Source organism: Paraburkholderia dinghuensis (assembly GCF_003837865.1).
GTDB classification, from domain to species: Bacteria; Pseudomonadota; Gammaproteobacteria; order Burkholderiales; family Burkholderiaceae; genus Paraburkholderia; species Paraburkholderia dinghuensis.
Window position 1 is genome coordinate 1 of the sequence record NZ_RQIS01000023.1, and the last position, 82,241, is coordinate 82,241.

At 62.4% G+C, this 82,241-nt stretch carries 75 protein-coding genes and 3 pseudogenes; 37 read left to right on the forward strand and 41 right to left on the reverse strand.

Going from position 1 to position 82,241, the window contains the following annotated elements; all coding sequences use genetic code 11:
* Positions 1–75: 75 nt before the first annotated feature.
* Both D1Y85_RS27240 and D1Y85_RS23660 read right to left on the reverse strand, forming a co-directional pair.
* Positions 76–243 (reverse strand): hypothetical protein, encoded by a 168-nt coding sequence (locus D1Y85_RS27240; RefSeq protein ID WP_185219106.1) that lies wholly within the window; start codon positions 241–243, stop codon positions 76–78.
* A gap of 764 nt (positions 244–1,007) precedes the next feature.
* On the reverse strand, positions 1,008–1,883 hold the full coding sequence (locus D1Y85_RS23660) for a LysR family transcriptional regulator (RefSeq protein ID WP_124153511.1): 876 nt from the start codon (positions 1,881–1,883) through the stop codon (positions 1,008–1,010).
* 189 nt (positions 1,884–2,072) lie between these two features.
* Between D1Y85_RS23660 and D1Y85_RS23665 the strand changes: the two genes are divergently transcribed.
* Both D1Y85_RS23665 and trhP read left to right on the forward strand, forming a co-directional pair.
* The gene (locus tag D1Y85_RS23665) at positions 2,073–3,146 is read left to right on the forward strand and encodes an alkene reductase (RefSeq protein WP_124153512.1); all 1,074 of its coding nucleotides are present in this window, start codon (positions 2,073–2,075) and stop codon (positions 3,144–3,146) included.
* Between the two features lie 278 nt (positions 3,147–3,424).
* Entirely contained in the window at positions 3,425–4,723 is a 1,299-nt protein-coding gene (gene trhP, locus D1Y85_RS23670; protein ID WP_124153513.1) for a prephenate-dependent tRNA uridine(34) hydroxylase TrhP, read from the forward strand.
* 318 nt (positions 4,724–5,041) lie between these two features.
* On the opposite strand, the pseudogene D1Y85_RS23675 reads toward trhP, so the two are convergent.
* Positions 5,042–5,467 (reverse strand): annotated as a pseudogene (locus D1Y85_RS23675) (site-specific integrase); the annotation flags it as partial.
* Positions 5,468–5,723: 256 nt separating this feature from the next.
* Positions 5,724–7,187 (reverse strand): carbohydrate porin, encoded by a 1,464-nt coding sequence (locus D1Y85_RS23680; RefSeq protein WP_124153573.1) that lies wholly within the window; start codon positions 7,185–7,187, stop codon positions 5,724–5,726.
* A 1,562-nt stretch (positions 7,188–8,749) separates the two neighbouring features.
* Here D1Y85_RS23680 and D1Y85_RS27245 point away from each other — a divergent pair.
* The 3 genes from D1Y85_RS27245 (at position 8,750) to D1Y85_RS23695 (ending at position 11,899) form a co-directional block, all read left to right on the forward strand.
* A complete protein-coding gene (locus D1Y85_RS27245) occupies positions 8,750–8,899 on the forward strand; it encodes a hypothetical protein (RefSeq protein WP_185219107.1) in 150 nt (49 codons plus the stop codon).
* Positions 8,900–9,013: 114 nt separating this feature from the next.
* Positions 9,014–10,675 (forward strand): Nramp family divalent metal transporter, encoded by a 1,662-nt coding sequence (locus tag D1Y85_RS23690; protein WP_124153515.1) that lies wholly within the window; start codon positions 9,014–9,016, stop codon positions 10,673–10,675.
* A 276-nt stretch (positions 10,676–10,951) separates the two neighbouring features.
* Positions 10,952–11,899, forward strand: coding sequence for a cation diffusion facilitator family transporter (locus D1Y85_RS23695; RefSeq protein WP_185219108.1), 948 nt, complete (start codon positions 10,952–10,954; stop codon positions 11,897–11,899).
* 294 nt (positions 11,900–12,193) lie between these two features.
* On the opposite strand, the gene D1Y85_RS23700 is transcribed toward D1Y85_RS23695, so the two are convergent.
* The 4 genes from D1Y85_RS23700 to D1Y85_RS23715 all read right to left on the reverse strand — a co-directional run bounded on the left by D1Y85_RS23700 (position 12,194) and on the right by D1Y85_RS23715 (position 14,323).
* Positions 12,194–12,394: a DUF1289 domain-containing protein gene (locus D1Y85_RS23700; RefSeq protein ID WP_124153516.1), complete on the reverse strand. Its 201-nt coding sequence runs from the start codon at positions 12,392–12,394 to the stop codon at positions 12,194–12,196.
* Between the two features lie 3 nt (positions 12,395–12,397).
* Positions 12,398–13,681, reverse strand: coding sequence for a CDF family Co(II)/Ni(II) efflux transporter DmeF (gene dmeF / locus D1Y85_RS23705; protein WP_124153517.1), 1,284 nt, complete (start codon positions 13,679–13,681; stop codon positions 12,398–12,400).
* Positions 13,682–13,690: 9 nt separating this feature from the next.
* The gene (locus D1Y85_RS23710) at positions 13,691–13,963 is read right to left on the reverse strand and encodes a metal/formaldehyde-sensitive transcriptional repressor (protein ID WP_124153518.1); all 273 of its coding nucleotides are present in this window, start codon (positions 13,961–13,963) and stop codon (positions 13,691–13,693) included.
* Between the two features lie 150 nt (positions 13,964–14,113).
* Complete coding sequence (locus tag D1Y85_RS23715; protein WP_124153519.1) at positions 14,114–14,323, reverse strand: hypothetical protein; 210 nt, start codon at positions 14,321–14,323, stop codon at positions 14,114–14,116.
* Between the two features lie 776 nt (positions 14,324–15,099).
* On the opposite strand from D1Y85_RS23715, the gene D1Y85_RS23720 reads away from it, so the two are divergent.
* The 3 genes from D1Y85_RS23720 to D1Y85_RS23730 are packed head-to-tail and all read left to right on the forward strand — an operon-like array spanning position 15,100 to position 17,836.
* Positions 15,100–15,984: an ABC transporter ATP-binding protein gene (locus tag D1Y85_RS23720; RefSeq protein ID WP_342773485.1), complete on the forward strand. Its 885-nt coding sequence runs from the start codon at positions 15,100–15,102 to the stop codon at positions 15,982–15,984.
* Entirely contained in the window at positions 15,981–16,772 is a 792-nt protein-coding gene (locus tag D1Y85_RS23725; RefSeq protein ID WP_124153520.1) for an ABC transporter permease, read from the forward strand. The genes D1Y85_RS23720 and D1Y85_RS23725 overlap by 4 nt, the downstream gene beginning before the upstream one ends.
* The gene (locus D1Y85_RS23730) at positions 16,769–17,836 is read left to right on the forward strand and encodes an ABC transporter substrate-binding protein (RefSeq protein ID WP_221410334.1); all 1,068 of its coding nucleotides are present in this window, start codon (positions 16,769–16,771) and stop codon (positions 17,834–17,836) included. Before D1Y85_RS23725 ends, D1Y85_RS23730 begins: the two co-directional genes overlap by 4 nt.
* Before the next feature lie 297 nt (positions 17,837–18,133).
* Here the strand turns inward: D1Y85_RS23730 and D1Y85_RS23735 are convergent, their stop codons facing one another.
* Positions 18,134–18,823 carry a potassium channel family protein gene (locus D1Y85_RS23735; RefSeq protein WP_124153521.1) on the reverse strand — a complete coding sequence of 230 codons (690 nt, stop codon included), beginning with the start codon at positions 18,821–18,823 and terminating at the stop codon, positions 18,134–18,136.
* 482 nt (positions 18,824–19,305) lie between these two features.
* Here D1Y85_RS23735 and D1Y85_RS23740 point away from each other — a divergent pair, with 482 nt between their 5' ends.
* Positions 19,306–21,225 (forward strand): putative Ig domain-containing protein, encoded by a 1,920-nt coding sequence (locus tag D1Y85_RS23740; RefSeq protein ID WP_124153522.1) that lies wholly within the window; start codon positions 19,306–19,308, stop codon positions 21,223–21,225.
* A gap of 233 nt (positions 21,226–21,458) precedes the next feature.
* Here the strand turns inward: D1Y85_RS23740 and D1Y85_RS23745 are convergent, their stop codons facing one another.
* Entirely contained in the window at positions 21,459–22,721 is a 1,263-nt protein-coding gene (locus D1Y85_RS23745) for an EAL and HDOD domain-containing protein (RefSeq protein WP_185219109.1), read from the reverse strand.
* On the opposite strand from D1Y85_RS23745, the gene D1Y85_RS27250 reads away from it, so the two are divergent.
* On the forward strand, positions 22,696–22,881 hold the full coding sequence (locus tag D1Y85_RS27250; protein ID WP_185219110.1) for a hypothetical protein: 186 nt from the start codon (positions 22,696–22,698) through the stop codon (positions 22,879–22,881). The two genes, D1Y85_RS23745 and D1Y85_RS27250, sit on opposite strands and share 26 nt — an antisense overlap.
* Positions 22,882–23,318: 437 nt before the next feature.
* Here the strand turns inward: D1Y85_RS27250 and D1Y85_RS23750 are convergent, their stop codons facing one another.
* The 4 genes from D1Y85_RS23750 to D1Y85_RS23765 all read right to left on the reverse strand — a co-directional run bounded on the left by D1Y85_RS23750 (position 23,319) and on the right by D1Y85_RS23765 (position 28,148).
* Positions 23,319–25,028, reverse strand: coding sequence for a lactate permease LctP family transporter (locus D1Y85_RS23750; protein WP_124153524.1), 1,710 nt, complete (start codon positions 25,026–25,028; stop codon positions 23,319–23,321).
* 113 nt (positions 25,029–25,141) lie between these two features.
* Positions 25,142–26,620: a LutB/LldF family L-lactate oxidation iron-sulfur protein gene (locus tag D1Y85_RS23755; RefSeq protein ID WP_124153525.1), complete on the reverse strand. Its 1,479-nt coding sequence runs from the start codon at positions 26,618–26,620 to the stop codon at positions 25,142–25,144.
* Positions 26,617–27,360 carry a LutC/YkgG family protein gene (locus D1Y85_RS23760; RefSeq protein ID WP_124153577.1) on the reverse strand — a complete coding sequence of 248 codons (744 nt, stop codon included), beginning with the start codon at positions 27,358–27,360 and terminating at the stop codon, positions 26,617–26,619. Before D1Y85_RS23760 ends, D1Y85_RS23755 begins: the two co-directional genes overlap by 4 nt.
* A gap of 2 nt (positions 27,361–27,362) precedes the next feature.
* Complete coding sequence (locus D1Y85_RS23765) at positions 27,363–28,148, reverse strand: (Fe-S)-binding protein (protein WP_124153526.1); 786 nt, start codon at positions 28,146–28,148, stop codon at positions 27,363–27,365.
* A 187-nt stretch (positions 28,149–28,335) separates the two neighbouring features.
* Here D1Y85_RS23765 and D1Y85_RS23770 point away from each other — a divergent pair.
* The 3 genes and pseudogenes from D1Y85_RS23770 to ppk2 form a co-directional block, all read left to right on the forward strand.
* Positions 28,336–28,998, forward strand: a pseudogene (locus tag D1Y85_RS23770) (FCD domain-containing protein); the annotation flags it as partial.
* A gap of 306 nt (positions 28,999–29,304) precedes the next feature.
* Complete coding sequence (locus D1Y85_RS23775; protein ID WP_124153527.1) at positions 29,305–29,685, forward strand: VOC family protein; 381 nt, start codon at positions 29,305–29,307, stop codon at positions 29,683–29,685.
* A 133-nt stretch (positions 29,686–29,818) separates the two neighbouring features.
* Positions 29,819–30,739, forward strand: coding sequence for a polyphosphate kinase 2 (gene ppk2, locus D1Y85_RS23780; RefSeq protein WP_124153528.1), 921 nt, complete (start codon positions 29,819–29,821; stop codon positions 30,737–30,739).
* Between the two features lie 98 nt (positions 30,740–30,837).
* Here the strand turns inward: ppk2 and D1Y85_RS23785 are convergent, their stop codons facing one another.
* Positions 30,838–32,427, reverse strand: coding sequence for an inorganic phosphate transporter (locus tag D1Y85_RS23785; protein WP_124153529.1), 1,590 nt, complete (start codon positions 32,425–32,427; stop codon positions 30,838–30,840).
* Between the two features lie 285 nt (positions 32,428–32,712).
* On the opposite strand from D1Y85_RS23785, the gene D1Y85_RS23790 reads away from it, so the two are divergent.
* A complete protein-coding gene (locus tag D1Y85_RS23790) occupies positions 32,713–34,353 on the forward strand; it encodes a sensor domain-containing diguanylate cyclase (protein WP_246025034.1) in 1,641 nt (546 codons plus the stop codon).
* A 71-nt stretch (positions 34,354–34,424) separates the two neighbouring features.
* Here D1Y85_RS23790 and D1Y85_RS23795 read toward each other — a convergent pair whose 3' ends face one another.
* Positions 34,425–34,829 (reverse strand): helix-turn-helix domain-containing protein, encoded by a 405-nt coding sequence (locus tag D1Y85_RS23795; RefSeq protein ID WP_124153530.1) that lies wholly within the window; start codon positions 34,827–34,829, stop codon positions 34,425–34,427.
* A 902-nt stretch (positions 34,830–35,731) separates the two neighbouring features.
* Positions 35,732–35,920, reverse strand: a complete 189-nt coding sequence (locus tag D1Y85_RS23800; protein WP_246025035.1) for a DUF2964 family protein — start codon at positions 35,918–35,920, stop codon at positions 35,732–35,734.
* 683 nt (positions 35,921–36,603) lie between these two features.
* Between D1Y85_RS23800 and D1Y85_RS23805 the strand changes: the two genes are divergently transcribed.
* Positions 36,604–37,650, forward strand: a complete 1,047-nt coding sequence (locus D1Y85_RS23805; protein ID WP_124153532.1) for a zinc-dependent alcohol dehydrogenase family protein — start codon at positions 36,604–36,606, stop codon at positions 37,648–37,650.
* 29 nt (positions 37,651–37,679) lie between these two features.
* On the opposite strand, the gene D1Y85_RS23810 is transcribed toward D1Y85_RS23805, so the two are convergent.
* Complete coding sequence (locus D1Y85_RS23810; protein ID WP_124153533.1) at positions 37,680–38,273, reverse strand: IMPACT family protein; 594 nt, start codon at positions 38,271–38,273, stop codon at positions 37,680–37,682.
* A gap of 908 nt (positions 38,274–39,181) precedes the next feature.
* Here D1Y85_RS23810 and D1Y85_RS23815 point away from each other — a divergent pair.
* Positions 39,182–39,598, forward strand: coding sequence for an RcnB family protein (locus D1Y85_RS23815; RefSeq protein ID WP_124153534.1), 417 nt, complete (start codon positions 39,182–39,184; stop codon positions 39,596–39,598).
* 477 nt (positions 39,599–40,075) lie between these two features.
* Here D1Y85_RS23815 and D1Y85_RS23820 read toward each other — a convergent pair whose 3' ends face one another.
* Positions 40,076–40,393 (reverse strand): hypothetical protein, encoded by a 318-nt coding sequence (locus D1Y85_RS23820; RefSeq protein WP_124153535.1) that lies wholly within the window; start codon positions 40,391–40,393, stop codon positions 40,076–40,078.
* Positions 40,394–40,706: 313 nt separating this feature from the next.
* Entirely contained in the window at positions 40,707–42,374 is a 1,668-nt protein-coding gene (locus D1Y85_RS23825) for an acyl-CoA synthetase (RefSeq protein WP_124153536.1), read from the reverse strand.
* Positions 42,375–42,495: 121 nt separating this feature from the next.
* Between D1Y85_RS23825 and D1Y85_RS23830 the strand changes: the two genes are divergently transcribed.
* The gene (locus tag D1Y85_RS23830) at positions 42,496–43,293 is read left to right on the forward strand and encodes a Crp/Fnr family transcriptional regulator (protein WP_185219112.1); all 798 of its coding nucleotides are present in this window, start codon (positions 42,496–42,498) and stop codon (positions 43,291–43,293) included.
* A gap of 91 nt (positions 43,294–43,384) precedes the next feature.
* Here D1Y85_RS23830 and D1Y85_RS23835 read toward each other — a convergent pair whose 3' ends face one another.
* From D1Y85_RS23835 to D1Y85_RS23855, 6 genes and pseudogenes are all read right to left on the reverse strand, one after another.
* Positions 43,385–44,008, reverse strand: coding sequence for a LysE family transporter (locus D1Y85_RS23835; RefSeq protein ID WP_124153537.1), 624 nt, complete (start codon positions 44,006–44,008; stop codon positions 43,385–43,387).
* Positions 44,009–44,378: 370 nt separating this feature from the next.
* Positions 44,379–45,926: a methyl-accepting chemotaxis protein gene (locus D1Y85_RS23840; protein WP_124153581.1), complete on the reverse strand. Its 1,548-nt coding sequence runs from the start codon at positions 45,924–45,926 to the stop codon at positions 44,379–44,381.
* 459 nt (positions 45,927–46,385) lie between these two features.
* Positions 46,386–46,538, reverse strand: a complete 153-nt coding sequence (locus tag D1Y85_RS27255; protein WP_185219113.1) for a hypothetical protein — start codon at positions 46,536–46,538, stop codon at positions 46,386–46,388.
* Positions 46,539–47,038: 500 nt separating this feature from the next.
* Positions 47,039–47,626 (reverse strand): nucleotidyltransferase family protein, encoded by a 588-nt coding sequence (locus D1Y85_RS23845; protein ID WP_124153538.1) that lies wholly within the window; start codon positions 47,624–47,626, stop codon positions 47,039–47,041.
* 126 nt (positions 47,627–47,752) lie between these two features.
* A pseudogene (locus D1Y85_RS23850) lies at positions 47,753–48,019 on the reverse strand (xanthine dehydrogenase family protein molybdopterin-binding subunit); the annotation flags it as partial.
* Between the two features lie 307 nt (positions 48,020–48,326).
* On the reverse strand, positions 48,327–49,619 hold the full coding sequence (locus tag D1Y85_RS23855; protein WP_124153539.1) for an aspartate carbamoyltransferase: 1,293 nt from the start codon (positions 49,617–49,619) through the stop codon (positions 48,327–48,329).
* A 297-nt stretch (positions 49,620–49,916) separates the two neighbouring features.
* Between D1Y85_RS23855 and D1Y85_RS23860 the strand changes: the two genes are divergently transcribed.
* The 4 genes from D1Y85_RS23860 (at position 49,917) to dapA (ending at position 52,861) form a co-directional block, all read left to right on the forward strand.
* Complete coding sequence (locus D1Y85_RS23860) at positions 49,917–50,861, forward strand: M23 family metallopeptidase (RefSeq protein ID WP_246025036.1); 945 nt, start codon at positions 49,917–49,919, stop codon at positions 50,859–50,861.
* Positions 50,854–51,210, forward strand: a complete 357-nt coding sequence (locus D1Y85_RS23865; protein WP_124153540.1) for a hypothetical protein — start codon at positions 50,854–50,856, stop codon at positions 51,208–51,210. The genes D1Y85_RS23860 and D1Y85_RS23865 overlap by 8 nt, the downstream gene beginning before the upstream one ends.
* Before the next feature lie 59 nt (positions 51,211–51,269).
* Positions 51,270–51,704, forward strand: coding sequence for a bactofilin family protein (locus tag D1Y85_RS23870; RefSeq protein ID WP_124153541.1), 435 nt, complete (start codon positions 51,270–51,272; stop codon positions 51,702–51,704).
* Positions 51,705–52,006: 302 nt separating this feature from the next.
* Positions 52,007–52,861, forward strand: a complete 855-nt coding sequence (gene dapA / locus D1Y85_RS23875; RefSeq protein ID WP_124153542.1) for a 4-hydroxy-tetrahydrodipicolinate synthase — start codon at positions 52,007–52,009, stop codon at positions 52,859–52,861.
* Between the two features lie 23 nt (positions 52,862–52,884).
* Here the strand turns inward: dapA and D1Y85_RS23880 are convergent, their stop codons facing one another.
* The 4 genes from D1Y85_RS23880 to D1Y85_RS23895 all read right to left on the reverse strand — a co-directional run bounded on the left by D1Y85_RS23880 (position 52,885) and on the right by D1Y85_RS23895 (position 55,414).
* Positions 52,885–53,220: a DUF2866 domain-containing protein gene (locus D1Y85_RS23880; protein ID WP_124153543.1), complete on the reverse strand. Its 336-nt coding sequence runs from the start codon at positions 53,218–53,220 to the stop codon at positions 52,885–52,887.
* A gap of 254 nt (positions 53,221–53,474) precedes the next feature.
* Entirely contained in the window at positions 53,475–53,672 is a 198-nt protein-coding gene (locus D1Y85_RS23885; protein WP_124153544.1) for a DUF3562 domain-containing protein, read from the reverse strand.
* Between the two features lie 284 nt (positions 53,673–53,956).
* A complete protein-coding gene (locus D1Y85_RS23890) occupies positions 53,957–55,018 on the reverse strand; it encodes an alkene reductase (protein WP_124153545.1) in 1,062 nt (353 codons plus the stop codon).
* Positions 55,019–55,087: 69 nt separating this feature from the next.
* Positions 55,088–55,414 carry an ArsR/SmtB family transcription factor gene (locus D1Y85_RS23895; protein ID WP_124153546.1) on the reverse strand — a complete coding sequence of 109 codons (327 nt, stop codon included), beginning with the start codon at positions 55,412–55,414 and terminating at the stop codon, positions 55,088–55,090.
* 127 nt (positions 55,415–55,541) lie between these two features.
* Between D1Y85_RS23895 and D1Y85_RS23900 the strand changes: the two genes are divergently transcribed.
* Positions 55,542–55,742: a DUF2905 domain-containing protein gene (locus tag D1Y85_RS23900; protein ID WP_124153547.1), complete on the forward strand. Its 201-nt coding sequence runs from the start codon at positions 55,542–55,544 to the stop codon at positions 55,740–55,742.
* A gap of 165 nt (positions 55,743–55,907) precedes the next feature.
* Here the strand turns inward: D1Y85_RS23900 and D1Y85_RS23905 are convergent, their stop codons facing one another.
* A complete protein-coding gene (locus tag D1Y85_RS23905; protein WP_124153548.1) occupies positions 55,908–56,276 on the reverse strand; it encodes a hypothetical protein in 369 nt (122 codons plus the stop codon).
* A gap of 512 nt (positions 56,277–56,788) precedes the next feature.
* On the opposite strand from D1Y85_RS23905, the gene D1Y85_RS23910 reads away from it, so the two are divergent.
* On the forward strand, positions 56,789–57,373 hold the full coding sequence (locus D1Y85_RS23910; RefSeq protein ID WP_124153549.1) for an H-NS histone family protein: 585 nt from the start codon (positions 56,789–56,791) through the stop codon (positions 57,371–57,373).
* Positions 57,374–57,983: 610 nt separating this feature from the next.
* Here D1Y85_RS23910 and D1Y85_RS23915 read toward each other — a convergent pair.
* From D1Y85_RS23915 to D1Y85_RS23930, 4 genes are all read right to left on the reverse strand, one after another.
* Entirely contained in the window at positions 57,984–58,412 is a 429-nt protein-coding gene (locus tag D1Y85_RS23915; protein WP_124153550.1) for an ExbD/TolR family protein, read from the reverse strand.
* Positions 58,403–59,158 (reverse strand): MotA/TolQ/ExbB proton channel family protein, encoded by a 756-nt coding sequence (locus D1Y85_RS23920; protein ID WP_124153551.1) that lies wholly within the window; start codon positions 59,156–59,158, stop codon positions 58,403–58,405. The genes D1Y85_RS23915 and D1Y85_RS23920 overlap by 10 nt, the downstream gene beginning before the upstream one ends.
* 49 nt (positions 59,159–59,207) lie before the next feature.
* Entirely contained in the window at positions 59,208–59,894 is a 687-nt protein-coding gene (locus D1Y85_RS23925) for an energy transducer TonB (protein ID WP_185219114.1), read from the reverse strand.
* 296 nt (positions 59,895–60,190) lie between these two features.
* Positions 60,191–62,506, reverse strand: coding sequence for a TonB-dependent receptor (locus D1Y85_RS23930; RefSeq protein ID WP_124153553.1), 2,316 nt, complete (start codon positions 62,504–62,506; stop codon positions 60,191–60,193).
* A gap of 897 nt (positions 62,507–63,403) precedes the next feature.
* Between D1Y85_RS23930 and D1Y85_RS23935 the strand changes: the two genes are divergently transcribed.
* From D1Y85_RS23935 to D1Y85_RS23945, 3 genes are all read left to right on the forward strand, one after another.
* The gene (locus tag D1Y85_RS23935) at positions 63,404–64,459 is read left to right on the forward strand and encodes a porin (RefSeq protein ID WP_124153554.1); all 1,056 of its coding nucleotides are present in this window, start codon (positions 63,404–63,406) and stop codon (positions 64,457–64,459) included.
* A 288-nt stretch (positions 64,460–64,747) separates the two neighbouring features.
* Positions 64,748–65,062, forward strand: coding sequence for a hypothetical protein (locus D1Y85_RS27340; protein ID WP_221410335.1), 315 nt, complete (start codon positions 64,748–64,750; stop codon positions 65,060–65,062).
* Between the two features lie 253 nt (positions 65,063–65,315).
* The gene (locus tag D1Y85_RS23945) at positions 65,316–65,975 is read left to right on the forward strand and encodes a glutathione S-transferase family protein (protein WP_124153556.1); all 660 of its coding nucleotides are present in this window, start codon (positions 65,316–65,318) and stop codon (positions 65,973–65,975) included.
* A 141-nt stretch (positions 65,976–66,116) separates the two neighbouring features.
* Here D1Y85_RS23945 and D1Y85_RS23950 read toward each other — a convergent pair whose 3' ends face one another.
* Complete coding sequence (locus tag D1Y85_RS23950) at positions 66,117–66,350, reverse strand: hypothetical protein (protein WP_124153557.1); 234 nt, start codon at positions 66,348–66,350, stop codon at positions 66,117–66,119.
* A 44-nt stretch (positions 66,351–66,394) separates the two neighbouring features.
* Positions 66,395–66,859: an Lrp/AsnC family transcriptional regulator gene (locus tag D1Y85_RS23955; RefSeq protein ID WP_124153558.1), complete on the reverse strand. Its 465-nt coding sequence runs from the start codon at positions 66,857–66,859 to the stop codon at positions 66,395–66,397.
* A gap of 137 nt (positions 66,860–66,996) precedes the next feature.
* Between D1Y85_RS23955 and D1Y85_RS23960 the strand changes: the two genes are divergently transcribed.
* Positions 66,997–67,623 carry a LysE family translocator gene (locus D1Y85_RS23960; RefSeq protein WP_124153559.1) on the forward strand — a complete coding sequence of 209 codons (627 nt, stop codon included), beginning with the start codon at positions 66,997–66,999 and terminating at the stop codon, positions 67,621–67,623.
* A gap of 105 nt (positions 67,624–67,728) precedes the next feature.
* On the opposite strand, the gene D1Y85_RS23965 is transcribed toward D1Y85_RS23960, so the two are convergent.
* The gene (locus D1Y85_RS23965) at positions 67,729–68,235 is read right to left on the reverse strand and encodes a DUF1993 domain-containing protein (protein ID WP_124153560.1); all 507 of its coding nucleotides are present in this window, start codon (positions 68,233–68,235) and stop codon (positions 67,729–67,731) included.
* A 437-nt stretch (positions 68,236–68,672) separates the two neighbouring features.
* On the opposite strand from D1Y85_RS23965, the gene D1Y85_RS23970 reads away from it, so the two are divergent.
* Together D1Y85_RS23970 and D1Y85_RS23975 are read left to right on the forward strand one after the other, a co-directional pair.
* Positions 68,673–69,251 carry a hypothetical protein gene (locus D1Y85_RS23970; protein ID WP_124153561.1) on the forward strand — a complete coding sequence of 193 codons (579 nt, stop codon included), beginning with the start codon at positions 68,673–68,675 and terminating at the stop codon, positions 69,249–69,251.
* Positions 69,252–69,518: 267 nt separating this feature from the next.
* Positions 69,519–69,788 (forward strand): RNA-binding protein, encoded by a 270-nt coding sequence (locus D1Y85_RS23975; protein WP_124153562.1) that lies wholly within the window; start codon positions 69,519–69,521, stop codon positions 69,786–69,788.
* A gap of 15 nt (positions 69,789–69,803) precedes the next feature.
* On the opposite strand, the gene nadE is transcribed toward D1Y85_RS23975, so the two are convergent.
* Entirely contained in the window at positions 69,804–70,667 is an 864-nt protein-coding gene (gene nadE, locus D1Y85_RS23980; protein WP_124153563.1) for an ammonia-dependent NAD(+) synthetase, read from the reverse strand.
* A gap of 177 nt (positions 70,668–70,844) precedes the next feature.
* On the opposite strand from nadE, the gene D1Y85_RS23985 reads away from it, so the two are divergent.
* Entirely contained in the window at positions 70,845–72,005 is a 1,161-nt protein-coding gene (locus D1Y85_RS23985; protein WP_246025038.1) for a L,D-transpeptidase, read from the forward strand.
* Between the two features lie 34 nt (positions 72,006–72,039).
* On the opposite strand, the gene D1Y85_RS23990 is transcribed toward D1Y85_RS23985, so the two are convergent.
* Positions 72,040–72,951 (reverse strand): DMT family transporter, encoded by a 912-nt coding sequence (locus D1Y85_RS23990; RefSeq protein WP_124153564.1) that lies wholly within the window; start codon positions 72,949–72,951, stop codon positions 72,040–72,042.
* A 139-nt stretch (positions 72,952–73,090) separates the two neighbouring features.
* Positions 73,091–74,650, reverse strand: coding sequence for an ABC1 kinase family protein (locus tag D1Y85_RS23995; RefSeq protein ID WP_124153565.1), 1,560 nt, complete (start codon positions 74,648–74,650; stop codon positions 73,091–73,093).
* A 221-nt stretch (positions 74,651–74,871) separates the two neighbouring features.
* Between D1Y85_RS23995 and D1Y85_RS24000 the strand changes: the two genes are divergently transcribed.
* From D1Y85_RS24000 to D1Y85_RS24030, 7 genes are all read left to right on the forward strand, one after another.
* A complete protein-coding gene (locus D1Y85_RS24000; RefSeq protein ID WP_124153566.1) occupies positions 74,872–75,627 on the forward strand; it encodes a DeoR/GlpR family DNA-binding transcription regulator in 756 nt (251 codons plus the stop codon).
* A 466-nt stretch (positions 75,628–76,093) separates the two neighbouring features.
* Positions 76,094–77,179: a 2-aminoethylphosphonate ABC transporter substrate-binding protein gene (phnS, locus tag D1Y85_RS24005; RefSeq protein ID WP_124153567.1), complete on the forward strand. Its 1,086-nt coding sequence runs from the start codon at positions 76,094–76,096 to the stop codon at positions 77,177–77,179.
* Between the two features lie 203 nt (positions 77,180–77,382).
* On the forward strand, positions 77,383–78,489 hold the full coding sequence (gene phnT / locus D1Y85_RS24010) for a 2-aminoethylphosphonate ABC transport system ATP-binding subunit PhnT (protein ID WP_124153568.1): 1,107 nt from the start codon (positions 77,383–77,385) through the stop codon (positions 78,487–78,489).
* On the forward strand, positions 78,467–79,384 hold the full coding sequence (locus D1Y85_RS24015) for a 2-aminoethylphosphonate ABC transporter permease subunit (RefSeq protein WP_124153569.1): 918 nt from the start codon (positions 78,467–78,469) through the stop codon (positions 79,382–79,384). Before phnT ends, D1Y85_RS24015 begins: the two co-directional genes overlap by 23 nt.
* Positions 79,374–80,237 (forward strand): 2-aminoethylphosphonate ABC transport system, membrane component PhnV, encoded by an 864-nt coding sequence (phnV, locus tag D1Y85_RS24020; RefSeq protein ID WP_124153570.1) that lies wholly within the window; start codon positions 79,374–79,376, stop codon positions 80,235–80,237. The genes D1Y85_RS24015 and phnV overlap by 11 nt, the downstream gene beginning before the upstream one ends.
* 82 nt (positions 80,238–80,319) lie before the next feature.
* Positions 80,320–80,925 carry a GntR family transcriptional regulator gene (locus D1Y85_RS24025; protein WP_246025039.1) on the forward strand — a complete coding sequence of 202 codons (606 nt, stop codon included), beginning with the start codon at positions 80,320–80,322 and terminating at the stop codon, positions 80,923–80,925.
* Positions 80,926–81,013: 88 nt separating this feature from the next.
* Complete coding sequence (locus tag D1Y85_RS24030; RefSeq protein WP_124153572.1) at positions 81,014–81,568, forward strand: phosphonate degradation HD-domain oxygenase; 555 nt, start codon at positions 81,014–81,016, stop codon at positions 81,566–81,568.
* Positions 81,569–82,241: the final 673 nt, after the last annotated feature.

The following is an 82,241-nucleotide window of genomic DNA, read 5'->3' on the forward strand; positions in this document are numbered from 1 at the left end:
GATCAATTCAAACTCACCGTAAAAAAACTCGACCGGTCTGGCCGTCCATGGCTCGCGCGGCGGAAAACAGCGTTTTCACATAGGCTGGACCCGGAAGAGACGCTTGAGCCGCTTGATACCGGACACTCGAAAATCGGCATGAACGTCGCGGTCGTATGCGGTGTCGTTTTCATGCTCGGTTTCCACACGATCGAGACCGGAGATCACATAGCTTCCAACGTTAAGACTCGAAAGAGGGTGCATGCTCCGCTCCTTCGGAAAATTAGTCGACCCTCAACGACAGAATTCGTTTGCCATAAGAACTAGTATGAATAGATAGATAACCAGACCAGCCATGAAAACGTAGAGAATCTTGGCTGGTATTGCCGGTGGACCCACTCTTGAGGGGCGTTTGAAAATATTGAAATACTGAACAATCGTTGTTATCAATGAGGCAGCTACGACGAACGGGAATGCGATACTCACCAGTACCTTTATGGGATGAGGCATTGGAATTTGTATAGGAAAATTGCTGCATCCAGCAAAAAAAACACCAATGAAGAGTATTGCGGTTAAAACAAGAAAGATGAAGAATTTTGTCTTTGTATGCATGATCATCCAAACGTGAATTTTTCCGCTAAATTTCGCTGAAAGTTGTCCCCCTTCTACGCGACAATATTTGATTGAGATTTTGCGGCGCCTGTCAACCAACCAGTGTGTCGGAGGAGTCCGTTCTTTGCAAGTTGTCCTCAGATACTGAAGTTGTTGGTCACTATAGTCCGATTGTTTACGATCTGAGTCCCAACGCGGAATGGCCGAAACTGGCTGTGGATTCAACCGGTCGATGCAACACACTAGAACCTGCGTGAGCAGCGGAGGTGTTGCATCGACCGGTTGAATCCACAGCCGACTGTTGCCCGACATTGCGAACCGTCATCGACCCGGAGCGGCCTATCCGTAACTAATGGTCCGATTGTCGTTTCCTGTAACGGATCGCTTGTACGAGGCCGAAGTCAACGTTCTCCGCTCTACCGCGCCAGGCGTTGCTGCAGGAATTCGATAAAGCGCTGTGTTTTCGCGGGCAGCAGCCTGGTTTCCGTGATCGCGTAAATTGGCACGGCCGCGCCGTGCCAATCCGGGAGAACACGGCGCAACGTCCCGCTGGCGAGATCCTCTGCGACGACTTCCTGCGGCATCAGAACGATGCCCTGATCCAGTAACGCGAGACGTCGAATCATACCGACGCTGTTGAGCGCAAATCGTCCACGCACGGGCACCGTAGTAGTCCGCTTTCCATCATGCAAAGTCCATGCGGCGGCCTTCAGGATCGCCAGGCATTCGTGCCGCGCGAGATCGCCGGGCTTGTCAGGTTCCCCCGATCGTTTGAGATACCCGGGCGACGCGTACAGGTATGGGGTCAGCGAGGCCAGCGTGCGCGCTATCAACTGCGAGTTTTCGGACTCGCCTATGCGGATCGCAACGTCGTAGGGCTCACTGACAAGATCGATCCGCCGCGGCGTGAGGTCGAAGTCGAAGCTGATACCCGGATACAGTTCAGCGAACTCCACGACTAGCGGCGCGAGGTACGTCACAGCGAAATCGACGGGCAGCGATACGCGCAGTATCCCACTGGGCTGCGCGAGCATTTCGCCAAGCTGCTCGTGGGCGAGGCGTGCCTCGTCGACAATGCGCTTGCACCGCTCAAAGTAAATCAGACCGGCCTCGGTTAACTCGATCTTGCGGGTCGTGCGATGCAGCAGGCGCAGCCCGATGGTTTTCTCCAGTGCGCTGATTCGCCTCGACACCGTCGAATTCGGTATGCCCATCGCTTGCCCGGCGTTGCGAAAGCCCCTGGCTTTGACGACCTCCACGAACAAGGCCATGTCATTGAGGTAGTCATCCATCCGCATTGCTCCATTTATGCAGCAATGATATCCGAAAGACCATCTTTATCTTCCGGGTGAAGCAGACGATGATGCGTCCATCGCAACTTCAGGCTGCCGCTGACGCGCTCCTGGGCACGGAAGTGTCCTTCATGGCTTCGTCGTGCAGCGGCGCCTGGTCCTGGTTCCACTTCATTCGAGGATCCCATCGTGAGCAAACTATTCGATTCCGTTCGTGTCGGCCGCTACACTCTGCGCAACCGCCTGGTCATGGCGCCGATGACCAGGTCGCGTGCCAGGTTCGACGGCACGCCGGGCGAGCTGGCCGTTGAGTATTACGGGCAGCGCGCCAGCGTCGGCCTGATTGTCTCGGAGGGGACTCAGCCCTCAGCGGACGGTCAGGGCTACCTGACGACGCCCGGCATCTACACCGATGAGCACGTGGCCGGCTGGAAGAGCGTCACGGACGCAGTGCATGGGAAAGGCGGCCACATGTTCATTCAACTGATGCACGCCGGACGCATGTCCCACCCGGACAACACGCCTCACCACCGACCGGGTGTGGCACCGTCTGCGATCGCGCCGGGCACAGGCATGTTTACGGCCAGGGGAATGCAGGACATTCCTGTGCCGCGCGCGCTGACAATCGAGGAGGTTCGCCAGACGGTCGCCGACTTTGCCTTCGCGGCACGCCGCGCGATTGAAGCCGGTGCGGACGGCGTCGAAATTCATGGCGCGAACGCGTATCTGATCCAGCAGTTTTTCGCCCCAAGCGCAAACGCACGCACGGACGAATACGGCGGGTCCATCGAAAATCGCGCACGCTTCGCCATCGAGGTAGCGAGGGCAATTGCCCGCGAGATCGGTGCTGATCGAACGGCCATCCGCCTGTCGCCCGGTACGACGATGTGGGGCATCGACGAAGGTGCCGAAGGAGCGGAACTCTACCGTTACCTCGTCGGCGAACTCGACAAGCTGGGGCTGGCCTATCTGCACATCATGCATCAGGGCGATGAGGCGCTTCTGGAGGACATCCGTTCGCTCTGGACCGGCAAACTGATTCTGAACCGTCCTGGGCGATCGCGCGAACAGGTGGGAGTCGATGTCGCTTCGGGCATGGCCGACCTGGAAGCGTACGGCGCCATGGTGTTGGCGAACCCGGATTTCGTCGAACGCCTCAAGATCAACGCCCCGATGAATGAGCCGCATAGGGAAGGTTTCTTTGGTGGCACAGAGAAGTTCTACACCGACTATCCAACGCTGAGCGAAGCCATCTCTGGCTGAGGAGGCAATCCGGCTTGTAAGCCCGCTTGTAAGCCCGCCGCTTACACGCTGAAGCGCGAATTCCAGATCATGTAACCCAGATGCGTCATTCGAATGTCCATCTGGGCATGTCGCGGCTGGTTGAAGCAGGCCAATAGCCCGCTTCAACCGTGGCGCGTGCATACGGGTCTGAACCCATCTTCGCGACGCGCAAAAAACCACACACCAACACGCGCTGGCGCAAAGGGCGTCCAGAAAAACGCTGGTACTCTTACAGGTTTTTCCTGCAGGTCTACGCCATGAAGCGCCCACAACTTCTCAGCCCCGCCGGCTCGCTGCGCGCCTTGAACTACGCTCTCGCATACGGCGCCGATGCGGTATACGCGGGCCTGCCACGCTACAGCCTGCGTGCGCGCAACAACGAGTTCCGCAACACGGGCTTCCTGGGCGAAGGGATCGAAGCCTGCCGGGCAGCCGGCAAAAGCTTCTACTTGACCGTCAACCTGATGCCGCACAACCGCAAGGTCGACACCTTCATCAAGGACTTGCGCGACGCGGTGGCCCTTGGCCCGGATGCCCTGATCATGGCCGACCCCGGACTGATCATGATGGTCCGCGAGACGTGGCCCGACATGCCGGTCCACCTGTCCGTGCAGGCCAACACCGTCAACTACGCCGCCGTCCGTTTCTGGAATTCGATCGGCGTATCACGCGTGATCCTGTCGCGCGAACTTTCGCTGGACGAGATCGCTGAGATCCGCCAACGCTGCCCCGACACCGAACTCGAAGTCTTTGTGCATGGCGCGTTGTGCATGGCGTATTCCGGACGCTGTCTGCTCTCCGGCTACTTCAATCACCGCGACTCGAATCAGGGCACCTGCACCAACGCCTGCCGCTGGAGCTATCGCATGACCGAATCCGCGCTCACGCCTGAAGGCGAACACGTGCCGCGCCACGCTGCTGCGGATCGCGTGTATATGCTGGAGGAAGAAGCGCAGCGCAGCGGCGAATGGATGGAGCTGTCCGAAGACGAACACGGCACCTATCTGATGAATTCGCGTGACCTGCGCGCGATCGAACATGTGCAGCGACTGGTCGATATCGGCGTCGATTGTCTGAAGATCGAAGGCCGTACCAAGTCACATTACTATGTCGCGCGTACCGCACAGCTCTATACGCGCGCCATCGACGACGCGGTCGCCGGCCGCCCGTTCGACGCGGGGCTTCTCGGTCGCCTCGAGGGCCTCGCCAATCGTGGCTACACCGACGGCTTCCTGCAGCGGCATCATTCCGAGGATTACCAGAACTACTTGAGCGGAGCCTCGGGCAACGCGCGTCAACAGTTCGTCGGCGAATGGCTGGCTTATGACGCAGTGACCGGGCTCACGACGCTCGACGTGAAGAATCGCTTTGCCGTTGGCGATGCGCTGGAGATCGTCACGCCGGACGGCGCGCGCGACATGACCTTGAGTCGCATGGAAAACATCGAAGGACAAGCCTGTGATGTCGCGCCCGGCAGTGGCCATACGGTCCGCGTCGACATCGGAGAAACCGGGCCGATGACGCTTGTGGCCCGATATGTCGCGGATGATCAGTAGGCGTTGAAACCGAGGTCTTTCGCATGCATCCGGGATGCACGCGATATTTTCATCAGCGTCCTCGGGCTAGTGCAGGCGAGAGAAGTCAGTGCGACGGCGTGCGTTTGTTGCAGGCTTGGGACGCTGCTCGAAGTTGAAATCGATTCGGGCGGTTACGCCTGAATTCTCGATGGCTGCGATAAGAACATTATCTGCACAGCAGCGCTCACGATGCTCTAAACACGACTATCGAATGCGTCACTGCGACGGTGGATGGCAGCATTCGGGAAACGCGAGGGGCGCTCGCCGACCCTCACCCGTCGTTCGACCCTATGCGGTCTGATGGCGGGTTTCGATGTACTGTAGTGTCGACAAGTGCGGAGAGTCGTGAATTCTGCTCGGAAAAAAATGGAAGTCGGTTGCGTGCAGTCCCGCAAGCCTGATCCATGCCGCCACGCTCTCACGGGTCTGTTCGGTAATCTCGAACTGTACAGGCCGTTGTGTCTTCTGCTGCATGATCGTCGCGCGGCTGGCGACGCGCTCCCCGTGACAAACGTCACGTACGCGCAGCTTCGTCAGATTACAAGCCCGAAGCTTGCTGTCTATGGCGAGATTGAACATTGCCAGATCCCGCACGCGTTACGAAAGCTGCAGGCGCACGCGTTTAGCCCAAATCTCCTTCAGCTTTAACGGCGGATTCTGGCCGGTCAATCTCCCTTTGTTCCACGGTACCCGCGACGGACCCGTATCGGTTGATGTGCTCATGACAATCTCCCTTCAATTGAAGGGAGATCCAGTCTGAGTCCAGAGCAATGGGCACTACCCGACCCTTGTCGGTCGCTTATCGCGCCGATTTGCGAATGGCAGCTTGCGGTGTGAGGCCGACGGCTGAAAGCCGATAGCAGGAATGACCGGCCATTCGCAAGACCTGCTGTGCGCCGGCCTCGCGGCGCGAGGCATCGCTGTCTGAGCCGGTTCGCCATACCGCCGGCAGGCCCGGACACTTCGAATCGTCAAACCATCAGAACGTCACGACTGTCCGCAGTCCGGCCACGGCCTCGTTGCCAATGCGCGCACCGTTGTTGTTCGGGTCAGGGATGCCGCCGCCCGGATGTAAGATGTACTGGAGTTCGCCTTGCAGCAGCCACCACGGCGTAACCTGGCATTGGTACGTCGCCTCGATCACCGTTTCAGCCGTTCGCACGGGATAGCCGGGCGTCGTGAAGCTTCCGACGTCGCGATCGAGCGCGCTCACGCTCGAGCTGATGTTCGCGTAGCTGACCGCAAGACCGACCGAGTCGTTATCCCGGCCCTTGAACGGCGCCTTTAGCACCACCCCCGCATTCATGTTGAAGTCGATCAGGTTGCGGTCGCCCGGCGCGCCCATCACACGCGTGAATACACCGAGCGACTGGGGGCTGTCGGCACTCGGACGCCACACCATCTGGTCTGCGACGGCATAGATGCTGAAGTTGCCGTCGTGCGTGGCCGGCACGCCGTTCGACGCGTGGCTCGCGAGCGAAATGCCGTTGGTGTCGAAGTGTTGATCCGCGAAGCGATTGTTGTTGTACCAGAAGCCCAGCTTGTAGGTGCCCGGGAGCCCACCCGGCTGCGCCGCGCCGGAACCGTTTGCTGGGGGCTGGTTAATCGTGTACTGGACCTCGCCGATCATCATTGCGCCGTTGTGCAGGTTGAACTGCGTGCCGCTGGCGTTGAGCTGCTGCGGGTCGCCGTTGCCCGGCGCCGGGTTGCCGTCGAAGACGCCACCGAGAATCGTCGTCGAATCATTCGGCTTGAACCGCAGGCGCACACCGAGCGACGACAGCGGGTAGGCGGGGCCGCCCGCAGGCAAGGCAGTGGCGGCCAGGACGGGCCAGCCGAACGTAGCGTTCGCGAAAGTGCTGGCGTACTCGCTGACGATGAATTCTTGATCAAGGCTTTGCTGGCCGATCTTGACATCGAACTTGTCCCCGAACGCCTGCTGGTACCAGAGTTCCCACAAACGCGTCGATGCTTCGGCCTCCACGCCGCTCACGGCTTGCAGCGAATTCAGGCGTGCGGCCGTAATGCCGTGTCCGTGAATCTGCAAGGCATCGACGAAAAAGGTGCCGCCCTGCAGGCCGAACGCCTTATTGGTATCAACGCTCAGGCCGAATTGCGTGGCGCCGTTATAAGAGGCGCCCTTCGAGATACCGCCGGTGAAGTTGCCGTAGAGTTCGCTCGTCTCTTGCACGTTGAACGTCACACCGTGGTCGCCCAGCAGCGTGCGCAGTCCGCCCATGTCGCCAAGCAGGTTCGAGCGCTCCCAGAAGCTGGTCGGCGCGGGGGCGGTCTCGCCCTGCGCGGGCGTTGCGTCGGCGTTAGTCATCGGCGTGGGGGACTGGTCTGCCGTTGTCGGTGCGACTGACTCCGACTGTGCGTAAACCGGAGCTGATGCACCAGCGGCCAGTGCAATTACCAGTGCCGCAGCGGCGCAGACGGGCATCAGGCGCGGGGTCGGCGCGAGAAAATACGGCGCACCAATGCCGTTGTCGTTTTGTGTGAGCGTGCCAAATGAAATCATTTTGCTTTCTTCTGAGGACTTGAACCGACGAACGAGCAATGGCGACGAGGGAAGACGTTCGGCGCCAGCCCGCTGTTACACCGCAGTTTTGTGAAGTCGCGGTTGCGACGACAGTCAACTCACGCGGGCCATGGTGTACCGCGGACATTGCCTCTTGATGTCGTCCAGAGGGACGCGATTGAGACCCCAGTTCGCACTGACTGGCTTGTGCCGGTGCTTGTGTGCGTGCTTGTACGCTGCCAGAGCTGGCCATGACCGTTGAAGTCCCCGCGCGGTGCGACGACCGGCGACGCACGCAAATAAGCGCGCGAGACGCGTAGAAAGCGTTCGATATGCATGAGTAAACTCCCGTCGAACCCGGCCAGGCCGGGCAACGTTCGATAAGCGACGCGCCTTCAGCGAAGTAAAACGCTGCCGGCGTGCTTACACAAATAAAGGGAGCGTGCTACAGACAGACCGCACAGGCGGTCTGGGAAGAAGCGCGCTGACCCGGCAATCGGGGGCAGCGGCGGGGAGGAAAGTCCGGCGTCGCTAACGCGCGATTGCAACCTGGGCGCCGGCACGGGCCGGCATACAAGATCGACTACTAGAGCTTGCGTCCACGAAGGACTCTCCTGTTCCTGAAAACAGGGCGGATTCTATGCTCGCCATTTGCGAACGCGCAAGCAGAAATTACTACGCAGTGCTGATTCGCTAGCGATGCGGTCCCGGCAACCCGTGTCGGCATGGGCCCGGCTTGATGACATCAGGGTGGAGCGAGAGCGACTACTGCGTCGCTCGCGCGCAACATTTGCGGGCAGCAGCATGGATGGCCTCGCGAGCAAGACATGACGAGATCTGCAAAACGATTCTCATCCACTGCAAGTAACGGATTCGAAAGAAAAATCCTCGGAATATTTGTTGACGTAGCGCGCGCGTCGTTCCTAAAATTCGCATGTTTCCACGAAAGGGGCATATGCCTTGGACAGTTGCAGTAGTCGACCTTCGAGAAATTTTTCTGCCTGACCGGCACGACGCCCGCCTGGATTTTTCCTTAGCCGCCGTCCTGCCAGCAGGCAGACGGTGCGCGCCGCAGTAGCTTCCGTAGTTTCTTCCTCGCGCATCTTTTCGATTTGCCGTCGTCCTTGACGCGTGCGGTGTAACGCGCATTCGTCCAGACGACCTGGCGCGTCGAGCCATTGGCTCGCAGCGCCGCTCGTTCACGCCGTTTTCGCGCGCACCGAATGCCGCGCGGACCCGGCGTGCGGTTAAACACGTGCGTCAAACGCGAATCAGACGCAAACGACAAAGGAGTTCACGATGCCTGACCCTGAACCTTGTCCCTGTACGACTCATCGTGCGTTCTCGCTGAACGCCGCTTGCTTCGCCTGACATCCTCGCCGCACACGTTCCTCCCACACGCCCGAGTGCTTCGGCTCGTGTGAACCGAAACGAAGGCAGGCCTGGTCGAAGGCACCCCGTTTCAAGTTATTGGAGGAATCATCATGCGCTTCGCTCTGCTCGTTTCGCATTTCCCGCATGTCGAAGAAGCTCGCATGCACTACAACGGCATGCTCGCGCTCGACGCCCGCCCGCCCGTTTCGGCCCGCGTGGTCGCCGCCATCCGGACGGCGCTCAAGAAGCTCGCTCACTGACGCCGTCTGGCGCTGCCGCGTGCCTGCCTACAGTACGAACGCCGGCCCGTGGCAACGCTGCGCTATGTGCTCATAGCATCGACTTCAAGCGCCAACGATAAGGAAAAAATTCAAATGTCCACTACACCTGCAAACATCGCGCAGCGCCGGACTGCCGTGCTCGACGACGCGCACGTCGGCGATATCAAAGGCGCCTTCGGCACGATCGCCCATCACGACACCGCCCCGCGCAGCAACTGGATGGCGCGCCTGCGCACGCTGCTTGCCATCCTCGGTCCCGGCCTCATCGTCATGGTTGGCGATAACGACGCCGGCGCTTTTGGCACCTACACGCAAGCCGGCCAGAACTACGGCACGTCACTGCTCTGGACGCTCGCCCTGCTGATCCCGGTTCTCTACGTGAATCAGGAAATGGTCCTGCGCCTCGGTGCCGTGACGGGCGTCGGCCACGCGCGCCTTATATTCGAACGCTTCGGCAAGTTCTGGGGCGCGTTCAGCGTCATCGACCTATTCCTGCTCAATGCACTGACGATCGTCACCGAGTTCATCGGCATTACGTTTGCGCTCGACTTCCTTGGCGTCTCGAAGGTGCTCGGCGTCTGCATCGCTGCAGTCCTGACGATGGCCGCAGTCAGTACCGGAGATTTCCGGCGCTTCGAACGCTTCGCAATCGTCCTGTGCCTGCTGAGCCTCCTTCTGATTCCCGTGCTCGTCTCGATCCATCCGCCGCTTCACGTCATCGCGCGCGACTTCTTCGTGCCGACCTGGCCGAGGGATTCGAAGCTCTCCGATGTGATGCTGCTCGTCATAGGCATCGTTGGCACGACCGTTGCACCGTGGCAATTGTTTTTCCAGCAGAGCTACGTGATCGACAAGCGCATCACGCCGCGTTTCATGAAGTACGAGAAGGCCGACCTCTGGATTGGCATCGCCTTTGTGATTGTTGGCGCCGTGGCGATGATGGCCTTCACGGCTGCACTCTTTGACGGCAGGCCCGAGTTCGGTAACTTCACCGACGCGGGTGGCGTGATCGCCGGCCTGCACAAGTATGTTGGCGAGACATCGGCGACGATCTTCGCTGTCGCGCTGCTCGACGCATCGATCATCGGCGCTGCCGCCGTTTCGCTCTCGACGGCCTACGCAATCGGCGATGTGTTCAAGGTCAAACACTCACTGCATCGTAGCGTGCTCGACGCAAAGGGCTTCTATCTCGTCTACTTCGGCATCATCGCGCTCGCTGCGGCCCTCGTGCTGATGCCGGGCAGCCCGCTTGGCCTTCTGACTGAAGCTGTGCAGACGCTCGCTGGCGTGCTGTTACCGAGCGCCACCGTGTTTCTGCTGCTGCTGTGCAATGACAAGGCCGTGCTCGGCCCGTGGGTGAACTCGAAGAAGCTGAACGTGTTCACGGGCGCCGTCATTGCCATCCTCGTGGTTCTGTCGATCATCCTGACCGCTGCCACGGTGTATCCCGACATCAGCGGCGCGGCGATCGTCAAGATTCTCGTGGGCGGATGCGGGCTTGCCGTGGCCGTGTATGCCGCGGTGGAACTCTCACGCAAGTCGCGCGGCACGGCTGTCGCCAGCGATACGCCGGCGCTGAACAAGCCGGCCCTGAAGGAGTTGCGCAATTCGTGGCGCATGTCGCCGCTCGAAGACCTGCCAGCGCCACAGCATCTGACGCTGTCGACGCGGGTGTGGATGGGGGTGCTGCGCACCTATCTCATCGTCGCGGTGGGTCTTGTCATCGTGAAGGTCGTGCAGATGGCCATTCACTAAGGACGCTCGAATGCGTAGGGCAGGCGCGAGCCTGCCTTGCTCACCGCACGGGTTCGGAGCCAGCTCCGAACCCGTTTTTCATTTTGGAGCATGCAGATTAATGATCGACACACGGCATATTGTGCGGACGTTAAAGCGAAAGGTGTTGCGAATCGTTGCCATTTTATTTCATATGAAAATCAATGCCTTACATGAATTTTTTGGCTCATTTGTGTGATAATTCGCGCTTTGATTTTTAGTCTCTGCATGCAGTCGGGGACGTGTGGAGCCAGATTCATGAGCATTAAAGATTCGATCGAAACCGATCATCACGCGGCGGCCCAGCGCAGCACAATGGTCAGTGTTTGCGTGAACCTGCTCCTCTCAGTGGCGCAAATCATCATCGGCGTCACTGCAAAGTCGCAGGCTTTGCTATCCGACGGTGTCCATTCGCTCTCAGATCTCATCGCGGACTTCGTTGTCCTCTTTGCCGGCGAACAAAGCAGGAAGGGGCCGGACGAAGACCATCCCTATGGACATCGACGCTTCGAGAACGCTGCGTCTTTTTTTCTGGGACTGCTTCTGCTTGCTGTCGGCATGGGAATGCTCTGGACCGCGGTCGTGAAGTTCCGCAATCCTGATGCGATACCGCGTGTGCACGTGACTGCCTTGTGGGTTGCATCCGTCGCGCTTGTTGCGAAGGAACTCCTTTTTCGTTACATGCTCGCCGTTGCCAGGCGCGTTCGGTCGAGCATGTTAGCCGCGAATGCCTGGCACGCGCGCTCGGATGCCGCGTCGTCACTGGTGGCCGCTGTTGGCATTGTCGGCAGCCTGCTCGGCTACCCGATTCTCGATCCTGTCGCGGCGCTGATCGTGGGCGTCATGGTGGCACGCATGGGGTGGCAATTTGCGTGGGCCGCATTGAACGACCTGATGGATCGCGCGGCGGACAACGACGAGGTCGCTGCGATTAGGGAAACGCTAGCGGCAGCACCCGGCATTGTGGGCTTTCACGACCTTCGCACGCGCAAGATGGGCGACATGATCGTGGTCGACGTTCACCTCGAAGTGAATGCAGGGTTGTCGCTGGTCGAGGCACACGACATCTCGGCGGCTGTGCAGCGCGTGCTCGTCGAAAAACATCCGGTACTGACCGTTATGACGCGTTTAGACCCTGTGCGCGAACCGACGCCTGTGAAAATTAATGTGAATCGCCACGAACCTGGACTTCACCTGTCAAGCTGATTCGGGTAGCTCCTCATCTGCGGGCGCCGAGCCAGTTCCAGGCCATGTGCCCGGCGCTAACCACCACGACGCTGTACGAATTAGCTCGCCATGAGAGCGCCCATTAACAGACAAGCGGGCGTCTCTTCTCCGGTAAACAAGAGTCGTTCGATGGGCAGTACACAAATACAGATGAATGTCGCTTGTTGGCGGTGGATTCAACCCGTTTCCGCCATTGACGATTTCGCTGTGTAGACGGTAGCAATCGGGTGCACGTTGGACACCGGGAAAGGAGTCGCTTGGCACGCGACTCCTTCAGTCTTCCCGTGCAGCCATGAGCGCCGCCTGGTTGACCTTTGCCTGTCGACGGGGCCTGTCATTGAGAATCTGATGGCGCCGGTGGTCGGTCATCTTCTTCCACCCCCGGATTTCTTCGCGGGTACGAACGCAGCCGATACAGAGCGCGGTTTTGCCATCGAAGGCGCATACATCGATGCAAGGCGATTTGAGTGCCATCTTTCAGGCCGCAACGCGCGCAGGATTGACTTCGACGGTCACATGCGACAGGCCCTTGAAGCGCTTGAGTGCCGCGTGGTAGAAGCCCGGGTTGCGTTGGGTGTCATGGGTGACAACCGATACGACCGCACTCATGTGGCCGGGACCGACGCGCCACACATGGAGGTCGAGCACCGCATCGCCGTTGTCTTCGATGACATGGCGCACGTTCTCGGCCATGCGCCGGTCCGGGTTCATGTCGAGCAGAATGCCCCCTGTATCGCGCATGAGGCCCCACGACCAGTTCGCAATCACCAGTGCACCGACAACGCCGGCAAGCGGGTCCATCCAGAGCCAGCCAAACGCGCGCGCGAGCACGAGGCCGATGATCGCCAGCACCGACACTGCCGCGTCGGCGATCACATGAATGTAGGCGGACCGGATGTTGTGGTCACGGTTTGCAGCATCGTTCACATCGTCGTGGCCGTGCTCATGTTCTTCAAACTCGATTTCGTGCTCGCCATCGGGCAGACGCACCATCGCCTTGAATGCGTGCGGCTCAGGAATGTCCTCTTTCGATTCCAGATAACCGCCACGGTCGGCAAACGCGAAAGTCTGACGCGTACCGTCCGGGCGAATCGTCGTGACAGTGACACCATCAGATGCGAGCTTCGAATCCGCAGTCTCGGGCGTAATACGGAACACCGGAGGGACGCCTTCTTCGAAGACGGACACCGCGAACACGCCAGCAGTACCGAAGATGCGCTGGACCTCACCGTCGTGACCATGTTCGTCTTCATGCCCGTGACCGTGACCGTGACCGTGGCCATGGCTGTGACCGTGATGGTCGCCACTGAGCAGCCAGACACTTGCAAGGTTGACCAGCAGGCCAACCACAGCAATGGGAATCGCCTGACCGAAGTGGATCGGCACCGGTGAGAAGAAACGCGAAACGGCCTCATACCCGATCAGCAGGGCAATCATGGCCAGCACGATGGCACTGGTGAAGCCCGCGAGGTCGCCCAGCTTGCCTGTGCCGAAGACAAAACGGGAATCGCTCGCGTGCCGGCGTGCGTACGTGTAGGCCAAAGCGGCAATCAGCATCGCTCCGGCGTGCGTCGACATATGCAAACCGTCGGCGACGAGCGCGAGGGAGCCAAAGAGGCTGCCGCCGACAATCTCGGCCACCATCATCGCGCTGCACAGCGCAATCACCATCCAGGTCCTACGCTCGTTCTCTTCGTGTGCCGTACCCAGAAAGATGTGGTCGTGTCCCGCCCCGAACGCGGCGTTCCTGAAATCACTCATGTTTCCCTCTTACTTGAAGTAGCTGTGAACTACCTCGATCAGCTGCTCCGTTCCGCTGCCGTGCTCGTCGGCGGGTTCTGCATCGACGAGATGGGTGCGGATGTGGTCCTCGAGCACTACGGCGAGCAACCCGTTCATTGCGCCCCGGCAACTCGTGATCTGCTGCAGCACGTCCACGCAGCCACGCTCGTCCTCGAGCGCGCGTTCGATGGCTTCAATCTGCCCTTTGATGCGGCGAACCCGATTGAGCAGCTTCTGTTTTTCCCGAATGGTGTGGCTCATGTCTAGCCTCCGATATACCGAGGGGGACTATATCATGGATAGGGTGAGGGGGTATATTACAAGCTTCTGACGGGATACATGCGGAGTTTGACGAGATGCGCCTGTATTTAACGCATTCTTCGGTGGGAGTAGCCACTCTGGACACGATGTTCAGGGGCACAGGTCAACATGCTTGTCGGCCATTTGACGACATGGAGTGCGCAGCACCAGCCAGGCAAGCCCGATGACGTAAATAGCCTTGCGAGTGCTGATGAGTGACAGCTTTCGCGGGGCTTCTTGCCCTTCGAACGGCTCACTACTGACCAACGTGGGCGTCGGGAATTGGCCGCACAGCTCCCCACGACCGAGCACGACGATCATCTCGGGTGCGCGCCTCACGCAGAAGTCATAAAGCGACCCGTTTCGCCTCTTCGAGCCACTCAAACCTCAAGGGCAGCTTTCAAGGTGCAACGGTCGTCGGGTCAATTGGCGTGGCCGACCATCAGCCGACGATCGCTTATCCTTTAAGTCAAATTACATCTGCCCTCAAGCACCATTCTTCACACCGCTCTCTTGCCTGCATCCACGCACGTGACGAGAGTACGTCTTCGGTGCTGTCGTGACGAGCCGCGGCTCACGCTTGATTGTCAACTGGCTGGGTAGGAGGCGAAGTTCAACTGTCGCGCCAGCGAACGGACGAACTGCCATAGATGACCGTATTTCGCAGTTAGCTAACGACCAGCGTAGTTTCAACACGTCATCTCGGCCGCGACGCAGAAACACACTCGACTCCACTATTTCACTTCACGCGAAAAAAATTCGTAACTTAAAGGAGGTGAGATGGATCTCGAGATCGCCCGCGATTTCATTACGGATTATGGCGGCAGCATGGTTCGAACGCGGAGAGATCGCGGGGTCTGCGATCGCAGCCCGTAACCAACGGCCGGCACCCTGGAGGTGGCGGAGCAAACAGACGTTTGATAATCGAAAGCTGTGGCCGCCTGGCGGACTGCCAGGTTGTCCATTACGTTTGGTGCGATGGGGCTATTCAAGCTTTGAGATCCAGTTGGTATCCCCTTCCACGAGGGCGAGCTTGCCTTGTATTGCAGTCAATAAATGCCATACTCAGACCAGAGGAATCGTCGGGGAGGAGGACTGTGACTTCTGCCCGGCTTTTCAGGATCGGTCGTCGACGCGACGCGCCAGCCCAGGCGAAGGGGCACGCCGGGGAACCGCATGCGACATCCTCGTCTGCAAACGACTCGCAACTTTCGAGCGAGTTCATCTCCGTCGCGCGGCTCTCAAAGTCTTATGAGAGGGGAGGCGAGTCGGTTCTTGCGCTTGACGATATCGATCTCACTATCGCCGACGGCCAGTTTGTTGCTGTTGTCGGCCCCTCCGGCTGTGGCAAGTCGACGCTGCTCAAAATCCTCGCTGGGTTGATGCCAGCCTCCCGCGGCGAGGCGCGCCTTCGGGGCAGGCCGATTGAAGGCCCGCGTCGCGACATTGGAGTTGTCTTTCAGTCGCCGGTGCTCTTCCCTTGGCGTAGCGTACTCAATAACGTGCTGCTTCCGGCTGATGTACAGGGACTCGCGCGCGACCGAATGCAGAACCACGCCCTCCAACTTCTCGCCCTTGTCGGATTGCAGGGTTTCGAGCATCGCTATCCGTGGGAACTGTCCGGTGGTATGCAGCAGCGCGTGGCCCTCATCCGCGCCCTCGTGCACGATCCCGCCATCCTTCTGATGGACGAGCCATTTGCCGCGCTCGACGCGATGACGCGCGAGCAGATGAACCTCGAGTTGCAGCGTGTGTGGCTGGAGCGCAGGAAAACAGTGCTCTTCATCACGCATTCGATCACTGAGGCGGCATTTCTGGCCGATCGTGTATTGGTCATGACGCCCAGACCGGGCCGCATCAAAGACGATGTTGCGATCAACCTCCCCCGTCCGCGCACCCTCGACGTCATGACGTCACCCGAATTCGGCGCGCACATACGTCGCATCCGCGCCCGTGTCGAGGCGAAAGGAGTGATCGCATGATGCCTTTGCGTATGTCTATTCTCCGTCTGTTGCTAGTCGTCGGAGTGTTGGTGATCCTGGAGGCGACAGTGCGTATTCTCGCGATCCCGCGTTTCATCCTGCCAACACCGTCGAGCGTACTGATTGCGCTCTGGCGCGGTCTGTCGAGCGGCCTCTACCTCTCACATCTGGGAATCACTTTTGCCGAGACGCTGCTCGGCTTTGTTGCTGGCTCGGCCCTGGCGCTCGTCGTGGGCGCCGCGGTTGCGATGAGCCGGCGCGTCGAGTATTTCCTCTATCCGTTCATCGTGATGTTTCAGGCCACGCCGAAAGTCGCACTGGCACCGCTGATCATCATCTGGTTCGGCCTCGGCATCATGTCCAAAGTAGTGCAGGCGGCGTTGACCGCGTTTTTTCCGCTGATGGTCAACACCATTGTCGGACTGCGCTCAGCCGATGAGGATCGGGTCAACCTGATGCGCTCACTGGCGGCAAGCGAGATCCAGATCTTCTGGATGCTGCGCTTACCCACTGCGTTGCCGTTCATTATTGCGGGAGTCGAGATCGCCATGATCTTCGCGCTCATCGGTGCCATCGTCGCAGAATTCGTCGGCGCGAACGCAGGGCTGGGAATGTTGATACAGAGCATGAACTTCACGCTCGACGTTGCCGGCCAGTTCTCCGTGCTGCTCATCCTTTCGGTAATGGGCCTTGCTCTCAACGCATGCATTCACTTTATCCGACGTCGGATACTGTTCTGGGATCCGTCTGAAAAGACAATGCATCCCATCTCAGGAGGCAAGCCATGAATCGCGTCCTCCCTGTTGTAGTGGCAATGACGGTTTTGGTTTCCCTGCCACCACGCGACGCCGCGGCGGACGATACGATCAAAGTCGGTTGGTGCGCCCGGACGGTGTCCTCCGCAGTGGCGCCCTTCGCGATAGCCACCAAGCTCGGCTGGTACAGGCAATCGGGCGTCAAGGTTGAACTCGTGCCGCTGCCTGGTTCGACCGAGTGCGTAAAGGAATTGGCCAGAGGCGAGCTGGCCTTTGCGCTGGCCACGGTCGAGCCGCTCGCAATTATTCACCCGCAGGGCGTCAAAGGGAAAATCTTCTATACCGCCTACCAGAGCAACATCGACGGCATTGCGGTACCAAAAGAAAGCCCGATCAGAAGTGTTGCCGAACTCAAGGGCAAGAAGATCGGCGTCAGTTCAATGTCAGCGAACGGCGTGATCGAGGCTCGAGCGCTGGCGGCGACGAATGGGATGAACCCAGACACCGACATTACTATCGTGGTTGTGGGAGAAGGTGCGCAGACTGCGGCGTTGCTGCGCTCGAAACAGGTCGACGCCCTCAGCCAATACGATACTCAGTACGCGCTGGTCGAGAACGCGGGCGTCAAACTCCGGTTGCTTCCTACCAGCGAGATCGAACATTTCCCGGCGAATGGCTTTATGGCTCTCGATGAGACGCTGCGGAACCGCCGTCAGGAGGCGGTGGCCCTCGCCCAAGGCTACGCGAAGGGGACGATATTTGCTATCGCCAATCCGGAGGCGGCGGTGCGAATTGTGTGGGAAGTTTACCCGCAGACGAAACCGACCGGCATGGATGAGGCCACGGCGCTTGCGCATGATGTCAAGGTACTGCAGGCGCGCGTTGTCAACTGGAAGCTTGACAAGGCGGGTGTCCGGAAATGGGGTGAAAGCTCCGAGGCGAACTACGGCGCCTTAGCTGACTTCCTTTTGAAATGGAAGGTGATATCCGAAAAGATCGACGTAAAGGATATTGTCACAAACGAAATCATTGACGAGATCAATCGCTTCGATCCGGCGGCGATCGACGCGCAGGCAAGGGCATATAAGTTCAAATAGGCTCGGCCGGCTGGCTTTTGCTGCAGCCCATCAGACCGGCGACTCAACGAGCGTCCCCGAAAACACTAAACTTCGACACACCGGCCGAGCGATTTCATCAAACTGTGGCTTCGACCGGTTGAATCCACCGCCGTCTGCTTCCTGTCGCGGTCGGGCGTAGTCGACCCTCAACGGTCGTTCGTCACCATGCGCTTGCGATAACCGCTTGCGAGGTACATCCCCCTCCATCCTGGTTGTCCGTCGAGTCCACGCATATCGTCAGGAGACCAAACAGAGACGACAAAGCTTCCTGACTCTCTACGATTTTCGGTCTGTATAACTCTCTCTCGGTGGATAAACGCCGGCGAGGCGGGCGATCAGGATCGCGACGAACAAGCTGCCGGTGATCTGTTCCACCATGCACATGCCGCGTGCCGGGCGCGTGAGCGGCGTGATGTCGCCGAAGCCTGTGCTCGTGAGGACGGTGATGCTGAAGTAAAGCGCGTCGGCATAGACGAGCCGCCCCGACTGCCCGACGATCATGTACGACCCCGGATAGAAGAACCCGATGCTCGCGTAGATGTATGCCCAGAGGACGCCGATCAGCAGATACGCCGCTGCGGCGCCAAACAGCTTATCCGGCGTCATGATCCGCGGTTGGAACACGTAGCGGAGAAGGTAAACCACAGTGATGAAATAGAGTACAGCGCTGAATATCCAGGATATCGCAAGGCTGCGATCGTCGTCGTGCCACAGGCCGAGGTACTGGAACCACATGGCCGGAACGGCGAGTACCAGTGCGATCACGAACGAGAGGGTCGTGCGGCCGACCGCGGCCACGGTCGCTATCAGGAGAAACATATTTACGACGTTCAGGACGAGGCGGCCGCTGTCGCTCGCCGGGACAAACGACACCGCGCCGATGAGAGTGAGCAGCACGACGAACAGCCAGAAACAGCGCTGGTAGAAAATGCGAGACAGCGCATCGCGCGTCGTACGGAGTGCCATGGCGATCTCTCCCCTGGTTCGCGTATGTCGCGGCCAGACTGGCGGAGCCGCGTGTGACGAGAGTATAAAGCGGTAACACACCCTGCCGCTCCCGCCCGCGCTGGCAGAAGTCCACCCGTTGCCGACACTCGCCTTTCGACGCAATTACGGCAACCAGAGACTGCTTTTCGGACAATCAAGCCCAGGGATGGCATAAGCCAGGTCTGCTGCCGGATCAGACGTTATGCAGATGCCATGTCCACTCCAGCAATCGCCGGGCATGTTTCCTAACCGGGGTATCCGCGCAGCCAGATCGGAATCGCCGAAGCAGCGAACGGATCCGACGCAAGCGGGGAGGTTCGCTCAGCCGCGGAGAAAAGTCGACCACCCGCCGTGGAAACGCGAAGAGAAGCCAACCAGGTCATTACGCGCTCGCTGTCATTTTGTGGCTGATTTTTTCGCCACGCGACCTAAGCTGATAAAACGGAGCGAGGGCCAAATCCATGCATATCAGGCAAGTCGTGACCTGCGTACTGCTACTTGCCGCGATGCTGGCGGCGAGCTGCAACAATGGTGGTGGCGGCAACAACACGCCAGTGTCGGCGCCGGCCGGATTGACCGAACGCGATGTTGCAGTGGTCTACGCGCAAGGCACCGAAATCATTCCCGATACGCTCAGCAGCAGCGGCGGCCCCATCACGCAGTGCAGCGTGTCGCCGCCTCTGCCCGCGGGGCTATCGCTCGATCCTCACACCTGCGCGATCAGCGGCACGCCAAACGGCGTCTCGCCCGACACCATTTATACGATCGACGCCGGCAATGGGGCGGGTAGCGAGTCCATCAAGGTCGAGATCGAGGTCAAGCCCGAAGCGGTCGCACCGGAAAGCCTGAGCTACTTGAACGCCGCTGTGATCTATACGGCCGACACAGCGATCATTCCCAACACACCGATCGCCACCGGCGGACAAATCACCCTGTACAGCATCTCGCCGGCCCTGCCCGCGGGGCTTCATCTCGATCCGCAAACAGGCATCATTTCCGGCACACCCCTGGTAGTAAGTCCACCGGCCGTCTACACGGTGACCGGCAGCAACAGCGTCGATTCTGTCGAGACCCAGCTCACGATCGAGGTGCACGCTGCAATTCAGCCACCGGCTAGTCTCAGCTATTGGGATCTGGCTCCCGTCTACGTCGTGGGCCAACCGATCTCATACGACGAGCCGCTGTCCACTGGCGATCAAATCACGTTCTTCTCGGTGTCACCAGCGTTACCTGCCGGATTGAGCATTAATCCGCGGACGGGTGCGATCACCGGTACGCCGACCACGGCGCAGCCACCGACGACCTATACGATTACCGGCAGCAACAGCGCGGGCCGCGTCACGGTGCAGATCGTCATCGCGGTCGACGACCCGGTGACCGGAGAGTGGACACCTGCTGACTCAATGAATCAGGCACGGTTCCGGCACACGGCCACGCTGCTGACCAATGGCCAGGTTCTCGTCGCCGGGGGAACAAGAAAGCAGGCTACTGCCTCCGCCGAACTGTACGATCCGGCCGCCGACACCTGGACATCGACCGGCGGCCTGAGCCAGGCGCGCCAATCCCACTCGGCGACGCTGCTCCCCGACGGCCGCGTGCTCGTGGCGGGTGGATTCAGAACGGGCGTGGGCAGTGAACTGACGTCAGCGGAGTTGTACGATCCGGCCTCGGGTAGCTGGTCGTCCACCGGCAGCATGGCCGATGCACGTGATTCGCACACGGCCACGCTGTTACCCAACGGCCTCGTGCTCGTAGCGGGCGGCGAGGGCAAAGCGGGAGCCCTGTCGTCGGCCGAACTGTACAACCCGGCGACGGGAAACTGGACGCCAACAGGCAGCATGGCGCAAGCGCGCTTTTCCCATACTGCCACGCTGCTGGCGAATGGCCTCGTACTCGTTGTAGGCGGGGCGAGCGATTCAGGCGCCCTTTCTTCGGCGGAACTCTACAATCCAGCAACGGGGACCTGGTCGCCCACGGGTAGCATGAGTCAGGTGCGCACCGACTTCGCCACCGCGTTGCTGCCTGACGGAACGGTGCTGGCGATGGCGGGAACCGACGGAAACATCGAGCTGTCGTCAGCCGAACGGTACAACCCCGCCACAGGGACATGGACACCGACCGGCAGCCTGGTCCATGCGCGCGACTTTCTGACTGCCACGTTGCTGCCCAACGGTCGGGTGCTTGCCGCTGGCGGGATGGCAGCCGGGAGCGATCTCTACTCGGACGAGCTTTACGATCCCACTACGGGCACCTGGACGCCGACGGCCAGCATGAGCCTGGCGCGCGAGCAGCATACGGCCACGCTGCTAGGCGACGGTGCCGTGCTCGTAGCCGGGGGAGTCGGTCGCGGAATATTCGCTCAGTCCGAACTGTTCCATTGATACGGGGATGCAGATCACGACTTGTGGTGGCAATAGATGCTCGGTGCGCGATGTCGCCGCGTCGCAGCAGCAGTGGCCGAAAAGAAGTCGATTCACGCTCGGTCTTGCTTGTCAAAGTTGGTAGTGCGAGACGAAAAGATACGCCTCGACACGCTCACTATCCTCATCAGGCCGAAATCCGGCTACTGATCTGGAAATTACAGCGGTCGAATCGAAGAAAAACGTCGCGGCTTCTAGCCCACCATCTCGGCAAGTACCCATTCCGCTGCCTGCGCGGTGATATCGGACACATCCTTCGCTGCGAGCTGTCCGTCCAATACGGGCAGCATGTCGAAGTCGGGTCCGAGGCCCGACTCGACCATTTCGGCGAGCATCAACAGATTGCCGAGCATTCCACATCGAAGAATGACGGCATCACGAACGTCGGGGGCGACCGCGAGTTGTTCCATGAGGTCCTGCGCGCTCATGCCCAACATCAGGTGCATGAGCGAGAAGATTCCGACCTGGTAGGCCCGGTCTGAGAGGTCCGTGTCGCACGTCCGCACCAGATCCGCAGCGAGCTCGAGAAACCGTGCCCGCGTGGCGACGAGCTGGAAGAGCGGATTGGATCGCAGTGGTACGTCGCCCAATCCAGAATAAAGCAGCAGTTGGACCCAACGGACCAGAGTACGCGTTCCAATGCGAAGAATGGCCTCGCCGATCGTCGAGACCGGCTTCGCCGTACTGAAGAGGCCGCTACTGGCGAGCTTTATCAGATGCATTAACAGCGGCGGATTCCGTTTGATGATCGGCTCGATCATTTCGAGCGGCGCATCGGAAGACAACGCACGCACGAGGACCATCAGATCGCCCACCGCGAAATCGAGCTTTCGCTGGCTCAGCATTTCAGGGTGCGCGAAAAAGTAGCCCTGGAACATGTCGACGCCGAGTGCGTGGAGTTCTCGATACTCTTTCGCCGTCTCGACCTTCTCTGCGAGAACCCGGACACCCGCCCGGTGAGCTATATCGACAAGCTGTGGCAGGTTTCGCGGATCGATGCGCGGATAATCGATCTTGACCACCTCTACGAGCTTGAGGACGCTCGCGGGCATTTGCTCGATGGCAGTCACATCATCGAGCGCGAGTCCGAATCCCGCGCGACGCAGTCGTTCGCATTGAGATTCGAGTGCTTCGTCGCGCGGAATCGTCTCGAGGATCTCGAGGACGAATTTCTCCGGCGATAGCAGAGCCAGCACGTCATCCTCCAGCAACTCCTTGCCGACGTTGACGAAGCCCCGCTGATCGCCGAGGACCTTCTGGACTCCGAATTCGCCGATCGCATTGACGATGACTTGCCCCGTGGCCGCGGTATCGTCGACGACATTCGCCGCGTTCGTCTCGCCGCGCCGGAAAAGCAACTCGTAGGCAATGAGTTCGCCCGATCGATCGACAATCGGCTGGCGACCGATATACGCGGCAAGCGGCGCGTTAATGGATTCGCGGTCATACGAGGGCATTTCGACGCCTCCAGTGTATTTCCTGGCGCTGATCCAGATGCTCGAGCAACGTCTCACGAGCGATTCGATCGGTTGTGTGCTCGTGCGCGACTGCATTGAGCATGTCGAGCGCACCAACGGCCACGCCATACCGATGCAGCGAAAATTCAGACTCGGTTAGATAAAGACAGGCATCGTCGAGCGCAGGGTTCAGCTCGATCGTGCTTCTTGACGGTCCCCAGGAGTTTCATTTTCTTTCTTCCCCTCGTACCACGGTTGTCTTCGAGACTGATCGCTGTAAAGCGTGGTCCGGGTATTTCGGGCTAGGCATTCTAGCGTGACGCAATGTCGCGCGGCAATGCGCAGCGTCATGGTCGCCACCACGCAAACGATTGCGCTGTGCGTAGCAGGCTGCTGAAACAGCGAGAGCGCAGTTGTTCATCGAGCGACCGCATCATGATCTCGTAGACCATCACGTATTGCCGCGGTGTCTGCGAGGCCTTCAAGCGCTGTATTAACCTGGCTGAGTCGAAAAAAAACCGCCGCCCGCAGGAAGCGGGCGGCGGCCTCACACGTCAGGAGCGAATCAGGCGCGAACGCCTGACTGCTTGCTGTGCGTTACTGCGGAATCATGCCGGTCAGCACATACGCCTGAATCATCGTAACGATGCCGACGATAGCCGCGAAGAACAGGCTATGGCGCACGGTGAAGCGGAACAGCGACGCCTCCTTGCCGACGAGCCCGGTCGCTGCGCACGCCACGGCGATCGATTGCGGCGAGATCATCTTGCCGCTCACGCCGCCCGAGGTATTGGCGGCGACGAGCAGCGTGTTCGACACGCCGATCTGGTGCGCGGTGGTGTTCTGCAGCGAGCAGAAGAGGGCGTTCGACGACGTGTCCGAGCCGGTCAGGAACACGCCGAGCCAGCCGAGGAACGGCGAGAAGAACGGGAACGCGGCGCCGGTACCGGCGAGCGCGAGCGCGAGCGTCGAGGACATGCCCGAGTAGTTCGCAACGAACGCGAAGCCGAGGACGAGACCGATCGTGAGCACAGGGCGGCGCAATTCGCCGATCGTTTCGAAGAACGCGGCGACGGCGGCGGCCGGCTTCATGCGCAGCAGGACTGCCGAAATAATGGCGGTCAGCATGATCGCGGTGCCGGTGGCCGCGAGCCAGTCGATCTTGAACACGGCCGCGTAAGGCGTCGCCTTCGCGACGATCGGCGCGCTACGCACGACGAGCTGGTCGAGGCCAGGGACGTGGAAGCTTGACACCGATCCTTCAAGCGCGCCCTTCGCGGCGAAGAGCGCCTTGAACGACTTCGTGCTCCAGATGGTGACGATGCCCGTGAGCAGCAGGAACGGCGCCCATGCGAGCACGGTCTGCCCGATGGTGTACGGCGAGGCCGTGCGGCTCGACGCAGCGGCGCGTGCGCCCTGGTTGCCGCCACCGAATCCACCGAGCGTCGCGGCGCCGCCGTTGACGTTCACGCCCTGCGATTGCATCGCGCGCTTCGGTTGCCAGACCTTGAGGAACGACGCGAGCGCGACGAGGCTCACGAGCGCCGACGTGATGTCCGGCAGTTCCGGTCCGATGTGGTTCGACGTGAAGTACTGCGTCACGGCGAAGCTGCCGCCCGCGACGAGCGCGGCGGGCCACGTTTCCTTGAGGCCGCGCTTGCCGTCCATGATGAACACGAGCCAGAACGGCACGAACAGCGACAGCAGCGGCAACTGGCGTCCAGCCATCGCGCCGATGACGAACGGGTCGATGCCCGTCACCTGGCCCGCGACGATGATGGGGATGCCCATCGCACCGAATGCCACGGGCGCGGTGTTCGCGATGAGGCACAGACCCGCGGCGTAGAGCGGCTCGAAGCCGAGGCCGACGAGCAGTGCCGAGGTGATCGCGACGGGTGCGCCGAAGCCTGCTGCGCCTTCGAGGAACGCGCCGAACGAGAAGCCGATCAGCAGCAGCTGGAGACGCTGGTCGTCGGTGATGGAGAGCACCGAGGCGCGAATGATCTCGAACTGCCCCGTCTTCACGACGATCTTGTAGAGAAACACCGCGGTGATGATGATCCACGCGATCGGCCACAGGCCATAGGCGAATCCGAAGCCCGCTGCGGTGAGCGCCTGGCGCACGGGCATGCCGTACTCGAAGATGGCGACGCAAAGCGCGAGCACGAGTGTGATCGCGGCGGCGACGTGGCCTTTCATGCGCAATCCGGCAAGCGCGACGAAGAAGAACAGGATGGGGATGGCGGCTACGAGCGACGATAGCCACACGCTGCCTAGCGGCGTGTAAATCTGGTTCCAGGGCTGCACTGAGGTCTCCTCCGGGGATGCGGGTCGAAAGCTGTGTTGATCGATTGGACAAACGTCACAAGCGCGGCGCCCGAACCCGTTCGTTCGGACGCCGCGTGGGGCTTTTTTTGCTTTTATTCCGGCTGCTTGCGTTCGCGCAGCAGCTCGTGGAGGCTGCGCGGCGCGGGCGTGAGCGGTGTTCTGTGCTTCGTCCAGCCCATCTGCTGGGAAGGGGCCAGCGCGCGCAGCCGCGTCGCGGCCCAGCGCAGCGCGCGATACGCACGCGGATGCGCGAACGCGCCGCTCCAGAAACGCCAGATGAACTGTTCGCGCTTGCTGTGCTTCGCGCCCTGGCCGCGCATCGGATGCGCGACGGCTTCGTCGGGCGATCGGTTCGCTTCCGTGCGCAGGCGCACGAGCAGTTGCGGAATCGGGATGCGCACGGGGCAGACTTCGCCGCACGCGCCGCACAGGCTCGACGCGGTGGGCAGATCGGCGGTCGCTTCGAGTCCGAGCAGATGCGGCGAAATGATCTTGCCGATCGGCCCCGGATACGTCGTGCCATACGCGTGCCCGCCGATGCGTTCGTACACCGGGCAGTGATTCATGCACGCGCCGCAGCGGATGCACTGCAGCGTCGCGCGCAGTTGCTCGTCGGCGTAGGCCTGGCTGCGGCCGTTGTCGAGCAGCACGAGGTGCACTTCGCGCGGGCCGTCTTTTTCGCCTTCGCGGCGCGGGCTGCTGATGAGATTGAAGTACGTCGTGATCGGCTGACCGGTCGCGGATCGCGTGAGCAGGCTCGACAGCGGCACGAGATGTTCGAGCTTCGCGACGACCTTCTCCATGCCCATGATCGCGATATGCACATCGGGCACGGTGGTCGAAAGACGGCCGTTGCCTTCGTTTTCGACGAGCCAGAGCGTGCCCGTATCGGCGGCGGCGAAGTTCACGCCGGACATGCCGATGTGCGCATCGACGAAGGCGCGGCGCAGCGCGCGGCGACCCGTCTGGATCAGTTCGTCGACGTCTTCGGTGTAGGCCGTGTTGGGGATGTGCTCTTCGAACAGATGCCCGATGTCGCTCTTCGTCTTGTGGATCGCAGGCATCACGATGTGCGAGGGCTTCTCGCCCGCGAGCTGGACGATGTATTCGCCCATGTCCGACTCGATGCAGTCGATGCCGCGCTCGCCGAGATAATGATTCAGCTCGATTTCTTCGCTCGCCATCGACTTGCCCTTGATGACGCGCGAGGCACCGTGCTTTTGCGCGATGCTGTGGACGATGCGGTTGGCGTCGTCGGCGGTTTCGGCCCAATGGACCTGGATGCCGTTTGCGCGCAGCTTCGCTTCGAGTTGCTCCAGTAGTTCGGGCAGTCGCGCGAGTGCGTGCTGACGCACGGCTTCGCCGAGATCGCGCAGCGTTTCGAGTTCGTCGGCGTCGGGGAACTGCGCGGCGCGTTTGCTCTGCAGGAAGTCCATCGCGCCGCGAAAGCTCTTGCGCAACTGCGGATCGTTGACGGCGGTGTGGACGCGCTGGCGGAATTCGGCCGTCGGCACGAAATGCAGCGGGTTTTCCGCGTGCGTGCCGCCCTGGGCGTGCGTCTCTTTGCTCATTGGGCGGCTCCGGCTTCGCTGGGGTTGCCAGCCTGGTTGTCTGCTTCGTCGTCGGTCACGACGACGACCCACAGCGCGCGCGGTCCGTGCGCGCCATAGGCCGTGGTCTGCTGAATATCGGACGTCTTCGAAGGGCCCGAGATCATGACGAGGTTGGTCGGCATGCCGTCGCGCCAGCGCTCGGCGGCGACAGCCGCGTGCAGGTCCGCGTGCAGCGTGCGCGCGTGGATCAGCGCGACATGCAGCGGCGGTGCGAGCGAGACGGTGCGCGGCGCGTTCGCGTCGGGCACGACGATCAGCGTGCCCGTGGCCGCGAGCCCCGAGCGCGCCACGGTGAAGCCAGCGTCGATCGTCTCGAAGAGTTCGGACTTCCACGCTTCGATGGGCCGCGCATACGGCAGCGCCTCAACAGCGGACGGCAACGCGCCCACGAGCGCCGCGCCTTCCGCGCTCGATGTGTCGAGCAGCAGACGCCGCACGCCTGCGGCCGCGAGACGGCGCGCAACTTCGGCGGGCCATGCGTCGGCGCTCGCGCAGAACACTTCGCCGTGCACCGCTTCGAGCATCTGCTTGAACTGCTGCACGTTCTGCGCGAGCGACTTCTGCGCTTGTGCGCGGCGCTGTGTGAAATGCGTGTCGATGCGCGCGTCGAGCGCTTCGACAGCGCCGATGTTCGCAGCGGCGGGCGCGCTGGCGCGCAGCCGACCGAGGATGCGCTCGCGTGAGTTCGGGGTATCCATGCTCATGCGGCGTCTCCACCCGTGCGGCGCCAGAGGAACGACGCGAGATGTTCGACGGACAACGGTGCGCCCTTGTGCTTCGCAGCATGGCCGATGTTCAGCAGGCAGCCGCAATCGGCGGACACGAGGCGGTCGCACCCGGTCGCGCACGCGGAGGCGATCTTGTCGGCGACCATCGCGCCCGAGATGTCGGGATGCTTCAGCGAGAACGTACCGCCGAAGCCGCAGCATTCGGACTCGCGCTCGTGCTCGACGCGCGTGACGCCGGGCAACGCGTCGACGGCTTCGACGCCATGTACGCGCGTGCCCATTTCGCGCCGCGCGCCGCATGAGGTGTGCAGGACGACGCGTTCTTCGCCGGGCACTGCAGCGCCCAGCGCGCCGAAATCGACGTTCAGCACGCGCACGAGAAACTCGGTGAGTTCATAGATGCGCCCGGACAGTTCGGTCGCTTGCGCGGCGGCTTCGGGCTCGTCTTCGAACAGTGCCGGCCAGTGCTGGCGCATCATGCCGCCGCACGAACCCGACGGCACGATGACAGGCCACGGTTCGGAGAACAGGCCGAGCTGGGCGCGCGCGACTTCGCGCGCTTCGCGCGGGTTGCCGCTGCTATAGGCGGGCTGACCGCAGCAACTCTGGCCGCGCGGAAAGTGGACCGTCAGTCCTTCGCGTTCGAGCAGCTTGACCGCGTCGAGGCCGGCCTGCGGCATGAACAGATCGACGAGGCAGGTACCGAAGAGATAGACATCGGTGGGGCGTTTGCCGGTGGGGTAGTGGCGTGGCTTCATGTCTCGCTTGGCGTTGGTATCGCGCCGCGCGCAGGGGCCACGGCAAGTTTGTGGCGCATAATTCCCGTTTTGGTCGCCAGGTTCAAACTGGTTGGACCAGTTGCCGATCGAAGGCGATGAAGGCGATGAAACCGGGGGCGAATCAATGAGGGACAGAGGTCAGGCGCGCGGACGGGTCGAGGCCGTGATGCGGCAGATGGAGACGGCGCTGCTCGACGGCACCTGGCGCGCTGGCGCGAAGCTGCCCGCGGAGCGGGTGCTGGCCGAGCGCTACGAAGTTGCGCGCAATACGGTGCGCGAGGCGATCCAGCGGCTCGCGGCGCGCGGCCTCGTGCAGAGCCGGCGCGGCGCGGGCGTGTTCGTGACCGACCGGTTGCGCACGGGCATCGCGTCGCCGTGGGGTCAACTGGTGGCCGATCATCCGGCGCTGCGCGACGATATCCTCGAATTTCGCCGCGTGCTGGAAGGCGCCACCGCGTATTTCGCCGCGCTGCGCGCAAGCGACGAAGACTTCTCGCGAATCCGCGAACTGCTGGGCGAACTGGAGCGCACGCGGGACGCGAACGACAAGACCGCTGAAGCGGAAGCCGACGCCAGACTGCACGAGGTGATCGCGCAGGCCTCGCACAACGCGATGTTCCTGCATTTGCATACCAGCGTGGTGGGCGTGCTGCGCGAGCACATTACGCTCAACCTGTCGGGGTTGCGCGAGCGGAACGATGACGCCTCCGACCTGCTGCTGTTGCAGCACCGCACGCTTTGCGACGCGATTCTCGCGCGGCGTCCCGAGGAGGCTCGCACCGCGATGCAGACGCATATCGACTTCGTGCGTGCGCGGGTCGGCGACGACGCCGATGTGCCCGAAAGTGGTTGGACCAATGCGCCGGATTTGACGGGCGTGGAGAGCCGGGGTGGCAGGGCGGCGCGCGTTGATGATCGCGCGGCCTCGGTCCGCGCAGCGGGCAAAGCAGCAGGTTCGCGCACCGACGGCCGCGGCCGCGCGGGGACCTCGCGCGGCGTCTGAACCTGCGCTGCCACACGGATCGGCTGCAGGGTGCCATACCGCGCGAACTGCAGACGGCCGCCAGACGCTGCTAAAGTCGCCGGGATGGAACCCAAATACCCACCGAAGCGGTGCGATGAGGAAGGCAACAGCATGGACGAGGCTTCCGCACGGATCGAAACATTGAGCGCCGTGACGCTGACCGTTAGCGCGATCGGGCGTTCGGTACGGTTTTACGAATCGCTCGGTTTCCGGCAGCGGCCTGGTCACGTCGTGCCGGGCTTCGCGTCGTTCGTGCTGGGTGATGGCGCGGCTCCGGCCTATCTGAACCTGCTGGAAGGCGAGCCAGGCCCGGTCGAGGGATGGGGGCGCGTGATCGTCTACGTCTCCGACGTGGACGCGTTCTACCGCCAGGCGCTGGCCGCCGGCGCGGTGCCCGAATTTGCGCCCCGGGACGCGCCGTGGGGCGAACGTTACTTTCACCTGCGCGACCCGGACGGCCATGAACTCAGCTTCGCGAAGCCGCTAGGATGAGGCCTGAGGCTGCTCCAGACGGGCACATACATGCTTCTGAAATATGAATGACACCTGCAACGCCGATAGTGGGGCGATATCGCCGCTGCCCGGGCGCGCCGGGTCGCCATTCCATTGCTAGAGGAGCGTTTCAATGAAAGAATTCGATCGCGAAATGGGCGACGAGCAACATCGCCGTCGACGTCTCGACGAAGAGTTGATCGACGCCTATGACGAAGAAATCGAAATGGAAGTCGACGACCGTCTTCAGGAATTCGGTCTTCACATCTCGGACGAAGCGCGGGAGCTTCGCCGCGTCTATTTCCGCGAACTGATTCGCCTGCAGGGCGAACTCGTGAAACTGCAGGACTGGATCGTCACCACGGGACACCGGCTCGTCGTGATCTTCGAGGGGCGTGACGCGGCAGGCAAGGGTGGCGTGATCAAGCGCATCACGCAGCGCCTGAATCCGCGCATGTGCCGTGTCGCCGCGCTGCCCGCGCCAAACAACCGCGAGCGCACGCAATGGTATTTCCAGCGCTACGTGCAGCATCTGCCGGCGGGCGGCGAGATGGTGCTGTTCGATCGCAGTTGGTACAACCGCGCGGGTGTGGAGCGCGTGATGAATTTTTGCACCGATGAGGAATACGAAGAGTTTTTCCGCTCTGTTCCAGAATTCGAAAAGATGCTGGCGAGAAGCGGTATCCAGATCATCAAGTACTGGTTCTCCATCACGGACGATGAGCAGGAGGTCCGCTTCCACAGTCGCATCGACGATCCGCTCAAGCAGTGGAAGCTGAGTCCGATGGACCTCGAAAGCCGAACCCGCTGGGAGCAGTACACGCAAGCGAAGGAAGTGATGCTGCAGCGCTCGCACATTCCCGAGGCACCGTGGTGGGTCGTGCAGGGCGTGGACAAGAAGCGCGCGCGCCTGAACTGCATCCGTCACCTGCTGAGCCAGGTGCCGTACCACGAGATCGAGCATCCGTACGTGAGCTTGCCCGCGCGTGTTCACCATCCGGATTACATCCGGCAGCCAGTACCGCAGAGCATGATCGTGCCGGAAATTTACTGATCTACTGAACCTGGACGGCACTGACGAAAACGCCGCGCCCAAACTGTGAAGGGCGCGGCGTTTTCTTTTGCAGCGGCGGAACCCGGGGTTCCGCGGATTCACAACACGTGGCGGAACACCCAGTAGAGCAGCCCCGCGAGAGCAATCGATACGGGCAGCGTGAGCACCCACGCCAGCACGAGGCTGCGCACTGTGCTCATTTGCAGGCCGGACCCATTCGCCGCCATCGTGCCCGCCACACCGGACGAGAGCACGTGCGTCGTCGAAACGGGCAAGCCGTACACGTCGGCGGCACCGATGGTCGCCATCGCGACCAGTTCCGCGCAGGCGCCCTGGCCGTAGCTCAAGTGCTGCTTGCCGATGCGCTCGCCCACCGTGACCACGATGCGCTTCCAGCCCACCATCGTGCCGAGTCCCAGCGCGATTGCCACGGCCACCTTCACCCATGTCGGGATGAACTTCGTCGCGTGGTCCGTCTGCGTGCGGAAGTTTTCGATGGCCTTTGCGTCAGCGGGGGCGAAGGCGGGGTGCTTCGCCTTGATCATCAGACGGATCGCTTCGGACGTGACGTACATGTTGTTGCGCACGTTATCGACGAGCGACTGCGGTACCGCCGACATCGACCCGTAGCTGCCGACCTGCTCGCCCACCTGGCTCGCGAGCGCGGAAAGCGCCGGAATGGTGTCCGGCGTGAGCGCGCGCGTGCGGATGTAGCGCTCCACTTCGCCGCGCGAATCGGCGGGCGCGGCGACGCCTCCCGCGTACTTGTCGAGCGTGCGCGAGGCTTGTTGCGTGACGGCGAGGAAGGTCTGCGTTTCGGCGGGCGTGACGGCCTTGTTGAGCGCGTAGGCGGTCGGCACCACGCCGATCAGGATCAGCATGATGAGGCCCATGCCTTTCTGGCCGTCGTTCGAGCCGTGTGCGAACGACACACCCGTACAGGTGAGGATGAGCAGCGCGCGAATCCAGAATGGCGGCGGTTCTTTGCCCTTCGGCGAGGCGTAGAGCGCGGGCACGCGCACGATGAACTTGAGCGCGAGCAGCAGCAGCGCCGAGGCGAAAAAACCGACGACCGGCGAGAACAGCAGCGCCTTGCCGACGCCGGCGGCCTGACTCCAGTCCACGCCGCTTGTCCCCGACGTTCCGTGCATCAACTGGTTCATGATGCCCACGCCGATGATCGAGCCGATTAGTGTGTGCGAACTCGATGACGGCAGGCCTAAGTACCAGGTGCCGAGATTCCAGATGATCGCCGCGATCAGGAGTGCAAACACCATGGCGAAGCCGGCGCTGCTACCGACCTGCAGGATCAGCTCGACGGGCAGCAGTTGCAGGATGCCGAACGCGACGGCGCCCGTTGACATCAGCACGCCGAGGAAATTCCATGTGCCCGACCAGAGCACCGCGAGGTTGGGCGAAAGCGAGTTCGTGTAAATGACCGTCGCGACCGCATTGGCGGTATCGTGAAAGCCGTTGACGAACTCGAAGCCCAGCGCGATGACGAGTGCGATCCCTAGCAGGAACCACGGCACCACGGAGCTTTGGTGAATGGGCGCGAGATCGTCGCTCAGATGCATCGCCACATAAACGACGCCGGCGACCATGATCACGGCGAATGCGAGTATGCCCGCGTTGCGTTGGCGCGATTGGGCGGTGTCCCGCGGTGGGGACACGGAAATGTCTGGCATGGCCAGTACGCTCCTCTTGCGGGAAAAAGGGCGAATGCAAGGTTCCGATCGTGGCTGTCATTTGTGTCGTGTTCGTGACAGTTCTCCGGGCAACGGCAGGAAACTCGCGCGGAATTCAGGGCGGAGCAGCTTGTGGGTCGCGGCCCGTTTCCGATGACAGGCAGTCGTATAGACTCGCATACGAACGCAGACACGGCGCATGCGGTAGCGCACACAAGTTGATGAGGGCATGGCGCCATGCGCGGCCGATCGCTGGCATGGCAATAGCCACGGAGGATCGCGTAAGTGCCGAAACGGGTTTTTTCGCTGCGCCATCGCGCGCAGCACTGGCTTCTGGCACGCGGCAAGGCCGTGACGCTGTGGATCGGCAACTGGCCGGTCCTCGGTGGCCTGTCGGGGACGCTCGTTGCCACTGTGATGGCCGGCGTGACCTTCGCGGCGATTTATAGCGGCTACGCGGAGGAACTCGACCACGCCGCAGAGAATTCGCGCAACATCGTGCGGCTCCTCAGCAGCGATATCGGGCGCAACGTGGAACTGTACGATCTGTCGCTGCAAGCCGTGGTGTCGGGCGCGCAGCGGGCCGAGACCTGGCAGTTGCCGCCGGAAATGCGCCAGCGCGTGCTGTTCAACCGGGCGACGGCGGCTTCGTCGCTGGGCGGCGCGTATGTGCTTGACGCGAACGGTTATGTGAGGGCCTGGCAGAGCGGGGCAGCCGTACCCGCCATCTCCTTCGCAGACCGCGACTACTTCCTCGCGCAGCAGCACAGCCCGTCTGTGGGACTCTTCTTTTCGAAGCCCTATTTCTCGCGTCTGCGTGGTGGTGTGCCCACTATCGGGTTGACGCGGCGCATCAATGCACCCGATGGGACGTTTGCAGGCGTCGCGCTGCTCGCCGTGCAACTCAACTACTTCCAGTATCTGCTTGACCGCATCGACGTGGGCCCCAACGGGTGCGCGTTCGTCCTCACGCAGGACGGCACGATGCTCGCGAGCAAGCCGCCGGGTTCGCGTGTGGTCGGCGCAAACTACGCCGATTCGCCGAGTTTCGCGATCATCGCGCACCGTCCCTCGGGCACGCATACGGGGCGCTCGATCGTGGACGGCAAGTCGCGCATGTACACGTTTGCACGCGTAGGCAACGCCCCGCTTATCGTGGTCGTCGCGCCCGCCATCGACGACATACTCGCACCCTGGCGCAAACGCAGCGGCTTCGCCATCGCAATGACGACGCTGATTGGCGCCGCGTGGGTCGTCGTGTCGTGGGCACTGGCGTTCGCGCTGCGCGGCAAAGTGGCTGCCGAAGGCGAACTGATGCGGCTCGCGATGATCGATGGGCTCACGGGCCTCGCGAACCGGCGCGCGCTGGACCGCCGCCTCGCGGTCGAATGGCAGCGCGCGGTGCGCGAGCGCGAGCCACTTTCGGTGCTCTTCTTCGATATCGATGACTTCAAGCTATTCAACGACAACTACGGCCACGCCGCGGGCGACGCGGTGCTGGAACTCGTGGCAGGTCGCATCGCCTCGGGTGCGCGGCGCGCGACGGACATGGCGGCGCGCTATGGCGGAGAGGAATTCACGTTGATATTGCCGGACACATCGCTGCCCGCCGCGGTCAAGATCGCGGAGAAGATCCGCAAAAAGGTCGAATCGGAGAACCTCGAGCACCGTGCATCCAGTCATGGCCGTGTGACGATAAGCGTGGGCTGCGCCAGTTGCGATCCGCCAGTCGGAGGCAGTGGCGCCAAACTGCTCGCCGCTGCCGATCGACTGCTCTACGAAGCAAAGGAAGGCGGCCGCAACCAGGTGCGGGCGCAGCAGTGGACCGGCGGCGAGGGCGAGCCGCCGGCGCCAAAGGGCTCCGGGACAGGCTCGCCGGCCGGCTCACAAGCGAACTTACAAGCGGGCTCACAAGCCGCGACCTGATGGGCGTCGCGGCCTGCGCGTTTCGAACTTCAGAGGGCAAACATCAGCGGTCGAGCATCAGAGGGCGGACATCACCGCGCCGATTTCGACAGACGATGGCCGAGGCCGAGGTTCGAGACGATCTGCCACGTATAGACGCGCGAGTAATGAACGCCGAACTGGCGGCCGATCAGCTCGCGCACGCGGCTGTTGGTCCACGCATCGCTCGGAAACCCATGCTCTCGTGCGGAGCCATGCAGCGCGCCTGCAATCCAGATCAGCGCAGCATGGTCCAGCACGGAAGGGCGCCCGCCTACGCTCATCTGCTTGAGTGCGGCAAGGCCGCCGTCCTCAACGATTGTTTTGTACCGGCGCACGGTCTGGGCGGAAAGATGCAGAGAATCTGCGACAGCGTTCACCGTCGCACCATCCATCAGCATCTGACCGGCGGTCATTCTTCTGGTGACACTCGGCAAGTCTTCGGTTCGTGTAAGCATGTGATCACTCGTCGACGAAAGATTCCGGACATGCGGCATTGCGGATACGCCGCTCCTTAAACCCTGGTTTCTGCATGCGGGTCTTGTCGCTTGCCACAGCCCTGCGCCAGCAATTCGTGATGCGAAAACACGCAGGCAATGGCGGACGGCGAAATGCGCGCCCTCGGCAGGCGCGTGCGTTACGCATTCGCGTTCCGCAGCGAATATTAATAATTGTTTTTGTAGAGAATGTGTATAGCTTCGAGAAAAATAGTCTTCTTGACTTGTGCAGTGCCGTGGACTATCGGAAAAAATGAACTGGCCCGAATCGATGAACAATAGCGTCGAGCGTTTCGCGATTCGTGTTTCGGTTTTATCACTGTGTGTCGCCCATCGCGGAAACCATTTTGGCCGTCGTCTCGTCTGATTAATTCCCTGCGCGGAACGCACGCCGTACCTGCTCGCGGAATTATCGCTCCGTTTGCCGCAATCAAACGTGACTAATGCAAATCAGATACTGTTTCGAGCGGACGCTTGTCGCTCACTGAAATGAAAAATCATGTGGAAAATCTGCGACAGAACGCTGTGTTTTGTTCGGTCGCGCATTTTAGGGGAATGAACATGAATTATTGGGCGACTTACCGATTCCGGATCGTGGTGATTCGTTTCGAATGACGACTCGAAAGGAAGAAAACGGAATGAACGTGCTAATTGACCGGAAAGCCGAACCTGTGCTGAGGCAGGTGCCGGTAACCGTGGATGCTGTCGTGGATGACGTGGGCAATTCGCGCCACGAGACGAGGTTGACAGCGTCAACAGGCTGGGAGTGAAAGTGGCTTCGAAGGGTGCGAGCTCAGGCGCCACGATGCACGCGATACCCGCGTCGGACGGCGCCACGGCGAGTGAGCGTATGGTGCGGCGCGTCAATCGACGCGATCGCGGTCGCGCACGAGGATCGTGACGTAGACGACAGTCGACACGACGATCATCGCAACGCCGGTGATCACTTTGGTCTTGTTGAACTGGACGAGCCCGTACACCGCGATGGCGATGCCTGTCGCCGAGCAGAGCGTGCCCATGGCGGCGATGAAAATGCGCAGTTGGCTCCACATACGATGGCGCCGTTCAGCGCCGGTATCTTGCCGGAGTCGATCGAAAGTCATGGGCGGCTCTTCGAGTGAGTGGGCGAGCGGTCATGCGCCCGCGATGCTTCCACTATTTTTGCACACGTTTACGTATGGCTTGATTTTACGTCGCCATGATGGGGTCATGGGGCGATTCGCCTGCTCCGATTCACCAGGTCGTCACGAGGTTGTGTTCGTCGTTATTTTTCGCGATCCTCATATTACACGCATCGACCACGCGCCGACATCGTCGCAACAATCGACGGTCGCTGGCACGCGCTTTGATCACTGTGCGGCGCGCGTCGCGTCGCGTCACCATTCCCGATCTCTTTTTCCGGCAATCGCACCGCAAAGTTCGCGGTCATATTGCAGTCATTTTTCGCGCTCGTAGTCGCAGGCTGCGAGCTTATTCCGACAGAACCCGGCGCACTCATATACGCGACGATTGTCCGGCATCATCCGCGCATGCGCGCAGCGGCTCGCACTCCTGAACAGCGTGCTATTCTCATTTCGGCAAGCACCGGCGTCGTGCAATTCGCCATGCGGCACACTTGCCCGAGGCGGCGAGGATCGTCCGCCACACTTCCTCACGTTACCTGCACGTCCGGTGCCACGCATCGTCTCGCCGCATTCGCGGCGGCGTCCATTTTGTAGTAACGAGGAGATTCGTCATGAAAGCACTGGTGTTCAAGGGACCGGGTCAGAAGGCACTGGAGGACAAGCCGGAGCCCAAGCTCGAGAAGCCGTCCGATGCGATTGTGCGCATTACGAAGACCACGATCTGCGGCACCGATCTCCACATCCTCAAGGGCGACGTACCTGAAGTGAAGCCCGGCACGATACTTGGCCACGAAGGCGTGGGTATCGTCGAGGCGGTGGGCGAGGGCGTGTCCAACTTCAAGGTCGGCGATCATGTGCTGATTTCGTGCATCACCGCATGCGGCAAGTGCGAATATTGCCGTCGCCAGATGTACTCGCACTGCACGACCGGCGGATGGATTCTCGGCCACCTGATCGACGGTACGCAGGCCGAAAAGGTGCGCATCCCGCACGCGGACACGAGCCTTTATCACATACCCAAAGGTGCCGACGAAGAAGCACTCGTCATGTTGAGCGACATCCTGCCCACCGGTTTCGAAGTCGGCGTGCTCAACGGCAAGGTGCAGCCGGGGCAGACGGTCGCGATCGTCGGCGCGGGACCGATCGGGCTCGCGGCGCTGATGACCGCGCAGTTCTATGCGCCCGGGCGCATCATCATGATCGACCTCGACGACAACCGGCTTGAAGTCGCGAAGAAGTTCGGCGCGACCGATGGGGTCAACAGCAAGGGCGGCGACGCTGTCGAGCGCGTGATGGCACTCACGAACAATCGTGGTGTTGACGTGGCGATCGAGGCCGTGGGTATTCCGGCGACGTTTGGGATCTGCGAGTCGATCGTTGCGCCGGGCGGCACGATCGCGAACGTTGGCGTGCACGGCACGAAGGTCGACCTGCACCTCGAGCGGCTGTGGACGCACAACATCACGCTCACCACGGGACTCGTCGACACCTATACGACGCCCATGCTGCTCGCAACCGTCGAATCGAAGCGGCTCGAACCGGCTAAACTCGTCACGCACCGCTTCACGCTCGATCAGGTCATGGATGCGTACGCAACGTTCGGCGAAGCGGCGCGCACGCAGGCGCTGAAGGTCATCATTTCCGCCGACGGGAAGTAAGCGCCAGCCGGGGCACGGCGCCGGTTGCCTTAGTCGTGCTCCGGGAAGCCTGCGCGGCCTTGGGTGAGGTCGCGCAGGGCGTCGCGGGCCGCGTCGACGGCGGTGGCCGGCAACTGGATCGTCAGACGGACGGTCATGGTGTAGCGGCTGTCGACGAGCGTCGCCTGCGTCTCTCCAATCCAGTGCCGCACGCGCGTTTCGTCGGGATAGCCTACCTCGATAGTCAGACGTGCCTGCGCAATGCGTTCGATGCGCGTCGCGCCCTGCAGGGCGCTCGCGATCGCATCCGTGTAGGCACGCACCAGCCCGCCCGCGCCGAGCTTCACGCCACCGTAGTAGCGCACCACGGCGCCGAGCACGCTATCCAGATCGTGATGGCGCAGAACCTCGAGGATCGGACGCCCGGCGGTGCCGGACGGTTCACCATCGTCGGACATGCCCGACTGGCCACCCGCGAGCAGTGCCCAGCAGACGTGTGTGGCGCTGGGGTGTGCATCGCGCAGACGGCTCAGCTCGGCCATGGCCGCTTCGCGGTCGGCGACTGGAATCGCGTGGGCGATGAAGCGGCTTTTGCGGATATCGAGTTCCGCGCTGACGGGGGCGGCAAGCGTGAAGGTGGGCAAAACAGACGGGACGGTACGGGCGAAAACACCATGTTACCCGATGACGCCAGGGAGCTTGAGCGTCGATCCGCAAATCTTGTCAGTTTCCGTAATGGATTCTTGCAGGGATCGCTAGTGACGCATCAGGCGTAAGCCCTGACAATGCTTGCCATGACGGATCTAGCTCTGGCTGGGGCGATGCCGAACTCCTCATTCGGTGATCCGTCATTCTTCTTTCGGCCTTTGCGGTGCGCAGCGACCGCACCACTGAACGCGAGCGCGAAAAAAACCCCCGGTCGGGATTTTGTCCGTTGACCGGGGGTATAAGGTTCGCCTGTTCTCAAGAGGCGCTTTAACGTTATGCGCGCCAAAATCAAACGGCAACGCGAAAAAAATCTTTCGTCAGGAAAAAGGCCGGGCGATATCGGCGTGGACAATGTGCGATTCGCACAATGAAATGCGCGACTAAAAATCGGTAATACAAGTCATCCACGAAGCGCAAACCGATAGCGGCCGCAGTCAGAGCAAACAACACAACGTCGACGCCCCAAAACGAATGCACGGCTTGCCGAAACCAGGCTCCAGCGGCAGGTCTGGTCCTCTCACGGGATGCCGGTCGGCAGAAACTGCAGAACGCCGTTCAATGCTGCGCGGTCATCCACCATTCGGCCTCGGCCGCCTTTGGGCGACGGCGTGAACCCCGGAGTCAGCGGCTCCAGCGCCATCCCTAAATCGCTCCTGATTTTGCGCCTGGTCATACCACCAGGATATTACCTTCCAAATTCCATTTTGTAGCTTGTGTTAGCAGATGTTAGTTCGGACATTCTTTAACGATTTTTCGGTCCTCTAATTGATACTATGTTTCAGGGGAACTACAGGGGAAATATCCTCCCGTTTCATTTTTTCTGTTTATGAACCAGGTCTTCTATATGAAATCGAAAGCCGTTGCCTCACTCGTTGTCGTTTCGCTGCTCGGGTCATCAGTGGCTGCATTTGCGCAGCCGCATGGCCCTGATGGCCGCGCGCCCGCATACGGTCGCACTGATCAGTCGCCGCCGCGTGGCCCTGATGGCCGCGCGCCCGACTACGGTCGTGCTGATCAGTCGCCGCCCTCCATGGAAAGGGCCAATCGTCCGGCCGGCGCGATTCCGCATCGCGACTGGCACCGCGGCGACCGGTTGCCGATGGAATATCGCGACCGGAACTACACGGTCGACGATTGGCATCAACACGGTCTGTCGGCGCCGCCGCGTGGGTACCACTGGGTCGGTGTGAACGGTGACTACGTGCTTGCAGCGATCGCGACTGGCGTGATCACAAGCATTATTATGTCCGGCGCACGTTAAGCGATCACCCTTTGCCGTGCGTGGGCGATGTCTGCAACGCACGCTTGGCGGGAAATTCGCGGCCCGTCGTTCGGCGGGCTTTAGCCGTATGTCGCGCGCGACTGTCGCTGGCCGATAGCGTCTCTGACCAACCAATCGTGCGGGCCACGATGTTGTGTTCATGGCGGCCAGCTTACTTCATTGCCGCTACCGTCATCGGCTCACGCTTCATCGAGGATTTTTGTTAGCGGCTCTAAAGCACTCGCCTGCTGGGCAGCGACGTCTTCAGATTGCGCGGCGTTACTTACGCGCGACTGGCTTGCATCTGGAACGTGCCACTGCGCGGGATATACAGCTCGTTGCACGTGTGATGCAATATCGACTCCTGATCAATCTGGATTCGCTTCATCGAAAAACACTGAGGCCGGATTTCCTCAAGGAAATCCGGCCTCAGTGCGGGCCACTGCATCACGCAGTGGCCGCTGGGCACTCACCCGATCAGTAACGCGACTGCGGTGGCGGACGGTGGTCGTCGCCGTGCCAGTGCTGCGGACCCGGATCGTGCGGATGACGATGCATCCATTCGTCGTGTTCCCAGTAGCGGTGGCCGTCCCAGTAGCGGTTCTCGTGCCAGCCAGTCGACAGATGCTCGTCCACCGGGACCATGTGTGCCTGGCCGTATTGGGGTTGCGAATCGGCGCGCAGCATATACGGACCGGACTGTGCGAAGCTGCTCGTGGCGCCCATCAGTGCTCCACCAGCGATCAGTGCCGTAGCAAGCACGCGTGCAGGGGTCTTCCAGGTCTTCAAGTTCATATCGTTCCTCCTCTTCGATTGCGACGTCACGGCGTGACTTCGAAATGTGCGGTGCCGTAACCCACGGAAGTCAGCTTATCGGCGGGAAGGTCGGCAATACGTGAGGACTTGTAAGCGCAGATTTCAGCCGCTCGGAAATGCAAAAAAGGCCAACTTTGCAGCTGGCCCTTGATCTGAAAAGGATAAGCGGAAAAACCTGACAGTCTTCTTGCAGAAACGAGGATGTCAGATTGTCAACTTGCGTTACATAACCACTGCGGGTATCGCGGCGATCCGCCGATGGACCGCCGCGGAATGCACGCAGAAGAAGCGCTTACTTATTCTCCTTCGTCGCCGGCGCCGCACTCAGATCGATTGCGCTTTGCGAGCCCACCTGCGAGCGCAGTTCGAATTTCTGGATCTTGCCCGTCGCAGTGCGGGGCAGTTCGCCGAATTTCACCACGCGCGGCACCTTGTAGTGTGCGAGGAAGAGCCTGCAATGGGCGATGATTTCTTCCGCCGTAGCACTTGCGCCTGGGCGCAGCTCGACGAATGCACACGGAACTTCGCCCCATTTCGCATCGGGCATGGCCACCACGGCGGCCAGCGCGACAGCGGGATGCCGGTACAGCGTGTCCTCGACCTCGATGCTCGAAATGTTCTCGCCGCCCGAGATGATGATGTCCTTGCTGCGGTCGGTGATGCGCACATAGCCGTCGGGCGTCATTACGCCGAGGTCGCCCGTGTGGAACCAGCCGCCGCGCAGCGCTTCCTCGGTCGCGCGTTCGTTCTTCAGGTAACCCTTCATGCAGATGTTGCCGCGGAACATGATTTCGCCGAGCGTCTGGCCGTCGTTGGGCACAGGCTCCATCGTCGCGGGATTGCGCACGCTGACGCCACTCTGCAGGTGATAGCGCACGCCCTGGCGCGCGGCGAGACGGGCCTGCTCGTCGGCGTCGAGTGACTTCCAGCTTTCCTGTACCGCGCACACTGCCGCAGGTCCGTAGACCTCGGTCAGCCCGTAGACGTGCGTCAGCTCCACACCGATCGCCTTCATCTTCGCGATGACGGCAGGGGCGGGTGCCGCGCCCGCAACCATCGTGTGAACCTTGTGTGTGATGCCTTCACGATATTCGGCGGGTGCATCGGCTAGTGCACCCTGCACGATCGGCGCGCCGCAATAATGCGTGACGTGCTCGTTGCGGATCAGCTCGAACACGAACTTCGCGTCGAACTTGCGCAGGCACACGTTGACGCCGGCGCGCGCCGCGACGGTCCATGCGAAGCACCAGCCGTTGCAGTGAAAGAGCGGCAGCGTCCACAGATACACCGGATGCTTCGGCATATCCCATTCGAGGATGGCGCTCACCGCGTTCAGGTACGCGCCGCGATGGTGATAGACCACGCCCTTTGGATCGCCCGTCGTGCCCGACGTGTAGTTGAGCGCGATGGCGTCCCATTCGTTCTGCGGCGGCACCCACTCGTAAGCGGGGTCGCCCTGTTCGAGGAACGCCTCATAGTCGATCGAGCGCGGGAAGTGCTCGGGGTCGGCCTCTGCAATGTCGGCCACGGTGATGATCTTCAGCTCCGGAAATGCGATCGCCGCGCGCTGCGCGAGCGATGCGTATTCGGTGTCGACGATCAGCGCTTTCGCTTCGCCATGGCGCAGCATGAACAGCATGGTTGCGACGTCGAGCCGTGTGTTCAGTGCATTGAGCACCGCACCGGCCATCGGCACGCCGAAGTGCGCCTCGACCATCGCGGGAATATTGGGCAGGAGTGCCGCCACGGTGTCGCCGCGCCCGATTCCCGCGTTCACCAACGCGCTTGCCAACTGGCGCGTGCGCGCGTAAGTTTCCCGCCAGTTGCGGCGCACGTCGCCATGGACCATCGCGAGGCGGTCGCCATAGACTTCCGCGGCGCGCGCAATGAAGTCGATCGGGGTGAGCGGCACATAATTGGCTTCGCGTTGCGCGAGCCCTTCTTCGAACGGGTGCAACATGCGCTGTCTCCTGCCGGGCTCGAGGCCCAAAGCGTTTACAGTTTATGGGTATGATTCCCGTTAAGTTAGCAGGACGCGCAGGTGCGTGTCTGTCGCTCGCGCGACAGAGCGGCTCTGCCCAATGACCTTTCTCAAATTCCGCGCGATGACGCCGTCCATTACGCCCTCGGGCAGCGATGTGCCCCCCGATCTGGTTTCCCGCAAATGCGCGACCGGACGCATCGATGCGTCCGATCCGCAGGCGCTCGCCGCGCTGTTCGAGCGTTGCTCGTGGTTTCGCGCGCTCGAGCCCGCGCATCGCGTATGGGTGCTTGCCGACTCGCATGCGCAGTTCTATGAGGCGGGCGCGATCGTCGCCGCGCGTGATGTGAGCGCGGCGTACTGGCTCGGCGTGAGTTCAGGGCTCGTCAAGCTAGCGATTTTCAACGCGTCAGGACGCGGTTGCACCTTTTCGGGTGTTCCTCATGGCGGCTGGTTCGGTGAAGGCAGCGTGATCAAGCGCGAGCTGCGCAAATACGACGTGATCGCGCTGCAGCCTTCGCTGGTGATGGCCGTGCCTGCCGATACGTTCCATCGGCTCGTGGACAGCAGCCTGCCGTTCAACCGTTTCGTGATTCATCAGTTGAACAACCGCATGGGCGAGTTTATTGCGCTGATCCAGAACAGCCGGTTGCTGGACATCGACGCGCGCGTTGCGCAGTCGCTCGCGCAATTGTTCAATCCCGAGCTCTATCCTGAGACCGGACTTGCGCTCGAAATCTCGCAGGAAGAAATCGGCATGCTGGCGGGGGCGTCCAGGCAGCGGATCAATCAGGCGCTGCAGACGCTCGAGAAGGCGGGGCTGGTCGCGCTGTCGTACAACCGCGTCGATGTGCGCGATCTCGCGGGGTTGCGGGCGTTCGGGCGCGATCAGATCTGACGTCGTGCGCTCGTTGGCCCGAAGGCAAGCTGGGCGAGTGAGCGCGTCGCTATCGGCATTCGCCGGCCCCGCGTCGTTCCTTCGGTGAGCGTTAGTGATCGAGGGCGAGCCGCGCGCCGAGCGCGACGAGCACGCTGCCCATGACGGCATCCACCGGGCGGCGCAGCTTCTGGTAACCGCGCTGCACGCTCTGGGTCGAGAAGAGCAGGGCCATCGCGCTGAACCAGCAGATCGACACGGATGCGACGGTCACGACCGTCGCGCCGTGCACCCACATCGGCGCATGGGCGGGCAGCAACGTCACGAACAGACTGCCGAAGAACGCTGCGGCCTTCGGGTTAGTGAGGCCGACGAGCAGCCCACGGCGATACGAATGCGCGCTGCCCGTCGATTTTGCGGCATTGGGGGCGGCCACGGCGCCCGACGACTGGCGCAGGCTCATCAGCGTTTTCGTGCCGAGATACACCAGATAGACCGCGCCCGCGATGCGGATGCCTTCATAAAGCCAGGCAAGCTGCGCGAGGATCAGCCCGAGGCCGAACACGGCGAGCATCGCCCAGAGCGCATGCGATGTCGCGATGCCGGCGGCGGCCGCGAGACCTGCACGTCGCTTCGCGAACGCGTGCGAAGTGACGGCGAGCATATCGGGGCCGGGGCTCGCGCAGGCGAGCAGCATGACACCGGCGATGGCGGCAAGTTGGGGCAGGAAGCTCATGGCGGTCGATGTGCGGCGGCACGCGCCGGAAGGGACAAAGCGGAAAGGATACCGTGAAAGTGCGCTGGTTGCGGCTCACGTATCAGGCGACACGCCGGGTCGTTGCAGCGTGTCCCGCAGTCGCGTTGCCTTCGCGATCGAATAGCGCAACGGATTGAAGCGCTATTTCCACCTGCCGTTCCAGCAATATGCGGACTCGGCAGTTGCGCCGCAAAGGGGCGCACAGGTCATCAGAAGAAGGGGTGAAGCGGTTGTAGTGGCGAGCCGCCTGCCACGGCACAATTCGCGGCCACCCGCACGCGCTGGATCGTGCAGGTGGCCGCGCGCGGCGTCTCTACGGTGCGATTGTCTCGACTGTCCGCACGCCCAGTTACGCTTGCATCGGCAACTTGAAGCTTGTGATCGCGTCGCGCAGCACGGTCACCTGATCCTTGAGCGAGTGCGCGGCGGCGGCGGCCTCTTCAACGAGCGCCGCATTCTGCTGCGTCACCTTATCCATCTCGCCCACGGCGCGGTTCACCTGCTCGATGCCCGCGCTCTGCTCGCGCGAGGCGTTGCTGATTTCCTCAAGGATGCCGTGCACGCGCCGCACCGACTGCACGATCTCGGTCATCGTCGAGCCCGCGTCCGAGACGAGTTGCGCGCCTTCCGCGACGGTGCCGGTCGACTTCTCGATCAGGGCCTTGATCTCCTTGGCGGCCGTTGCCGAACGCTGCGCGAGGCTGCGCACTTCCGCGGCCACCACGGCGAAGCCGCGGCCCTGTTCGCCTGCGCGTGCCGCTTCGACGGCCGCGTTGAGCGCGAGGATGTTGGTCTGGAACGCGATGCCGTCGATCACGCCGATGATGTCGCCGATCTGGCGCGAGCTGGTGGTGATTTCACCCATCGTGCGAACCACGTTGTCGACCACGTCGCTGCCGCGCGTCGCGACATTCGCGGCCTGGCTCGCGAGTTCCGCCGCGTGTTGCGCGCTATCCGCGTTCTGGCGCACGTTGGTCGTCATCTGGTCCATGCTCGACGCGGTCTCGACGAGCGCCGCTGCCTGCTGCTCCGTGCGCTGCGAGAGGTCGGTGTTGCCCGCGGCGATTTCGTTCGCGCCGACGTTGATGTTCTCCGCGCCAGTGCGCACACGCGAGACGGTCTGCACGAGTTCCGCCTGCATCGTCGAGAGCGCGTGCATCAGGCTGTGCGAGCCGCCGCCCGTGACCTGCACACGCGACGTGAGGTCGCCCTGGGCGATGCGGTTCGCGGTATCGACGGCCACCTCGAGTTCGCCGCCGATGCTAGAACGCACGCTGCGCACGACAAACACCATGACGATCGTAGAGGCCGCGCCCAGCACGAAGGTGGCGGCGAGCCAGATTCCGAGGCTGGTGAAAAATGCCTCGCGCACGTCGTCCATGTACATGCCCGTGACGATGCACCAGTCCCACGGGGCGAAGCGACCGCTGTAGCCGGTCTTCGGCACGGGCTCACTGTGGCCGGGTTTCGCCCACAGATAATCGACGAAGTCGCCGCCGGGACGGTTGGCCGCTGCGGACAGCGCGGTGAACACGTGGGTGCCGGCGGGGTCGGTGAAGTTCGAGAGGTCCTTGCCGACCAGTTCGGGCTTGATTGGATGCATCAGCATCACCGACTGCGAATTGTTGATGCTGATATAGCCGTCGGAGCCGTAGCGGAAGGCGCCGATTACCGCGAGCGCCTGCGTTTTTGCGTCGGCCTCGGGCATCTTGTTCTGCTGCGAGAGCGTGTAATAGAAGTTGGCGACGCTCTCGGCTTCTTCTACGAGCGTCTTCAACTGCGCTTGACGCTCGCGAATCATCGACTGCCGGCTCTGAAACGCGCCGAACGCGACGATCAGCAGCAGCCCGATCCAGAGGATCGCGATCATCGAGCGGAGTTTTCTGTTGAGGGTCATCTTGTGCATGTTCGGTCGTGTTTTGTCTGATGCGGCACTTAGTGTTAACGGCGCGACCGGGAGCGCCCGCGACCCCAGGGTAAACCCTTTTTTGGCTCTAAATCGCAGGTTTTTGTCTATTGACAAATACGACGAGAAGTTTGCAAACAGCTGACGCAAAAGCGCAAACGTTGCAGTGTGCGATGTATTGTCGCGGTCAGCGACTCGCGCAGCGAGTGGGAATCGCTTCTACAACAATCCGGGCGTTGGACCCGGATTGACCGGTGGTGCTGAGCGGCCCGGAGCGACGCATCGGGAATGCGAATGCTCGAGGTCATGCGCGTTCGCGTCGCTCGTCGGGGGGAGGTGGGTATCGACTGCCTTCTGGGCAATTGCGAAGCCGGAGCCGGCGAAGAATCGGTGGAGCTTTGCAGTGCTACACGACTGACGGTCCGGAGACCGGGTGAAGGTCGTCGCGGGCTAGACGGGGTCTTTATTCGGCGGCCCTTCGGGACGCTGGGGTTCTTCGCCGTGATGGCCGTGGGTCGGCGGCGGAGTCAGCGGGTCGCGCTCGGGATCGCGCGTCGGGTCGGCGAGCGGATCGGGAAGCGGATTCGTATGCGAGCAGATCATCGCGGGTACCTCTTAATCTGGCGCGTCGACCGTGCAGGCGGGCAACGTCTTTATATAGCGTAGGCGATCGCCGCGCGTCGTGCGGAGTTTCGACTGCGCTGTCAATCAACGGCCACGATGCATCGATTGTCTTTTGTTTGGACGTAATCCTGGCTAACGCTCCTGCTGGCCAGGTTGATTGTTGCGATCAAGGCAACGCTGTTTGTTTGTCAAAGCCGTTTTACGATTTCGATACAACCCTTAGACTTCATACTTTCTTAAAAAAGGGATGCCACAGCGGCGTCCCGGCTTGTCCTGTTGGAGTTCGGTCATGGGTGCGGCGGTAATTGCGGTGGTTTTCGTAGCGGGTTTGATTGGCGGGCCGTCGATGTTCGGCCACGGAAATGCACACGCGGCGCCACAAGTACAGCAGCAAGAGATCGCGTCGGCACAGACTCCGGCGCAGAGCCCGGAGACGGACGCCGCGAACGCTCGTCCGTAAGTGGGCGCCACACGGCGTTTTACATGCCGTTCAGGTCGGCCGGTGTGTCGACATCGCGCAGGATGCCGGGGTCGTCGACGACGATGCGCGTGAGCGGGTGAGCCGACAGCAGCGCACGCGCGCCGGCATCGCCGTCGAGCGCGAGTAGCGCGTCGCGATGCTCGAGGCCGAATCCCACCGGGTGCCCGCGCTGTCCTTCATGGAACGGCGCCGCGAGCGAGGCACCTTCGTCGATTGCACGCGCCACGGCCTCGATGGTCGCGACGGCAATGCGCGGCATGTCGGCGAGCGCGACGATCCAGCTTTCCGATTCGTGCGCCGCACCGACGCCGACCGCCAGACTCGCGCCCATGCCTCTCGCCGTGTCGGCGGAAAACACCACGTCACAGCCCGCTTCGTTGAGCACGTGCGCGAGCGCGTCCGCGCCGGGACGCACGACGGCGATCACGTTCGGCACGACCAGGAGCAGCCGGTGCGCGGCTTCGTGAGCGACACACCTGCCGTTGGAAAGTGGGGCGAGGAGCTTGTTGCGCAGACCTTCGGGATCAAAGCGCGATCCGGTGCCGGCAGCGAGTAGCACGCCGGTGGCAAACGACGCATAGGCCATGGGGTGTACCGCGCGCGAAAGGGGGAACGCGTCGATTGTGCGGCGCAAGCGCGCCCGAGGCAAGCCCTGCGCACGCGGTTCGCCCACGCGGGACGGGCGTGGTCACTGCGTGACGTGCACTGCGGGTCATGCAGTCGTATTTGTTTGAGGCGCTACCTTGTCGAGTGTGATTGGCAGATCGCGCACTCGCACGCCCGTCGCGTGGTACACCGCATTTGCGATCGCCGCCGGCACGCCGGTGATGCCGATTTCACCGATTCCGCGCACACCCAGTGCATTGAAATGCGTATCGGGCGACCCGACGAACTGCACATCCAGCTCACCGATATCGGCATTCACCGGTACGTGATAATCAGCGAAGTTGCCGTTCATGACGCGCCCGAAGCGTCGATCGAATTCGCGCGACTGACTTGCGCCTGTCGTGAATCGGGCGCGTAGCCGGCAATAGCGACAGAAACGGATGATCGGGATGATCCGTGTGGTTTCAACGCTCAGACATGGAATCCGTGGATCGAGGGATTGTTCTTTTCTCGCAGGTGTCGGATATCGTTAGTTATCCAGATTAAATGCAGGATCTTCGGAACGTTCGCAAACTGGGTGCCGCTATCGGTCGCGGCGAGGCGGTACGCGTCGCCCAAATGCAAAAAAGGCCGGGAAGTTTAATTTCCCGGCCTTTTCCAGACGCATCCGTACAGCGGCTTTAGTCGATGCCGTGGAACACCGCATCATCCGGGCCGAGATAGACAGGCGGGCGCCACGCGGCGTCGCGCATCGAGTGCTGGACCAGCGTATCGACGCCCAGCAGCACCGCAAAGATCGCCATGCGCACCGGAATGCCGTTGTCGGTCTGGCGGAAGATCGCGAGGCGCGCGTCGTGGTTCAGGTCCGTCGAGAGATCGTTCGCGCCAGGGCGGCTGTCACGCGGCAGCGGGTGCATGATCAACGTGTCCTTGCCGCAGACCGTGTCGACGAGCGCCTGATTGATCTGGAAGTCGGGCGAGTAGCCTTCGAACGACTCGTCGGCGAAGCGCTCTTTCTGGATGCGCGTCGCGTACACGACGTCGGCGCCTTGCAGGCCGGACGTGAGGTCGTTCGTCTGCTCGACGACATGGCCGTTGCGCGAGATCCGGTCGACGATATAGGCGGGCATTTCGAGCGTCGGCGGCGAGATCAGCGTGAACTTGATGCCGCGATAGAGCGCGAGCAGCTTGACGAGCGAGTGCACCGTGCGGCCGTACTTGAGGTCGCCGACGAGCGCGATATGCGCGCCGTCGACGATCTTGCCGAGACGCGAGAACTCACGCTGGATGGTGTAGAGGTCGAGGAGCGCCTGGCTCGGGTGCTCGCCGGGACCGTCGCCGCCGTTGATCACGGGGATGTTCACGGCGCGCGCGAACTCGGCCACGGAGCCTTGATCCGGATGGCGGATCACCATGGCGTCGACGTAACCGGCCATCACGCGGCTCGTGTCGTAGATCGATTCGCCCTTCGCCATCGACGAAAACGTGAAGCCCGTTGTATCGCATACCGAACCGCCGAGCCGGCAGAACGCGGCGCCGAAGCTCACGCGCGTACGCGTGCTCGCTTCGAAGAACAGGTTGCCGAGCACGGCGCCTTCGAGCACGCGCGAGATCTTCCGGCGGCGCGCGATGGGCTGCATGATGTCGGCCACCCGGAAGAGCGCTTCGACGGAGTCGCGCGAGAACTGGTCGACCGAAAGGAGCTGCGGCTTGCCTTCGAACTGGATCTGAGTTCCGAGCGACTGGGTCTCTACGCTTTGCGTATAGCCTTCGCGCGGCTCGGTGTTGCCGACGATCTCCGAGACGAAGCGTTCGACGATTTCGGGCATGGCGCGCGATTCCTGCGACTCTTCCGGCAGGAGCCACGTGTCGAGCGCCCGGCGCGAGACGCCGATGCGGCTGGCAAACGCGTCGCGGGTCATGTTCAGACGCCGCATGGCGTCGCGGAGGAAGGCTTGCTGCGGAACGCTCATGCTGGCACCTATGAGTCGGGGTTGATGTACGCGGTGCGTATATTAGTCCGGCCGTAGGAGAAGTCAAGCGGTTTTCGTTCGGGGCAGAGTCTTGAGCGCGCGCGATGCGCTTCGACATCGCTCGATCGACCGCCCTGGTTATTGAGATGGGGGCTGGTAAACCGCCGTGATAATGGAAATCCCCGTTTTTCCTGGCTGGGCCTTACCCGGCGCCACCAAGTTGATCTCTGTTCTCTTTTCCTCCTCTCGCCCGGCGTGCCCATCGGCGCGCGCGGCCATGAACCGCGGGAGCCAGCCATGAAAATGCCCTGGTCGGCTTCCATCGATGATCTCGCGAAGACCGGTACGCGATTCGTCACACATCGGGCTGCGCGCCGCATCGCCATTGCTGCGTCGCTAGCGGTGGGCGCCGTCGCGCTGGCCGGCGGTATTGCGATCGGGCGTCACACGGGCGAGGCGCCGGTAGCCGACGTGGGCGCCGGCACACCGCTCCCGCGTCACTATGTCGTGGGTGAACTCGGGCGGCTGAACGCCTCGCTCGCATTGCTCGATCCGCGTATCGAACGGCTGACGGACCGGCTCGCGGCACTGCGCGAGTTCGATCAGCGTCTGCGGGCGTTGACGTCGCGCGGCGCTGGGACCGCGCCCGCGCGCTCCGCGAGCGGCAGCGAGGACGGCGAGGGTGGTCCGGAACTCCCGCCGCGGCATTGTTCCAGGTCGCCGTCGGCGAACGCGAACGAACACGAAGTGAAGGGCACGATCGACTGCATGACGGCGACGCTCTCGACGCTGGAACGTGAGGTCGCGGTGCACGAAGCGGCTTGGGATGCATTTCCAGGCCGGCAGCCGGTAACGACCGGCCGCCCCGGCTCGCCGTTCGGCAACCGGATCGATCCGTTCACGCATCGGCTCGCCTTTCACCCGGGTGTGGACCTCGTCGCATCGACCGGCACGCCGATCCTCGCCGCCGCAGGCGGTCGCGTGATCTACGCAGGGCCGAAGACCGGCTATGGCAACGCGGTCGAGATCGATCACGGCAACGGATTCATCACGCGCTATGGACACGCGTCGAAAATTGAGGCCCACGTTGGGCAGATCGTGCTTCCGCTCGAACACATCGCCGATGTGGGCTCGACGGGCCGTTCGACCGGGCCGCATCTTCACTTCGAGGTGATTGTCGGCGGGACGCAGGTCAATCCGTCCGACTACCTCGCGCTGTTCGCGGCGTTCCAGCATGGCTAAGCGGCGGCGCTTCGCGCGCGCCAGTCCGGACGCCACGCGCGCTTACACGCTACAGCCGGTGCGTTCGAAAGTTGCGCGGTTGAGCATGGCGCTCGCCTGGACCATTGCCGCTTCGGCTTCGGGCGCGGCCGTGGCGGTCTGGGCACTCGCGCCGAAGGCCCAGGCGCATTGCCCGGAAAGTTCGCCAGACGCGTTGCACGCGGAACTGGCCGATGCCCAGCTCAAGCTGGAGCAGGAGCGCGCGGCGCGGGCCGCGCTGCAGAAATCGGCGGATTCGGCGCAGGCGGCAGTCGCGAGACTCGAGGCCGACCTGGTCTTCCTGCGCAGCCAGCGCGGCGGCACGCGATAGCGCGAAGCGCACGGCGGACGTTCGACGAGACAAATGTAATCAATAACACGGTGGCATCCATGTTCGGCAAGAAAAACATTCAGGCAGGCATCCAGCAGACCAAACTCGCGACGCTGATCGCGCAGGACGTACGCATCACCGGCGATGTCGAGTTTGCCGACGGACTGCGGCTCGACGGGCAGATTCGCGGCAACGTCACGGGCAAGCCGGGCGCGAAGACGCTGCTCGTGCTGAGCGAGTCCAGTGCCGTCGAAGGCAACGTGCATGGATACGATATCGTTGCGAACGGGCGGATCGTCGGCGACGTGATCGCTGAACATTTCGTCGAACTGAAAGCGAATGCGCACGTTACCGGCAACATCCGCTATGCGCAGCTGCAGATGGAATGCGGTGCGGTGGTGGAAGGCCGGCTGACCAAACTCGAAGGCGGCACCGCGCCCGACCTGTTGCTTGCCGCGCCGGAACCGGCAGCGGACGACGCGTCGCCCGCGTGACACCATACATGCCTACTCGTTCACGGTTACACTAAGCGCCATGTCACGCCATCAATCCTGCCGATCCGTTTCGAACGCCGTCGCTTCTTTTGCGATGCCGGTTTTCGTGCGCGGGTCGTCGCCGGTCAGCGTGAAATCCAAAGCCAAAAAACAGCCGCTCATCTGACCGGAGCAAGCTGTTCCGTCGGATGTGCGACGGAACAGCTAGTCGACGGCACCTGCCTCCCGCTTTTTCCCCGACTCGTTTTTCTCGTGCGCACCGCTGGACGGATCTTCCATTCGGTCGAATTCAAGGGAAATTCATGTCTCTCTTTTCAGGTATCTGGATTCCGCTCGTTACGCCATTCAACGCGGGCGAGGTTGATCACGCAGCGCTCGATGCGCTTGTGCGCCACTACGCACGCGCAGGCGTTGCCGGATTAGTCGCTCTCGGCACCACAGGCGAGCCCGACGCGCTCGACGACCGTGAGCGGGACGCGGTGCTCGCGACAGTGCTCGCTGCCGCGGACGGCCTGCCCGTGGTAGTGGGTGTGAGCGGCAACCATACGGCGTCGGTCTGCGAACGCGTGGCCGTGCTCAGCGCGTTGCCGGTCGCGGGCGTGCTGGTGAGCGCGCCTTATTACATCAGGCCGTCTCAGGCGGGCGTCATCGGCCATTTCGCTGCAATCGCCGACGCGAGCCAAAAGCCCGTGATCCTCTACGACATCCCCGCGCGCACCGGCGTGCGCCTCGAATTGCCGACGCACCTCGAACTCGCGGGACACGAGCGGATCGTAGCGGTGAAGGATTGCGGCGGCTCGCTCGACAAGACACTGTCGCTGCTCCTGGACGGACGCCTCGAAGTGCTATGTGGTGAGGATATCGAAATATTCGGCTTGCTGTGCGCGGGCGGAAGTGGGGCGATTGCGGCGTCGGCGCATCTGTTTCCTGAGCGCTTTGTCGCGATGGAGCGTCTGCTGCGCGAGGGGCCTCTCGCCGATGCGCGCGCGATATGGCATGCGTTGGTGCCGTGGGTGCGCGCCGCATTCGCGGAGCCGAATCCGGCGCCGGTGAAGGCTGCGCTCGCGCAGCACGGGCTCATTCGCAACGAACTGCGCTCGCCGCTGACGCGCGTGAGCAGGGAATTAGAGGTGGTCCTCGGAAAGCTGGCGGCGTGAGGGAGGCGCGCGCGAGCGCGACTTCAACGGCGTGCCGCGCGTGTCCCGGTGGAGGCACTCGTGCGGCTGCGGCGGGCGCGGCCGCGGCCGGCTTCGGGTTCGCCGGGCTCGCCGTTGAGCATGATCCGGCGACCGGGCACGTGGGACGCGACGAGCCGGGCGATGTCGAGTGCCGTGCTTTCTGCGGGCACGACCTGGCGGCGCGCGCCGTCGTCGAGCGGCGTCGTCCATTCCACCAGCAGATACTGGCGGCCCCACGGATTCTGGTGCGGCGTAAAGACGCGACAGCTTGCGACGTTTGATTGCGCACTGTCGTCCAGCAGGCTTTGCAGATGCATCAGTACGTCGTCTTCAACCATGCTGCGGCTCCTTGACTCGTCTTCGCTCGTTGCGCGGCACCGCCAGAGTGGCACGCGGCATCGTACAAAAAAAAGCCGCCGATGCTCTGGCGGCCCAACAGGGGTAATCGTATGGTTGCAGCGAATAATTAAAAGAACCTTAAGAGCTCGAAAGCCGAATGGATATCGCGCGCGCGAGGAAGACGGCGAGCGAGCGCTTCACGCGGACCGGTACGGTCCGCGTGAAGCGCATTCACTGCAGGAGAAACTGGGTATCAGTGCCGGTTGGAATTACCGCCACGCAGCGTCGCCCTGACTTTGCGTTCGGCGAAGAGCAGGAGATAGTCGTGGATGCGCGCGTCGGCGCGGTAGCTGTCGAGCGTATCGGCGTACATTCGCGCGACAGTTTCCTCGGGGGTGTTGGTCTCGACGGCAATGGTATGCACGATTTGTGCAACATCGGCGTGACGCATGAGGGGTCTCCGGTCGGCGGGGTTAGCAACGTTTCGAGACGGGCAGACAGGGTTTGAATTACAGAACAGACTTCCCGCGGATGCCAATTGAATCGGCCTATGGGAAACCGTGCGAAAGCGTGGTGTTTTCGTTTGACCTGCAACGCGTCAGTTGCGGGCTCGATCACCCGGACATTTTTGCAGAGGTGCGCCGTGTTCATACGAAAAGGCCGTGAGCGGCAATGGCCGATGCCATCGCCGCTCACGGCCCCGAGGTGCAACGCGCGCGAGTGGTTTCTGCCTGCTTACGCGACGTTTTCGAGCGCCGGATAGTCGGTGTAGCCCACTTCGCCGCGCGCGTAGTAAGTCGACGGGTTCGGCTGATTCAGCGCCGCGTTCAGGGCGAAGCGCCGCGGCAGATCCGGGTTCGCGATGAAGAGCTGGCCCCACGCCACGGCGTCGGCTTCACCGGACGCGAGCAGCGACTGTGCCGATTCGAGCGTCAACTTCTCGTTCACGATGAACGGGCCACCGAATTCAGCCTTCAGTTGCGGGGCGAGACGGTTATCGCCGAGCGACTCCCGCGCGAAGATGAACGCGATCTTGCGCTTGCCGAGTTCGCGCGCGACGTAGCCGAAGGTTGCCGCCGGGTTGGAGTCACCCATGGTGTGCGCGTCGCCGCGCGGTGCGAGATGCACGCCCACACGGTCGGCGCCCCAGACGTCGATGCACGCATCGGTGATTTCCAGCAGCAGGCGCGCGCGGTTTTCGATCGTGCCGCCATACGCGTCTGTGCGATGGTTCGTACTGTCCTGGAGGAACTGGTCGATCAGATAGCCGTTCGCAGCGTGCACTTCGACGCCGTCGAAGCCCGCAGCCTTCGCGTTGACGGCGCCCTGGCGGAACGCGGCGACGATGCCCGGAATTTCATTGGTCTCGAGCGCGCGCGGGGTGACGTAGGCGCGCTGCGGACGCACGTGGCTCACATGGCCTTGCGGTGCGATGGCGCTTGGCGCGACAGGCAATTCGCCGTCGAGGAAGATCGGGTCGGACACGCGGCCCACATGCCACAATTGCAGGAAAATGCGGCCGCCCGCGGCGTGCACCGCTTCGGTCACGAGCTTCCAGCCTTCGACCTGTTCCTGCGACCAGATGCCCGGCGTTTCGGCGTATCCGACGCCCTGCGGCGTCACCGAGGTCGCCTCGCTGAGGATGAGACCCGCAGAGGCGCGCTCGGCATAGTATTTCGCCATCAGCGCGTTGGGCACGCGTGCATCGCCTGCGCGCTGGCGCGTGAGCGGTGCCATGATGACGCGGTTGGGCAGCGTGAGATCGCCAATCTTGACGGGGTCAAATAGTGTTGCCATGTGTTCACCTTTTGCGGGGACGCCCGCGGCCTTGAAACTGTCGATTCGATTAAAGGACGAGACGAGCCGTTACAACTGCGCGTTCATGTGGGCAAGAAATGCCTCAATGACCGGTTCGTTGCGCTTGAAGAAAGCCCACTGGCCGACGCGCTTCGTGCTCACGAGGCCGGCTTTCTGGAGCGCGGCGAGATGAGCGGAAACGGTCGATTGCGACAGCCCGCAGCGCGCGTCGATTTTGCCGGCGCACACGCCCTGATCCAGCGGGAAGTCCTGATCGGGGAAATAGACCTCGGGATCGCGCAGCCACGCGAGAATCTCGCGCCGCACCGGGTTGGCGAGCGCCTTGTGGATGGCATCGATGTCGATTTCGACGGGATCGGAAGTGGGTATCTTCATACGGATAGCATCGTGTCTTGGCGAAGTATATATCGCACTTTTACGATATGGGCGATGACACTGATTTCAATAGGGGTGAAAAGTCAGCCGCAAAATAACGTTCGCTTACCTTGAGTGACTGTGCACCATGAACCGCTTCCTCATTCTTGTTGGCGCGCTGTGCCTGCTTGGCGGCCTCGGATGGCGCTGGCTCGCGCGTATCCCTTTCGGCCGGCTGCCCGGCGACATTCATATCGTTCGTGGCGGGATCAACCTCCACTTCCCGATCGTCACGTGCATTGCGATTTCGGTCGCGGTGTCGGCGCTGTTGTGGCGCTTGCGGCGCTGAGTGCGGCTATGTGGCGGTCGACATTCGCAGAAGAAACCGCTGTGGCCATTTCAGTCCGGGATAAACGGCGAACGCGCGAAAGCGTCGAAGCCCCGGCGAGGTAAGCCAGGTTGCGTGTGTCGATTTTCCTTCGGCATAGAAATCGGGGTGCTTAGTGATCGTCGCTCAGGAAGTCAGTCCTGGCTTGCCCGAATCGCGCACACTCAGTTCTGCAAGTCCCGCTTCGCGAAACGCATGCACGTCGATCACTTTTGCATCGAGCTCGATGGATGAGTAGAGCCACGGAAGCGGTGCTGCTATTTCGTGTGTCCTCAGGCGTGGCATATTCAGCGTCCCACGCTTTCTCTCTTCAATTTGCAGGTCCTTCGGTATAGATCGCACGTGCAATACGCCTGTGTTCGAATCCGCCTGAATCTGACCGATCACGCACAAGGCAGACCGACGGTCAGGCCGAATTTGCAGATGCTCTTCGTTGCGCTTTTGAGTCCTGGCGCCATCGCTTCCTGACTGCTGCAATGTACGGCGTATTCGCATCCGTGCAATGCGAATGACGACGCGCACATGTACGGTATGGAAGCCGGAGTGAGGCCGGATGAAGTCTTCACGAAGAATTTAAATTTTCGATGCAGCCGGGCCACGTAACATTTCGGAGTGGCGTCAAATCACAAGCGCGCAGCGCCTGGTTGCGTTCTGTTGTGTTTGCTTCGCGACTTGATTCGTGGAAACCCGGATATGCCAACATCCCGTTCAGCGCGTGAATTCAAAGCACGCCAAAATACGCTTTCCACCAACAGTGGCGACGTTGAATGATGGATTACGTTCACCCGAAACTGCGATCGAGCTGCGGACATTTTTGTCTTGAGTCGGTCGCGCTAGCAGAAAAGACATCAATTCATTGCAGTTTTTTTGCACGTATGTCGGCTTTGACGCCATAATCTCGGGAAATCACCGGCGTCGATCATTCGTGCCGTACTGAACGTCGGTTTTGGTGGGGTATTTAGATAGGCGTTCGCCTGGTTGTGCAATTCTGACAGTGGGAGGAATAAATGGTTACATTGGATTCGATCAAGGTAAAGATAGCAAAACTAGAAAAGCAGGCTTTGGCGATCGCCGAGAAGCAGTCTGCGGTCGGGCTCGAAAAAATCCGTGGATTGATGCACAAACACGGACTGAGCGTTGCTGATATTGAAAGTTTTGTCGGGAAAAAGCGTGGCCGGAAGCCGTCGGCGAAAACTGCAAATGGCGCTGCGAAATCCGCGCGAGGCGCAACAAAGTCAGTTGCACCCAAGTATGTCGATCCGAAATCGGGCGCGACGTGGAGCGGTCGTGGCAGGGCGCCGGCGTGGATCAAGGATGTAAAGGATCGCTCGCGATTCCTTATCGACGGTAGCGCAGGCCAAAAGGCAGGCGGTACGAAAGCCGCGGCGGCGAAAAAGGCTCCCGCGAAACGCGCAGCAGTAAAGAAGGTTGGCCGTAAGGCGGTGGTCGCCAAGAAGGCATCGGCTCAGGGCCGCGCGGCGGCACGCAAGAAGGCGGCGCCTGCGAGGAAAAGTGCGACTGGCCGTAAAGTTGCCGCGAGAAAAGGTGCAAGCGCTGCGGTGAATGCAGCGGCGCCTGCGGCAGAATCCTGATAAGCGAGTCGATTTCGACCGGCGAGACGCCCTGGTGGCTGGAATCAGAGCGTCTGCCGCGACGACTGTGTTAAGCCGCTTCGGGCCGAACGTGAGAAGTCGTTAATTGAGTTTCTGGACGCTCGCATCGATCGAGTCGCGAGCGTCCATTCCCTGCCGTTCACGTCATCCTCAAGGCATTCACGCGGGTCATGCGTGAGTACGCCCTCGCGTTCAAGCGCATCATTCGACGATGTCGCGCGCGGTATCCCCGCAGAACGTCTCATGCAATTCACGCATTTTGCTTCTGCAGATTCTTGTGTGAGCCGATCGCCGGAAAGTCGGCAGTCGAGAATGATGCTTCGTTCTGGACCTGTTGCACGTCTCTCCAATCCGCGCAGAACCACCAGGTTCAGGCTCCAGGCAATAAATTCATTGCGAACGCGCGGGCGGTAACGCCCGTCGGCAAATCGTTATCGTCGATTCCGCGGCTATTCGGTGTGTCGGTTGCCGACCACGCCGGTTGATGAGGATGTCGCTTTAACCGTCCAATACGGGAAGAACCCTGCGCCAATCCGATAAGTCGCTTACTGAACCAGGCCGACGGAAGGTTCCCCCGCGTTGCGCGTCTTCAGGGGCGTCTTTGCGGATCGGTCAAGAATCCGAGCTGTGTGATACCAGCTTCGTGCGCCCGAGCCATCACGTCCGCGACGCGCTCATAGCGCACGTTTCGGTCCGCGTGCAGGCGAAGTTCGGGCTGCGGCTTCGCGGCCGCTGCGGCGAGCAGCTTGGTGGCAAGCGCGTCCTCGGCGATGTGCTCGCCGTTCCAGAGCAGCGACCCGTCGGCGGCGACGCCCACATCCACGTGTTGCGCGGCCGTCGACACGGGCTGGCTCGCAACGTGCGGCAGATCGATTTTCAGCGCGTGCTGCATCGCGGGTATCGTCACCATGAACACGATCAGTAACACGAGCATGACGTCGACGAGCGGCGTCATGTTGATTTCGTTCATCAGGGTGTCGTCGCCTGCGTCGTCACCGAAAGGACCGGTCATTGCCATTCGACTGCTCCTTCACTCGTGGTGCCGTTGTGCTGGCCGAGCGTTACGACCGGGCTGCGCGAGGCCGGCTGCGCCCCCGCCACCAGGTACGCGTGAAGATCATGCGCAAAGCGATTGAGCTTGCGTACCAAAGCCCGGTTTGTCCGCGTGAGCGCGTTATATCCGAGCACGGCGGGGATCGCAACGAAAAGGCCGAACGCGGTCATGATCAGCGATTCGCCGACGGGGCCGGCCACGTGGTCGAGCGAGGCCTGTCCGCTTTCGCCGATCGTGATGAGCGCGTGATAGATACCCCAGACGGTACCGAAGAGGCCGACGAATGGTGCGGTGCTGCCGATCGAAGCGAGCATCGCGAGGCCGCCTTGCATGTGCGCGATGCACTCATCCAGGGTGTCTTTCAGGCAGCGTGTGATCCACTCTGAGACACCGATACGCTCGCTTAGCTGGGCGTGCGTATCGCGATGATGGGCTGCCGCTTCCCGGCCGGAGAGCGCCAGGGCAAGCAATGGATTTTGCTCGGGCGATTTCTTCACCTCGATGAGACCCTGCACGCCGGCCTCGAATGAGCCCGCTTGCCAGAATGGCGCGGCGGCGCGATCGACGAGGTGCGTGAGTTGCGCGATTCGCCACAGCTTGACGACGATCACCACCCACGAGAGTACCGACATGGCGAACAGCACAACGAGGATGGCGCGCGTGATCGTGTCGCCCTGTTCCCAGACGTTTGCAAGACCGTAATGTTGCATAACGCGTTCTCCATGACCGCACGCGCGGCCGGTTCGATCAATCATCCAGTCAGTTAGCGAGCCCGAATACGAACGGCTGCTCGAACACCACTCGCACCGGCACGCCCGCGTCGCGCGAGGGGCGGCACGTGCCGCTTCGCAGCGCATCGAGCGCAGCGTTATCGAGGCGCGTGTACCCGCTGCTTCGCACGATCTGGGCACTTTCGATGCGACCGTCCACGTCGACGACGAAACGTACGACCGCCGTGCCCGCCTCGCCGCGTCTTTGCGCGGCTTCAGGGTAATCGGGTTGCGCGATGCTGCAATCGACGTGCGAGACGGGCTTCGGCGCACGCATCGCCTGCGGCGGTGCGGTGGGCTCGGGTGTCGACGGCGCAGCGGATGGTGCAGCGGTTGTCGGCGTACCGGCGAGCGGGGGCGAAGGAGGCGTTGGCGCGACTGCCTCTTCGTGACGCGCGAGCGTGCCCGGCCGTTGCGCGGGTTGTGGCGGCATGGCGATTTTCTTGTTTGTTTCGGGTATTGCACGCGGCTGAGGCGGTGTGTGCGCTGGCGTCGGCACCGCGGCGCGCGGCGGCACCGTAACCGCAGGCGGGCTTGGCATGCTCAGCAGACGCGCGACGATCGTACGCGGCATTTCGCGCGGCTCGACGCGCGCCGGCCCCTCGCGTATCAGCCACAACGCGAGCGCTGCGTGCAGTGCGAGTACCGAGGCGAGCGCTACGGCGACTTCGCGCATGGCGCGAATCCGTCCATCGTGTCGAGCGTGTTCAGCGGTGGCCATCGCTTGCATCGCGAACGTTGAGGCGGCGCGCGCCGCCTGGAATCGATCCGTTACCCGGCGATTTTCCTCCGCGCGGCCCCGCCTTGCACGCCCGGAGGCCCTGGCCGCGCGTATCCGCGATGTTTTTCCAGTTACCGTGCATTCTGAGGCAGCTTCGCGATGGGCGCGATCGTGTTGCGCCGGGCGACTGGCGTGACGCTGGCGGTGCGGGAACGCCGTGTTCCGCCAGCCCGCACGTTCTCAACCGGGCGTCAGTTCCACGCATAGCGCAGTCCGACCCACGCACCTCGCGGCGCTCCCACGCCGACGAACTGTTCGTTCACGGGATTCGCCGCGTCAAACGTGTGGCCCGGCCCGTTGAAGAAATTTTCGCCGAGTACGCCGAAGCTCGCGTACTGCTTGTCGAGCAGGTTGGTTACTGTCGCGAAGATCAGCAGTTGCTTCGTCACGTTCCAGGTTGCGTCGAGGTCGATCAGAAAGTAGCTGCCGATCGTGCCGTTCACGTCCTGATTGTTCTCGTCGCCGCGCGCGAAGATGCTGCCGCGCCACGTGAGATTCGCGCCGAAATTGACCCGCGAAACCGGCGTGTAATCGAGCCGCACTTTCACCGTGTTCGCGGGAATGCCAGGAATGCGGTCGCCAGGACGCACGACGATATTGCCGTTCGCGTCGGCGCTCGAGTTGCTCGGGCTGCTCGACACGAAGGTCGATTGATAGGTCGCGTCGACGTAGCTGTAGTTCGCGCCGATGCCGACCGGACCGAATTTCGTGTGCGTGCCGACCTCGAAGCCCTGGCGGCGCGTTTTGCCGACGTTCTGGAAGAAGCCCTGACTGCTCGCACCGGCGCTGATGAACTGGATGTCGTCGGAGAGCGTGGTGCGCCACGCAGCCGCGTTCCAGGTCGTCGCTTGGCCGATTTGGCCGCGCGCGCCAATTTCGAACGTCTTCGCGATCACAGGCTTGAGATCCGGATCAGCGAGAAAGTCGTTCGGCAGCGAGCAGGGTGCGTTCGGGTCGGCACAGGCGAGCTCGATTACGGTCGGTGAGCGCATACCCTCGTTGTAGCTCGCGTAGGCCGTAAAAGCAGACGTGGGGTTCCAGTTCAAGCCCACGGCCGGATTGAATCGCGAGAACGTGTGACGTCCGTCGAGTGCCGGCTGCAGGCCTGTTTCGTCGCCGATGTCGGCGCGCGCCCAATCGTAGCGACCCGAGACCGTCGCGGATAACTGCTGAGTGAGCGAGAGCGTATCGCTGAAATAAAGCCCGTAATTTGCGCTGTGTGTTTTGGCGTCGGTCTGGAGCTGGAAGTCGCCGACGCCCACCGTCGCGCGCGTCGCCGTAAAGAAGGCGTCCTGCTGCGATTGAAGGAATCGCGAATTCGCGAGGTCCGCGCTTGCGCCGAGCACGAACTGGTTCTTCATGCCGAGCAGCTTCCCGAGCAGCGTTAGCTGCAGACTCGCGCCGTAGCTGTCAGTCGTGATGTCCGATTGCGCGTTGGAACCGGGAAACGAAGCAGGGTTGGCAGGATCGAAATCGCTGTTGGTATTGCTGCTGATATTCGTGTTGTCGTAATGGCGGTAATACATATTGCCGCTAAGCTCGACGTTGTCGCTGAAGTAGTGGTCGCCCGAAAGCGTCACCCAGGCGACGCTGTTCTTGTTCTGATCCGGGAACGTGTAGGCTTGCCGCGGGTTGTCGAGGAACGAGCGGGGGATCGTCTGCGAACCCTGCAGGTCGTTGTCCGCACCGCCCGAGGAGAGCGAGAGTGTTGTATCGGCGTCGGTGTAGCGCAACTTTCCGAAGCCCTGGCGCACCCTGCTCGAGTTGTGGTCGGCCCAGCCGTCGTCGTTGGCAACGTTGCCGGTGACGTAGTAATCGAGGTTCGAACCGATCGTGCCGCCCTGTTCGAGCTGCGCGGTCTTGCGCCCCCATGAACCGCCGCTCACCTCGGCGTTACCGCCGGGGTGGTCGCGACCGTTCCTGGTCGTGATCGCGAGCGCACCGCCGAGTGTATTGAGGCCGTAGGTCGGGTTCGAGCCTGGAATCAGCTGGATCGTGTCGATGGCCTGCTGCGGAATCAGGTCCCAGTTGACCACGTCGCCGAAGGGCTCATTCACGCGCACGCCGTCGAGAAAAACCGAAAGCCCCTGCGGCGTGCCGAGCAGCGGGGAAGCCGTGAAGCCGCGATAGTTTACGTCGGTCTGGTAGGGATTCCCCTGGGCCTCGTTGATATCGACGCTCAGCAGGTTCTTCTCGAAGTAGTCGCTAAGCGTGGGGCGGTGCTGCTGCGCGATGTCGCTGGCGCGTACGGTTTGCACGTTCGCCGGAACCTGCGTGAGCGGCGTGCCGATACCGAGAAGCGGCGTTGTGCCGATCACGACGATAGGAGCGAGCTGCGTGGCCGGGCTGGAGGCGGGCACGGTGGCCATGTCCGCAGGCGGCGCAGACTGCGCAGTCTGCGCGCGGACGGCGAGCGGCATGCCCGCGATCGCGGAGCCGAAGCATAGGGCGAGGCCGGCGCAATGTCTGACGCGCGGCGAGGGACGAGAGGTTCCGGCGATATGCATTGTTCTTTTGTGCCTGGCGTGCTCGGGAGCAAGTTCTTGTCGGCGTGACCCGCAGATGCGATGGGTCGCCGGAGCTTTGCACAGACACTGCGGGTTGTCTCCTGGAGGATTTACTGAAGCGGGCGGAACCGCACGTGAAGTGCATGCTGAATTGCTCAATTGCGCCCGTCATGTTGCGGGAAGGAACATCGATCTTTTCGGCTTACACGGAGCTTGCTCGCGATTACCGGCAAGCAACGTCTGATCAAGAGAAGCCGTGTATTCGTCTGTTTGATAGCTTCTGCATTTATCCGGAAGCGTGAACAGGCGAAAACCCGGAAGTTACGGCCTCTGGTTCAAGCGCTGGTTGGGACGCATTGGGACGGCTGGGGATGTCGAAACGTTAATAAACTAAGGCTGCGGTTGCCGCGCCCCAGTATGTCTCATTGAGGCGACTTCAATGTTGACAGTTTTAATGAAGTTGCCCTAGCCTTGCACTGAAATTAAACGGCTGTGCGTGGCGGGATTTAGGCATGATAAACCGGAACATTGATTTTAGATTCGTATTCCTTAATTAATGATTCGTCAAATCCGCAACGCGATCCGGCGTGCCACGCAACACTGTATGCACCTCGGTGCAACGAATAACCGGCGCCCGTGTGTGTTTTTGGGGCGGGCTACGTGCGCGATGGCAGCCACACGGAATTCTTTGTGTTCGCGACGCCAGCTGGCACGACACTCACGAGGAATCCGCTCGTCGCCCAATCGCAGGTCACGACCTGTGTCGGCGTGATGCACAGCATTTGAGTCGGGGCTGGTCAGATGGTCTGAAATTGTCGACTGCTTTTGCCGACGCTGCGGCGCGGAGAATTTTAGAGCCGTAACGATAACCACAACCAAAAACGGAAAAGATCACCGATGATCGGCAAATGGCAGCACAGATGGCGCTGTTTACGACGGGTGCGCGTTTTTGTCGCGCTGGGGACGTTACTCGTTGTGACGCCGTGCGCCTGGGCGCAGGCTTCGGTGACGCTCTACGGCGTTATCGACACAAGCGTTGAGATCACGAATCCGGGTGGCGGGTGGGTGACGCGAATGGATTCGGGCGCGTATCGCGGATCGCGATTCGGCATGCGGGGAAGCGAACCGATCGGGGATGGAACGAGCATTCTGTTTGCGCTCGAGAACGGCTTTAGCTCGGCCAATGGCACGTTAGCGACAGCGGGTACGCTGTTCAACCGTCAAGCCTGGATCGGTGCGGGCGGTCCATGGGGCGAGGTGCGCGTGGGGCAGCAATACTCGCCGATCTATATCCCGTTTAAAGGCGAGATCGATGCATTTGGCGCTGGGACGATTGCGTCGGGGCTGAACAATTTTTCGAAGATCACGCCATATGTTAGCAACGCGATTACGTATCTGTTGCCTCATATTGCGGGATTTGATGCGACTGTAATGATGGCGCTGCGTGCACCGGGCGACAACAATGGCAATGGACTTGCGGGTAACTTCGAGACCGTTTCGTATCGGTACGGGCCGCTGCGGATCGCGTACGCGCATCAGCAGACACACGGGAGCGGCGCGCTACGCGCGAACATGGGTGGCGTGACGTATGAAATCGAAAAAACAACGTTGTTTGCAGACTGGTTCAATGGGGCAGGGAGTGGCGCATCCGCACTTCACAACGACGGGATTGCCGTATCGTTGCGCTACGCATTCACGGTGCGGTTAAACGCTTCGCTTGGCTACGCGTATGTGCGCGATCTTTCGGGGAAAGATAACGATGCCGACCAGTTTAGCGCGATGTGCGAGTACAACTTCTCGAAGACCTTGCTGTTCTACGCGAGCGCGGGTTGGCTGCGCAACCGTAACGACGCGACGTTCACGCTGCGCGGCGTGAATGTGATTGGTCTGCCGCCGACCTGGCCTGGCGCGCCGGTGCGTGGTGTGCAGCTCGGCATGATCGATCGTTTCTAGGCTGTGGCGTTGGACCGCTCGCAATAGTGACAGGCGTCGGTGGCAGGGTACGCAAATTGTGCCTTTGATAAGCAACGCTACATCGCCTGGCCATTCTTGTAATTCAACTAGGTGATCCCTATGCTTTTCCACAGGGATCTGGTTCCTCGCCTGTTCAATCCCGATGTTTGTCGTGAATCTCCACGACTAGTCTCCACCAGTCATTGAACGACTCCGCCAGGCGGGGCTCTTTCTTCAGACGGCCACTTTTTTCCGGTCGTGCGATTTGTTTTCTACTGGAGAGGGAAAATGCGAACTCCTTCCGAAAGGAAAAGCGCATCCCGGCATTTGCGGCTGCGGTGGCGGAGTCCGGCTGTCGTCGCCGTCGTCACGCTGATGGGTGGAATTGTTGCCGCCGATCCCGCTGCTGCGCAAAGCGCGGGGGACTGGCCGATGGCCGGGCAAAATCTCCGTAATACCCGCAGCGCCGCGACAGAGCGAGCGATCGGGTTGGACAACGTGGCGAAGCTGACCCCGCGCTGGTCGCTCGACACCGACGGTGGTCGACGGCGTTGTCTATTTTCCGGACCTCGGCGGCACGATATGGGCGGTGGATGCCGCTAACGGACAAGTGTTCGTTATTGCGGACATATCGAGCGAGACCGATCGTGCGGGCAGGATGGATCGTTGAAGGCCCGGTCGAAAAACGACCGGACTATTTGCTTTATGCGTGTCGGCGCGAAGGGGCGCCGTGCTAGTCGCGATCGACGAGGTTACGCACATCGATTCAAGGCGGGACGGTTCGCAATGTGCAGGCGGCAGATCCATCGTTCAACCGTTCGCCCACCACAGGTAGTCTTTACCCGGAGATTTCGAAATGTCGCTTGCGCTCTATGGCCATCCTTTTTCCGCGTACACGCAAAAAGTGCTCATCGCGCTGTACGAAAACGGCACGTCCTTCGAGTTCCGTTGTCTCGGGCCGGATTTTCCGCAGCACTCCGCCGAGTGGCAGCGTCGCTGGCCGGTGCGCAAATTTCCGCTGCTGGTGGACGGCGAACGCAACATCGCTGAATCGAGCATCATCATCGAATACCTGCAACTTGCGCATCCCGGACCGGTTCGCTTGTTGCCCGCCGACCCGACGGCAGCGCTGGACGTGCGTTTCCTCGACCGTTTCTTCGATCTGCACGTCATGAGACCGGGTCAGCGTGCCGTGGACGGCGCTTTGACGGGTGATCCGGTGAGGCGTGCAGAGGGGTTGGCTTTTGCGACGAAGAAGCTGGAAATCGCCTACGCATGGCTCGAAAAGCAACTGGCGGGCCGGACGTGGGCCGCTGGCGAGGAATTTACGCTGGCGGACTGCGCGGCGTCGCCCTCGTTGTTTTACGCGGACTGGATATGCCGGATTCCCGAGACCTTTTCCGTGCTGCGTGCCTATCGTGCGCGACTGCTCGCCCGACCGTCCTTCGCCCGGGCGGTCGAGGAGGCGCGGCCGTTCCGGCCACTGTTCCCGCTCGGCGCGCCCGAGCGGGATTGATGTCTTGCCCCACAAATCATTGCGCGAAGACCGAATTTATTTTCGTGTGATACGGATTGCTTATCAAATATCGCGGGCAAAAAAGCTGTAGGGAGGGCGCGTTAGCCTCCGGCCGCGCTCGCGCGGCGGAGGCTGCCTGAATCAGCGGTTACCGTCCAGCAGATCGTTGAGCATTTCGTCGAACGCGGCCTGGGCGTCTTCCAGTTCCTGGAGCGCGGCGTCAAAGGCCGTCAGCGCGAACTGGGAGGGGTGGCCGTCGCCAGTCGGGGGAAACTGCGACTGCAGTGAGGAGAATGCCGTCTTGACCCGCTGCGTAGCGGTCAGGACGCGCTCCATGGCCTGGGATTCTTCGGCTCGCGCCTCTTCTGGATTCATCGAAAGCTCCGGTGTGAGATGGGGTTTGTCGGTGAGGGCAACGCTCACGGTAACGGCAGGCTGCCGTCGGCTTTCACTTCGCGCAACGACAGCGATGATTCCACGGACGTCACGCCCGGGAGGCTGCGCAACTGGTCGCGCATGAACGTGCCGTAGTCGTCCAGATCGCGAGCGACGATCTGCAAAATGTAGTCGGCCGAACCGGAAACGTTATGGCACGACACGATACGCTCAATCGCGCAAACTTCGCGCTCAAAACGATTGGCGAGCGCCCGGTCGTGCACGGCGAAGCGCACGTACACAAACGCCACTACGCCATAACCGAGCGCCCGGCGCGAGAGCACGGCGCGGTACCGCTCGATAACGCCGTCTTGCTCGAGACGCTTGAGGCGGCGCGCGCAAGGCGTTTCGCTCAGGCCGACCGTTTCGGCGAGCCGCGCGTTCGAGATTCGTCCGTCTGTCTGCAGCGCACCGAGTATCGCCCGGTCCAGTTTGTCGAGATCGCTCATTTGGTGTGAGTGCTTTTCCTCTTGATCGGATTTGATTTTAGTGCATTGCTCCAAAAATGGAATTTCAGAAGTAGAAAATCGCCAGAAATCGCTCTGCCAATGGCGCGAACATAGAGCCACTTTCTTGCGAGGCCATCATGATTTCCGCCCACCTGATGTTCATGTTCATCATCGCCCTGATCATCGTCTGCGCCTTGCCCGGCGCGGACATGGCGCTCGTGATGCAGACCAGCATGAGCCGCGGGGCAAAAAGCGGTTTCGCGGCTGCATGCGGACTGGGCGTTTCCCGCGCGACGCACGTGACGCTGTCCGCATGCGGACTGGCGGCGTTGCTGCACAACGCGCCATGGCTGTATGAAGTCGTGCGCTACGCCGGTGCGGTTTATCTCACATGGGTGGCCGTGCAGATATTCAGGGCGCCGGTGTTCGCGCTGCCCGAGAGTGCGGTGGCGCCCGCGACGCGCTCGCGCCGTGCCGACTTCGTGAAGGGCTTGCTGACTAACCTGCTCAATCCGAAGGCGCTGCTGTTCTGCTCGGTGCTGCTGCCGCAGTTCATCCGGCCGCAGGCTGGCTCGGTATGGCTTCAGGTGCTTCAGTTAGGCGTCGTGCTCGTAATCGTATGCGCGCTGTTCGACGTGATCTACGTCCTTGGGGCGGCGCGCATTGCGGTGTGGCTGCGCAAGCACCCGCTTGCCCAGACCGTGCAGAAGTGGGCGTTTTCGTCGGCACTGGTCGGCTTCGCCGTGCGGCTGTCGCTCGACTGAAAGGGTGGCGCGCAATGCGCCGCCATTTTTACGGCACGGACCAGGTCGCGCGTGAACTGGCGGGCTGCCATGAAACGCCAGCCCGCTTTGCACGTGCTTACCGTTCTATTTCGCGCCGAGGTAGTCGGCCTTGCCTACTTCCACGCCGTTGTGACGCAGGATGTCGTACGCCGTCGTGATGTGGAAATAGAAGTTGGGCAGCACGAAAGTCAGCAGGTACGTCAAGCCGTTGAACTCAATCGGGCCGGAGCGCATCTTGAGCGTGATGGTGCGCGCTTCGGTGCCGTCGATCTGCTCGGGCTTGAACGTGTTGAGATAGTCGATGGTCTTCTGGATGCGTGCGTCGAGTTCGTCAAACGTCACTTCGACGTCTTCGTACTTCGGTGCCTCTACGTCCGCGAGACGTGCGACACAGCCCTTGGCGGTGTCGGTCGCGATGTGGATCTGACGCGCGAGCGGGAGCATGTCGGGGAACAGCCGCGCTCCGGTCAGCACGGTCGGGTCAATCTGCTTTTCCGCTGCATGTGCCTGTGCTTTGCCGATGATTGTCTGCAGGTTGGTGAGACCGCGGACCAAAACGGGTACCGAGGCTTGAAACATGGTGATGGACATGGAAATTCCTCGTTCATTCGAATGTGCGCGTCGCGCTCCGGGCAGGAGCTGACCGTCGGTCATTATGCGCTATCGAAAGCTCCGCCGCCATTGGCCGAACGGCCGATCTTGTGCGGGCGCCGAGCTTTTGCGAAAGTGTCCATCGAGTGTTGCAAGGGCGTGACAGTAGCCCATTCGCACACATGCTTCGCCATTCGCCTGGCATTCCGAATCGAAATTTCTTCCCCGTATATTGGCGCTGGCGTGCGATGACTTCAACGAACGGTCCGGGCGTGCGTCGGCGCAGACATACGCCGCGTTGTTCACGGCGCAGCCAGAGGAATTTCGTCACCTTCGCCTCTTTTTTCCACCGTTTGTCGTCCTTCGCCACGCGAGATTTTGAATGTGCTGTAATCCGACCTGGACGATCCAGTTCGCATCGCATGGTGCGCCTTCCCATGAACGCAGAAAAGGTAGCAAGACGCGGCATCGCGCGTCGCATGACTGAAGGCCTTGGCTGTCGCAAGCGTGCCTCGCGCGTTGCGTTGGTGTTACTCGCGGCTGGTAGCGCGAATCTGCTGGCGAGCGTCGCGCGAGCTTCGCCATTGCTTGACTCACGTGTGAACCAGCAGTCGATTGGCGAAACGATTTGCCGCCCGGGCTATGCCGATGCTGTCGCGCTTCCGTTCGAGCAGGCGATGGCGCACAAGCACCGCCTGCTCGCGCAGCGCGGCATCGATGTCGACGACGGCCCCTCGTACGCGCTCGACCAGCGCGTGCCTGTCGTGCTCGGTGGTTCTCCCCACGCCGAAGCGAATCTCGACCTTCTGCCATGGGCCGGCCGCGCAGGCGAGCGCCGCAAGGTGCGGCTCACTGTCCAGCTCAAGCGATGCGTCTGTGGGGGACAAATCTCGCTGGCAGTGGCGCAGGCCGTGATCTCGGGCGACTGGGTGCGCGAATACGAACGTTTTACGCGAATGGCATGCGGCGCGAGCACCGCCTCCAGACTCATGACCAGGAGCGACGACAACCACTGAATCGCCCGTACTTGCTTGAGTCACGACTGTGTCGCTTGAGCGCGGGGAATTTCTTCACGACAATATGACGCAGTGCAGTGAGCCTGCATTGATAATATCCTGATGAATGTCAAGAAAAAGGAGGTGCGAATGATTGTGTCTACTCTGTCTCTCCTGTTGTTCTCGGCCTTGCTCGGCCACGCCGTAGGGACGCGTGCACGCGCTCGCGCGAGCCTGCAACCCGTCCGCGTGCATGCGCAACGCACACGTTACCCCCGGTAAGCGATCGTGCACCTCACCGTCTGGAATGTCCCCGAATCCTGTAGCGAGCAGGAGGTGCGTGTGTTTTTCGAGCGCGAACTCGGCCACCTTGCGAAGGGCGTAACCGTTTACGACGCCGGCACGCCGAACGCGCACGCGGACCTCGAACTTAAGGCCGACGTACCGTACGTCGCCGAGGCCGTAGCGCGCGAGCTTCAGGGGCGCAGGTTGGCGGGCGTGGCGTTGCGGGTCAGCGCTGCACCATTCGACGATGAGGCCTCGCAGCAGCAGCGCTGATCCTTTTACGCCCGTTCAGGCAGCCGGCGGTAGTGGATCTTGTGGCGTGAAGGGCAGCGCGCGTTTGTGGCGTGTGCTGTCGTAAAAGCGCAGGATTGTCGCGCGAACGTTCTCGCTAACGGGCTTGCCTTCCAGAAAATCGTCGATCTCCTCGTAGCTCACGCCGTAGGCGTCCTCGTCCGGGCGCAGAGGCCGCAAATTCTCCAGATCGGCCGTCGGCGTCTTGTCTACGAGGCGCTGCGGTGCGCCCAGCGCCTGAACGAGTGCACGCACGCGACGCTTGTTCAGGCCCGCGAGCGGCAGCACGTCCGCTGCGCCGTCGCCGAACTTCGTAAAGAAACCCATCAGCGATTCCGCGGCGTGATCGGTGCCGATCACGAGACCTGCTCGCGCGCCCGCCACCGCGTATTGCGCGATCATTCGTTGCCGCGCCTTGATGTTGCCGAGCACGAAATCCTGTTGTGCGGCATCGGCGACGGAGAACCCACCGGCCAGTAGCGATGCGAGCATCGCGTCGGCGGCGGGACGGATATCGACCGTCAGCGTTTCGTCCGGGCGGATGAATGCCAGTGCTTCAGCGGCGTCCGCTTCGTCGCGCTGGACGCCATACGGAAGCCGCATCGCCACAAAGCGCGCGGCGTAGCCCGCCTGGCGCAATCGTTCTGCGCACAACTGGCCGAGCCGCCCTGCCGTGGCCGAGTCGATGCCGCCGCTGATGCCGAGCACCAGTGTGCGCAGCCCGCTCGCGCGCAAGTGGGCGCAGAGGAAATCGACGCGGACCGCGATTTCCGCCGTGGCGTCGAAGCCCGGGGTGACGCCGAGCGCCGTGGTGATCTGCTGATGAGCGAGTTCGCGCCCGGCCTTGGAAGTGGATTCCATTGGCGGTTCCCGATGAGATCGGCGACAACGTCATACGTCGCCGATGCCTTGTCTGGTTTAATGGTGAGTGATTGCGCGTTGGGTTCCTGAAGGGAATCCAAACGTCGCGCGCGGCGCTCCTAAACAGTTACGATGCAGCCGATTTCACACGATACGCGTAATCAAGCCAAACTCACGATGGACAAAAAAATCCGGCGCCCGCTCGGCGCAAACGTGGATGCGGGCATTTGCGGTGGCATCCCGAACTTCTTTCATCATCGCAAGCTGAAGTGGCCGCTGCTCAAGCGCTTCGCGCTTTGTGCCGCGGCTTGCCTGTGGTCGGCTGCGGGCACTACGTGGGCCGCGGACGCTGCCACTGTCCCGGCCGTCGACGCCGTATCGGACGTGGCCGACGTGGCGGACGCCGTGCCCGAACCAGCGGCGTCGGCGCCTCAATCCACGTCTTTGCCAGAGTCGCCCGCCAGTGCACCTTTCGCTGCCGCGCCGTCAGCCGGTGAACCGGCGTCTGCGCCCGCCGTGCTCACGCTCCCCGAACATCCGCAACTCACCGACGAGCAGGCCGCCGAAGAAAACCACCGTGCGCTGGAGATGCGCGCCGTCTTTGCGCGCGAGGTGACGCGTCGCCTGCACGTGCCGCTCGCGGACCAGCGCGCTTACGGCGAGCGTCTGCAGGCGGCGCTCGACGAGCACGACCTCGGCGAGCTGGCGGGCGAATTCGTCATTCTCGTCGATCGCGCCGCGACCGTTCAGGCGCTCTTCATCTACTTCCGCGCGATGCCGGACGAGCCGTGGCTGATGATCGGCTCGTCGCCGGTGGCGACGGGGCGGCCTGGCGAGTTCGACCATTTCCTGACGCCGCTCGGCGTGTTCCTGCACACGCCGGACAACATGGACTTCCGCGCGGAAGGCACGATGAACCAGAACAACATACGCGGCTACGGCAAACGTGACATGCGTATCTACGATCTCGGCTGGGTGGATGGCGAGCGCGGCTGGGGCAAGGGTGGCTTCTCGCCGATGCGATTCCAGATGCACGCCACCGATCCCGACCGGCTCGAGCCGCTGCTCGGCATCCGCCACTCGAAGGGCTGTGTGCGGATTCCGGCCTCGCTGAATGTGTTCATCGACCACCACGGCATCATCGACGCCGAATACGAGGCGCTCGTCGCGTCGGGCAAATCGCTCTGGGTGCTGCACTCGGACCGGCAGCCCACGCCGTGGGCCGGCCGCTTTATCGTCGTGGTCGATTCGGAGCGCAAGACGCGTCCGGCGTGGTCGCCTGCGCCCGGCAGCAAGGCGCGCGCGAAGGTGCCGGCGGGCGGCGACAAGGCGGATTGAGCGCCGGCCGGCGCGCCTGTGCCGTCCGCACGGCTCAGGCGCGGCGCGGTTCGGTCCTGGGCGCAACGCCTCGCCGCGCGATCAGCACGCCGGCGAGCGCCACCCCAAAGCCGGCGAGTTGCACGGGCAGCAAGACTTCACCGAACAGCACCCAGCTTTCGAGCGCGGCGAGCGGCGGCGCGAGAAAGAGCAGGGCGGTGGCGCGTGCGGCGTCGCCGTTGCGGACCATCCAGACAAGCAGGGTCACACCGGCGCCCGACAGCATCGCGATCCCCCACCCGAGCGAGATCCAGAGCGTCGCGGATGCGTTCCATCGATGTTCGCCCAGCGCGAGCGCAAGCAGCGCCGCGACGATGGCCGCGCCTGCGTTCTGGACGGCACTGGCGCTGCGGATGTCGGCAAGCGCCAGCGACGTCTTCTGATAGAGCGTCCCCGCTGTGATCGAGCCGACTGCGGCCACGGCGACGATCACCACGAGGAGCGGGTTCGCCTGATCGTGCGTCGACGGGGTGCCATGCACGGCGGCCTGCAGTTTCGGCATGAGGACGAGCACGACGCCCGCGAGCCCGAGCGACATGCCCACCCAGCGTTGCTGCGAGAGCCGTTCGCCGAAAAGCCGTGCGGCGAACGCGGCTGTGAGAAGCGGCTGCAGCGCGCCAAGCAGCGCCATCACGCCCGCACTCAAACCCTGCGCGACGGCCCAGTAACCCGCTCCCAGATAGACGCCCTGCAGCAAGGCGCCCGCGATCAGGTGCTTGCCGAATTCGCGCCCGCGCGGCCAGGGCGCGCGCGCGATCAGCGCGACGGCCGTGAAAAGTGCCGCGGTCCCGCCGAAGCGGGCAAGCAGGAACAGATTCGGATCGGCATAAGGCGCGATCGCACGGGCGACGACGAATCCCGTCGACCAGAGGACGACGAAGAGGGCGGGGGCTAGGGCGGCGAGCATGGGTGTCGGTTGTGGGGGCGCAGTTCAGCGCGCGGGGGGCGACGCGAATGGCTCGCAGTGTCGCCTGGCCCGCCGGTACCGGTCTTGTTCAGGACTGCACTGGCCCGATGCGCGGATTGCGACCGCGCCGCGTCGGTCTTTAATGCAGGATCACGATCGCCGCCGCGCCCAGCACGGCGCCGCATAGCGCGCACGCGATGAGCAAGGTGCGCGTGCGCCGTTGCTCGTTGCGCAACGAGCCGACAAGGTCGGTGTGCGGACCGTGCGCACCTTGTGTTGACGCATGCTGCTGCAGGTAGCGAAAGAGCATTTGCGGCACGCGTGGTCCGATCTGCGCGAGATGCGGCAATTCCTCGGAAAGCCGCCGTATCCAGCCGCGATGATCGAGGTCGCGCTGCGCGATGCCGGCGAGCGTGCGCTCGGCGATACCCCATGCATCGACGCCCGGATGAATCGTGCGCGCGAGGTCTTCTGCCTGGGTGAAGGCGCGCTGCGCGGCGGCGAGCCTCGGCGACACCGCACCGCCGAACGGCTGCACGGCATGCAACAGATCGTGGAACAGTGCGCCCGCGCTACGCGTGTCGACGTCGCTGGCGAAGTGCGCCTCGCCGCGCGTGCGCAGTTCCGCCTCGATCTGTTCGCTGCGCGCGTGAACGCCGACGTGTCCGGCGGCCTGGTGCAGATCGGCGAGCGCGCCGTAGTCCTGCCGGAAGAGCGCCGTTGCGCCGTGGACGAAGAACTCGCGCTCGGGTGACGAGAGGCTCGTCATCAGCGACGATCCCGCAAGCACGAGGCGACCGAGCGTCGGCGGCTCGACGCTGACCGCCACGTGGCGCGCGTCGAGCGTGGCGTGAAAGAAGCCGTGCTCGAACGCCTGCTGCGTGACCACTTCGACCAGATGAGTGGCCACGCGCGTCACGTTGATGTGATGTTCGGCAAGACCTGCGACGTCAGTGATGCTCACCGTGTCGATGTGCTGGACGGCGAGCGTGTGCGGTGTGCAGAGGTCCCAGATCACATCGGGGACGACGACGCGCGGATTCTTCTCGAGGTGGTGGCTCGCCTGGCTCAGGTTTGCCGCTTGCGCGCGCAAGTCGAAGCGCCGCTTCAGGTCTTCGCGCAGTTCGAGGGCCAGCTTGTGCAACTGCAACTGGCGGGCGGCACCCGAGAACCGTTCCATCCAGCGCGCGACGCCACACAGCAATGCGGCATCGTCGTCGACTTCCTCGATGTGGTCGGTGCGCAATACGCGCAGCGTCACCAGCTGATGACCGCCGACCGGCAGCGCCAGCCGCGCGATGTGCGTCTCTTCGCACCAGCCGTGGTGGACGGGCGTCGGGGCGATCCACGAGAAGAGCGTCTTCGGCGGCTTGCCGAGCGCGGCGTAGAGCGCCGCTTCGAGCGCATCGGGCGCGAGCGGGGCCTCGAAGTGTTCGAGCGCGTTGATGCTGTCGTGCAGCGTCGTCGCCGCGAGTTCGGGCCGCTCGGCGAGCGTCTGCCCGAACGCGACAGCGAGCGGCGCGAGACGCGGCAGCGCGCCGTGCAGGCTCGCGGCGAGGCGCTCATCGTCGCGCATGCGCACGGCGAGCGAGACGAACCAGTGCAGCTTATGATGCTCGGGCGCCGCGAGCCAGATCAGCCTGACGCCATAACGCAGCGCACAAAACAGCAGCTTGAGTTGACGAAATGTTGAACGCATTGGCGCAGCAGTCGAGGGAACGCGCGCCGCCCGCGCAACGGACGGCCAAGCGCGAGAGTAGCAGGGATGCGTCCGCGATGGCAGTGCCGCGGCACCCGGATGTCTTGCCCGATGCGCGCGACCGGCGTGCGGCGCGGGCCGCATGATGCGCGTGTTCGCGCAATACGCGTAATACAATACGGCGGCCTTTCCGAACTCGCGCGCTTTGCGCATTCACCGAGATGCTCGCAGAACAACGTCACCAATACATCCTCTTGCAGGTCAACAGGAACGGCGCGCTTTCGGTGGCGGAACTCGTCCGCGAACTGCATGTGTCGCGCGAAACGATCCGGCGCGACCTGAATACGCTCGCCGAGCGCGGGCTGCTCGTCACCACGCACGGCGGCGCTTTATCAAGCGACCGCCGCGAACCCGATCTCGACGTGCGCGAAGCCGCGAACGCCAGCGCGAAGCGCGCCATCGGCGAGCGCGCTGCCGGGTTCGTACCAGACGGTGCGTCGGTGATCATCGACTCCGGCAGCACGACGCACGCCGTCGCGCGCGCTCTCACCGACCGCCATCGACTGACCGTCTACACGAACGACTGGCGCATCGCACTCCTGCTCGGCCGCCGTAACGAGAACCGCGTGACGCTGCTCGGCGGCGAACTTTCCGATCACGAAGAAGCGACGTTCGGTCTTGACACTGTTCAGCAACTCGAGCAGTACCACACCGATTTCGCGTTCGTTGGTGCGGGCGGCATCACTGCCGACGGCTGGCTGACCGATTATTCGCGCATGGTCGCGGAGGTTCGCAGCCGCATGCTGCTTGCGACGGGCTGCGCGATCATCGTCGCGGATCATTCGAAGTTCGGGCGCGTCACGCCGGTGCGCATCAATGGATTCGAGCGCGCCCGCTACGTCATCACCGAACTCGCGCCGGAAGATTCGATCGCGCGCGCGATTGCGGCGCGTGGGCCGGAGTTGCTGGTCGCGTGAGTCCGGCGCGTCGGCGCTCGTTCGCGTGCTGCCGCGTGCGGGCATTCTCGTCCTGTCTGGCCCTGCACTAACTCCGCCTCTTTTTTCGCGCCGTCGTCCCAGACGAGCGAGGCTTCTTCATACTTTCTTTTCCGCACCTGGCGTGCACACGCAACGAATGATTGTGCGGTGCGAAACGTTGCCGATTGGCAATTTGTGGATTTATTTTGCAAAACGCCACATAGTCACGGCGTTGTCATCGAAATCTGTAATTCTTGCGGTGCCCGTTCAGACGGGGCTTGCACGCCGTGCGGACGACATTCCCGCGCGGCGGAGCAGTCGTCGTTTTGAGGCAGGCCCGGCGGATTGTAGACAATCTGCACTCCTCGCTGCACGGCTGGCGAAGCAGGCGGTGTAGTCCGCCGACGTTCGATCACACACGCATCGGGTATCCCCGAGCAATCTGGTTTTTGCCCTGGAGATTGACATGAACCACAAGAATCCCCTTCGCGCGGGTTTTAAGCGCAAGCTGCTGCCCATGCTTGCCGCCGCAATGCTGCTGGAAGGCTTCGCGTTCTCCGCGCATGCCGCCGACGCAGTCGTTCTCTACACGGCTGACGGCCTCGAAAACCTCTACCGCGACGTGCTCCCGGCCTTCGAGAAGAAGGAAGGCGTCAAGGTCAATATCGTGACGGCCGGCAGCGGCGAAGTTGTGAATCGCGCCAACGTCGAGAAGGATTCGCCCAAGGCCGACGTGATCGTCACGCTGCCGCCGTTCATCCAGCAGGCGCAGCAGAGCGGTCTGCTGCAGGCGTACCAGAGCGCGAACTACAAGAACGTGCCGGCCATCGCCAAGGCACCGGACGGCTCGTGGGCAACGTTTGTGAACAACTACTTCTCGTTCGCGATCAACCCCGAAGTCGTGAAGAACGAACCGAAGACGTTCGCTGATCTGCTGCATCCGGACTACTCGGGCAAGATCGCGTACTCGAACCCGGCGACGGCGGGCGACGGCATGGCCGTCATCATCCTGACGACTTCGCTGATGGGTGAAGACAAGGCGTTCGACTACCTGAAGAAGCTCGAGCAGAGCGCCAAGTTTCACACGAAGGGTACGGGTTATCTCGACGTGCTGCTCTCGCGCAACGAAATCTCGGTGGCCAACGGCGACCTGCAGATGGACCTCGACGACGCGGCCAACGGCGGCCTCTCGCTCAAGCCGATCTTCCTCGCCGTTGACGCAAGCAGCCATCCGACCACGTTCCAGCTGCCGTACGCAATCGGCCTGATCAAGAACGGCCCGAACCAGGCGGAAGGCAAGAAGCTGATCGACTATCTGATGTCGACGGATGTGCAGTCGAAGGTGCCGGATATTTTCGGCATCCCGGCTCGCACGGACGTGCCGCTTGCAGGCAAGAACGGCGACGCGGTCAAGAAGTCGATCGCCGGCGTGAAGCTCATCTCGGTGGACTGGGATCAGGTGATGGCGAAGAAGGCCGACTGGTCCGCGCGCTGGAAGAACGAAGTGATCGGCTCGTCGGGCAAGCAGATCGAAGTCGTGAAGCCGAAGTAAGCATTCAAGCCGTATCTGCATCACTTTGTCTTGGGCCGGGGTAAGTGCTGGCGCGCTTGCTCCGGCCCACAGTTTTGCATCGGATGGGACCGTGGGAGCGGAAGTGCCGGCTCCGGCCGCCACGCCAGGTCCCACCGGCAGTTTTGCATGGGACCAGAGCCAGCGACGAAACGCTGGCTCTGGTTCACATAGGAGATCAACCGGTGAATACCGCAAGCCTCGCGCCGGCCGGCATGGCCCGCGCGCAGCCGGAAGTGTCCGGCATGGCGGGCATGGAGACCGCGGGCGTCGCGGGTGTGCAGATCGACCATCTGAGCGTCCGTTTCGGCACCCGCACGGTCCTCGACGATCTATCGCTCACGATCCGCCGCGGCGAGTTGTTGACCGTCCTCGGCCGTAGCGGATGTGGCAAGACCACGTTGCTGCGCTTTATCGCCGGTTTTATTGAAGCCGATGGACTCTCCGGCTCGCTTTCCGTAGCGGGTCGCGATCTGACTCACGTGCCGCCGCACCGGCGCAACCTGGGTCTGCTCTTCCAGAGCTATGCGCTGTTCCCGCATCTTTCCGTGTTTGAGAACGTCGCGTTCGGGCTCAAGGCGCGGGGTGTGCCGTCGCGTGATATCGCGCGACGCGTGGCCGACTCGCTCAAGCTCGTGCAGCTCGGCGATTCGGGTCACGTGATGCCCGCCCAGCTCTCGGGCGGCATGCAGCAGCGTGTGGCGCTCGCGCGCGCGCTCGTGATCGAGCCGGACGTGCTGCTGCTCGATGAACCGCTTTCGGCACTCGACGCCAATCTGCGCGCGTCGGTGCGCTCCGAACTCAAGGCGCTCCACGAGCGCCTGCCCGACCTCACGATCGTGTGCGTCACGCACGATCAGGATGACGCGCTCGTGCTCTCCGACCGCACGCTGCTGATGCGCGATGGCCGCATCGCGCAACTCGGCACGCCGCAGGAACTCTACGACGCGCCGGCCGATGCCTACGTCGCGCGCTATCTCGGCGCCGCGAACTTGCTGCCGCCTAGCATCGCGTTCCCCGTCGGCGATCCACGTCACGACGTGCGCGACAAACTCGCGTGCCTGCGTCCGGAAAGCCTGCGCATCGCGCCGCTCGGAGAAGGGTCGCTGCACGGCACGATCGAATCGGTCGAATGGTATGGCTCGGTGCTGTCGGTGCCGGTGCTGCTCGACGCGATGCCGAACGAACCGGTGCTGGTCACCATGCCGCGCGGCCACGGCATGACGCCGCAAAAAGGCATGCGCGTGTCCCTGCGTTACGAGGCAGACGATGTCGTCCTTATCAACCCCTGAATCCGCGGGGCTCGCGCCGCACACCGCCGACGCGCACGCGGCCGCTGTGCGTCGCCGCGAGCGGCGTGCGCAGTGGCACATCGCTTTCCTGCTCGTGTTCGTGCTTGGGCCGATCGTGGTGTATCCGCTCGTGCGTCTCGTGCTGTTGAGCCTCACGGGCGCGCACGGCCTGAGCTTCCACGCCTATACATCGTTCTTCGGCAATCCCGAATCGCGTGGCGTAATCGGCACGACGCTGCTGATCCTGTTCGTGAGCGGGAGCCTTGCCTCGGTACTCGGCGTCGTGCTCGCCGCGATCCTGTTCTTCAAGCCGTTTCCGGGCGCGCGCCTCGTCACGCGCTTTCTCGAACTGTTTGTGGCGTTCCCGTCGTTTCTCGTCGCGTTCACGCTGATCTTCCTTTATGGTTCACAGGGCTCGGTCAGCATCGGGCTGCAACGCCTCTTCAATCTGCAAGCGCCGCCGCTCGACTTTCTGTTCGGCATGGGCGGGGTGATTCTCGCGGAAGTCGTGTTCTACGCGCCGTTCGTCGTGCGCCCGACGCTCGCCTCGTTCGCGATGCTCGACATGCGTCTGATCGAAGCTGCACGCAGCCTCGGCGCGAATACGTGGATGGTTGCCGCCGGCGTCATCCTGCCGCTCGCATGGCCGGGCATCGCGGCAGGCACGATCCTCTGCTTCCTGCTGACGTTCAACGAGTTCGGCATTTTGCTTGTGCTCGGCAGCGCGCATCTCGTCACGCTGCCGGTGGCGATCTATAGCTCGGCCACCGTCGACCTCGATCTACCGTCCGCTGCTGCTGGTGCGGTCGTGATGCTCGCCATGTCGCTTTCGCTTTACGCGTTGTACCGGCGCGTGAACCGCCGCAGCCAGGGAGGCGCTCGCAATGTCCGCTGATCCCGATCGAATCAAATTGCCGCCGCAGCATCGCCGCGCGCGACCGGTGGAGCGCGGTCTTGTTGCCCGGATCGCTGGCGGCGTGCTGCTCGGCCTCGCCGCGCTCCTGTGTTTCTGGCTGTTCGTGCTGCCGGTGATCGTCGTCGCGCTGTCGAGCGTCGCATCGCACTGGTCCGGCACGATTCTCCCCGATGGCTTTAGCATGCGCTGGTTCGAGCGCCTCGGGTCGAGCGACTTCGATGCGCTCGTCACGAGCCTCGAAGTCGGCTTCGGTGTGGCGGTGCTCGGCACGGCACTGGGACTCTGGCTTGCGCTGGCGCTGGAAGCGCGCGACCGACGCGGCCTCGGCGCGATCGTCGACACGCTCGCGATGGTGCCCAACGGCGTGCCGAGTGTTGTGCTCGGCCTTGCGGTGCTCATCGCTTATCACAAAGCGCCACTCGATTTGTCGAGCTCCGCGGCGATCGTCGTGTTCGTGCAGCTCGCGCTCGTGCTGCCGTTCTGCTACCGCTGTGCGTCGGCCGCGCTGCGCCCGGAGTTGACGGTCCTGCGCGAAGCGGCGGCGAGTCTCGGTGCGCCGCCGTCGATGGTGTTGCGCCGGGTCGTGCTACCGCAACTCGTGCCGGCCATCCGCGCCAGTCTCGCGCTCGGCTTCGCACTGTCGCTGGGCGAACTCGGTGCGACGCTCACGGTATATCCGCCTGGCTTCGCGACGGTTCCGATCGTCGTGGTGGGCGCCGTCGAGCGCGGCTATTACCTGCCGGCATCTGCGCTATCGCTGATTCTGCTCGTAGTGTCGCTCGCGGCACTGCTGATGATCGCGGCGCGCGTGCCGCGCCGCCGTGCGGACTGAGCACATGTCCCGCGCGCGGAGCGCAGCGCACGTACGCAACGACGCAACAACGCCCGATCCGGACGTCGTCGCGCCGATCGCGATGGTGCGCCACCATTCGCTGACCGAACTCGTGCGCGACGAGATCGAACGACGCATCGAGGCGGGCATGCTCGCGCCAGGAGACAAGCTTAACGAGGCCGATTGGGCCGCGCGTCTGCAGGTCTCGCGCGGACCGGTGCGCGAGGCGTTCCGCGCGCTGGAGCAGGCAGGGCTCGTGCGCAACGAGAAGCATCGGGGTGCGTTCGTGCGCAGCGTATCGGCGCTTGAGGCCGCGGAACTGGGCGCGGTGCGCACGATCCTTGAAGAGGCGGCGTGCCGGACGTTGACGGCGCAGATCGACGCGGCTCAGGTGGCGGCGCTGCGTGAGCGCCTGGATGCGATGCGCGACGCGCTCGCTCTCGACGATCGCAGGGCATACACCGATGCGCGCGATGCGTTTCGTGACGTGCTTGTGATGGCTGCAGACAACGGAAAGCTGCACGAGGCATATCGGCGATGCGTGAGCGAGTTGCGCCTCGCGCGCGTGAGGCTGCCGGGCGCCGAGGCGCTGCGTGCGTCGTACGCGGTGTACCGTGCGATCCTGAATGCGTTGGCCTCACGCAAGGCGGGCGAAGCCGCCGCGCTGATACGCGTGCAGAACGGCTAACGCCCGAACGCGGATTTTGAGCGGCTTGGACTGTGCTGAATGCAGGCGGCGATAGGCGCCGCTGCAATCGCAACAACGAGGGGGAGCGATGCCACTGAGTCTGGCGGATATTAAAGGACTGTTCGACAGCTACGGCGAGGTTGCATACAGCGGTGAGCCGGTCACGCAGTTGGAGCACGCACTGCAGAGCGGCGACTTCGCCGAGAAGGACGGTGCGAGCGAGGAACTGATCGCGGCCGCGTTCTTGCACGATCTGGGGCATTTGCTGAACCGCCAGGGCGAGACGCCGACGGTACGGGGTATCGACGATCTCCACCAGTATTTCGTGCTCCCGTTCCTGCGTGCTGTAATGCCGGACGCCGTGCTGGAGCCGATCAAGCTGCACGTCGATGCCAAGCGTTATCTGTGTGCCGTCGACGACGCATATTTTGGCCGTCTTTCTGCTGACTCGGTGCGCAGCCTGGAATTGCAGGGCGGCATTTTTAGCGCGGAGCAGGCGCGTAAGTTCCTTGGGCGCCCATTCGCAGAAGACGCGGTGCGTCTGCGTCGGTGGGACGATCTCGCCAAGGTTGCGGGTAAATCGACGCCGGACCTGAACCACTACCTGCGGATTGTCGAACGCGTAATGCAGCGTCAATCGTGATCCGGGTTCACCCGATCGACGCTTCGAAGCTGTGTTCGGTGGGGCGATTGTTCGCGCCTTGGTCCTTCCGCGGGGCTACTGCCATATTGATTACCCCATGGTGAAGCGGGGGATGTCAGGTGGATATACGTAGGCTGACATGGCGATGGGCGCATTGAAGTAGCCGGCGTGCGTGGGTTGCGTTGCTGGCCTGCGTTTGCGCACAATTCCGAGGCCCCAGCCAAACGAACGCGGCTCGCGCGTCCGTCTATCGAGTCTGGTTTGGGTACATATGTTGAGACGTCGAGTTTTGCTGGCAAGGCCATGTCGACCAGTTACGGAGTTAGCTCGAGTTAGGCACGGAGTTGGCTTCGTTAGCGCAAGAGCGCGTCGGACAGCTCCGCGCAAAAAACCGCTTGCAAGAACGCGCGGTGGTCACTAGAATGCCGGTCTTTCGCGCTTTCCATGAGAGCGCGGGGAGGCGGGAAGCCCCAAGGGGCGTGAGTGCGCGGGCGGCGGTGGTAGTGCCGGACAGGTTAAGCGAAGTAAAAAACCTGTTGACAGAAAGCCCGGCAGTCTTCATAATCTCGTTTCTCTGCTGCTGATGCAGCGACGCAGGAAACGCCGGGTAGTGAGTGGTTGGACGGCGGGTCTGCGATGCGATCTTTAAAAATTTACAGCCGATAAGTGTGGG

What these genes read in the sequence shown, in the direction of transcription:
- D1Y85_RS27240 (WP_185219106.1), bottom strand. Translation starts at nt 243, where the DNA reads ATGCACCCTCTTTCGAGTCTTAACGTTGGAAGCTATGTGATCTCCGGT.
- D1Y85_RS23660 (WP_124153511.1), bottom strand. Translation starts at nt 1,883, where the DNA reads ATGGATGACTACCTCAATGACATGGCCTTGTTCGTGGAGGTCGTCAAA.
- trhP (WP_124153513.1), top strand. Translation starts at nt 3,425, where the DNA reads ATGAAGCGCCCACAACTTCTCAGCCCCGCCGGCTCGCTGCGCGCCTTG.
- D1Y85_RS23680 (WP_124153573.1), bottom strand. Translation starts at nt 7,187, where the DNA reads ATGCCCGTCTGCGCCGCTGCGGCACTGGTAATTGCACTGGCCGCTGGT.
- D1Y85_RS27245 (WP_185219107.1), top strand. Translation starts at nt 8,750, where the DNA reads ATGCGCTTCGCTCTGCTCGTTTCGCATTTCCCGCATGTCGAAGAAGCT.
- D1Y85_RS23690 (WP_124153515.1), top strand. Translation starts at nt 9,014, where the DNA reads ATGTCCACTACACCTGCAAACATCGCGCAGCGCCGGACTGCCGTGCTC.
- D1Y85_RS23695 (WP_185219108.1), top strand. Translation starts at nt 10,952, where the DNA reads ATGAGCATTAAAGATTCGATCGAAACCGATCATCACGCGGCGGCCCAG.
- D1Y85_RS23700 (WP_124153516.1), bottom strand. Translation starts at nt 12,394, where the DNA reads ATGGCACTCAAATCGCCTTGCATCGATGTATGCGCCTTCGATGGCAAA.
- dmeF (WP_124153517.1), bottom strand. Translation starts at nt 13,681, where the DNA reads ATGAGTGATTTCAGGAACGCCGCGTTCGGGGCGGGACACGACCACATC.
- D1Y85_RS23710 (WP_124153518.1), bottom strand. Translation starts at nt 13,963, where the DNA reads ATGAGCCACACCATTCGGGAAAAACAGAAGCTGCTCAATCGGGTTCGC.
- D1Y85_RS23715 (WP_124153519.1), bottom strand. Translation starts at nt 14,323, where the DNA reads ATGATCGTCGTGCTCGGTCGTGGGGAGCTGTGCGGCCAATTCCCGACG.
- D1Y85_RS23725 (WP_124153520.1), top strand. Translation starts at nt 15,981, where the DNA reads ATGATGCCTTTGCGTATGTCTATTCTCCGTCTGTTGCTAGTCGTCGGA.
- D1Y85_RS23730 (WP_221410334.1), top strand. Translation starts at nt 16,769, where the DNA reads ATGAATCGCGTCCTCCCTGTTGTAGTGGCAATGACGGTTTTGGTTTCC.
- D1Y85_RS23735 (WP_124153521.1), bottom strand. Translation starts at nt 18,823, where the DNA reads ATGGCACTCCGTACGACGCGCGATGCGCTGTCTCGCATTTTCTACCAG.
- D1Y85_RS23740 (WP_124153522.1), top strand. Translation starts at nt 19,306, where the DNA reads ATGCATATCAGGCAAGTCGTGACCTGCGTACTGCTACTTGCCGCGATG.
- D1Y85_RS27250 (WP_185219110.1), top strand. Translation starts at nt 22,696, where the DNA reads ATGGATTCGCGGTCATACGAGGGCATTTCGACGCCTCCAGTGTATTTC.
- D1Y85_RS23745 (WP_185219109.1), bottom strand. Translation starts at nt 22,721, where the DNA reads ATGCCCTCGTATGACCGCGAATCCATTAACGCGCCGCTTGCCGCGTAT.
- D1Y85_RS23755 (WP_124153525.1), bottom strand. Translation starts at nt 26,620, where the DNA reads ATGAGCAAAGAGACGCACGCCCAGGGCGGCACGCACGCGGAAAACCCG.
- D1Y85_RS23760 (WP_124153577.1), bottom strand. Translation starts at nt 27,360, where the DNA reads ATGGATACCCCGAACTCACGCGAGCGCATCCTCGGTCGGCTGCGCGCC.
- D1Y85_RS23765 (WP_124153526.1), bottom strand. Translation starts at nt 28,148, where the DNA reads ATGAAGCCACGCCACTACCCCACCGGCAAACGCCCCACCGATGTCTAT.
- D1Y85_RS23775 (WP_124153527.1), top strand. Translation starts at nt 29,305, where the DNA reads ATGGACGAGGCTTCCGCACGGATCGAAACATTGAGCGCCGTGACGCTG.
- ppk2 (WP_124153528.1), top strand. Translation starts at nt 29,819, where the DNA reads ATGAAAGAATTCGATCGCGAAATGGGCGACGAGCAACATCGCCGTCGA.
- D1Y85_RS23785 (WP_124153529.1), bottom strand. Translation starts at nt 32,427, where the DNA reads ATGCCAGACATTTCCGTGTCCCCACCGCGGGACACCGCCCAATCGCGC.
- D1Y85_RS23795 (WP_124153530.1), bottom strand. Translation starts at nt 34,829, where the DNA reads ATGCTTACACGAACCGAAGACTTGCCGAGTGTCACCAGAAGAATGACC.
- D1Y85_RS23800 (WP_246025035.1), bottom strand. Translation starts at nt 35,920, where the DNA reads ATGTGGAGCCAACTGCGCATTTTCATCGCCGCCATGGGCACGCTCTGC.
- D1Y85_RS23805 (WP_124153532.1), top strand. Translation starts at nt 36,604, where the DNA reads ATGAAAGCACTGGTGTTCAAGGGACCGGGTCAGAAGGCACTGGAGGAC.
- D1Y85_RS23815 (WP_124153534.1), top strand. Translation starts at nt 39,182, where the DNA reads ATGAAATCGAAAGCCGTTGCCTCACTCGTTGTCGTTTCGCTGCTCGGG.
- D1Y85_RS23820 (WP_124153535.1), bottom strand. Translation starts at nt 40,393, where the DNA reads ATGAACTTGAAGACCTGGAAGACCCCTGCACGCGTGCTTGCTACGGCA.
- D1Y85_RS23825 (WP_124153536.1), bottom strand. Translation starts at nt 42,374, where the DNA reads ATGTTGCACCCGTTCGAAGAAGGGCTCGCGCAACGCGAAGCCAATTAT.
- D1Y85_RS23830 (WP_185219112.1), top strand. Translation starts at nt 42,496, where the DNA reads ATGACCTTTCTCAAATTCCGCGCGATGACGCCGTCCATTACGCCCTCG.
- D1Y85_RS23835 (WP_124153537.1), bottom strand. Translation starts at nt 44,008, where the DNA reads ATGAGCTTCCTGCCCCAACTTGCCGCCATCGCCGGTGTCATGCTGCTC.
- D1Y85_RS23840 (WP_124153581.1), bottom strand. Translation starts at nt 45,926, where the DNA reads ATGACCCTCAACAGAAAACTCCGCTCGATGATCGCGATCCTCTGGATC.
- D1Y85_RS27255 (WP_185219113.1), bottom strand. Translation starts at nt 46,538, where the DNA reads ATGATCTGCTCGCATACGAATCCGCTTCCCGATCCGCTCGCCGACCCG.
- D1Y85_RS23845 (WP_124153538.1), bottom strand. Translation starts at nt 47,626, where the DNA reads ATGGCCTATGCGTCGTTTGCCACCGGCGTGCTACTCGCTGCCGGCACC.
- D1Y85_RS23855 (WP_124153539.1), bottom strand. Translation starts at nt 49,619, where the DNA reads ATGAGCGTTCCGCAGCAAGCCTTCCTCCGCGACGCCATGCGGCGTCTG.
- D1Y85_RS23860 (WP_246025036.1), top strand. Translation starts at nt 49,917, where the DNA reads ATGAAAATGCCCTGGTCGGCTTCCATCGATGATCTCGCGAAGACCGGT.
- D1Y85_RS23865 (WP_124153540.1), top strand. Translation starts at nt 50,854, where the DNA reads ATGGCTAAGCGGCGGCGCTTCGCGCGCGCCAGTCCGGACGCCACGCGC.
- D1Y85_RS23870 (WP_124153541.1), top strand. Translation starts at nt 51,270, where the DNA reads ATGTTCGGCAAGAAAAACATTCAGGCAGGCATCCAGCAGACCAAACTC.
- dapA (WP_124153542.1), top strand. Translation starts at nt 52,007, where the DNA reads ATGTCTCTCTTTTCAGGTATCTGGATTCCGCTCGTTACGCCATTCAAC.
- D1Y85_RS23880 (WP_124153543.1), bottom strand. Translation starts at nt 53,220, where the DNA reads ATGGTTGAAGACGACGTACTGATGCATCTGCAAAGCCTGCTGGACGAC.
- D1Y85_RS23885 (WP_124153544.1), bottom strand. Translation starts at nt 53,672, where the DNA reads ATGCGTCACGCCGATGTTGCACAAATCGTGCATACCATTGCCGTCGAG.
- D1Y85_RS23890 (WP_124153545.1), bottom strand. Translation starts at nt 55,018, where the DNA reads ATGGCAACACTATTTGACCCCGTCAAGATTGGCGATCTCACGCTGCCC.
- D1Y85_RS23895 (WP_124153546.1), bottom strand. Translation starts at nt 55,414, where the DNA reads ATGAAGATACCCACTTCCGATCCCGTCGAAATCGACATCGATGCCATC.
- D1Y85_RS23900 (WP_124153547.1), top strand. Translation starts at nt 55,542, where the DNA reads ATGAACCGCTTCCTCATTCTTGTTGGCGCGCTGTGCCTGCTTGGCGGC.
- D1Y85_RS23905 (WP_124153548.1), bottom strand. Translation starts at nt 56,276, where the DNA reads ATGCGAATACGCCGTACATTGCAGCAGTCAGGAAGCGATGGCGCCAGG.
- D1Y85_RS23910 (WP_124153549.1), top strand. Translation starts at nt 56,789, where the DNA reads ATGGTTACATTGGATTCGATCAAGGTAAAGATAGCAAAACTAGAAAAG.
- D1Y85_RS23915 (WP_124153550.1), bottom strand. Translation starts at nt 58,412, where the DNA reads ATGGCAATGACCGGTCCTTTCGGTGACGACGCAGGCGACGACACCCTG.
- D1Y85_RS23920 (WP_124153551.1), bottom strand. Translation starts at nt 59,158, where the DNA reads ATGCAACATTACGGTCTTGCAAACGTCTGGGAACAGGGCGACACGATC.
- D1Y85_RS23925 (WP_185219114.1), bottom strand. Translation starts at nt 59,894, where the DNA reads ATGCGCGAAGTCGCCGTAGCGCTCGCCTCGGTACTCGCACTGCACGCA.
- D1Y85_RS23930 (WP_124153553.1), bottom strand. Translation starts at nt 62,506, where the DNA reads ATGCATATCGCCGGAACCTCTCGTCCCTCGCCGCGCGTCAGACATTGC.
- D1Y85_RS23935 (WP_124153554.1), top strand. Translation starts at nt 63,404, where the DNA reads ATGATCGGCAAATGGCAGCACAGATGGCGCTGTTTACGACGGGTGCGC.
- D1Y85_RS27340 (WP_221410335.1), top strand. Translation starts at nt 64,748, where the DNA reads ATGCGAACTCCTTCCGAAAGGAAAAGCGCATCCCGGCATTTGCGGCTG.
- D1Y85_RS23945 (WP_124153556.1), top strand. Translation starts at nt 65,316, where the DNA reads ATGTCGCTTGCGCTCTATGGCCATCCTTTTTCCGCGTACACGCAAAAA.
- D1Y85_RS23950 (WP_124153557.1), bottom strand. Translation starts at nt 66,350, where the DNA reads ATGAATCCAGAAGAGGCGCGAGCCGAAGAATCCCAGGCCATGGAGCGC.
- D1Y85_RS23955 (WP_124153558.1), bottom strand. Translation starts at nt 66,859, where the DNA reads ATGAGCGATCTCGACAAACTGGACCGGGCGATACTCGGTGCGCTGCAG.
- D1Y85_RS23960 (WP_124153559.1), top strand. Translation starts at nt 66,997, where the DNA reads ATGATTTCCGCCCACCTGATGTTCATGTTCATCATCGCCCTGATCATC.
- D1Y85_RS23965 (WP_124153560.1), bottom strand. Translation starts at nt 68,235, where the DNA reads ATGTCCATCACCATGTTTCAAGCCTCGGTACCCGTTTTGGTCCGCGGT.
- D1Y85_RS23970 (WP_124153561.1), top strand. Translation starts at nt 68,673, where the DNA reads ATGAACGCAGAAAAGGTAGCAAGACGCGGCATCGCGCGTCGCATGACT.
- nadE (WP_124153563.1), bottom strand. Translation starts at nt 70,667, where the DNA reads ATGGAATCCACTTCCAAGGCCGGGCGCGAACTCGCTCATCAGCAGATC.
- D1Y85_RS23985 (WP_246025038.1), top strand. Translation starts at nt 70,845, where the DNA reads ATGGACAAAAAAATCCGGCGCCCGCTCGGCGCAAACGTGGATGCGGGC.
- D1Y85_RS23990 (WP_124153564.1), bottom strand. Translation starts at nt 72,951, where the DNA reads ATGCTCGCCGCCCTAGCCCCCGCCCTCTTCGTCGTCCTCTGGTCGACG.
- D1Y85_RS23995 (WP_124153565.1), bottom strand. Translation starts at nt 74,650, where the DNA reads ATGCGTTCAACATTTCGTCAACTCAAGCTGCTGTTTTGTGCGCTGCGT.
- D1Y85_RS24000 (WP_124153566.1), top strand. Translation starts at nt 74,872, where the DNA reads ATGCTCGCAGAACAACGTCACCAATACATCCTCTTGCAGGTCAACAGG.
- phnS (WP_124153567.1), top strand. Translation starts at nt 76,094, where the DNA reads ATGAACCACAAGAATCCCCTTCGCGCGGGTTTTAAGCGCAAGCTGCTG.
- D1Y85_RS24015 (WP_124153569.1), top strand. Translation starts at nt 78,467, where the DNA reads ATGTCGTCCTTATCAACCCCTGAATCCGCGGGGCTCGCGCCGCACACC.
- phnV (WP_124153570.1), top strand. Translation starts at nt 79,374, where the DNA reads ATGTCCGCTGATCCCGATCGAATCAAATTGCCGCCGCAGCATCGCCGC.
- D1Y85_RS24025 (WP_246025039.1), top strand. Translation starts at nt 80,320, where the DNA reads ATGGTGCGCCACCATTCGCTGACCGAACTCGTGCGCGACGAGATCGAA.
- D1Y85_RS24030 (WP_124153572.1), top strand. Translation starts at nt 81,014, where the DNA reads ATGCCACTGAGTCTGGCGGATATTAAAGGACTGTTCGACAGCTACGGC.